This is a genomic window from Desulfovibrio desulfopostgatei (genome assembly GCF_053570645.1).
Genome location: NZ_JBRBQS010000002.1, coordinates 2,422,092 through 2,537,166, shown reverse-complemented (window position 1 = coordinate 2,537,166; position 115,075 = coordinate 2,422,092). Strand labels below are relative to the sequence as shown.

Below are 115,075 nucleotides of genomic sequence, written 5' to 3'. Positions count from 1 at the left end.
TGGCGTAGAGTCCGTGCAGCGAGGTGCGGCCATGCACGTCGGTGAGCACGCCGCCGCAGAAGTAGTGGGCCGCGGGCACCACGGGAATGGGTTCCTTGAGGATGTCGATGCCGGCCTCGCGGCACTTTTCGTATACGGTAGGAAAGCGCGTGGGCACGTCCTGCTCCACGCCGCTCACGTCCAGATAGAGGCAGGGCGCGCCGGTGTGCAGCATCTCGTCCATCATGGCCTGGGCCACCACGTCACGCGGGGCCAGATCGCCCCTGGGGTCGTGGTCAAGCATGAAGGCGCGGCCCTTGCTGTCAAGCAGGCGCGCGCCCTCGCCGCGCATGGCCTCGGTAATGAGCGAGCGGCGGTTGCTGCGTTCTTCGTACAGCGCGGTTGGGTGGAACTGCATGAACTCGAGGTTGGCAAGGTCAACACCAGCGCGAAAGGCCATGGACATACCCGTGCCCACGCAGCCGGGCGAGTTGGTGGAGTGCAGAAAGACCTGCCCCACGCCGCCGGTGGCAAGCACTGTCCAGTCCGCGAGGATGGTTTCCGTCTCGCCGGTTTCTTCATTGAGCACGTACGCGCCAAGGCAGCGGTTGCGCACCTCGTAGCGGTACTGCGAGGCCTTGGCGTGGTGGTGGCTGGTCAGAAGGTCGATGGCGGCGCGGCGGTGCAGCCGCGTGATGCGCGGATGCGCCAACACCTGGGCGGTGAGGCCCTCCATGATGGCCCGGCCCGAAAAGTCGGCGCAGTGCAGAATACGCTGGGTGGAATGCCCGCCCTCGCGCGTGAGGTTGAACGTGCCGTCCTCGTTGCGGTCAAAGGGCACCTGGGCGCGCTTGATGAGCACCTCGTCCACGCACTGCGGGCCTTGCGCGCACAGAAAACTGACGGCCTTGTTGTAATTATAATTGTGCCCTGCAACCAGAATGTCCTTTTCCAGCGCTGGTGCGTCCGAGGGATGTTCTGGCGTGGGATTTGCCTGATAGATGATGCCGCCCTGGGCTAGCTCGGAGTTGCCGTCAGCCAGCCTGTCTCCAGCGTTGAGCAGGAGAACGTCGCAGCCGGAGTCGGCAAGGGTAAGTGCAGCGGTGCATCCGGCAACGCCCGAGCCGATGATCAGCACGGGCACATGGCGGCGAATAGAGTTCACGGCGCAAACCTCAGTTACCGCAGGCTTCAAGCATGCGGGTTAGGGAGAGACGGGCGGGGGGGCAGAGGTTCTCCTCAATGTGCAGAGGCGAGGCTGCTCCGGCGGCTACGCTTTGCAGCGTGGCCAGAAGCTTCTTTTCCGTAACCTTGGCCATGTTGCCGCAAATGGCATGCCCCAGCGGCAGGATGCGGCACTGGCCCGCATGGCGTTCGGCCAGGCGGTAGACAAGGTTGTTTTCCGTGCCGACAATCAGGGTCGTGCCCGGTTCTTCGGCGGCTACGCGGGCCGCCTCCCTGATAAGATATGACGTGGAACCAGCGCCGTCGCAGGCTTCGATGACTTCCTGCCTGCATTCGGGGTGGGCGATGACGCGGCAGCCGGGATATTCGGCGCGGATGGCCTCCACATCATCGGGCTCAAAGCGCGCGTGGATGGCGCAACAGCCTGGCCAGAGCAGCAGCTTGCGGTCAAGGGGCTGGGTTTCTGGCTGTACCAGCCCCGCAGCGCCCACGCGCAGCACGTGGCGTTCATCCTGGCTGATGCCCAAAGTTTCGGCGGTATTGTTGCCCAGATGCCTGTCGGGCAGAAAGAGCACGCCGTCGCCCTGATCCAGCGCCCAACGCAGCATGATCCTGGCATTGGCCGATGTGCAGACCGCGCCGCCAAATTCGCCCACCACGGCCTTGAGGGCCAGATCGGTGTTGACGTAAGCCAGCGGAATGATCTTGCGGCCTGTGGCTGCGAGCTGCTCCAGCACCTTGCGGGCCAGGGGGGCCGGGGTCATGCGCGACATGAGGCAGTCTGCGTCCAGGCTGGGCAGATGCACGCTCTGGCCGGGTTTTGCCAGCAGGGCGGCGGATTCCCCCATAAAATAGACGCCGCAAAAAACAATGTGGGCCGCGTCAATGCCGGGAACGCGGCGGGCAAGCTCCAGCGAATCTCCGGTGATGTCGCAGTGGCGCACCACGTTATCATTCTGGTAGTGGTGCCCCATTATACACAGATTCGCGCCAAGCTGTTTTTTCAGGGATGCGATTGCAGCGCTTGTGTCTTGCATTTCAGGTTCCTCAGCAGACAGTATGAAAAAAGAAGTGGCAAATGCGGAAATTTGTTCCGGTGATGTCACTGTGTTGTCGCAATGTCGCCGTATGGTTGCCGCCGTGGGTCAGCGTGTTGTTTCCACGGCTGGCGGTTTGCGGTGTGCGGAAGTATGGCAGCAGAACGCGGGCATGGCTGTTGCTGCAGCTACACTGCCAGCAGGGTCATGCTGAAATCTGCCGACACTGCGGAATGGGTCAGACGCCCCACAGAAATAAAATCGGGCCTGCGCGGCTCGGTGAGCGCAAGGGCGCGGATGGTATCCAGCCGCACGCCGCCGCTCACTTCCGTTTCAATGGAGCGGGGCACAAGGGCGAGAGCCTCGGAAAGTCGCTGGCCGTCCATGTTGTCCATCATGATGCGGTCAGCTTTGGCGGCTACCGCTTCGCGCACATGGTCAAGGGTTCGGCACTCCACCTCTATGGGCGGGCAGGGCGCGTAATGCGCGCGCAGCTTGGCCACCGCCGCGGTGATGGAGCCCGCGGCATCGATGTGGTTGTCTTTGAGCATGAGCATTTCGGTCAGGTTTTTGCGGTGGTTATGCCCGCCGCCCGCCTGAACGGCGTACTTTTCAACCCAGCGCAGACCGGGAGTGGTTTTGCGGGTATCGAGCAGCCGCACTCCTGTGCCTTCCAGTTCTCGCACATAGCGGGCGGTGAGGTTGGCAATGCCCGAAAGATGGGTGATGAAGTTCAGAATGACGCGCTCGGCCTTGAGCATGGCCGTGGCAGGGGCCGTGATGTGCGCAACCTCTGTCATGGAGGGCACGGAGGTGGCTTCCATGACCAGCGCGCGCCACGTAAAAGGCGCGCCGAGGCTTTTGAAAACAGCGCCAATAACAGGCAGGCCCACAACCAGGGTATCTTCCTTGGCGCGGATGACAGCGTTCATGGAGGATTCTGGGGCAAAAAGCCCCAGAGCGGTCATTTCCGGGCCGTCTTCCTCAAGAGCGAGATCGATGGATTTTTGGAGTAGCCGCTGACCTTCGGGAGAGAAAAATGCGGCCCAGGGCGTGAACATTGCGCTTGTCCCCATTTCTTGCACGTGCTAAGTGGAAACTCGCCCGTCAGGGCGCGCGTTGCACACGCTGCAAGACTGTAAATATGGCCCGATTGCGGCGGTTGCCCAATACGGGTGTGCTGTAATAGATAGAATGCCCCGTGTTTCGCGTCAAGCTGCCGGGACTTCATGAGTTTTTTCACAAGCATGACGTGCTGGTGACAATCACGCGTTTTTTGCTTAACAGTCGGCAGTGTTTTGCGGCTGGCTGCCGGGGATGGCAAAAATTTGCCCCGGATTACCGTGCCGCCACTGTGTGCGGGTTTTGGGGCTGCCACTGGCTGTTGGCCGTGGCGGGGCTTTGCCGCTCCTTGTTGCAGGGTTGCGCCTTGGGCGCGACCATTCCACTTTGGCTACAGACTGGATTAAAGGCGCGCCATGGCAGATCAGCACAACGACAAATTCCGTACCGATCCTGCGGAACAGCCCGGCAGCGCGCAGCCCACTGTAGTACCTCCCCACCCTTCGTCTGAAAAAGACGCCCTGCGCCCGGACGCGGCCTCTCTGCTGACTGCGGAGCGGCCAGACGTCCATGATGAAGATTTTGCCGCAGAATACGCCGATGCCGAGTTCGTGCATCCGGCTGACATGGCCGATCATCTTGAGAATCTGAGTCTCGAAAAGCAGGTCAGCACCCTGAGCCGCATGTCCAAGGAAGACGCCGCCGAGGCGTTGGCCGAACTGGACGAGAACATGGCCGTGGACGTGCTGGAAAATCTGGACGACGACGTAGCCGCCCAGATTATCGCCGAGATGTCGCCCGACGACGCCGCCGACGTGCTGGACGAACTGGACGAGGATCACCGCGACGCCCTGCTGGAAAAGCTCGACCGCGAAGATTCGGAAGAATTGCGCAACCTGCTCAATTTTGATCCGGATTCTGCGGGCGGTGTCATGAACACCGAGCTTATCCTGCTGGAAAGAAATTTTACGGCGGATGAAGCTATCGCCCATATCCGCAGCGAAATGGAAGACAAGGAAAGCCCCTACTACGCCTATGTGGTGGACGAGCATCAGGTGCTTGTGGGCGTACTTTCTCTGCGCGACCTCATGCTGGCGCGGCCCGGCACCATCGTGGGCGACGCGGTTTCGGGCCAGAGCGTTGTCAGCGTCACCTACGATACGGACGAGCGCGAAGTGGCGAGCCTGCTTTCGCACTATAATTTTATGGCCATGCCCGTTGTGGACAACGAGGGGCACATCCTTGGCGTGGTCACCTATGACGACATCATGGACATCATGCACGAAGAAGCCAGCGCCGACATGCTGGGCATGGTGGGCGCCGACCCGGAAGAAAGCGTGGATACCCCCTGGCTTGAGAGTGTGCGCAAACGCCTGCCCTGGCTGTTTGTGAACATGATAAATTCCGCCCTGTCGGCCTCGGTGGTTTACATGTTCGAGGGATCCATCGCCCAGATGGCCGTGCTGGCCGTGCTCATGCCCATGGTGGCAAATCAGGCGGGCAATACGGGGCAGCAGGCTCTGGCGGTGATGATCCGCCAGTTGGCCACAGACCGTTTTGACCAGAAAAAAGCCTGGATGGCCGTGGTGCGCGAGGGCAAGATCGGCATTGTCACCGGAATGGCTATGGCTGTGGTGGCTTTTTTCGCGGCATGGTGGTTCACAGGCCTGCCCATGGTGGGCGGCGTCATGGGCGGAGCGCTCATGTGCGACATGCTTTTGGGCGCTGTGGCTGGCGGCTCCATTCCGCTTATTTTTCGGGCGCTGGGGCGCGACCCCGCGCAGGCTTCAAGTATTTTTCTCACCACCATCACCGATGGCGCAGGCTTTTTTATCTTTTTGGGCCTGGCCTCTCTGTTCATTTTATAAAAAATTTGTCACCCTTGGTCTGTTTGAGGGATCATGCCCCTGCAACAGCGCGGCTGGTGCCGGGCAACCTTGCGTTGTCCCATGTGCCGCATCATGACTGCTGCGGCTGACAAGCCGCGCGCTCTGGGCATGGAGGACTTTCGGCTTTGCCCCCATTGCCGGAATCAACGCCAACAGCCGCCACAGGGGAAGCGGGCCGAAACATCAGCTGCGAGAGCCGCAAAGCCGTGCCAATGGGTGATATTCCGGGCGAGGTCTGCCGTATTTTGCTGGTGGACGATCACAAGCTGCTTATGGAGGGCGTGCGCAGTCTGCTCGCGCCTTACGGGCATCTGCGCGTTGTGGGCATGGCCCAGAACGGGGGCGAAGCTGTGGCGTTGGCGGCATCCTTGCAACCGCACTTGCTGGTGCTTGACCTTGGCATGCCCGGCATGAACGGTCTTGAAACAGGGCGCGCCGTGCTTGAGGTGCGGCCCCAGACGCGTATTTTGGTCTATACCGGGCATGAAGATCAGCGCTGGCTGCCGGAGTTGATTGATCTGGGCATCATGGGGCATGTGCGCAAGTCTGAATCGCCTGGCGTGCTGCTGCGCGCCATTGAAAGTGTGCGTGCGGGCGAGATTTATCTGAGTTTTCCCGATCCGGGCGGGCGTGTGGCGGCCATGCTGCGTCAGCGGCGCGAGGCTGCCGATACGGCGAATGCCGATGCAGGGGCTGATCTGGGGGCGCTTTCGCCCCGCGAGAAAGAGATTTTTCGTTTGCTGGCTGACGGCATGAGCGTCAAGAGCATCGCTGCAGAACTGTATATCAGCCCCAAGACTGTGGAAACCCACAAGTACAATCTGCTTACCAAGTTGCAGGCCGGGTCTGTGGGGGATCTGGTGAAGATTGCCATCCGGCACGGTCTTGTGAAGGTGTAGGGAGAGGCAAAAGTAGGGGGAGAGTTTTTGCGGGATGGGTGAGCCTGTCAGGCTGATTTACGCAAACCCGTCTTTTCCGCCCTGAATGCGTCAGCGCCGGGATTTTGATGCTCACGTACTTGAGTACGCTGCGCTCAAAATCCCGGCGCTTCCTTTTCAGACCGCAAAAACCGTATTTTGCAAATTCGCCCAACACCAGCCATCGCCTTCGCATTCGCTCCGGCGAGTATAAGGAAGGCAACTTCACGACCAGCTCCTGGTGGTGAATATATTTTTTGACTCGCAAATTTCCTGTCTGGTCATGGCTGAACGGGAAATGGTGTCGTTACAAGTAACTTGTGGTGATTTTAGAATGTTTAGTGTTACTGAGAAAGGTACAAATGCAAACCCGAAACGAGCAATTTAACCAGTGGTACTTGGCTGAATGCGGATATTGATCGAAGCGAAAGCGTCCTCTGGCATTAACGCGGCGCGGAGGGAGATCACCTGAGCGAGCGAAGCGAGAGAAGGAAGCTCCCGTAGCTATGGCCGCGTTGCCCTCGCCACACGATGAAATTTGGAAAACCCGTCTTAGGGGGTGCTTCGGGGGGGATGCAAGGGGGGCCGAGAAGGGGGCGTAGCCCCATAACCGGCCCCACCTTGCCGCGCGCCGCGCAGGCGTCCCAAACTCCGCCGGACGGCGGAATTACATGCCCGAAGGGCAGTAAACTGCTTAAGCCCCACGCCGGGGAGGCGAACCCCGCGCCCGAAAGACCGCAAATCCCCCCGCACGCCGACAGGCTAACTCTCTCCCCCTCCTCTCTGGGGAAATTCCTTAGTCATTATTTCACAAATCAGGATTCTCCTGATAGCGCGCAAGTCCGTTGAGACCTACCTTGGGCTGACAGTAAATAAACTTGCGTCGGCAAAAGGCCGCAAGGGGGAAACAATGGCTTTTGATTTCCAAAGAACCCCGAAGAGCGGGGCTGAGAATTTTGTGGTGAAGTTCATTCTGCTGCCCGTGGCCCTGTGCCTTTGGCTTGCCTGTCCGGTGTCGGCGCAGGCCGCTGAGGCACTTCCGGCTGCTCAGGCCGCCGTAACGGCGCAGGCTGAAAATGCCGCTCAAACCCAGGCCCAGTCTTTTGTGGCTGTGGCTGCCGCCGATACTTCGGTGCAGGCCGCGCCCGCTGAAGCCGCTCCTGCTGCTTCGCAAGCGCCTGAAGCGGTGGCTGTAGACAACCATCCGTGGTGGTACTGGCCGCTGGCTCTGCTGTTCTTCTGTTTTATCCTCGGCGTGATCGCCGTCATGGCCGGTGTGGGCGGCGGCGTTTTGTTTGTGCCGCTGGTGAGCGGTTTTTTCCCCTTCCACCTCGACTTTGTGCGAGGCGCTGGTCTGCTGGTGGCCCTTGCGGGCGCGCTGGCCGCTGGCCCCGGTCTGTTGCGGCGTAACTTCGCCAACCTGCGCCTTGCTCTGCCGGTGGCGCTGATTGCCTCTGCCTGCGCCATCGTGGGTGCCATGCTCGGCCTGGCGCTGCCTACCAATGTCATTCAGACCTGCCTTGGCGCGACCATCCTTGGCATTGCCGTGCTGTTGCTGCTTTCCAAAAACTCCGTGCGCCCGGTAGTCACCAAGCAGGATGCCATTGGTCTTGCGCTCGGCATGAACGGCGTTTTCCTTGAACCCAGTACCGGCGAAGTAGTGGAGTGGAAAACCCACCGCACCCTGGCAGGCCTGCTGCTGTTCATCGCCATCGGCATCATGGCTGGCATGTTCGGCCTTGGCGCTGGCTGGGCCAACGTGCCTGTGCTCAACCTGCTTATGGGCGCGCCCCTCAAGGTGGCCGTGGGCACCTCAAAATTCCTGCTTTCCATTACCGACACGTCTGCCGCCTGGGTGTATCTGAACCAGGGCTGCGTTATCCCGCTCATGGCCGTTCCTTCCATCGTCGGCCTCATGCTGGGTTCTGTGGTGGGTGTGCGGCTGCTTGCCAAGGCCAAGCCCAAGTTCATCCGCTACATGGTTATTGGCGTGCTCTTCTTCTCCGGGGCCAAGGCCCTCATGAAGGGCCTCGGCTGGTAATCCGAACTGGATACGCTTGAACTGAAGGGAGAAAACAATGACCACTGATTTGAAAAACGACATAAAGGCCTCCCCCGCGCAACTGCGCTATGCAGACACCCTGTTCTACGGCGCGCTGCTGGGCTTTGTGGCAATGCTAGTTACCTACGCGCTCTATATTTTGGGTATACTGACGCCGCAGATCCCTCTGGACCAGATGCCGCACCTGTGGACGCAGAACGCAGCCGCTTACCGTGCTGCGGGCAATATTCCTCAAGGTTGGGGCTGGCTTGCCCTTGTGGGTAAGGGCGATATATGCAATTTCATTGGTATCGCTTTTCTTGCGGCGCTCACCATCATCTGCTTTGTGCAGCTTGCGATCAGTCTTGTGCGCCAGAAGCAGTGGATTATGACGATTATTGCCGTGCTTGAAGTGTTGGTGCTCAGCCTTGCGGCTTCGGGCGTTCTGGTGGCTGGCGGCCACTAGTCGGGGTTTTGCCTTACGGGGCCGGGGAACGTGCCGCCGTGGAGCTGAACCGCACCAGCGGGCTTGACGGCGGCGCAGACCTTGGAGGGCACATGTTTGCCACGATAAAAAACTACTTCGCGCATCTGCTGGAAGTTCCGGAGGCGGTGTCTCCGGCCCGGTACCGCTCGCTGCGGCGGCTGATGACAGTGCTCATGGTGGCCGTTTCGGTTACGCCGCTGCTGCTGCTTTCGGCCATCAGCCATGTGCAGTACATGCGTACCCTTGAGCGCGAACTGGAAAGCCCGGTATACGCCCTGGCCCGCAAATCGCAGGCGGCGCTGGAACTGTACCTTGGCGAGCGTGTTTCCACGGTGAGTTTTCTGGCCCACGCGTATACCTTCAAGGATTTGCTGGACGAGCGGACTCTCAACCGCGTGTTTCTGGCCCTCAAGAGTGAGTATCAGGGCTTTGTGGATATGGGCCTGGTGGACGCGGACGGCCAGCAGGTTGGCTATGTGGGGCCGTACAAGCTCAAGGGCGTGGATTACGCGGGCAAGCCATGGCTGCGCGACACCGAGATAAAGGGGCGCTACCTCAGCAACGCAATTCTGGGGTATCGCGGGTATCCGCACCTTGTTGTGGCAGTGCACAGGCTTGAAGAAAACGGCGTTTCGTGGACGCTGCGCGTGGCCACAGATACCCTGCGCATCCAGCAGGTTGTGTCCACCGTTGGGCCGGAGCATGATACTGACGTGTTTCTTGTGGACACGGAAGGCGTGCTGCAAACGGATTCCAATCTTTTCGGCAAGGCGCTGGAAAAACTGCCCATGGATTTGCCCCCGGCCTCGCACGAAACAGTGGTGCGCCGTATTACCGACCCCAAGGGCAGGCAGCTCATGGTGGCCTCGTGCACGCTGGCAGGCACGGATTTCATGCTGCTGGCCGTCAAGCCCACGGAAGACGCCATCCGCCCCTGGCTGGCCCTGCGCACGGAATTGCTGCTGGTCTTGTGCGGCGGCATTGCCCTGATCTTTATGGTTTCTAATCTGCTCATGCAGCAGCTTATAAACCGGTTGCAGGCCAGCGATGAACGCCGGGTCGCTGTTTTTGCCCAGATGGAGCACAACCAGAAGCTTTCGTCCATCGGGCGGCTGGCTGCGGGCGTGGCCCACGAGGTCAATAATCCGCTGGCCGTCATTTACGAAAAGGCGGGGCTTGCCCAGGATCTTTTGAGCATGGGCAAGGTGTGCGGCGACGGCAAGGACAAGGAAAGGCTCTGCGCTCTGCTGGAAGGCATTGAAAGCACAGTGGAACGCGCGCGCGGCATTACCCACAGGCTGTTGGGCTTTGCCCGCCGCATGGAAGCCAACCGCCAGGCCTTGCACATAGAAGAAGTTATTTCAGAAACCCTTGGTTTTCTTGAGCGCGAAGCCAAAAACCGGGGCGTCAAACTTGAAGCGGAACTGCCGCCTAACCTGCCGGAAATCGTGTCCGACAGAGGCCAGTTGCAGCAGGTGTTCCTCAATATCGTGGGCAATGCGCTGGACGCGCTGGCCGGCGGCGAGGGGAGCACGCAGACTCCGCAGGGCGAAGAGCGTTTTGTTAAAATACGCTGTCAAAGCCAGAACGGGCAGATGCTGGTGAGTGTGCAGGACAACGGCAAGGGTATGTCGCCCGAAGTGCTCCGGCATATTTTTGAGCCGTTTTACTCCACCAAAAAAGACAAGGGAACCGGGCTCGGCATGTTCATCACCTACGGCATCGTGCGCAAGCTTGGCGGCGAAATTCACGTGCAAAGCGAAGAAGGGCGGGGCAGCACCATAAGCATCACCCTGCCGCTTACTCCGCCAGATGTCGCGGTGGAGGTGTAGAATGTCATTACGCATCCTTCTGGCTGACGATGAAAAGGAATTTGTCGATACCCTGGCAGAGCGTCTTTCGCTTCGCGGATTTGCGCCCTATGTGGTTTATGACGGCATCAGCGCCCTCCAGGCCGCCACGCCGGAAAAACCCGATGTTGTGGTGCTTGATCTCTTCATGCCCGGCTTGTCGGGTGATGAAGTGCTGCGCCGCCTCAAGGTTCTGTACCCTGATTTGCCGGTTATCCTGCTCACAGGGCACGAGGCCGTGGACGACAACGGCACAAATCCTGTGGCGCAGGCCTTTGCCTGCCTCACCAAGCCGCTGAGTTTCAATGTTTTTCTGGAGACGCTGCAAGCTGCCGTGCGCGAAGGCAAGGAATGCTCAGCCAACGGAGGCAAGTCATGAATGAGAGTCAGTGCATGGCCCGCCTGCTGGCTTCCGCCGTTCACGACATGCGCAACGTGCTGGCCGTGATTCGTGAATCTGCCGGGCTGGCGCAGGATCTGGCAACGCTGGCTGGCGGCAAGACTGTTGCCGCGCCGGGGGCAGAGCGGCTTTCATCGGCATTGAGTGAAGTGCAGCGTTCCATTATTCAGGGTGCGGCCCTTTCCGAAGCCATGGACTTTATGGCTCAGGCTGGTGGCATGGAACCCGGCAGCGCTGGCCCCTGCGATCTTGCGCGGGTAAGCCGCAGTTTCTGCCTGCTGGCGGCGCGTCAGGCGCGCGCGGCGCAGATACAGCTGACCAGCGGCGAAACTGAAGAACCCGTGTGGGCCAATGTGCCGCCTTTGGCTGTGCTGCGGTCTCTGCTTGAAGTGTTTGACCTCTGCGCCTCGGTGGGCGGGCAGGTGAACCTGCGCCTCACCGCCGGACGGCGGCAGAAGGAAGAAGGCATTATTGTAGAGGCACTGGAAGGGGCCAACCGCGAGATGGCCCTGGCGGCCATGACGGGCAGCCCCATGCTGGACGGCATGCGCCCCGGTTGGCGCGCCGTGCTTATGCCCTGGCGAGACGCCGGGCCAAGATTTTTCCTTTCCATTTCGGCCTGCGATAGCGAAGGCGAATAACCGGCGCCGGCATGTTGCCGGGCCTTCAAGGAGTATTCCATGACCAAGGAAGACATCAAAATCCTGCTGGTGGACGACGAAAAGCAGTTTGTGGACACGCTGTCTGAGCGCCTTGCCATGCGCGGCTTTGAAGCGCGGGTGGCCTATGACGGCCCCGAGGCCCTCAAGGCTGTGGAGCAGCCCACCGACGTTATCGTGCTTGACCTGCGCATGCCCGGCATGGACGGCTTTGAAGTGCTGCGCAACGTCAAAAAGAGCAATCCGCAGGTTCAGGTCATCATTCTTACGGGCCACGGCGGCGATGCTGAAGAACAGACCGCCTATCGCATGGGCGCGTACAACTTCCTCAGAAAGCCCATGGACATTGACGAATTGCTCAACAGCATTCGCATGGCCTACCGCGACAAGCTTGAGAACGCCATGGTGGCTGTTTCTCTGGCCGAAGGCGGGGACTTTGATTCCGCCCGCGATGTCATGAACGAAAAGGACGTGCTGGAAGAGCACGGTAAATAGGCGCTGGTGCAGCTTTGGCCGGGAGGGCCGGATGGAGCGCATCCGGCCTGCGACAAGGGGGTTTCTGCACGAAACGCTCTTGCAGGGTTTGTCCCAACTCCCTGTCATAAAACAGGCGATGGCTGGTCTTGCCCGCCGCAAGGCGGCTGATCCATGCGTTAATTGCCCATGGGCGTTTTTTTGAAACTGCCCGGGCGGCAGCGGTTCGCCATAGGAGTTCGCCATGCGTGTGCTTGTTGTGGATGACGAACCTGCCTTTTCTGAGCCTTTGGCCGAACGTCTGGCATTGCGCGGCTACGAAACCGCAACCGCGCAGGATGCCGATGCAGCCTTGGCCGAACTGGCGCGCGGCCCCCGGGACCTCATATTTCTTGATGTGGGGCTGCCGGGTATGGACGGCGTGGATCTGCTGAAAATTCTGCGCGAGCACTACCCGCAGACAGATGTTGTGATGCTTTCCGGCGCTGGAGACATGGGCAAGGCCGTGCAGGCCATGCGGCGCGGCGCGCTGAACTGGCTTTCAAAGCCCGTGGGCATGGACGGCATCCTTGCGGAATGCCGCAAGGCGGCGGAGCGCGCAGGCGCACGGCAGGAAGCAGCCCGTCTGGCCGAGGCAGCCCGCTGGCGCAGCCTTGGCCGGGTAGCGGAAGGCGTGGCCCATGAGGTCAACAATCCGCTGAATATCATGGTGCAGGCCGCTGGCCTGATCCGCGACTGTCTGGAAGAGCCGGAAGCCGAAGCTTTGCCGGATATCGGCGAAGTCCGCGAGGCTGTGGACACCATCAGGACGCAGAGCCTGAGGGTGCGCGAGATTACGCGCAAGCTGCTCATGGTCGGGCACGGGCTCGACCCCCGCGTGGGCGCGCTTGATGCGGCTGCGGATGTGGCCCAGGTGCTGCGCCTGCTGCACGAACGCATGGAAAGCGCCCATGTGCGCTGCGATGTACGAGTGCCGCAGGGAGAAGGCGCGCCCCGCCCCTTGGGGTCTGCCCCGGAATTGCAGCAGATATGCCTGCACCTGCTGGAAAACGCGCTGGATGCGCTCAGTGATACTGAATCCGCATCAGGAGCGGCAGAGCGCCCCGGCGGTCTGATCACCCTGACCGCCAGCACCAGACGCGATGCGCAGGGGCAGGACTGGTATGACCTTGTGGTGCGCGACAACGGCCCAGGTATCGCGCCCGACATCATGCCGCACATATTTGAACCTTTTTTCAGCACGCGCGCCCTGCAAAGCCCTGTTGCCGCGCATGCATCCGGCGGCAAGACGCTTGGCCGCTACGTGGGCCTGGGGCTTGCGGTGGCCCGTTCTCTGGCGCACGCCCGGGGCGGAGAGCTGACAGCAGCCAACGCGGCTGATGGCGGGGCGGAATTTTGCCTCAGCCTGCCTCTGGCGGAATCTTTGGGAGAACACCCAACTCCCAAGGCCAAAGCATAACGCATTGAATTTTTCATATTGTGCGCAAGGTTCTGTATCTGACGTTTGCGCCCTGCATCACCTCCATGCGCCCCAAGCGTTTACGGTGGAAGCCCCTTGCCAAGGGTTCGGCAAGGGGCAATTCTTTTGTTGCAAACTAACACAAAGCCCCTGCCGCAGGGTTTTCCTCCGGCAGGGGCTTTGTGTTAATGTCGTTGTGCGCTTTGCTCTTGCCCGGTCAGGATAGTGGGGCGGGGACTCTGCGTGATTAAGAAATGAATTAATCCGGCAGCAGCACGTCTGTCTGAAAACCGGCGGCAACGCACTTGGCAATAAGGTCGCCTGAACCGTCGTAAATTTTTACGTCATAATTCAGGATATGCTTGCCGTTGCGCACCACAAAGGCCTCCGCCGTGAGGGGGGAAACCTTGCCGGGGCGCAGGTATTCAATGGTGGTATTCAGGCTTACCACGCCGTAATCCTTGCCCGCATTAGCGGCAGAGCCAAAGGCCACATCGGCCAGGGCAAAGATGGCCCCGCCGTGGGCCATGCCCATGCCGTTTTTGTGGTTTTCGGTGATAGGCATGGTTACCTTGGCATATTCCGGCGTGGCGCTTTCGATGGTCATATCCAGATAGCGCACCAGCTTGTCGTGCTTTTCCACGTAGTTTTTCATTTCCATCTCCACACGTATCCCTTGCTCTGGCGCTTGCGTGAGTTGGCTTTGCCTCAAGGCGTATGCCTTGTTGCCGCACCACCGCGCCAGAGTTGGCGTTTAAAAAACCTTGAGAATACGCATTCTCAAGGCTGTTTTGCTCTTGCGAAAGAAAACGGGCTGAAGGCCTTGGCTTTCAGCCCGCGTTGCATCAGTGCAAATGCATAATATCTTGTCTATTCTACCTGTTGGATGCCGTCCAGCTTCCAGTTGCCGCCTGTCACGGGGCGCATAAAGTGCCACACTTCGCGCGCAGAGGACGGGGTCTGCTGGTCAGGGCTTTCACGCAGGAGCACGTCAAAGAACACCTGAGCGTACTGTTCCTGACCTTCATCGGCAACACCCAGCAACTGGGCATTGACCAGCAGAATTTCTGTGGTGCTCGGCTTGGGGTCGGCTTCCATCTGTTCACGTACCGATTTCTGCACGGCCTCGGTGGTAAACTGCGAGATATCGTTCATGTCGCGTTTGTCCCAGGCCGTCTGCAAACGGGTGTAAGCCATCTTGGCCCCGCGCAGAAATTCGTCGGCATCAAAACCGGGAGGCATGGGAATCTGCGGGCCGGGGGTTTCAGCCTCGCCAGCGCCGCCCTGACCACGCAGGGCATCCCATCCATTGCTCGCGCTGTCGTTACGCATCATGCCCGCTTCGGGCTGCGTGCCCTGTGCGCCTTGCGCGCCTGCGGAAGCTTGCGCGGGCCTCGAGCCGCGAAAGGCGGCAAAAAGCTTGAGGCCAAGGAAAATCATCAGGCCGATGAGCAGAATGTCCATAAAGCCGCCGCCAGCAAAACCATGACCGCCCAAGAGCGAACCGATGAGCGTACCGGCAAGCAGGCCGCCCATGAGGCCGCCCATGCCGCCAAACATACCGCCGGGACGCGCGGCAGGGGCCGCCTGTGCCTGAGGCTGAGCGGCGCTGGGCTTATTCTGGAAAGTGGTCTGCGGACGGGGCGCAGGCGTGCTCATAAAGGGTTTGCTGCCAAAAGAACCACCGCCGCCAAGACGAGCTGCAAGTGCGTCATCAGACAGGGTGAACATGAGCGAACAGCAAAGCAGAACAAGAATCGTCAAAAAAGCTTTTATTTGCATGAACATCTCCCATAAGGGCGGTGTTGGTCATCTCCTTGAGTGGCGATATGACCGGGTAGTACTTTCTGTACAAGCCTTATCTACTATAATCATTATGCAGATTAAGGCAAGTCTGGGGAAAACGCGGCAAGGGGAGCAGTTTTTTGCTCCCTGCGGCGTGGTCGGAAAAGTATCGTGGCGGGTTTGAAATCAGCAAATTCGGCAGGTTGGGGGCGTTATTTTTGCAACGAGGTCAGACCGTCAAGAATTGTCCACGGATTGGGCGGGCAGCCGGGAATGTACAGATCCACGGGCAGCAGTTCGCTCACGCCACGGTTGCACTGCTCGCTCTCGCGGAACAGCCCCCCGGAAATAGCGCAGGCCCCCACGGCAATAACAATGTGTGGCTGCGGAGTCGCCTTGAAGGTATCAAGCAGGGCCAGCCGCATGTTTTCTGAAACCGGGCCGGTTACGGCAATACCGTCAGCATGGCGGGGCGAGGCCACAAAATCAATGCCAAAGCGGCCAAGGTCAAACACCAGAGTGGTGAGCACGTTGCTGTCGGCCTCGCAGGCATTGCAGCCTGCGGCGCTGACCTGCCGCAGCTTGAGCGAGCGGCGGAACAGGGAAAACCGGGACGGCGTGGGCTGCTCTGCAAAAGGCTGACCGGGAACCACGAGCAGGCCTTCGCGGGTAAAGGACGCCATGCGGTGCTGCCCGGTAAAGGTAAAGGCACCCTTGGGGCAGGCGGCACGGCATGCGCCGCAAAAGGTGCAGCGCCCCATGTCCAGCGTGGGGGTGCCGTCTTCCGCGCCAGCGGTCGGCAGCAGGGCTCCAGCAGGGCAGGCCGCGTAGCAGGCGCGGCACGATCCGCAGGAAACCTGCGCAAGTTCTGGCCTGCCCAGATACTGGGGAGAGAGCGCAGGCTGGCGATTGGGGTAATCCAGCGTGCGGTATTTCTGGTGCAGGCGTTCCTTGATAATACGCAGCATGTCAAAGCCTCACAGATCGTGTCCGCAGTACGAGAGGTTGAAACTCTTGTTGCAGAGCGGGAAGTCGGAAATCTGGTTGCCGCGCAGGGCCATGGCAAGGCCGGGCCAGTTGTGGAACGAAGGATCGATGGCCTTGTAGGTCAAAAATCTGCCGTCAGGCCCGGTAACAGCCACGTGGCAGATTTCGCCGCGCCAGCCCTCAACCTGTGATACGGCGAGGGTATCGGGCGGAAGGGACGCAAGGGCCTCGGCGTCTGGCTGTTCCGCAAGGGGCGGCAGGCTGGCGAGTGTGGAAATATCTGCCTCGAGCAGGCGCAGGGAATCGTCAATCTCCTTGCTGCGCACGAGGGTGCGGGCCAGAACGTCGCCCGTGGTTTCAACGCGTGGTGCGCAGTCCCTGGTGGGCAGATCGGCAAGGGGAAAGTGGAAACGCGCGTCAACCTTGAGCCCGCAGGCCCGTGCGGCCATGCCCACCAGGCCGAGATTCTGGGCGCTTTCCCTGCTGACGTAGCCCGTACCCGTGAGGCGCTCAAGCACGCTCTCGGTATGCAGCATCACGTCCACAGCGCCGCGCACGTCTCGTCCTGCCGTCTTGATGCGCGCAAGCATGTCTGCGCAGCCGTCCGCGTCAAGATCGTAGGCCGTGCCGCCGGGGCGCAGCAGCCCCCGGCCAAACCGGTTGCCGCACAGGCAGGCCGTGGTGTTGAGAAAATCACCGCGTATGCGGCCATTCCACGAGGCGGTGGGCAGAAAGCCCGTATCCCCGGCAATGGCCCCAAGGTCGCCCGTGTGGTTGGCAAGGCGCTCAAGTTCAAGGCCCACCCGCCGCAGACGGTGCGCGCGCGGGCCGACCACGCACCCCGCCATGCGTTCAACCAGTACGCAATGGGCCGTGGCATGGCCTATGGTTGTATCGCCTGCGGCGCATTCCAGCAGGGGCAGGCAACGGGCAAGGGGGCCGCGCACAAGCATGCGTTCAAGCCCTCGGTGCTGATAACCCAGAGCAATCTCAAGGTTCAGCACGTTTTCACCGTGGCACTGAAAGCGGAAATGCCCCGGCTCAATAACCCCTGCATGTACGGGGCCAACGGCAACTTCGTGGATTTCTTCGCCTTCAACCCTGTAGAAGGGATAGGGCTGGGCAGCCTGGCCAGGCGCTGCGGCAAGCGAGCCGCCTTCGGCCTGCGTTCTGGCATTGGCTTCGGCGGCGTCCGGGATGCGGCGCACAGGCTTGAGCCAGGGATGCCCCTCAGGTCGGATGCCCCATTGTTCAAATATTTCGCGTTCAAACAGATGTGTCTGAGGCGTAACGGGCGTCATGGAAGCATAGGACTGCAAGGGGGCGGTGCGCATGGCGGCCAGATAGTGCGAACTGTCCTGAGCCAGGACGCAGCACAATCCAGCAGGAGCGTTTTCGTCCGAAGATTCCGGCAGGCCGAACAGGGCCAGCAGACGCCAGCCATCGGCAATGTAGCGGCGCACAAAAGCTCCCAGTTCTTCAACAGAAACAGGGGGCATGCCCGACAGCGGCACGGTATCGCGGTAATCGAATAGCATCGGCCCTCTCACCGTTGGCAGCGCAAAACCCGGCGGGTTTTGGCATCAGCCTTTGGCGCTTACGCGCCTATGAGCGCAGCGGCGCGGTTAAGAAAATTCCACAGCCAGTCGGGAATCCACAGACCCAGAGTCAGCACGGTCAGCCCCAGCACCAGAGGCGGCAGGACGCTCAACACTGGCTCGGAGTTTGCGGGCGGCAGATCCACGGGGCGGTTGCCCTGCACCATGCGCAGAACCGACACGGAAAGCCCCACAAATATTATGGCCAGCAGCACCAGATATCCGGCGGAAAGCCAGGGCAGGTCAGCCGCCAGCATGCCCTTGAATATGAGCAGTTCGCTGACAAAAAGCCCAAAGGGCGGCGATCCGGCCACAGCCAGAAACCCGGCTGTCCACAGCGCCGCCGTAGCGGGCATGGTCCAGCGCATGCCGTGCACATCATAGCTGGAATAGGTGTGGTAGCGGGCAAGAATATTGCCAGAAAGCAGAAAGAGCATGCACTTGGTGAGCGAATGGCAGACCGCATGCAGCATTGCGCCGGGCACTGCCACGCCGCCCACGCCTATGCCCAGAGCCAGAATGCCCATGTGCTCAACGCTGGAATAGGCCAGCATGCGCTTGTAGTGGCCTTGCCCCACAATAAAGATGGCGGCTGTCATGAGCGAAAGAATACCAAAAAACATGAGCATGCCGCCCGAAAGCCCCCCAAGCCCCGCAGCCAGCATGATCTGGTGCCCGCGCAGCATGCCCAGCATGGCGCAGTTGAGCAGCGCGCCCGAAAGCAGGGCCGAAACCAGCGAAGGCGCCTGACTGTGCGCATCGGGCAGCCAGTTGTGCAGTGGGGCGAGGCCCATCTTGGTGCCGTAGCCCACCAGCAGAAAAACAAAGGCCGCCTTGAGCCACGTGGGTTCGGCAAGGGCCGCGTTGCGCACAAACCAGCCCACCTGATCCATGCCGTCTGCTGCGCCAGTGGCGCCTTCCGCACCGTGGAACGACACGGAAAGCAATATGTTGCCCAGAAGAGCCAGGGCAATGCCCACGGAGCATATGATCAGGTACTTCCAGGTGGCTTCCAGCGAACTCTTGTGACGGTGAAAATAAATGAGCTGGGCGCTTGAAAGCGTGGTCGCCTCAATGCCCACCCACTGCGCGCCCATATGCGGCGTGATGGTCACAAGCGTCATGGCCCCGAGAAAAAAGCACAGGCAGGCTGTGAAGCGGCGCTCCGGCGCATTGGTGAAGCGTCCGTGATCCAGAATATTGGTGTGCTCGCCGATGCGTTCTTCTTCCCGCAGGTAATGCACGGCATAGAACGACGCGGCAAGAAACAGCAGACTCGCCAGCATCAGAAACAGCACGCCCAGAGCGTCCGGGGCCAGCAGGCCGCCAAGTTCAGAGGGGGCTTCTCCGCGCGCGACCTTGACGGCAATTGAAGCGGCAAGGGCTGTGTGCGCCAGTGCCGTGAGCGGCAGGCCAAGGCGGCAGATGACGGCGCGGCCCCAGAGCAGCATGATGCAGCCTGCGCACAGGGGTATGAAAAGAAGTGCTGTCAGCATGCTCTCGTCCTAATCCCTGAGGCTGCGGAACCGTGCCACATCAATGGAGGCGAAGGAATCGCTGATATGGTTGATGGCTATGCCCATAACAAAGACAGCCACGAAAACGTCCAGCAGGAGGGCCAGTTCAAACCACACCGTGCCGCCTGTCATGAGCGGCACACCCAGCAGAAAGATGCCGTTTTCCGCCACCAGATAGCCGATGACCTGGGTGATGGCCTTGATGCGCCCCACAATGAGGATAAATCCGCAGAATAATGTTGCCAGCCCTGTAGGCAACAGCAAGGGCGGGTAAAGCCCCAGCGGCATGACCAGCTTGCCGTCCAGCCAGATGGAAAATACCAGCCCGGCCATGCCTGCAAGCACGCCAAAACCCACGCGGCGGGCGGGGCAGATCAGGGCGTCGGCGGGCAGCCGTTTTTGGGTGCGCCACAAAAGACCGGGCAGCAACGCGCCCTTGATCAGCAATACGGCCCCGGCCAGCAGTGCGTGGTCAAGGCTCAGCAGCAGGGCCGCCAGCAGCAGCCCCTGAAAGGCTGTCAGGCGCGTCATGCCCGCAACGCGGCGCGTTCCGAGCAGCAGATAATTGCTCAATACCAGAAGGAAAAGACAGGATTGCAAAAGCGTGGTCATGGCAACCTCGCCTGGGTCAGAATAAGCGTGAGCATGCCCATGCCCGCTGCTGCGCCCAGCAGGTAGGGTACGCGCTCCATGCGCAGGCGGGCCATGATGGATTCCACAACGCCCACAACCACGGCCAGCAGCAGCACAATGCCAAGGCGCACGCCCAATTGCTCCCACAGGGGCAGCGCAGGAGTGATCAGGCCTGCTATCAGCGCGGCGAAAAACCATAGTTTGAGAGCAGCGCCGTAGAGTATCAGGGCCAGATTGGGGCCGGAATGGTCTAGCACCATGACCTCGTGGATCATGGTCAGTTCAAGGTGCGTGTTGGGGTCGTCCACCGGGATGCGGCAGTTTTCCACCAGCAGCAGCACAAAAAAGATCACGGGCAGGAGCAGCAGCTCGCCCTTGCCTGTCAGCCATGCCCCGGCGGTTTGCCCGCCAAACATGGTGGAGAGGCTGAAGGCCGTTTCCGTGCCGTGCCCAAGGCCGAGGCACAGACTCGTGAGCACCATGAGCGCAAGAAAAAATACGGGTTCCGCGAGGGCGGAGAATGTGGCCTCGCGGCTTGCGCCCATGCCTTCAAATGCCGAGCCTGTGTCCAGCGCGCCAAGCATGACGGCAAAGCGCCCCATGCCCAGCAGATAGGCTGCCAGCACAAAGTCGCCCGCAAAGGCCAGTGGCGAAACCGCGCCGCCGAGGGGCAGCAGGGCCAGCGCGCAGATTGCGCCTGCCAGGGATATGGAGGGGGCGGCTGCAAATATCCATGTGGATGTGCGGCTGATCACCTCGCCCTTGCGCAGCAGCTTGGCGATATCATAGTAGGTTTGCAGCACGGGCTTGCCGTGGCGTCCGGCAAATTTGGCCTTGACCCGGTTGATGATGCCGGGCAGCAGGGGGGCCAGAATCAGGGACAGGGCAAACTGTGTAAAATAGACTGCAAGCCCGGCTTTCATGAGTGCAGCCCCCACACAAGCAGAGCCACCAGTGTGGCGAGAATGTACAAAATATACAGGTGGATTTTGCCGTGCTGGATAACCTTGCAGGCGTTGCACAGGTTTTCCACCGCCGTAAACAGCGGTGTAAACAGGCCGCTGCGCAGGCGGTCGGGCGCGGTGACGCTCAGTTGTCCGCCCTTGGGGAACAGCCCTTCATCCAGTTGCAGGCGGGTCTTGAGGCCCATGACCGGAGCAAAAATTTTTGCCGTGGGCTCGGAGAAAGCCGCGTCCGTATACTGGATGCGGGCAGATCCGCCCTGAAAGCCGCAGCCCCATGTGGGCATGGATTCTACAGCGCGTTTTTTAAGCAGGCAGCGGCGGACAAAAAGGATAAACAGGGCCAGTCCAAGCCCGGCTCCGCCGATTTTTGCCACGGCTGCAAGGCTTGTATGCGCCTGAGCCAAGCCAGCCAGACCAGCCTGTTGAAATGCCGGAGGTAAGGGCAGGGCGCTTTGCGCCGCCCCTGCTGCCAGATCAAAAAAACAGGGGGCAGCCAGACCACCCGCCAGACACACAGCGGCGGGCAGGGCAAGGGGCCAGAGCGTGCGCCAGGAAAGCGGATGCACGCTGGCGGCAAAGCCGGAACGCGGCTCGCCCAGAAAGGCGATGCCGTAGGCCTTGGCGTACAGGGCTGCCGCAAGGCCGCTGATGCAGGCGAGGCCCGCCAGAGCAAGCAGCAAGCCCACCTGACGCTCCACGCCAAAAAGCGCGGGGCCGTCCAGCAGGGAAAGGCCCAGCACTAGCTCGCCCGCAAATCCGTTAAAAGGCGGCAGGCAGGCAATGGCCGCCGCACCTATGGCAAAGGCCGCGCCAAGGAGGGGCAAACGTTTTTGCAGCCCGCCCAGATGCTGCATGCGCACGGTTCCTGTGGCGTGCAGCACTTCGCCTGCGCACAGGAACAGCAGCCCCTTGAATGCAGAGTGGTTGAGCATGTGCAGCAGCGCGCCGGAAAATCCCAGTACAGCAATCCACGCATTGCCGCAGCTCTGGCCAATGAGCCCTGCACCCAGCCCCATGACCATCAGGCCCATGTTTTCCACGCTGGAATAGGCGAGCAGCCTTTTGAGGTTGCTTTGGGCCGTGGCTTTTAAAATTCCCATGAGGCCGGTGGCAAGACCCAGCAGAAGCAATGTCCAGCCCCACCATTCGGGTGCCGCGCCCGCAGGGGCCAGCATGCCCACGCTACGGATCATGCCGTAAAATCCTGCATTGATCATGGCCCCGGAGAGCAGGGCCGAAACATGGCTTGGCGCGGCAGGGTGCGCCTCGGGCAGCCATACGTGCAGGGGGGCAAGGCCCGCCTTGGCTCCAAAACCGACCAGAGCCAGCACAAACAGAGCCGTGAGCAGGCCGGGGCCGGAATAGGCTTGCGCCTGTTCAAGCACCCGCGCAAGCACAGCCCCGCCTTGCAGGGCGTCAAGCGAAGTGTCGCCCGTGACCTGCCACAGGAGGGTAAAGAAGGCCATGAGGGCCACAGCGCCCAGGTGGGCAGCCACAAGGTAGACCCATGAAGCGTCGCGCACCTTGCTGTCGCCGTCATTGAAATCAATAAGAAAGAAGGGCGCCAGCGACATGATTTCCCACGCCAGCATGAACAGCACGGCATCGCGCGCGGTCATTACCAGGGCAAGGCCGATCAGCAGCATATGAAAAAAGAACCAGTGCGCCGCAAGATTGTGGCGTTCCGGTTCTTCATGCCGCAGGGCAATGCCGCCCGAGGCGGCGCAGACAAAACCCAGACCAAACACTGGCAGCAAAAACAGGCGGCTCAGGGCATCCATGCCCAGGGCGCAGGAACCCACGGGCAAGGCCAGAGGCAGGCGCAGGCTCTCCTGCCCGGCCCATGGGCCGGAAGCAAGAGCGCACAAGCCGACAAAACAGCCCGCAAAGGCCCCGATAACGCCAGCCGCATTGGCCGCGCGTCCGGTTGCCTTTGAGGGCGGGCGCACGGCCAGCAGTGCGCACAGGGCGGCTGTTGCCGCCAATATGCCGATGGCCGTGATAAAAAGGAACATGACTGCCGGAATACCTACGCCAGGCCGTCTTTCAGCTGCTTTTCAAAGTAGGCGATGGTTTTTATCAGGCCTTCTTCAAGAGCTACTTTGGGTTCCCAGCCAAGCTTTTCGCGGGCCAGGGTAATGTCGGGCTTGCGTTGCTTGGGGTCATCGCAGGGCAGGGGTTCGTAAGAAATCACGGATTTGCTGCCGGTCATTTCCACGACCTTTTCGGCCAGTTCGCGGATGGTGAACTCGCCGGGGTTGCCCATGTTCATGGGGCCCACAAAATCATCGGGCGAGGCCATGAAGCGGATCATGCACTCCACAAGGTCGTCCACATAGCAGAAGGAGCGGGTCTGGGAGCCATCGCCGTAAATGGTGATGGCTTCGCCCTTGAGCGCCTGAATGATGAAGTTGGAGACCACGCGCCCATCGTTGGGGTGCATCTTGGGCCCGTAGGTATTGAAGATGCGTCCCACCTTGATGGGCAGGTTGCCTTGCCGCCAGTAGGCAAAGAACAGGGCTTCGGCGCAGCGCTTGCCTTCATCGTAGCAGGAGCGGATGCCGTTGGGGTTCACATGGCCCCAATAGCTTTCCTGCTGCGGATGTATCTCGGGGTCGCCGTACACTTCGCTGGTGGATGCCTGATAAATGCGCGCGCCAAGCCTCTTGGCCAGACCCAGCATATTGATGGCGCCGTGTACGCAGGTCTTGATGGTCTGCACCGGGTCGTGCTGATAATGGATGGGCGAGGCCGGGCAGGCCAGATTGTAAATTTCATCCACCTCTACATAGAGGGGAAATGTCACGTCGTGGCGGATAAGCTCAAACCTGCGGTTATCCATGAGCGCTTCCACGTTGGCGCGGGCGCTGGAAAAGAAATTGTCCACGCAGAGCACTTCGTGCCCTTCGTTGAGCAGGCGTTCGCACAGTTGCGAACCCAAAAAGCCGGAACCGCCGGTGACAAGAATGCGTTTGCGGAGATGCATGATTCCCCCGAAAAAAGTATAGGAAACCAGTAAAAACTGGCAAATCCCCCAAAGCATAGCCCCATTGTCCGGGCTTTGCAATGGCGGTTGGGTGTGGGGGTGTCTGCTGCCCGTGACTTGCCCCTTGCCTTTCGCCTGCGCCCGTTGCTATGTATCGGCCGCGAGGTAAGCCATGTCGAAAAAATCAGCCGTCCGCATTGATCCCCTGACTCTGGCCCTGCCCCTTGCCGGGGTGGACAGCCACGCGCACCTTGATGGTCAGGAATTTGATGCGGATCGCGATGCCGTGCTTGAACGCGCCCACGCGGCAGGTATTGCCCAGGTGGGCAACGTTTTTTTGGGGCCGGAAGAGTATCATGCCCGCCGGGCTTATTTTGATGCTCACCCCGAGGTGTTTTTTCTTATGGGCGTACACCCCTGCGATGGGCAGAAGTGTACGCAGGAGCGCCTTGCCGCCATGCGCGCCGCCTTTGCCGAAGATTCCCGGCTCAAGGCCGTGGGCGAAATCGGTCTGGATTTTTACTGGCCGGATTGCCCGAGGGAAATCCAGTATCAGGCCCTGCGCGATCAGCTTGCTCTGGCGCGCGCCGTGGAACGTCCGGTGGTCATTCACTGCCGCGATGCAGAGGAAGAAACACTCATGACGCTGGAGGCCGAGGGCTTTGCCGGGTATCCCCTCCTGTGGCACTGCTTTGGTCAGGGGCCGGAAACAGCGCGGCGCATCTTGAGCAACGGCTGGCACATATCCATTCCCGGCCCGGTCACGTACAAGGCCAATGAGGCCCTGCGCGAGGCCGTGGCTCTTATTCCCGCCGACCGTCTGTTGCTGGAAACCGACGCCCCCTATCTTGCGCCCCTGCCGTGGCGCGGTAAGCGCAACGAGCCTTCCTATACGGTGTTTACCGTGCGGGCCATGGCCGAAGCGCGGGGAGAAAACCCTGAAGATCTCTGGCGTACCTGCGGCGACAATGCCCGCCGGTTTTTCGGCCTTTCAGTGCAGGAATGATGCTGTGCTGACCCCGCCAGCCCCGCCCGCGCGGCTGGCCTTGCACGGGTCTGTTCTTGTGTCCACATGGCAGAAGTGATACCATGTCCAAAGCCGCTCGAAACGGTGGCTTGGTAATGTTTTTGATAAATATTTTCGGTGGTTGTCCGCGCTTGGTCCGGCCTGCCGCAGCGCATTGCAGCGGCAGGGCAGCCTTGGCGCGTCCTCTATAGCGTCAGCGCAAGCTGTTTGCCCAACTTCAAGGAGATTCCATGTCGGATCTGCGTACCCCCCTCACTGCCTGGCACGAGGCGCATGGCGCAAAAATGGCCCCCTTTGCCGGGTGGCTTATGCCCATCCAGTATGAGGGTATTATTGTCGAGCATCAGCACACCCGCCAGCATGCAGGTCTTTTTGACATCTGCCACATGGGCGAGTTCCTTATTGAAGGCCCCGGCGCGGACGAAGCCCTGAGCAAGGCCGTGAGCCACAATCTCCAGACCCTTGCCCCCGGCAAGTGCCGCTACGGCTTTTTGCTCAACGAAAAGGGCGGCGTGCTGGACGATGGCATCATCTACCGTTTCGGCCCTGATTCCTTCATGGCCGTGGTCAACGCCGCCTGCGCCGCCAACGACTTTGCCGTGCTGCGCGCCCGCCTGCCCCAAAGCGTCAAGATGACCGACATTTCCGCAGAAACCGGCAAGATCGACCTCCAGGGGCCGGAATCTCTGGACGTGCTCGAAAAGCTGCTGGCCCAGAATTTTCATGACCTCGGGTACTTTGGCTTTCGTGAAACCACCTGGCAGGGTTCGCCCCTGTTGGTGAGCCGCACCGGCTACACCGGCGAGCTGGGCTACGAGCTGTACATCGCCGCCTCTGAAGCCGAAGCTTTCTGGAACGCCCTGCTGGCTGACGAACGCGTCAAGCCTATAGGCCTTGGCGCGCGCGATACCCTGCGCCTTGAGGCTGGCCTGCCCCTGTACGGGCACGATCTGGACGAGAATCACAGCCCCGCCGAAGCCGGTATGGGCCGCATGATGACCAGCACCGCCGACTATGTGGGCCGCGAAGGCGCGCAGAACATTGCCGAAGTGCTGGTGCCCCTGCGCATTGATGGCCGCCGCGCCGCCCGTCACGGCGATGTGGTTGCCCTTGCTGACGGCACGGAAGTGGGCCACGTGACCAGCGGTTCGTTTGCGCCCTCGCTGGGCTATGTGATCGCTTTTGCCTGGGTCAAGGCCGCGCATGCCGGGGCCGAAAATTTTGTGGTTCGTGCCGCCAGAACGGAGCTGCCCGCCGCGCGGGTTGAAGCGCCGTTCTACACCGAAGGCACCGCGCGTAAAAAACTGGCCTGATACGGTCGTTGATCTGTGAGGGCCGCATCCCACGGCACCTCACTCAGAGCAGCGTAACTTTTATAACGATTGAACCCTATTTTTCAGGAGTTTGCACATGGCTACCAATCCCGCCGATATTCTGTACAGCACCAGCCACGAATGGACCCGCATTGAAGGGGACGAGGCCGTTATCGGCATCACCAGCTTTGCTCAGGAATCCCTTGGCGATATCACCTACGTGGAACTGCCCCCTGTGGGCGACCAGCTTTCTGAAGACAAGGAATTCGGCTCTGTGGAATCGGTCAAGGCCGCCAGCGACCTGATTTCTCCCGTTTCGGGCGAAGTGATAGCCGTGAACGAAGCTCTGGAAAACACCCCCGAGCTTTGCAACAGCGACCCCTTTGGCGAGGGCTGGATTGTGCGCGTCAAGCTGGCCCACAAGCCCGGCGGTCTGCTGGACGCGGCGGCTTACGAAGCTCATTGCGCCACCGAGAAACACTAGACAGGCATGCCGTTTGACGTGGGTAGCGCAGTTTAACCACGTTACCCTTGTATGATTTTGGGCTGCCTGCGCGCTGGCAAACTTTTGCACCGAGTGTGTAACAGCCTGAAATTTTTTCTTTCGCACCGGCTGGAGCCGCGCTGTACAACGGCGGGTTCCAGCCGGAGTCCCTTTCACAGCGGCTGCCGTCGCACAAGCGGTACAACGTGTCCGGCGGCAAGGAGCTAGTATGCCATACATTCCCCATACGCCGGAAGAGTTGCATGAAATGCTCTCCGTAGTTGGCGTGCGCAGTCTGGATGAGCTTTTTTCCGACATCCCGTCCAGCATGCGTCCCCAGAGCTTTGATCTGCCCAAGGGACAGAGCGAAGCCGCAGTCTGCGGACACTTTGAAGAGCTGGCAGCCAAAAACTGCCCCGGTCATGTGTCCTTTCTCGGCGCAGGCTTTTATAACCACGACATCCCCAAGGCTGTGGACGCGCTTTCTGGCCGCAGCGAATTTTACACCGCCTACACGCCCTATCAGGCAGAATGCTCGCAGGGCACCCTGCAGGCCATTTTTGAGTTCCAGACCGCCGTCAGCCGCCTGATGGAAATGGATTGCGGCAATGCCTCCGTGTATGACGGCGGCACCGCCATTTTTGAAGCCGCCATGATGGCTGTGCGCTCCACGCGCCGCCGCGTGCTGGTGGTGGACGAAGCCGTCAACCCCATCTGGCGCTCCATGCTGGAGGCCTATGTTTCGAGCCTTGATCTGGAAATCAGGATCGTACCCCAGCAGAATGGTTGCAGCGATATGGACGCCCTTATGGCTGCCACCGATGCTACATGCGCTGCCGTTATTGTGCAGAATCCCAACTTCTTCGGCGCAGTGGCGGACTACACGGCCCTGTTTGCCAAGGCCCGTTCCAACAAGGCCTTTGGCGTCATCTCCGTGTATCCGGTCATGCAGTCCGTGCTCAAAACCCCTGGCGAAATGGGGGCTGACGTGGCCGTGGCCGAAGGCCAGAGCCTTGGCATGAACCTCTCGTTCGGCGGCCCCTACCTCGGGCTCATGGCCTGCCGCAAGGAGCACATCCGCCAGTTCCCAGGCCGCATTGTGGGCCGCACCACCGATGTGGACGGCAAAACCGGCTACGTGCTGACCCTGCAAGCCCGCGAGCAGCACATCCGCCGCGCCAAGGCCACATCCAACATTTGCTCCAATCAGGCTCTCTGCGCCCTGCGCTCGCTCATCCACATGAGCCTGCTTGGCCCGCAGGGCCTCACCCGCGTGGCCGAAAACAACATGGCGCTTGCCCGCTACGCCGTTGAACGCCTTACCGGCCTCAAGGGCGTGGAACTGCTCAACAGCGCCCCCTACGGTTCGGAAGTGGCACTGCGCCTGCCCATGCCCGCCGCCGAAGTGGTCAAGGCCATGACGCAGAAGGGTGTTGTGCCCGGTTATCCGCTGGGCCATCATTATCCCGGCATGGAAAACGTGCTGCTGCTCTCGTGCACCGAGGCCAACAGCCGCACCCAGATAGACAAGCTGGCCGAAATCATGGGAGGTCTGCTGTGAAAACCATTTTCGCCAAATCCGTTTCCGGGCGCACCGCCTACTGCCTGAACAGCTCTGCCCCCAAGGCTGAGGCCATGTTGCCCGCAGACCTGCTGCGCAAAAAAGCTCCCCGTCTGCCCGAATGCTCGGAACTGGACGTGGTGCGCCACTTCACCCAGCTTTCGCAGCTCAACTACAGCGTGGATGCCAATTTTTACCCCCTTGGCTCCTGCACCATGAAGTACAATCCCAAGTTCATGGAATACGTGGCAGCACTGCCCGGCTTTACCCATCTGCACCCCATGATGGCCCAGCTTGAGGGCGGCGCCGACTGCGCCCAGGGCGCGCTGCAATGCCTGTATGAAGCCGAAAACCTGCTCTGCGAACTCACGGGCATGAAGGCCTTTACCTTCCAGCCCATGGCCGGGGCCAACGGCGAATTCACCGGCGTCAAGCTCATTGCCGCCTACCACAAGGCCAAGGGACGCAACCGCAAAAAGATGCTTATCCCCGATGCGGCCCACGGCACCAACCCTGCCTCCGCCGCCCTTGCCGGATTTGACACCATCAACATCGAATCGCGCGACGGCATGGTGGATCCCGAAGCCATTGTGGCTGCCATTGCCGAACACGGCGAAGATGTGGCGGGCCTCATGATGACCTGCCCCAACACCCTCGGCCTTATGGAAGTGCACTTGCCCCGCATCGTCGCCGAACTGCGCAAGGTCGATGCCCTGCTGTACTACGACGGCGCAAACATGAACGCCATCATGGGCAAGATGCGCATGGGCGACGTGGGCTTTGACGTGGTGCACCTCAACGTGCACAAAACCCTGGCCACCCCGCACGGCGGCGGCGGCCCCGGCGCTGGCCCCGTGGGCGTGAGCGACAAGCTTCTGCCCTTTATGCCCGCCCCGCGCGTGGCAAAGCACCCTGACGGGCGCTTCTTCCTCGATTACAACCTGCCGCAGACCATCGGCCCCATCGGCCCCTTCTACGGCAGCTTTGGCGTGGTTATCAAAGCCCTGGCCTACATGCTGCGCCTCGGCGGCGAAGGACTCACCCGCGCCTCTGAATACGCAGTGCTCAACGCCAACTACCTCAAGAAAAAGCTTGAGGACGTGCTGGAGATTCCCTTCAAGGATCGTTTCTGCGCGCACGAATTCGTGGCCTCCGCACCGCAGGGCCTGCGCGCTCTGGATATCGCCAAGGCCTTGCTGCAACGTGGCATTCATGCGCCCACCATCTACTTCCCGCTCATCGTGCACGAGTGCCTCATGGCCGAACCCACGGAAACGGAAAGCAAGGAAACCCTGGACGGTTACGTCGAAGCCCTGAAGGAGATCATCCGCACGGGCAAGGCTGATCCCCAGTCTCTTCAGGAGCTGCCCACCAACCTGCCCGTGCGCCGTCTGGATGAAACCGCCGCCGCGCGTCAGATGGTGCTGACGGAAGATATGGGGTAGTGGAATAAAGTTGGGGGAAGGGGCGCTTTTTGTAAAAAGCGCCCCTTCCCCACCCCCCCATCCCCGCAAAAACTTTTATAACGGGCCTTGGCTGACGCTGAGGCCTGTTTTTTCGTTGGGTGGGGGCGATTTTTTTTATTTGAATGCCCTTTGGGTACGATATTCCGCCCTCAGGCGGAGTTTGGGACGCCTGCGCGGCGCGCGTTTTCGCCTTCCCGGCGTGGGGCAAAGGGGGCCTGTTAGGGGCTGCGCCCCTCCTCGGCCCCCTCTGCACTCCCCCCGGAGCACCCCCTGAGGTTATCAGCTTCCACAAAAATGCGAGGGCAACGCGGCCATAGCTGCGGGAGCTTCCTTCACTCGCTGCACTCGTTCAGGTGATCTCCCTCCGCGCCGCGTAAATGCCATAGCCCGCTTTATCTCTGAGTCGGGCTCCGTTTCAACCAGCACTCGCAGTTAGCGTTGAAATTTAACAGTTGCGCGTAACTGGAACTCGGCTCAGCATCAGGAGCTGGTCGTGAAGTCGCCTTCCTTAGACTCGCCGGAGCGTAGCGGAGGCGATGGTTAGTGTTGGGCGAATTTGCAAAATACGGTTTTTGCGGCCTGACAAGGAACAATCCAGTTTTTAAGCGCAGCGTACTTGTGTACGTGAGCATTAAAAACTGGATTTTGACGCAGTCAGGCCAGAAAAGTCGGGTTTGCGTAAATCAGCCTGACAGGCTCCCCTATATCCCTAGGGTGCGGTTTTATATTCCTACGCCATCTCTTCAACCACTCCCGCAGCCAGCACGCGGCCTTCTTCGTCATAAACCGCTGCCACCTGTCCGGGAGCCGTGGGAAACTGCGGTTCAGCCAGCATAATGCGCAGACACGCATCCTCTACCTGCACGCTCGTGGGGCAGGGGCGCTGCCGATGCCGCAGCCGTACAAGCAACCTGTCGGGCCAAAGATGCGGCGGCAATGCGATATTGGCTGGCCCTGTCACGCAGGTGCGTATGCCCAGCAAAGCACGCGGCCCAACAACAAGGCTGTTGGTCGCGCTATTCTTGGTCAGCACAAAAAGCGGCTCAGTATGGGCAATGCCAAGGCCCTTGCGCTGCCCCTCCGTATAGCGCCACAGCCCTTTGTGTCGGGCTATTTCGCGCCTGTTGCCCGCAGCGTCCTGCAATAGCACTGGCCCCGGCCCCGGTGCGATGGTGCCCGCCGCCTGCCAGTGCCGCTCCAGAAATGGACGGTAGGCCTCGGCGGCAGACATGCCAGCCTGCGCTACTGGCGGGGCAAAACAGATGTCCTGGCTCTCGGACGGCAGGGGAACTGCCAGCCCTGCTGCCGCCACAATAGCGCGGGTTTGTTCCTTGCTCTGCCCGTAAAGCGGAAACAGGGCGTGGCTCAACCGTTGACGCGGCACAAGGCTGAGAAAATAGCTCTGATCCTTGGCGGCATCCGCAGCGACGGCAAGCAGAGGGAGGACTTTGGGATTTTCATCCTCGCCAGCCTCTGTTGGCGAATCCGGGCCGGGAACAAGGCGGGCGTAATGTCCTGTGGCAAGCTTGTCCGCACCGAGAGCCAGGGCGGTATCGAGCAGCACGCCAAACTTTATGGCCCGGTTGCAGTATGCGCAGGGGTTGGGTGTGCGCCCCTGCGCATAGGCAGCGGCAAAGGGGGTCAGCACTTCGCGCTGAAAGGCCTCGCGCAGGTCGGCCACATGCAGGGGAACCCCAAGAGTGGCGCAGGCTTCGGCCAGCCCTGCGGGGGCAACGGTTGGGCCGTCCGGCAAAAAAAGACCGTGCAGGGCCAAAACGCGAAAGCCCGCATTGTGCAGCATAACCACTGCGCACAGGCTGTCCACGCCGCCGCTCACGGCAACGGCCACTGTGGGGCTATGTATATGAGGGGCGTTCATGGGCTTGGTCACTCCCTTGTTGTTGTCGCCGTGGAGGGCGTAGCTGTTGACGCAGCACATAAGGGATGGCGGGAAAGAGGGAGGGGGAGGCATGACAGGAGGGAACCCTTGCGGGCAAAGGCCCCTCCTGCCCAAAAGCGTACTACAGAATCTGATTCAGGAACTGCCGCAGGCGCGGATGGCGGGGGGCAGTGAAAAGCATTTCAGGCTTGCCCATTTCCACAATCTGGCCCTGATCCATAAAGATGAGGCGGTCGGCGACCGTGCGCGCAAAGCCCATTTCGTGGGTTACGCAAACCATTGTCATGCCTTCTTCAGCCAGCTTCACCATAACGTCCAGCACTTCGCCCACCATTTCGGGGTCAAGAGCTGATGTCGGTTCGTCAAAGAGCATGATGGAGGGCTGCATGGCCAGGGCGCGCGCAATGGCAACACGCTGCTGCTGCCCACCCGAAAGCATGGCAGGGTACACATTGGCCTTGTCGCTGATGCCGACCTTTTTGAGAAGACCCAGGGCGCGGGCGTCAGCCTCCTCGCGCGAGAGCTTGCGCAGGTGGCGCGGGGCAAGAGTGAGGTTTTCCAGTACCGTCTTGTGCGGGAAAAGATTGAACTGCTGAAAAACCATGCCCAGATTCTGGCGCATCTCGTTGATGTTGTTCTCATCGCTCTGGATATCCTGACCCTGAACAATGATGCTGCCCTGGTCGATCTGTTCCAGCCTGTTGATGGAACGCAACAGGGTAGACTTGCCGGAGCCGGAAGGGCCGATAATAACCACACGTTCGCCGGGTGCGATATCCAGGCTCACATCCTGCAAGGCAGGCAGCGAACCAAAGTACTTCCAGACGTGATTGATGGAGATAATGGGGGCGGCGCTATTTTCCGTCATAGTAGTTCAGCCTGGATTCCATGATGCTCACAGCCTTGGAGAGCACAAGGGTGATAATGAGATAAATGATTGCCACCATGGTGTAGGTCTCAAAATACAGGTAGGTGGTGCCCACAAAGCTGCGCGCGCGTTGCATGATGTCCGGCACTGCCATGATGGATACAAGCGAGGTATCCTTGAGCATGGCGATGCATTCGTTGCCCACGGGGGGCAGAATGGTGCGCATGGCCTGGGGCAGCACCACAAGGCGCATGGTCTGATAGCGGTTGAAGCCCAGTGAACGCGCGGCTTCTGTCTGGCCCTTGTTGATGGCCGTGATGCCCGCACGGAACACTTCGCCCATGTAGGCGCCGTAGCAAAAACTGATGGCAACCACCGCAGAGGTGACGCCGCTCACCTGCACAAAGCGCGAGAGGGCGTAGTAGATGTAAAAAATCTGCACCAGCAGGGGGATGCCGCGTATCACTTCCACATAGGTGGAAGCGATGAGATTTATGAGACGGTTGTCTGAAATGCGACCAAGACCTGTGAGCAAGCCAAGCGGCACTGCACAGCAGATGGAAAGCATGGTGATCTTGAATGTGATCAGTATGCCGTCCGGCAGGTAAAGCAGAATGCGCAGGTATGGCTCGGGCCAGAGCGTGCAGAGCGTGAACAGGGTGCCGAGCGCGCCCACAAGGGCGATAGACCATGCGTTTATCAGGCGCCATTCACGCGGGTCGGGGATGGACGCGCCATCCGTGACCATAATGATGTTGCCTTTGCTTCCATCTTTTTTATCGTGCATCGCAGTCCTTCATGACAAGGCGTTTGAGGCTGGCGGCAGGCAACGGCTGGGCCGTGCCGGGATGCCGCGGGTTATAACGGGCTGGCCCTGTGGTGTAAGGCATTGCCCTGGTTTATGCAATGGCTTCCGGACAAAAGTCCGGAAGCCACCAAAATATCACGAAAAAAGGCAAATTACTTGGAAGCGCCCATCCACTTCTGGAGCAACTGGGCTTCCACGCCGGAGGCTTTCACGTCCTTGATGCCCTTGTTCAGCTTTTCCACCAGGTCCTTGCGGCCCTTGCGCACGGTAAAGCCGTAGTATTCCTTTTCTTCTGTCTTGAAGGAAATGTTCAGCTTGCCAGCGGTGTCGGCCTTTTTGTTGACGTAGTAGAGCGCAACCGGATCATCGCAGATAACGGCGTCAAGGCGGCCGCCCAGCATGTCCTGGATGGCAAGGCCCACATCGTCGTATTCCTTGAGGTCAACAGTCACGCCAGCCTTGCGGATAACAAACACGCCGGTGGTGCCGATCTGGCCGCCGACCTTCTTGCCCTTGAGGTCAGCCAGGCTCTTGATGCTCTTGCCAGCGGGCAGCACTACGGCCTGGGCAACTTCATAATAAGGATCAGAGAAGTCAAACTGCTTCTGGCGTTCTTCGGTGATAGTGGTGGCGGCAGCCACGATGTCGTACTGTCCGGTGGCTACGCCGCCGAAAATGCCGTCCCAGGCGATGTTGCGCACATCAACCTCAAAACCGGCGGCCTTGCCAACGGCAGTGATGAAGTCCACATCAAAGCCAATGGGCTGCTTGTTGGCGTCCAGCATTTCCATGGGGGGCCAGGTGCAGTCGGTGGCCACAATGAATTTTTCAGCAGCCATGGCCTGGCCGCACAAAAGGGAAACGGCAACCAGGGCCAGCAACAGACGACGGATCATGTCCACTCCTTAAAATACGGCGGGGCGCCCAGGACAAGCCCGAACGCCCCGCGAAAACGGAACGTTAGTTGGATTTACCAAGCCACTTTTCAGCAATTTTGCGGTCTTCGCCAGAAGCCTTCACAGCGGCAATGCCCTTGTTCAGCTTTTCCACCAGGTCTTTGCGGCCCTTGCGGACGGTGAAGCCATAGTATTCCTTTTCGTCGGCCTTGAACGAAATGTTCAGCTTGCCGGCGGTGTCAGGCTTTTTGTTCACATAGTACATGGCAACGGGATCATCGCAGATAACGGCGTCAAGACGGCCGCCCACGAGATCCTGAATGGCCAGGCCCACATCGTCATATTCCTTGATATCCGCGTTGACATTGGCCTTGCGCATAACAAAGATGCCGGTGGTGCCGATCTGGCCGCCGACCTTCTTGCCCTTGAGGTCGGCCAGGGTCTTGATGCTCTTGCCAGCGGGCAGCACCACGGCCTGAACCACTTCATAGTAAGGAGCGGAGAAGTCAAACTGCTTTTCACGCTCGGGGGTAATGGTCACCGAGGAAGCCACGATGTCGTACTGTCCGGTGGCCACACCGCCAAAAATGCCGTCCCACGCGATGTTGCGCACTTCAACCTCAAAGCCTGCGGCTTTGCCCATGGCGCGGAGGTAGTCAGTGGAGAAGCCTTCAGGCTGCTTGTTGGCGTCCAGCATTTCCATGGGGGGCCATGTGCAGTCGCTGGCCACAATGAATTTTTCGGCGGCAGCCGCCGGCCCGCAGAGCAGGGCAAGGGTAATCAGGGCAAGAATAACACGGCGAAACATAGGACCTCCTAACCAGGTTTTATGATTCAGGCCCGCCGCTGTATGCGTCATGGGGGACGCCTGCGCCGTAATCATGTGGCCGTAATCACTGAAAACGGCTACAGGCTGCGGCGGTCCGTGGTTCGCCGGTAAGCGCGGGGTGCACCAGTAGAGCGGGCTACCAACCAGAAAAGAGCGTCTCACTTTTTAGCGTTGGCGGCTCCCGGCGTCAAGCGCTTCGGGCCGTTGGGGCGACAGTTTGCGGGTATTTACCACGCATTTCCGGGGGCTGGGCCTTCGTCTTCGTCGTCAGGGTTTTTTTCGGGGGCGGAAGGCGCTGCGTGCGCGGTGCGGGCAATGGGGGGTGTGGGCACTACAGCAATGGGCTGGTCGTCCACTTCATCGGCGCGCTCGTCGCGCAGGGCCTGCTGCAAAAACCAGTCTTCGCGGATGCGCCAGGATGCCGCAGCCGTGTATGCGGGTGAAGAATAGCCCACAGAAAGCACCAAGGTGCGGCGGGCATGTTCCTGCAAGCGGATGAGCAGGGGGGTAAAGTCCGCATCGCCGGAAAGAATGATGAATTCGTCAAAGTGGGTGGAGTGGGAGAGGTCGTCCATGCAGTCCATCACCAGATGGATATCTGTGCTGGTCTTGCCGCGGGTGGTCAGCGGCGGGCAGTCCACCACCTGAAATGCGCTGCGGATGAAGGGGTTACGGTATTCCTGATAGCGCTGGGGGTTCAGGTAGCACATGCGCTTGAGGATGCGGCGGCGCACGCCTTCGCCGTAAAGAATGCGCAGCGCATGGTTTTCAATCCAGCGCACCCACCGGTATGGAACAGAGCCAAAGGCCCTGGCCGCCTCGGGGTCAATTTCAAGAAAGCGGGTGTAAATATTGTCGAAGTCAACGTAAAGTGCACTGAATACTTCGTCAAAACCGGTAAATCTGGCCATATTATACCTCAATGGTGAAATAATTTATCGCAAAAGTATATTTTGCCTGTTTCCCTAATGCAAGGACTTTACTGCTACTTGAATTTATGCCCGCCAACGGATACATCTTGCGCCATAATCTGTATCCAAACAAAGGGCGCATGCGCAGTGCTGAATATATTTAATGAAGCAAAAAAACGGGGTTTGCACGTACGGGAGCGCCTGCTTTGCGCACGGCGCAATCCGTCAGATGTGCAGTGGAGCCGTTGCCTTTTCTGGTCGTTCTGGATTTCGCTGGCCTCCTTTCCCATAGGGTACGGCGCGCGTGAGGTCTTGCCAGTCATCTGCTTTATTTTTCTGTTGCTCTTTTATCGCTACAACTGGACAGAAAGCGTTTTGCACAGGCTTGATGCGCGCCCGCTTTTTTATTGCCTGTGGGCCATGATCGGCATTGGCGTGTTTTTTTCAGAGAACATATGGACTTCGCTTCTTCACGCGGGCACAGGCATCAACAAGGGTTTTATTCTGCCGTTCATCGGCATGGAATGCGTGCGGAGCGAAAAAGACCTGCGCCGCCTTGTGTGGGCCTGCGTGCTGGCCTGCTTCTGGGAAGGGCTGGATGGCCTGCATCAGGCGCTGACCGGCACGGATTTCATCATGGGCTACGCCCTTAATGCGGGCAGGCTCACGGGGAGCCTCGGCGATTATACTGTGGGCAACTACATAGCCCTGGCGCTCATTCCTGCCTTTTCCCTCTGGTTTATCCTGCGCCGTGCCCTCTCGCCTGCGGCTTCGGCCCTGCTGTGGTTTGCAACGCTCTGGCCCGCGTTTTTTTTGCTGATTGGCGCAAGCAGCCGCAGCGGCGCGCTGGCCGTGGCTGTTTCCTTTGGTTTGTGGGTTCTGCTGCGCGGAGGCCGTGGACGCTTCAAGCTGGCCGTGGGCTCGCTGGGCATTCTGCTGGCTGTGCTCGTGCTACAGGGGCGGGCCGGGCTGGGCGCGGTGGAGAGCGATGGCCGCTGGAGCCTGTGGCATCTGGCATGGCAGGTGTTTTGCGAGCATCCCTGGCTGGGAGCCGGTGCGGGCCGTTATAATGAGGCCTTCCGCGCGCTCGGCCTTACGCCTGAAAAAGACGTTATCACCATCAGCCATCCGCACAACCTTTATCTGGATATGCTGTACGCGCATGGTATTGTTGGCTTTGTGCTGGGCATGATTTTTCTGCTGGGCTTCATATGGTGGGGCTACAAGCGTATACGCCCGCGCCTGCTGGCAGAGCTTGAAAGCAAAAGCCCCAGCAACTACTGGCGTATGACCGCCTGGTTCTGGATCGGTTTTGGCGGCTGGCTGGTCAACGGCATCTTTGGGCATGATTTTTACCGCATCTGGTGGCTGGGGCTTGCCATGAGCCACCTTGGGGTCATGATCGGGGCTGTGGTCAACGGGCAGGATGCCGCACCCGAAGACCTGGCCGAGCAGGCGCGTCAGGATGAAGCCGCAGCGGTGAGCAAAACATTTTTTTAAATAACGGCATACGAGCAAAAGATAATGCGGTTACGCGCACAGGGTGCGCGTAACCGCAAAACTTTTTTACAATCCTTGTGGGGAAGCCTTACTGATCGGTAAAGTCTTCCGCGCTGGTCTGCTGCCCGCCATGAGAGCGCAGCATTTCGAGCGCCTGCTCCTTGGTGAGCACGCGGCCCACGCACCGGGCGTGCTGGCGCTTGTTTTCAGGGCAATAGCCCATCTGCACGCAGCTTGGGCCTGCACCGGCAAAGAGGTCGGGCGCGGCCTTGCGGCAAAGGCGCAGCATCTGCCACGCCAGATGCCGTATTTCTTGCTGGGCATTGCGGCAGCAGCGGATGGCAAACCAGTCGAGCAGGGCGTGGGCATTCATGCCGATGATGGCCTTGAATTCCGTGGCCTGAGGCTTCAGGTAGCGCAAATCTTCTTCTGGCAGGCCCGCGTCAAGGCCAGCATCATACCACTGCCGTGAAATGTCAGCCAGATCGTGCCCGCTGAGGGTTGCCGTGTGCCCGTCGGGCAGGGTCACCTGCGCGGAAAATTCGGCCACGCTGCGCGGATACACTACGGAATAACGGCGTTTGCCGCCCAGTTCCGCCCGTCCGGATTTTATGAGGTACGAGGCCAGCCGCTTGCGCACAAGCTGGGTTTCTGTAACGCGCGAATAGCCCTCAACGCCAAAGAGAAAAAAGTCGAATTCAAGCGCGGCCCGGTGGCCGGAATCGAGAATATTCTGCACGATCTGGCGCGAGTAGGGCGAGGCCACAATTTCTTCCAGATCGCGCTCGCTGCGCACAAATCGGGCGGCGATATCCGTGTAGATTTTTCCGCCGCCTGCCAGCAGCACAACCTTGCCGTTGCCAGTGTATTTTTCGTCAAGCATGGATCTCCGCCTCACATCTAGAGCATTTGACACTTGAAATGCCCGCTTACGGCAGGCAAAGCCTGCCTGCGTTCATTTCGTGGCAAGGATTTTCAGGAAAATCCTTGCAGAGCAGTTAACGCATTTCATGGGTTAGCTGCTCTCAGGTCTGTAAAACAGAGGCAGACTATAGGGCAAAGCACCTCTGCGGGCAAGGTTGCGGGCCGCGCCGCGCAAAGCGCGGATAAACCGAAAAAGGCCCGCCCTGAGCGGGTATTTGGGGCGGCATCTTGACATGGCGCGGGCAACACGCCAGAGTGACGGAGTTTTTTGAGATGCCGCCGCCGGATGGCCTTTCATAGGCTGAAACCAGCGCAGGCCGCAGATATTTGCAGAAACCCAGCATGAAGAAGGAGATCGCATGAGCCAGCATTCCGCCCCTTACGGCATTCCTGACAGCAAGGGCTTTTTTGGGGCCTATGGCGGGCAGTTCGTACCCGAGCCTCTCAAGGCCCGTCTGGACGAAGTGGCTGAAGCCATGAAGGCCGCCGAGGCGGATCCGTCCTTCCAGAAAGAGCTGGATTATCTTTGCTCCCACTACACGGGGCGGCCCAATCCGGTATTCCACTGCGCCAACCTGAGCCGTCACCTTGGCGGCGCGCAGATATGGCTCAAGCGCGAAGACCTCAACCATCTGGGCGCGCACAAGATCAACAATACCCTTGGGCAGTGCCTGCTGGCAAAGCGCATGGGCAAAAAGCGCGTTATTGCAGAAACCGGCGCAGGCCAGCACGGTGTCGCCACTGCGGCCACAGCGGCCCTGATGGGGCTGGAATGCACCATCTGCATGGGTGAAGTGGATATTGAACGCCAGCACCTCAATGTCATCCGCATGGAGATGCTTGGCTCGCGCGTGGTGGCTGCCAAGAGCGGCCAGCGCACCCTCAAGGAAGCTGTGGACGAAGCTCTGGGCATGTGGATTGAAGACCCGGAAATGTTCTATGTGCTGGGTTCTGCCGTTGGCCCGCATCCGTATCCTTATATGGTGCGCGTTTTTCAGTCTGTGGTGGGGCGCGAGGCCCGCGCCCAGATGATGGCCGAAACTGGCCGCCTGCCCGATGCCTGCCTTGGTTGCGTGGGCGGCGGTTCCAACGCCATCGGCCTGTTCGCGGGCTTTCTTGACGATGCGGACGTGCGCCTTTTGGGCGTGGAACCCGGAGGCCGTGGCAACAGCTACGGCGAACATGCCGCATCCCTCTGCCTGGGCGAACCCGGCGTCATGCACGGTTTCAATTCCTATATGATCAAGGACCCTGCGGGCGAGGCGGGCGAAGTGTATTCCATTTCCGCCGGGCTTGATTATCCCTCTGTGGGGCCGGAGCATGCCCTGCTCAAGGATATGGGCCGCGCCGAATACGTCAGCGTGACAGACAAGGAAGCCCTGGACGCATTTTTTGCCCTTTCGCGGCATGAAGGCATCATCCCGGCGCTGGAATCTTCCCACGCGCTGGCCCACGCCATGAAGATGGCCCCCGCCATGCCTGTGGACGGTATCTTGCTGGTGAACCTCTCTGGCCGTGGCGACAAGGACGTGGCCCAGGTGGCCGAAATGATGCAGAAGGGTCTGATTTAGGGCAATTCTTTAAATTGCTCTGGCGGCTGCGCGAGCAAGCGCCCGCCAGTTTTTCAGGAGGAGCGCGGGGGATGGAAGCCTTTTGGCTTTTTCCCCCGCACTTGCTTTTTTTCTTTAACTCACCATTCTTTTGTCATGCAGAAGCCCGAATCATCCAGCATTCCCCTTACTCCCGGCGTTTACCTATACAAGGACGCCAAGGGCCGCATTATCTATGTGGGCAAGGCGCGCGTGCTGCGCCGCCGGGTGCTCTCCTATTTTCGGCCAGAAGGCCTGCCCGCCAAAACGCGGGCCATGCTTTCGCATGCCGAGAGCATCGAGTACCTGACCACGACCACGGAAAAAGAGGCCCTGCTGCTGGAAGCCAGTTGCATCAAAAAGCACAGGCCGCACTACAACATCGTGCTGCGCGACGACAAGCAGTACGTGCTTTTTCGCATCAATCCCAAGCATCCCTTTCCCCGGCTGGAAATCGTGCGGCAGGCGCGGCGGGACGGCGCGCGCTATTTCGGCCCGTTCACGTCTGCTCTGGCGGCGCGCGAAACGTGGAAGCTCATCCACCGCGCCTTTGCCCTGCGGCGCTGCACCGACAAGGCCATGAAAAACCGTGTGCGCCCCTGCCTGTATCATTTTATGGGGCAATGCCCGGCGCCCTGCATGGGCATGGTGACATCGCAGGAATACAACGAAAACGTGCGCAAGGTGACGGATCTGCTCCAGGGGCGCTCTGCCGAGCTGCTTGGCGGGCTGCGCGCCGCCATGGAACAGGCCGCCGAAGAACTGGAATTTGAAAGGGCCGCCAGCCTGCGCGACCAGATCCGCGCTGTGGAAAGCACGGTTGAACGGCAGGCCGCCGTGCTGCCCGGCGGCGGCGACATGGACGTGGTGGGCCTGTTTTCTGCGGACAAGGGGCTGGCGCTGGGGCTTATCTTTGTGCGCAACGGGGCCGTGACGGACGGACGGGCTTTTTACTGGTCGGGCCTGACTTTTGAAGACGCGCCGGAGCTTTTGTGGTCGTTCATGGGGCAGTATTACAGCCAGGCCACGCCGCCCCCGCGCATCCTGCTGCCCTGGATCCCCGCCGATCAGGAAGAGGAGCAGGGGGAAGAGGGCGAGAAGGCGGCAGCCGAAACCGGGCAGGCAGCCGAAAGCGGCGCATCAACCCGCGAGACTCTGGAGCAGACTCTTGCCGATCGCCGGGGCGGAGCCGTGCGCATTGTGCCGCCGCAAAATGCGGGCGACAACCAGCTCATAGACCTTGCGCAGTCCAACGCGCGGGAGGAAGCCCGCCGTCAGGAACAGAAAACTGATCAGAATATTCTGGAGCGTCTGGCAAAAGCTTTGCACCTGCCCGGCCCGCCCATGCGCATTGAATGCGTGGACGTGTCCCACACCGGCGGGCAACAGACCCGCGTGGGCATGGTTGTTTTTGAGGACGGCAAGCCCGAACGTTCGCAGTACCGGGCCTATGCCATGCCCGACAGCGGGGATGACTACGCCACCCTGTATGCCTGGGTGGCGCGCAGGCTTGAGAGCGGCCCGCCGTGGCCGGATTTGCTGCTCATAGACGGCGGGCGCGGGCAGCTCGGCTCCGTGCAGCGCGCCCTGCGCGAGGCAGGGCAGGAAGACCTTTTCGCCCTCGCGGCCATTGCCAAGGCCAGGGATGAAGAGGGGCATGCCGACCGTCGCGCTGGCAATGTGGCTGACAGAATTTTTGTGCCCAACCGCGCAAATCCGCTGCCCCTGCGCGAGGGCGGCCCGGAACTGCTGTTTTTGCAGAACGTGCGCGACAACACCCACCGTTTTGCCATTGGCCGACACCGCAGGGCGCGGCAGGGAGCAGCACTGTCCGGCGAGCTGATGCGCCTGCCGGGTATAGGCCCTGCCACGGCGCGTTTGTTGTGGGATAACTTTGGCAGCGTTGAGGCCATGCGGGCCGCAGGGGTGGAGGATTTGTGCAAGATTCCCGGCATCGGCCCCGCCAAGGCCGCTCTGCTGCGCGAAAAGCTGCGCGGTCTGGACTGATTGCCGCCGTGCGTCACTGACGACTGCTCACAAAAAAGCCCCGAAAGGGGCTTTTTGCATATATGAGCGCGCTGCGGCGAGGGGCCTTATTTGCCCCAGAGCAGCATCAGGGGGTGCGCAGGCTGGAGTTCTTCAATGGGGATTTCCACCTTCTGCGCGCCAGCCATGCCAGGGGCCACCTGATAGGGCTGAAAGTTTATGCGTATGCCCGAGGGCGTCAGGGTCAGGCTGGCGAAGTTTTCCGGCACGGGATTAAGGCCTGTGCGCAGGTACTGCTCCTGACGCATGCCGCCGAGGCGCTGGAAAAGTTCCCTGCGCGACCATGCGGACATGATGGCAAGGGCCGCGTCCGGATCTTCAAAAATATCCACCAGCCCAAGGCGCTGGCCTGTCAGCAGGCTGTAGTTCAGGGTCATGATGTCCAGATTGCCCTGTGCGCCGCCCGTGTAGGTCCAGACTTCAAAGGTGATGCTCAGCGCCTTGTCTGAAGGATGGCTTAGAGAGTAGGAACACCACAGTTCGGGAACCGGGCGGTTTTCATCCGGGTACAGACCGGGCGAATTGAAGGTTTCTTCAAAGGCGTTGGCAATGCCCGTGGCCCATTCGCGGATATTGGCGTCCACTGCGCGAATACCCAGCGAGGGATAGCTGAGATTGATATCCGGCTTGTCTTCCCGGTTGGTGCGCACGATCTGGTGTTCAATGATGCCAGGGCGGCGAGAACCGGAAATAATGGCTGCCGCAGTCTTTTCGTCGGCTTTTTCCACGGCTCCCGGCGCTGGCGCGACATCTGCCGAGGCAGGGGGGGCTTTGTCCGCATTGGCCTGGTGCTGAGGGGGCTGGCCTGCGCCCGCATTGGGGTCGGCAGCGGCCAGCGAAGTGGGAGGCGCGCCCGCGGAATCCTTGCGGGCCGGTATTACTTTTATGCCCTGGACTGGAGTTTCAGCTTTCAGTGATCCCGCTGCCTGCACTTCGGGCAGACGGGCGGCAAGGGCGGCTTGCGCGCATGCCAGCAGCGGCAAAAGCAGAAGCAGAAAAAAGACTAAGCGGGGCATATTCATCCATTGTAGCGGCCAGAAAAGTCTGGCCGACGGGGTTTTGCGGCAAAGCCCGCATGTGCTGGCAGAGGAACACATGCGGGCGGTAAATACAATAGCTTTAAACCTTGAATCCTTCACGCAGGCGCAGAAGGCCGCGCCAGTTTCTGAGCAGCAGCACTGCCGCCAGCACCAGATACACCTGCGCAAAGAAATAGTGCAGGCGTAAAGGATCGTGCGCAAGCCCCAGCAGGGCTTCAACCTGGGTGTCATAGAGCGGCGAGAGCAACTGGGCTGCAAACAGGATGAACAGCCACAGGGCCTCGCGTACATGCAGGCGCAGATCCACCAGCAGGGCCACGGCAAAAAGAGACTGCCCGGCGGTCAGTAGTATTTCCTGAAACTGGTGAGTGTCAAGGTTTATGGAAGGCGAAAGCGAGCCGGATGACGCGGCGTAGACGCCGGGGATCATGCCCACAAGCAGGGTCCACTGGTTGAGCTTGGACGAAAGCAGGCTGCCCAGGGCCAGCGAAGCATTGCCCCGTGCGGCAAACATGAGGGCAATGATGAATTCGGGCGACTCCGAGGCAAGAGGCGCAAGCCACTGCACCAGCAAAAATTCGTTGATGCCCAGCAGTTTTCCGCTGGCAACCAGGCTTTCGCTGAAGGGTTCGGCATTGCACAGAATGACCAGCGCCGAAAAAAGGAAAATAAGAATAACGCTGCGCAGGCGTACCTTTTTGGCAAAGTGGGCCAGCAGGGCTGCGGGGCCTTCGGGTTCTTCCTCTTCCACGGGTCTGCGGGCGATAATGCAGATGTACCAGATGTAGATGCCCAGCAGCACTACGCCGTCAACCCAGGTCAGCGAACCCTTGAGCGGAATAAACAGGGCGTAAATGGTTGCCAGCCCGAGAAAGAGCACGTCTGTGCGTTTGTCGTCCGGCAGGGAAACTCCCGTATGAAACCGTCTGGCAAAAACAAGCACAATGGACGACCAGCCCACGCCGATGAGCAGCCTGTTGGCCCCGGTCATGTTGGCAATGGCGTAGTGGGAGTAGGCGCTCTCGGGGTGCTGGCCCGCCATCCAGGTAAAGTACATGTCCACGGCGTATTCGGGCAGCACGGCGATAAAAGCCACAACAGCCACGGCTACAGCCTGAGGAATGTCCATCTGGGCGACTTCGCACGCCCAGGTGAGCAGAAAGGATGCGCCCAGAATGGCCATGCCCGAGAGCAGGGCCACCAGAAGCGGCGAAACGTCAGGGTGCAGAAAACGCAGCCCAATGCCTGGCAGGGTCATACCCACGGCAATGATGTAGGGGCGCAGTGCGCGAATGGTCATGCTGTTCTCCTTAAAAATAAAAAAGACCTTGGCGATGTAACGCCAAGGTCTCACTAATCGGCTATACCGACGGCGACACCAGGCCATGAGGCCATGCTGTTGATGTCGCCAGGGTTTCAAGAACCCAGTTACTCCCCTTGAGCCGCCAAAGTAGACGTTGTTCATTGTGCTGTCAACAACATCGCCAGGCGCTCAGTGGCTCGCAGCGCTGCAAAATCAGGGGCACAGGCTTTGCGGCCCGAACCCTGCGCCGCAATGTTGCAAGAAGGCAGGCGGCACTTGCCAGTATGGGTGCCTGCGGCTAAAGTGACGGTGAATTATGTGCCGGTGTTACCGGTCAGCCTAGGAGCTTTTTGTGAATATTACTTGCCCGCGTTGCGGTTTCAGCCGCGAATTGCCCGCCGATCGTCTGCCTTCCAAGGCAGTTATAGCCACATGCCCGCACTGCGCCTGCCGGTTCCGTCTGGTTCCCGGCGTCGGGGTCATGGATGTTTTGTCCGAGCCGGAACACCCCGTTGAAAATCCTGCGCACAGCGGTGATTCCGAAGCCGCCGATGCGCGGCCCGAAAATTTGGGTGCGGAACAGCATGGGCGGGGAGCCTGGCAGTCGGGCGATGATGATCCATTGCCCCCTGGGGCCATCGTTCCCGGTCATTCCGTGCAGAAACCCTCATGTGCCGACGACGAGCGGGGCGAGAGCCGTGAACCCGCGCAAAAGCCGCAATCTGGCAGAAAATTTCCTCAGGCGGATACTGGGGAAGAAAGGCATATAGGTAATCTGTGGGGGCTGCTGGGCGGCAAAAATATTTTTGGTCAGCGTGACGATAAGGGCAGTGAAAAACGCGCTGGCGACCGGGATGACGACAATCAGCAGAAACGCAACTCGCAGCGCGGGCTTTTTGGCTCGGCTGACGATGATGCTGATGACAGCCGTAATGCCAGCGCCGCCTATGCGCGTGAATCCTCGCGTTTTGAAAACGACCGCGAAGACAATCAGGACGATGGGCAGCACGGCCCAGCAAATCCCTGGGATGCCGCGCCTGAGCCGGATGGCTGGATATCCGCCTTTTATCACACCTGCATGCGGGTCATGTTTGGCGCGCACAACTTCTTTGCCCATATGCGGGCGGAATCCTCGCAGGTGCGGCCGTTGGTGTTCTATCTGATCATCAGCGTCATTCAGGTTATTATTGAAAGGGTGTGGTCGGGCATCTTTCTTTCGCTCATGGCCCCCAGCGCCGCTTCTGACCCCGAGCTGGAAAAAATGCTCATCCTGCTTTCGCCCCAGCTCAGCCTGCCCATGACCATCCTGATCAAAACCGGCGTTTCTGTGGTGCAGCTCTACGTGCTGTCGGCGCTGATGCATTTTACCTATGGCTTCATAACGGGCAAAAGGCCCGAATTCTCGCTGGTGTTTCAGGTGGCGGCCTATGCGGCAGCACCCTCGCTTTTGTGCGTGGTGCCCCTGCTGGGCTCCATTGTGGGCTTTATCTGGATGATCGCCTGCGTCCTTGTTGGGTGCCGCACGGTTCTTAATCTTACGTGGCCGCAGACCTTCATGGGCTTTGCCCCTGTAGTGCTGCTGCTCGCGCCGCTGTTGCTGCAGGTGATGAAGGCTGCCCAATTCTGAGGATTGCCATGGCCCGCTTTTGGCGAAGAATTGCGCTATTCTGGCATGAATTTCGCAATTGTCGTAAATATGGCGCAAGCATCAGGCCAGACACCATTCGCGCCAAGGCCGAAGACCTTGGGCATCTGGCGGAACTGGCCGGAAGAAGCATTGCGCTGACGGAAGCGGAATCGCTCCATCTGGCGCAGCTGGAGCGGGAAATGCGCAGCCTTGTGCAGATGACCCGCCAGACCTCGTTTTGCACCATCCCGGCAGAAAAACGCCGCGATCTGCACGACAGCCTGGCGCAGGCCAGGGAAAAGCTGCTCGATTCCATGCAAAATGCATGTCTGGCCTCGGAGAAAACGCAATGAACCATCTGTATACCCGGTTTTGCGGCTTGGGCGGCGCGGTGTCGCGCCAGCGCGGGCCTCTTGCGCTGGTGCTGGTCACAGCTACGATTCTGGCAACGCTTTTGTTCACGCTCCTCGGCGGCTGTTCTTCGCCGCCGGACGACAGCCGCAGGTCGGTGAGCGTCACTGGCGACTTCGGTACGCCTTTTCAGTTTCAGATAAACAACTTTGTGCGCCGTCAGCCTCCTGCCATTTACGTGGCGCCGCAGATGGTTCTGGGGAGGCGACCCCGCGCCCTGTTCGTGCCCTTGCGTGCCACGCAGCAGATAGCCAATGCCGTGAGCTTCAGCGAGATGCTTTCGCGGCAGGTCTGGCAGGTCTGGCTTTCGCTCAATGCCTTTCAGGCTCTTGAGTATGCGCCGCAGGGCGCGCCGTACGAACCCTCCCGTGCCATAGCCCTGGCCCGCCAGCGCGGCGCGGAAATGGTGGTCGGGGGGTACATCAATCACTACATGGACGGCGGCAGCACTGGCTCCAGTTCGCTTTCGCTGGCTATGGAAGTCTATGACGCGCGCTCCGGCACCTTGCTCTGGTCCATGGCGCAGGGCGGGCTGATGGAAGCCCGGCAGGTGCATGATTTTTATCTTTTCTCCATCAGGGAGCGCAACCCCGGCGACCCATCGGGCTTTATCGCCCGCTCGCTGGCGTGGGATATGGGTCGCGAAGTTCTGGCCTGGGTTGATCCTTCGTCCAAGGAAAAGTCGTTCTGGGATACGGTATTTGGCTCCAAGGCCTTTTAGGCGTATACCAATCCGTTGCCGTCCCTCATATGACGCAGTGATTGTACTTTTTTGAACTTTCTGCGGAGTGGGCAACTGTAGCGTCAGGTTAGCTTTGTGGGTGTGTTTGCCGTGTAAAAAAGAATACTGCCAGCAATATCTGACAGATAAAGTTTGTGGTGCGGCTTTGCCATTCTGTCTTTTGATTTTTTCGGTAAGGCAGTTTTGCCGCCGCCGATATGTTACAGCCCGCCATGCGGGTTTTGCCGTCAAGCTGGAGCGGGGCAGTGATGCCCCGCTCCTAACTTTTTGAGTGGTAAGGAAAAAGCTCTGTTTGACGAAGCTATTGTCACAGGGTAAGTAATAAGAAATACTAGGGCTGTTCACTCCGTCACAAGCAGTTTGCGCGCTGCGTCACCGCGGCCGCATCCGTCTTGGCTCCGGCCTTTTGCCAGCAAAAGGCCGCATAGGTAGGCGGGAACAGTTCCTTGCCGATCATTCCCCCAATGGATTTGGCTGAATGGGAAGCGGCAGAAAGGAGATCCGCCGTGTGCGCGAAGATGCAAGGTATTTATTTTGACAAGCAGGACAGGGACATCCTGGCTCTGGTCAACCGTATTCTGGAATCCGATGGCAAACAGTCGGACACATTTCTTTTTGATCCCAGCCTGCACCCGCACGGCATCAAGGAACTGGTGGCATCGCCTGTTTCGCGCATGGCTTATGCCGTTATAAACCTGCTGCGGAACCTTCAGGCAGGCCGTACACAGGCTCGCGACCGCCTGCTTGCCCTCAAGACCCTGTATGATGAAGTGCTCAACAGCGCCCATTCGGCCCTGCGTCGCAACACCGCGCGCGCCCTCATGCAGATCATGAAGAGCATGGTGCGCGCCCACGGCAACCAGCTTGAGCAGCTCAAGCTGGCGCACGATTTTCGTCGCACCGTGCAGGGAACGCCGCGCGTGGTGCGCCGCATGCTTGCGCGCTATCATCTGCCTGAAATGCCCGAAAGCTGGAATCAGCTCGCTTTTGACGACCATGTGTATGACGCCAATACCAAGGGCCGCAAAACACCCACCCACCTGATCATGGACGCATGGATCAAGGGGATGCGTTCCCTTACTGTTGCCTATGAATACTGGGTGCAGCCCGAGGCAGCGCGCGAAATTCTGCGCGCAGCGGAAATCACCGGCATCGGCGTGCGTATTGGTCTGGAATTTCATCTGCCTTTTTACGGGCGCTTCATCAGTCTGTTCTGGATTCCTCGTGGTTTCAGCTCCAACGAGGATTTTCTGGAGTTTTTGCACAGCCCCAAGGTTGCCGAACTCATGAAGCGGGGCCGCGAGGTGCTGCGCTGGCGTCGTGAACGCGTGCTCGAAAGCCTTGCGCTCTGGAACGAAATCCAGCGCCCGCAGCTTGAAGCCCAGTGGGGAGTGCCTGTGCCGGAATTGACCGGCGAGGGTTTTTCGCGGCATGTGGGCCGGGGGCAGGCCTCTGGACTGCATCTTGCCGAGGCGCTGCATGCGCATGTGCAGCCCTCGCTGCGTGAACGCGCAGCCCTGTTGCTTGAGAGCGATAGCGAAGAGGCCAGGGCCGAACTGGTTTTTCTGGACAACCTGAGCGCTGAATACATCGCCGATCACTGGCTTTCGCCCCAGGAACACCCGGAAATGCCCGACCTCAACAAGCCCTGCGCGCACGGCGACCTGCCGCCGCTCATGCAACTCTCTGTGGGCGACATTACCCGCGAGCTTTCGGAACTGAACCCCGGCTACCGCCTTGTGCTGACCACCAAGGGGCTGAGCGTGGAAGACGTGGCGGAGCTTTTGTGGGACAGCCGGGGCAGCATCAGCCATCTGGAAATTTTCAACATGCGCGGCTGGATGGAAGGCAAGCACTCCTGCCTCAAGGCCATCAGCGAGTTGCAGCAGGCCCTCAATGAAGGGCTTGGCCCGCGTGTGAAGCAGATGATCCGCACGATGGTGCGCCGTATGAGCACCCAGGATGAGGAGCGCGCGGCAAAGTTCCGCCATATTCTGCACAACGTGCCGAAATTGTGGGAGCACTATCGCAACAAGCCCCTTGGTTCACGCCTTGGTACAAGCTCGGTGAGCCGCGATTCCTATGGTATGGGGTTTGTGCTGCGCGAAACCCTGCCTGCCCGCAGCCGCAAATTTTATGCAAGGGATCAAAAACAGCCGGATATTCCCGTGTGCTCGCCGGTTGAAGAATGCGTGCGTTACAGCAAACCCCGCAATCCTTCGCCCTGGCAAAAGGCCTTGCGGCTGTTGCGCCATCTGCCGGGCTGCCGCCATCTGGGTATGGAACGCCAGTCTGTCTGGAAGACCGCCAGCGTGGACTTTCGCATCTGCACCAAGGGCAACGTGCTCAATCTTGGCGGTTTGAGCCTTGCCTGCGGCAACGGCCTTTTGGGCAAAGCCTGCGAAAAGGGCAGCAGCGAACCTCTGGGGCCAGCCTACTTTAACAGTTCTGTAAGCAATTGCCTCAAGGTGCTCATGGGCTTCTGCCCTGCGTTTTTTTCCTTTATGTATACGCAGAACTGGTGGTTCCTCGCCTGGTGCGGCACCTTTATCTGGTTTGGCATTACGGGATTCCGCAACGTGGTGCAGATGGTCATGGCTGCCAAGGGGGCAACGCGTTCCACGCTCATTCACTGGAAAGATCAGGTCAACGTAAGCCGCTTGTGCGATTCGCTCATGTTCACGGGTTTTTCAGTGCTGCTGCTTGAAATGCTGGTGCGTGTGCTGCTGCTCGACAAAACACTCGGCATTACAGCAGCCCAGAACCCCTGGATGGTGTTTGGCGTGCTCAGCCTTGTTAATGGCATCTATTTGTGCGCGCACAATGTGTTTCGCGGCTTTCCCAAAGAGGCATCCATCGGCAATCTGTTTCGCAGCCTTCTGGCCATCCCGGTGTCGTCGCTGTACAACTGGGTGCTGTATCAGGTGGCCTTTCTGCTGGGAGTGGATAATCCGGCCATGTATCTTGTGCCGAGCGCCGCGGTTATTTCCAAGATGGCCTCGGATTCGGTTGCCGCTCTCATTGAGGGTTATGCCGACAGCCAGGTGAACCTGCGCATGCGCAGATGGGATTATCGCAGCAAGCTTGCCAATGTTTTTGACTGCTACACGCGCCTGGAATTGCTGTTTCCTGACGAAGACGCTCTTATCAAACTGGCAAAATCCGGCGGCTTGCAGGGCAGCGGCGGGGTGATGGGCAAGGAGCTTGAACGGGCTTTCATCATTAACGCCCTTGACCTCATGTATATATGGTTCTATCAGCCCCGCGCGCAGGATGCCTTCCGGCAGATTGCCAGGGCCATGCCCGAGGCTGACCGCAACGTGCTTGCGCGGGCGCAGCTTGTGCTGACGCGTGAGCGCGAGGTCAGCCAGATGCTGGTGGACGGATTGCTTGGGCGTAATTTCTCCCGGCCACTGGCTTTTTATCTCGATAAGCGTAAAGAATATCTGAGGCGGCTAAGCCGTCTGTGTCGCCCCGGAAAAATGCGGGAACCGGGAACGTTCTAAGCCATTGCGGTTGCAGTTGGCGCCAGGAAGCCAGATATAGGCCAAACGGCAGCAAGAGAACAGATGATGCCTGCTGCGCAGGCATCATCTGAATAAATCATACAGCGGGCGCTGGCAGTTGCCTTTGCGCCGGGCACAAGGCGCTCCTGCCTGACAGGCAGCGCCAGCACACACCGGAAGTATGGGAACGACGCGGTTCCCGTCTTCAAACCACCGTTGCAGGTTCACCTGCTCCGGTGGTTTTTTTGTTGTTGTGGCAAAAGTACAATGCAAAACGGTTAGTCATCTGTTTTTTCACGGTTTTATTTTAAGCGGGTGCATTGTGTGGTCAATCAATCAAAGGTGTGCTTGTGCAAAAAATAATTTTACACTCTAGTTGCTTGTGCAAAAAAGAACTTTTGAATGTGAAACTAAAAGGAAAAAAAGAACTAACTAAATGCTTTGTTATGCTTGCATTGGCTTTTTATATGGTATATTTTTTCCCACAGGAGTCTTTCATACTTACGACAGAGCATTTCACACTGATATCGTTCTGTATAACAAAAGGAGTTACGAATGAGTACGGATCTTAAGAGCATGCATATGGGTCAGATCACCTCGTTCTTTATCCCCAACGTCACCCTGGTGGGCGAGGGATGTTCCAAAGAGATTCCTGCTCGATTGAAGAGCATCAATGGTGCGAAGCCGCTGGTTGTAACTGACCAGGGTATCGTTAATGCCGGCATCCTTAAAGTGATCACCGACATCCTTGATGCCGCCAAGATGAAGTATGCCATATACGATAAGACCATCCCGAACCCCACGGACAAAAACGTTGCAGAAGCTTTTGACCTGTACAAAAAGGAAAAGTGCGACAGCATCGTTACCCTTGGCGGCGGCAGCTCGCATGACTGCGGCAAGGGCGTAGGCTTTTTGGCTGGCAACGGTGGCAAGATTCATGACTATGAGGGCGTGGACAAGTCCAAAAAGCCCTTCCCCCCGTATGTTGCTGTTAATACCACCGCTGGCACCGCCTCTGAAATGACGCGTTTCTGCATCATCACCGATACCTCCCGCAAGGTGAAAATGGCCATTGTTGACTGGCGCTGTACCCCCAGCGTGGCCATTGACGATCCCGTTCTGATGATGGGCATGCCCCCGGCCCTGACCGCGGCCACCGGCATGGACGCCCTGACCCACGCTGTGGAAGCCTATGTTTCCACCGCCGCCACGCCCATGACCGATGCCTGCGCTGAAAAGGCCATGGAATACATCAACCGTTACCTGCGCCGCGCCGTTGCCAACGGCCGGGACAAGGAAGCCCGCGAAGGCATGTGCTATGCCCAGTATCTGGCTGGTATGGCTTTCAACAACGCCAGCCTCGGCCACGTGCACGCCATGGCTCACCAGCTTGGCGGCTTCTATGACCTGCCCCACGGCGAATGCAACGCCATCCTGCTGCCCCATGTGTGCGAATACAACCGTATCTCTAGCCGCCGCCGCTTTGGCCGCATTGCCCAGCTCCTGGGCGAACTCACCCAGGGCATCAGCGCTGACGAAGCCTCGCGCAAAGCCATCACCGCCATCAACATCCTGTCCAAGGACGTGGGTATCCCTGATGGCCTGATCGCCCTTGGCAAGAAGTACGGCAAGGAAGTACGCGAAGCCGATATCCCCACCATGACCGCCAACGCCCAGAAGGACGCCTGCGGCCTTACCAACCCCCGCTCCATGACGGATGCGGCTGTGGCGGCTATCTACAAGGCGGCCCTGTAATACAGTGTCCTCCAGAATGTAGGCCGTTTGCCTGATGCCCCCGGTGGGGCAGGCCATTGGCAGACATCGTGGTATGAAAAACGGCGCGGGCTTTCCGCGCCGTTTTTCTTGCTTTGCGTTGTGGTTTACGCCCCTCAGTACCGAGTGCCTGACAGCAGTATGAAATGAAAAAACGATGTGGCTTTGCTCCACGACGCAAAAAGCGGCATGGAAACCATGCCGCTTTTTGCGTGGTAAGGCAGCCCATGCCCGAGGGGCGGTGGCTCAGGGGCGGATGACTTTGTCCGCCAGATCAAGGCTGGTGACAATATCGAGCATATTTGAGGTATCGCCCACTTGCTTGGCTTCCAGCAGGCCAAAGTGCGCAAGGCAGGTGCCGCACACAAGCACAGAAACGCCATCGGCTGCCATCTTTTTCAGGGCGTCCAGCGCAGGGCCAGGCTGTGATGCCAGCTTGACGCCGCCGTTGATCAGCACAATACGCCACAGGCGAGGTCCTAGCTCCGGCAGGGTTGCCACAAAATTGCCCATGAGTTTTGCGCCCAGCCCGTCATCGCCACGGCCAATGGTCTCAGTGGTGATGAGCACCAGCGTCTTGTTGGTTTCGCCCAGAGGGCGGGATGCTTCCTCTGCCTGCTGCGGGGTGGATACCGCAGATTCACCGGCACTTGCCGTGATGCGCCAGCAGTCGGGGCCTTCCTGGCTGGCGGCAACCGTAAAGCCCCGACCCTCCAGAAAACGTCGCACGTTTTCCCGCGCGGGCTCATTATCTACCAGTACTTCAAGGGCATTTGTTCCTGCTGCCAGGGCATCGCGGGTGCGCATGACGGGCTGGGGGCAGGCCAGCCCTCTGCAATCTAATTGTTCCATGAATATTCTCCTGTTCATGATATACGAGATTTACAACTATTAGGGGTAAGGGTAGTTAGAAAAAAGCCGATAAGCAAGATAAACTAAGGTAGGCATATATGGGCATTGCGCTTCAGGTAGTAATCATTGCCGCTTTGGGCGGTTTGGCCGTTTTTGGCGGTATACAGGGTATGAGCTGGCTGGTAGTCGGCATTATTTTTGTCTGCGCCGGTGCAAACATCTGGCTCTGGCTGAGTGGGCGTTCCCGCGCTGCCCGTCTGGCGCAGTATCTCGACGCTCAGGCTTCAGCGCCTGCGGCTGATGGCGATGTGGAACAGCGGGCCATGCAGTGCATTGAAAGCCTGCGCGAAACGCTGAAAACCAAGGCGGACGCTCAGGTTGTGGAATCCTTGCAGGCGCAGAACAGCGAACTTGCCAAGCAGCTCAAGGAGTCTGAGGAACTTGTCGTAACTTTGCGCAAACGGCGTGAAAAGGGCATTATTGCCCTGCACAAGGCCCATTCGGTGTGCACCAGACTTTCTGGCGACATGCGCAAGCTTGCCAGCCTCATTACGGACGTAAATGGCGGCGTTGCCGTGCAGCGCGACAGACTTGTGGAAACAGGCGCGGCTATGGAGCGCGTGGCCGATTCTGCCAGTCAGGCCTCCCTGCGTGTGCGTGAACTCTCGGAAAACGCCCAGAATTCAAGCGCCAGCGCCGCCACGGGCGAACAGGAAGTGGAAGGCGCAGTTGGCTCCATTGACAGTGTGCGCGACACCATCGTGCAACTCAAGGAAGCCATGGCCGGGCTGGGCGAAAAAGCCAGCAATATCGGTCAGGTCATGAGCGTCATCAACGAAGTGGCAGATCAGACCAATCTGCTGGCCCTCAACGCCGCCATTGAAGCGGCGCGCGCTGGCGAGGCCGGGCGCGGATTTGCCGTGGTGGCCGACGAGGTGCGCAAGCTGGCTGAAAAAACCATGGGCGCCACCAAGGAAGTCGAGGAGGCCGTAAAGGCCATTCAGGATGAAACCCGGCGCAATGTGCTGACTGTGGACAAGGCCGCGCAACTGAGCGTGGACGCGGCAGACAAGGCCACCAATGCCGGTGATGTGATGCGTGCTATTCTGCAGAGCATGGCGGATACCGCCGGGCACCTCGCCAGCATCGCTGCCGGTGCCGCTGAGCAGTCCGAGCAGAGCACTGGAACCAGCGGCGCGCTGGAAGAAGTCCGAGAGGTGGCAGAAAGCACCTCCAAAAACATGGAGATGTTTACGGCCTCGCTGCTGACCTTCCAGAGCGGCATGGAAGAGCTGGATATGATCGTCAACGCGCTTGTTGCAGGCGATTTTGACCAGGCCCTCTCCGACAAGTTTGTGGAGTGGACGCCCAAGCTTGAGCTGCACGTCCCCCTGGTGGACAGAGAACACAAACTGCTGGTGGAGTATATCAACGAACTGCATCAGGCCATGACGCATAACAAGCCCGTGTCTGAAATGATCGGTGTGCTCAAAAAACTGCGCGATTACACGGCCACCCATTTTGGCGATGAAGAAAAACTGTTCAATGTCCCCGCCTACAAGGCAGCAGCGGAACACATGAAGATCCATAAAAAGTTTGTTGCCAAGCTGGATGAAGTGGAAGAGCAGTTGCGTATGGGCACCGCCACCGTGAGCATGGATTTGCTGACCTTTCTCAAGGATTGGCTGGTACAGCACATCATGGGCACTGACCCCACCTATCTGCCCTACCTCAAGCCCGAGGACAAGGAACCAGCGTAAAACCGTCAGTCATGAAAATCGAAGATGTTTTGTGCAAGCAAAGAAGCCCCTTTCGGGGCTTCTTTGCTTGTGTGCAGGGCTTGCAGAAAAAGGGGCCGTCACGCCCGGGCTTGCGTGATGGCCCCTGTGCGCAGATGGCGCGTCAGACTACTATCTGTTGTTGCCCAGTTTCACTGGGGCTTACTGCCATCGTTTGATGCTGGGATAAAATTTCAGGGCAGGACTGCGAAAGAGCCTTCCCTCATAAATATCCTGATGCTCGTCTGTCCTATGCGGGCCAGCTGCCCTCTCGCAGCCTGCGCATGCCTTCCTCTCCCACATAGCGGCGCAACTGTTTGTCGGGCGCGTTGAGCAGATCCACCACCAGCAGGGCATCAAGGGTGCCAAAGGTTCTGTCTTCGTGAAAGGCGGCAATGCGCCCGCCCAGTTGCAGGTAGTGTTTAAAAAGTATGGGCAGGGTGCGCCCCCCCTCCATCTGCCGCACCAGCGCGTTGACGGACTTGTAATCAAGGTGCTGGGCAAAGGGCAGTTCTTCGCGCAGTTTGCGGGGCTGTTTGCCACGTACCATGCTTGCCAGGGGGGTATCCCAATGGCGCAGGCGCAGGTGCCGCCAGAGCAGGTCTACCGATTGCGGACGATAGTTGAGGCCAATGCTGGCAGGGCCAAAAAGAGTACGCACGCCATTGCGCAGGGCCATCTGCCCAATGCCCTTCCACAGCAGAAGCAGGGGCGTGTAATCGCGCTGGTATTCGGGGCAGACAAAGGCGCGCCCCAGTTCCAGTGCATTACCGCACTGGCGGAAAAATTCCGGCTCGTATTCAAAGAGCGAGGCAGTATAGAGGCGTTTTTTGTCATACTGCCAGGTTCCTTCTGGTCGTACCACGCGTGCCCGGTATGAACCGGCAATGTTTTTGCCTTCTTCGTCCATGAGCAGAAGGTGTGAATACAGGGGGTCGTAGCGGTCGGTATCCCGCGCCTGTCCCGATCCTTCACCCAGCGCGCGGAAGGCCTCTTCGCGCCTTCTGGTCAGTTCGTCCAGCAGCAGGGGTGATTCGTCGCCCTCAAGCAGATAGACGCAGTAGCGGCCTTCGCGGGCCAGCATGCGGTTTTCCGGCAGGGCGGCAAGGCTGACCATTATATCCATCTTGGCAGCGGCAGGGGCCAGGGGCTGGCAGTTGGCTGCGTGCCCGGCTGCGCCGTGTTCAGAGCCTAGGGCAGAACGGCAAAGCCCCAGACAGTGGGTGCGCTGCTCATGGTTCAGCCCCGTCAGAATTTCTGCGGGGATGGCCTCGCCCACGATCATGCGGGCAGTGCTTCCCCGTTGTTTGAACAAGGTATTGGGCAACAGGGCCTCGCCCACGTTCTCCTTGAGCGCTGTTGCGGCGATAAAGAGGGGATTCTGCCGTACGGACATATGCAGGGGGACAAAATTCAGGCCGGGGATATCGGCATTGCGACCGCCAAGCCTGCTGAGCAGGCGTGACCATGGCTGTTCCGCAATGCCGCGTCCAAATTGCCAGCGGGCTACGCTCCCGGAAGGGAAAATACCCAGTGCTCCGCCCGATCGCAGGTGGGTCATGGCAGTGCGCAGCACCGCGGCGTTGGCGGCTGCGCCGCCAGAAAGATTCAGGGGCAGCAGCATGGGGGCAAGCTGCGCCAGTTGGGGAATGCGCAGCAAGGCATCGCTGGCAAGAATTTTGAGATCGGGACGTGCCTTGCCGCAGAGGGCTGCAAGCATCAACCCTTCAAGCGCGCCGGAGGGATGGTTGGCAAAAAGCACCACCGGCCCCCGGGCAGGGATGCGCTCCAGATCGCCGCGCAGGCATTCCGTATGCACATCCAGCGCGGTGAGGCAGGCGGTGGCAAAGGTTTGAGGATCGCCGCACTGGGGCAGTGTGTCGGCCATCTTTTCCAACCGGGCAAAACCCGAAAGCTGACGGGCCAGGGCGCGGGCCAGCCGCCCGACGCTTCTGACCAGCGGGCGGCCAGGTGCAAGGGGTAAAATATCAGCATTGCCGGGCATGGGGATTCTCCTGTGCTTGGGCTGGGCATGCGCGTGGGCGCATGCTCGGCTGGTTCCGTTTTCTGCGTCTTGTGGTGCGCCGGTCCGGGCGATGGTAAAATTCGGGAGCCTAGCAGTATTCGGCGCACACTTCCTGAGGAAGCGGCGTTGCCTTCATCTGGATCATGTTTGTGCGCAGGTCGTTTTCAATGTTCTGCTGGCATTCGCAGCAACGTGTCGCCCCTGGGGCGGCCATAAGGCGGGCAATGGGGATCTCCTCGCCGCATTCTTCGCAGCGGCGGGGGCCGCCGTGCCGCAGGAGCGCCACAAGGCTCTGGAGTTCACGGATGCGTTGGGAACTGCGGCGGGCGCTGCAATGGGCTATGTGGGCCGCCTCAAGATGGCTGGCCGCGTCCAGTTCGTCCGCGCAGTGCTGGGCCTGAAAAACATCGCGCAGCAGGGTGAGACGGTGCATTTCTTCGTTCAGTTCGCCCTGAAGACGCTGCAAAGTGTGCAAATTGTCCATGTCTGCCTCCTTCGGAGAATTTCCGATGGTTGAACTGTTGCTCTTTGGGCATCATGAGTGTGCTGGTTTGCGTTATGGTGACGCCCATGTGAATTTGTGCGTCATGTTAGCGGCAAAGTGGTGGAGGCGGAGTCTGTGCTTTCTGAACAGGCTTCACTCAGGGGAAGATTTGTTGACAGGGGGGTGTTTGTGCAATAATTTTCTCATGCGTATAATTTATCATCATGATGTAGCCAGGGAGGAAGTTGTGTCCGAATATAGAAAGCCCTCAACGTTAGAGCGGTTTATCCCTATTGTGGACTTTCTGGGCGCTTTTTTGGGTGCTGACTGTGAAGTCGTGCTGCACGATGCCACCAGGCCGGACAGCTCTGTACTTGCGATAGCCAACAGCCATATAAGCGGACGCCGCGTGGGATCGCCCATTACGGATATGGCGTTACGCCTTATCAAGGACGGCACCTGGATGACCGCGCCTTTTATTACGGGCTATAAAACGCAGAGCAAGGACGGTCGTCAGCTTCATTCGGCAACGTATTTTATCCGTGAAGACGATGGTTCATTGGCTGGGATGTTATGCCTCAACATGGATGCGGCCCCGCTGATTGAGGCGCGCGATCTGCTTGATCGCTTCATATCGCGGGCGCGAATGGAAAAGCCCAGGTCGGACGCTGAAAATGGACATCCTCTTGAAACATTTGCTGAATCGCTGGAAGACCTGACCAGCAGCATTATCCAGCAGGCGGTGAATGGCGCGGATATCCCGCCGGATCGCATGACGGCAGATGAAAAAATAGCTATTGTACGCACCCTTAACGAAAAGGGCGTGTTTTTGCTTAAAGGCGCTGTGGCGGTTGTGGCGCGCCATCTGGCAGCGTCAGAGGCCACCGTTTACAGGTATTTGCAGCGGGTTTCTTCCTGAGGGTGTTTTCTGTGGTATGATTTTTTTCTATCACGTTGACAAAAAATTATTATCAAGATAATTTTATTTCACTGCGATAGCTGTGCTTGCAGGGCGTATGGTCTCCTTAACGGGGCAGCGCAAAACATCTTGTTTTAACAACTTGTTAAGGAGAATCCGTCAAATGTCTCAGCGTATTGCAACGGAAAAGGCCCCAGCAGCCATTGGCCCGTACTCTCAGGGGATGGTCTGCGGCACCCTTCTTTTTACATCCGGCCAGATACCCGTTGAGCCTTCCACCAAGGCTGTGCCCGATGATGTGGCTGCCCAGGCCCGTCAGTCGCTGGAAAACGTCAAGGCTGTTGTAGAAGCTGGCGGCAGCAGCATGGACCGCGTGGTAAAAACTACGGTGTTTCTGGCTGACATGGGTGATTTCGCCGCTGTAAACCAGGTGTACTCCACCTATTTTGCAGAGCCTTTTCCTGCCCGGAGTTGCGTACAGGTAGCGGCCTTGCCTCTTGGAGTAAAGGTCGAGATTGAAGCAGTCGCCGTCCTGTAGACGTAAGTGGGCTTAGCTGTCTGAGCATCGGCGGCATGGGGCCGCTGAACGGTACTTCATCGTCAGGAGACACCACATGTCCAAGAGCAAGAACGAATTCGGCCTTATCCTCAAGCTGCTGGCAGGCATTGTCATTGGCGCACTGATCGGTTTTGCGGCCAATGAAAATGTCATGCAGGTTGTAATGTCTCTCAAGTATGTTCTGGGCCAGATAATCTTTTACACCGTGCCGCTCGTTATCATTGCGTTTATTGCGCCTGCCATTACCCGGCTTGGACAGAACGCCAGCCGCATGTTGATTGCGGCGCTGGTCATTGCTTACATTTCTTCAGTAGGCGCGGCCACCATGTCTTGCCTCGCCGGATACGCCATCATCCCCCATCTGTCCGTTCCCACGGCGGTGGCTGCCCTGCATCCTCTGCCTGATGTGCTCTTCAAGCTGGATATCCCCCCGGTCATGCCAGTCATGACAGCCTTGGTAACGGCTGTTCTTATTGGCATAGCGTCGCTGTGGACGCGCGCTGAAATCATGGTGCGCCTGCTGGACGAGCTGGAAGCGATCATGCTCAAGATCGTGAGCAACGTGGTCATTCCCCTGTTGCCGCTCTTTATTGCCGCCACCTTTGCCGGACTTGCCTACGAAGGCAGCCTCACGCGGCAGCTTCCCGTATTCTTGAAAGTTATCATTCTCGTGTTGCTCGGGCACTACATCTGGCTTGCCGTGCTGTACTCCATTGCCGGTATTGTGTCTGGTCGCAATCCCCTTGAGGTGCTGCGCCACTATGGCCCGGCCTACCTTACTGCTGTTGGCACCATGTCCAGCGCGGCGACGCTGCCGGTTTCCCTTTCCTGCGCATCGCGGTCTTCCGTGCTTTCCAAAGAAATGGTGGAGTTCGCCGTGCCCCTTGGGGCGACAATCCATCTCTGCGGTTCCGTGCTGACGGAAACTTTTTTTGCCATGACCATTTCCATGTTGCTGTATGGTTATTTGCCCAGCCCGGCGACAATGGCGGTATTCATTGCCCTGTTTGGGGTGTTTGCCATCGGTGCCCCGGGCGTGCCTGGCGGTACAGTAATGGCTTCTCTTGGCATTGTGGTGAGCGTGCTTGGTTTTGATCCTGCCGGGGTGGCCTTGCTGCTGGCCATATTTGCCCTGCAGGACAGCTTTGGCACAGCCTGCAACGTTACCGGCGATGGCGCAATGGCCCTGATGCTGGAAGGCCTTTTCAACCGGTCAAAAGGCAAGGTCAGCCAAGCCTGAAAATCATGAATATAACAACCCCCTGCAATAAATGCGAGGAAGCATACATGCCCAATTCCCAGTGGCCCCGTTTTATTGAACTGCTGCATAAGGAAGTAGTGCCCGCTCTAGGTTGCACAGAGCCAGTAGCCGTGGCGCTGGCTGCTGCCCATGCCGTTGAGGCCCTGGGTTGCCAGCCCGAGAACATAAAGGTGCTCGTTAGCGGTAATTTGCTGAAAAACGGCATGGGTGTTGGTGTGCCCGGCACCGGTGCCACGGGCATGAATATTGCCGCTGCTGTCGGGGCGATTGGCGGAAAGGCTGCGCGCGGGCTTGAAGTGCTGGCGGAGCTTACGCCCGAACAGGCCGAAGCGGGCCGCAATATGGTCGAAGCCGGCCGCGTCCATGTGGGCATTGCCGAAGGCTCGCCCCTGCTGTACGCGGAAGTTCTCGTGGAAGGCGGGGGGCATACAGGCCGGGCTGTGCTTGAGCATGAGCACACCAACATTGTGCGTATTGAGCGCGATGGAAAGGTGCTGTTCAGCCGCGAGCAGCCAGATGACGCAACCACTGCAAAAAGTGAAGAATGGCCGCTGTCCATTGCCGCCATTCATGAGTTTGCCACGCAGGCGCCTTTTGAAGACATCAGCTTTATTCTTGAAGCCGCGAGGCTCAACGAAGCGGTGGCTCTGGAAGGCCTGGCCCGGGAATACGGCCTGCAGGTAGGACGCACCATTGATGGCAATATCCGCAAACGTCTTATGTCCGACGATGTGACCACCCTGGCGGTCAAACTGACGGCTGCCGCTTCCGATGCGCGCATGGACGGCGTGATGATGCCTGTGATGAGCAATTCCGGCAGCGGGAATCAGGGCATAACCTGCACCATGCCGGTGGTGGCCTTTGCCATGCGGCTGGAAGCAGGGGACGAGGCCCTGGCAAGGGCACTGATCATGAGCCACCTTACCTCAATTCACGTCAAGCATCGTCTGGGGCGGCTTTCGGCTTTATGCGGCGCTACGGTTGCCAGCATGGCCTCCGCCTGCGGTATTGTAATGCTGCTTGGCGGCGGGATAGAGCAGATTGACCGTACCATCCGCAATATGGTGGGCAACGTGGCGGGCATGATCTGCGATGGCGCCAAGACCGGTTGCGCCATGAAGGTCGCTTCGGCGGTGGGCGCGGGCGTGCAATCTGCCATGCTGGCTATGGATGGCATGGGCGTAACCCGCAATGAAGGCATTGTTGAAGACGATATTGAACAATGCATTGCCAATCTGGCCCGGCTGGGCTGCGACGGTATGGCTCAGGCCGACCGCGTGGTGCTGGACATCATGGTGGCGAAAAGCTGAGTTTGCTGTAGCGGCATTCCCTCAGTAGCAAAAGGCCAGAACTGAGCTGCAAGGGTCCCTTCCTGTCGTTGCCTTTACCAGTAATGGATAGGGTGCGTGGAAGGGGCCTTTTTTGTGATGCGGCAAATCCGCAATCTGTTCAATGAGTTCTGTCTGCGTTGCCTACTTCAGTACGCAAAAGCCCGCCCCGCAATGCGGGACGGGCTTTATATCAGGCTTTATCGGCGGATTGCCGCAGCGGCCTACTTGCCGCAGAAGGACAGAAAGTAGCTGTGCATGCGCGTGTCTGGCGTAAGCTCGGGGTGGAAGGACGTGGCCAGAATATTGTTCTGGCGCACGGCTACTGCCTGACCGTTAACCTCCGCCAGCACCTTTACGCCCGCGCCCACGCCGGTAATGACAGGAGCGCGAATGAAAACCGCCGGGAGGGGGTCTGCCCCGATCTCGGGTATGCTCAGATTGGTTTCAAAGCTGTCCACCTGCCTGCCAAAGGCGTTGCGGCGCACGGTGGCGTCAAGCACGCCGAGGCGTGGCTGGTCTGAGTTTTCAATGTCGCGGCACAGCAGTATAAGCCCGGCGCAACTGCCGTAAACGGGCATGCCGTCGAGTATGCGCTGGCGCAGGGGCTCAAGCATGTTCCATTCGTTAAGCAGTTTGCCGATGGTGGTGCTTTCGCCGCCGGGAATGATCAGGGCATCAATGCCCTCGATATCCTTGAGCTGGCGCACCTCGCGGGCCGTCGCGCCAAGGCTGGCAACAGCGGCCACATGCTCGCGAAAGGCTCCCTGAAGAGCCAGAACGCCTACGCAAAGCTGCGACATTACCAACCCCGTTCCTGCATGCGTTCGGCAGAAGGAATGGTGGAAATTTCAATGCCCACCATGGGTTCGCCCAGATCGCGGGAGATTTCGGCCAGCATGGCGAAATCGTTGTAGTTGGTCACGGCCTGCACAATGGCCTTGGCGCGCTTGGCCGGGTCGCCGGATTTGAAGATGCCGGAGCCAACGAACACGCCGTCGCAGCCGAGGTGCATCATCATGGCGGCGTCAGCGGGGGTGGCGATGCCGCCAGCGGCAAAGTTCACCACGGGCAGGCGGCCTTCCTTGCGAACGGCGTAGCACACTTCAAGAGGAGCGCCGATTTCTTTGGCGTAGTTGGCAACTTCGGCTTCGGGCAGGCTGCACAGCTTGCGCACGTCGTCCATAACCTGACGGCAGTGGCGCACGGCTTCAACCACGTTGCCGGTGCCGGGTTCGCCCTTGGTGCGGATCATGGCTGCACCTTCGGCGATGCGGCGCAGGGCTTCGCCCAGATTGCGGCAGCCGCACACGAAAGGCACGGTAAAATCGCGCTTGTCGATATGGTACTTGTCGTCAGCGGGGGTGAGCACTTCACTTTCGTCAATGTAGTCGGCGCCCATGGCCTCAAGGATGCGGGCTTCAACAAAATGGCCGATGCGGGCCTTGGCCATGACGGGAATGCTCACCACTTCCATGATGCGCTTGACGATGGTGGGATCGGCCATACGGGCCACGCCGCCTGCGGCGCGAATATCGGCAGGTACGCGTTCCAGGGCCATGACTGCGCAGGCTCCCGCTGCTTCGGCGATTTTAGCCTGTTCGGGAGTGGTGACGTCCATGATCACGCCGCCTTTGAGCATTTCAGCAAGGCCTGTCTTCAGGCGGATGGTGCCCTGTTCCATATCTTTCTACTCCTTCTGAGCCGGAGGCCGGCTGGTGATGATGTCTGCATGCCGCACATGCGGCGGCTTTGCTGGCGTGTATATATGTCAATAAGCCGCACCTGACAATATGATACCTGACATGCTCCGCAGCAGGACATCCCGCCGCAAAAAACTTCCGTCATCGGCCCATGCGGCTTGCGCTTCGGGCGTCCTCTGGCTATGCTTAAGGACTCAAAAGGAAGTATGATGACAGAAAGTTTCCCCATTCTTTTGCCATTGCTTCGCGGCCCACTGCCTTTGCACGCTTTTGAAGCGTCCGCTCAGTCCGGCCAGACCTCTGCCGCCGGAAAAGGATCAGACCCACACTGGGCTGGCGCTTTGCGCCTGTGGCCCGGTCTGCCTGATGCGCCTGCCGAAGGTTTTTTTTGCCCGGATACCTATCCCTTTTCACCCCGCGAGGCCGTGGCCTGCCTTGGCGATCTGCAACAGATGGGCGATGCGGCCCTTTCTGGCCTGCCAGTAGGCGCTGCCGCCGCTGGCAATGTGCGCGCCGCGCGCCGCAGTTCAGAAATGGCCATGCTCTCCGGCCTTGAAAAATCTGATGGCGATGCCGCAGCCGCTCTGGCGGCAGAGGCGGCCCGCAAGGATCTGATTGCGCGCACTCAGGCGCAGAAGACCCTGCTCTGGGTCTGGCAGCAGGAGGAAAGCCTGGCTGATCTGGCGGATCTGACCGCGAGTTTTGCCCAAAATGCAGGCAGCCTGACAGCTTCTCTTGGTGTTGACCCTGATGACGACCTGGCCGGGCTGACGCCGGATGCGCTTACGGGCGATCTGGTGCGCCTTGGTTCGCCCATTGCTCTTGATACTGGTCTTGTGCCGCCGTGGCGGCTGGTAATGGCCAACGCGCTCTATTTTGTGCCGCCCCATGCGCCTATTATTATTGAAGGGGCCATGCGCGAGGACATGTTGGATATGCTGGATTTTGCCCCGGCTCCAGAGCATCAGGGCCTGCTGGGCGCGCCGGAATCGGCCCCCGCAGGTGGACCGCTGCCCGTGGTGGTAGAAGCCCGCGCCCCGGGCTGGAAACTGCTTGGGCATACCCGCCCCACAGGGCAGCCGCCGCTTGATGCCGAGCGGGTGTGGATCACCTGGAGGGCCGGATCATGAGCGGTCAGCAGGCGCAGCAGCTCACCGCGCAAGGTTTGTTCCCGCACGGCATTGCTGGCGTGATCTTTGACTGCGACGGCGTGATGATTGATTCGCGCACGGCAAACAACATCTATTACAACCGGGTGCTGGCCTGGTTTGGGCTGCCGCCCATGACGCCGGAACAGGAACACTACAGTTTTATGGCCACATCAGAGCAGGCGCTGCTGCATATTGTGCCGCCGCACCTGCACCACGAGATCGATTACGTCATAAGAAACGAGGTTGTTTACCGACGCGATATTACGCCCTTGCTGCGCTTACAGCCCGGTTTTATGAACTTTATCGGCAATCTGCGGAGCAGGGGGGTGCGCATGGCCGTGCACACCAACCGAAAGCTCGATGGAATACAAACGGTTCTGGACATTTTTTCCCTGCCCTCCTATTTTAATCCTGTGGTCGCGGCGGATACAGCCGCACCCAAGCCTTCGCCCGAGGGTACGCGGCACATATGCGCCGCGTGGCAAAGCCCTCCGCAGCAGGTGCTTTTTGTTGGCGACAGCGAGCACGACAAGGAGGCAGCCCGGGGGGCGGGCGTGATATTTGCCGCATTTAATGGCGGCCCGTTACGGGGAGAGATTACGGCGGCGGATTATCTCGGTCTGCACACAGCGCTGGCCGCAGTGCTGCCGCCTGTTTCCGGCCTGTAAGGCTTGACCCCGTTGCGAATACAAAAGAAAGCCACGCTGGAGGGCGCATGATTGTTGTTGCCAATACCATGAGCGCTATTGCCCTGGTGCTCGGGTCTCTGCTTAGTCTTTATTTCTGGATTGTCATTATCGCGGCTGTGCTCACCTGGGTGCGCCCCGATCCGTATAATCCCATTGTGCGCACCCTGCGCGCACTTACCGAGCCGGTGTTTTACCGTGTGCGCAAGTGGTTGCCGTTTACCTATTCAAGCGGCATGGATTTTTCGCCCGTGGTGGTGCTGCTGGCCATTGAGCTGTTTAACCGGATTGTCATCACCTCGCTGGCCCAGTACGCGATGACGCTCCATTAAAAGAACTGGCGCCGCCGGAGGACTGATTTTTTACGCTGCTCCATGCGGATATCTGAGAATCCGCGCCAGGAGAATAAGCCCATACGACTTGCAGCCGCACTGCACAAAGCCACATCGGCGCAGCGGCACAGGCGGGCCGATCCCCTTGAGCAAAAGCCTCAGTTGATGCGCAGGCAACAGCCTATGAACATCTAACAATGGAGATTTCTTATGGATCAGCAAGAACTGGAACTGCTGGAAAAGTACGCTACCACTGATCCGGAGCTGAAATCCCTTTGGGAAGATCACGTGCTCTACGAAAAACAGGTGGAAAAGCTCGAAGGCAAGGCCTTCCGTTCGCCCACTGAAGAGCAGACGCTCAAGCAATTGAAAAAGCAGAAGCTCGAAGGAAAAACCCAGCTCATGGCCGTTCTTGATCGTCTGAAGAAACAAGGATAGCCGGGCTTTTTTTAAGGAGTCGGACATGGAATGTACTGGTGCGCAGATTCTCCTTGAGTCCATGAAGCGAGAGGGCGTGGATGTGCTGTTCGGTTATCCGGGCGGTGCGGTCATTGATATTTATGATGAACTACCGCGACATCCCGAGCTACACCATGTGCTGGTACGGCACGAGCAAGGAGCTGTGCACGCGGCTGACGGCTATGCCCGTGCCTCGGGCAAGACCGGCGTATGCCTGGTCACCTCGGGGCCTGGAGCTACCAATACGGTCACGGGCATAGCCACAGCCTACTCCGATTCCATTCCTCTGGTGGTGTTTACCGGGCAGGTGCCCACCCAGCTGATCGGCAACGATGCCTTTCAGGAAGTGGACATCGTGGGTATTACCCGGCCCTGCACCAAACATAATTTTTTGGTCAAGGACATCACAAAACTGGCGTTGACCATCCGTCAGGCCTTTTACCTTGCACGTTCGGGCCGTCCCGGCCCGGTGCTGGTGGATCTGCCCAAGGACGTCATGCAGAAGCGGGCGGAATTTGTCTGGCCTGAAGACGTCTACATGCGCAGCTACAACCCCACCTACAAGCCCAACCTGAACCAGTTGCGCCGCTCGGTGGAAGAACTGGCAAAGGCAGAGCGCCCGGTGATTCTGGCGGGCGGCGGGGTTATTCTGTCTGATGGGGCAGAGGCCCTCACCGGCCTTGCGCGCAAGCTGAACATTCCCGTTACCTGCACCCTCATGGGGCTTGGGGCTTTTCCGGCCACCGACCCCCTGTGGCTGGGCATGGTGGGCATGCACGGCACCTATGCGGCCAACCTTGCCATCAACAACTGCGATGTGCTGATGTGCGTGGGCGCGCGCTTTGACGACCGCGTTACAGGCAGGCTGGCGGCCTTTGCGCCCAAGGCCCGCATTGTGCACATCGACATTGACCCCACGTCCATTCGCAAGAATGTGGAAGTGCATGTCCCTGTGGTTGGCGATTGCCGCCTGGCGCTGGAGGGCATTGCAGAAATCTGCGAGGCCAAGCTGGAAAACAAGGACTGGGCTGGCGAACATGCCGCCTGGATTGCCGCCGTGGCCGAATGGAAGGCGAGCAAACCCCTGTGTTACCAGTGCAACGGCAATATCAAGCCGCAGTCGGTCATTGAGGCCCTTTACGACATCACCGGCGGCGATGCCATCATCGCCACCGAGGTGGGCCAGCACCAGATGTGGGTAGCCCAGTTCTATTCGTTTACCAAGCCGCGCACCCTGCTGACCAGCGGGGGCCTCGGCACCATGGGCTACGGCTTTCCCGCTTCGGTGGGGGCGCAGTTTGCCTTTCCGGATAAAAAGGTCATTGCCGTGGCAGGCGACGCCTCGCTGCAGATGAATATTCAGGAGCTGGCAACCGTGGTGGCCAACAGGCTGCCCATCAAGGTCGTCATTCTGAACAACCGCTATCTGGGCATGGTGCGGCAGTGGCAGGAGCTCTTTTACAACAACAACTACAGTTCCACCAACATGGAAGCCCAGCCCGACTTTGTGAAGCTGGCCGAGGCCTACGGGGCCGAAGGCTATCGCATTGAAAAGGCTGAAGACATGAGGGCCGTGCTTGAAAAGGCCCTTGCTTCGCCCAACCCTGCCTTCATTGACGTGGTAGTTGAGCGCGAAGAAAACGTGTACCCCATCGTGCCCGCCGGTGCGGCGCTTGATGAAATGTTGCTGGTGTAAGGGAGATGGCTATGCAACGACATGTGCTTTCCGTGCTGGTGGAAAACGAACCCGGCGTGCTTTCCCGCGTGGCTGGCCTGTTCAGCGGGCGCGGCTTCAATATTCATTCGCTCAATGTGGCCCCGGCCCTGGAAGAGGGCGTTTCGCACATGACCATCACCACCGATGGCGACAGTCTTATTCTGGAGCAGATCATGAAGCAGCTCCACAAGATTGTTTCGGTCATCAAGGTGGTGGATTTTGCGGATATTCCCGCTGTGGCGCGTGAAATGATCTTTGTCAAAGTGCAGGCAGAAGGCCCCATGCGGGGCGAAATTCTGCGGACTGTTGAAATATTCCGCTGCAAGGTGGTTGATGTAAGCCCCAATGAGATGACCATTGAGGCCACTGGCGATCAGAACAAGCTGGACGCCATCATCAGCCTGCTGCAACGGTTTGGAATCAAGGAACTGGCGCGCACAGGCGCAGTTGCCATGCGTCGTTCCAAGAAAACGGATTAGGGTTCCGGGACGCGAAGTGCGGCCTTTTGCCGGGGTGTTTGGCACAAAGCACCCCGCAAGGCATGGCTGCCACACGCGTGAAGAATCCGGTCGCGCGGCCTTGCGCCGCGAGATTACAGGAGCGTTAGCCCGTGAGCGTGTCAATGGCCCACAAGGTCTCCTTGACAACGCGCATGAGGTCGGGGTGGTGAGTATATCCATACAAACCAGCCCGGGTCATTGGCAAAGCGTCCCACAGGCGGCCTTGCCCGCCGTATCCAGTCGGCCCCCCTCTGTCCTTGCCGCAAGGGCGGCAAGGGATGTATTTTTTTTGTCTAACCGTGAGTGATCTCAGAGGATGTTCAGATGAAAGTTTATTACGATCAGGATGCAGACCTTAATTGTTTGAAAAACAAGACCGTGGCCATCATCGGTTATGGCAGTCAGGGCCATGCCCATGCCCAGAATCTGCGTGATTCCGGCGTCAAGGTTGTGGTGGGTCAGCGCCCCGGCGGCGCCAACTACGAGTTGGCCAAGGAGCACGGCTTTACCCCCGTGTCTGCTGCCGAGGCCGCCGCTCAGGCCGACCTGATCATGATTCTGCTGCCTGACGAAGTGCAGGCCGCCGTGTACGAAAACGACGTGAAGCCCCACCTGACCAAGGGCAAGGCCCTGTTGTTCGCCCACGGCTTCAACATCCACTTCAGCCAGATCCAGCCGCCCAAGGATGTGGACGTGTTCCTCATCGCTCCCAAGGGCCCCGGCCATCTGGTGCGCCGCACCTTCACCGAAGGCGGCGGCGTGCCCTGCCTCGTGGCCATTCATCAGGACGCCACCGGCGAAGCCCTCAAGATTGCTCTGGCCTATGCCAAGGGCATCGGCGGCGCCCGCTCCGGCGTTATTGAAACCTCCTTCCGTGAAGAAACCGAAACCGACCTCTTCGGCGAACAGGCCGTACTTTGCGGCGGCGTTTCCGCCCTGATCAAGGCCGGTTTTGAAACCCTGGTGGAAGCCGGTTATCAGCCCGAAATGGCTTACTTTGAATGCATGCACGAAATGAAGCTCATCGTTGACCTTATGTACGAGGGCGGTCTTTCCCGCATGCGTTACTCCATCAGCAACACCGCTGAATACGGCGACTACGTCACCGGCCCCCGCCTGATCACCGAAACGGTGAAAAAGGAAATGAAGGGCGTGCTCAAGGACATCCAGAGCGGCGTGTTTGCGCGTAACTTCATTCTTGAAGCCCGCGCCAAGTACCCCATGTTCCTCACCACCCGCCGCAACGAATCTGAACATCAGATCGAAAAGGTGGGCAAGGAACTGCGCGGCATGATGTCCTGGCTCAAGAAGGACAAGAAAGACTAGTTCCGCTGTTTCAGCCGCAGGCTGAAAGCGTTTTGTTGGGGCTTTTCGCGGTATTTCCGTGAGAGGCCCCAATTTTTATACCTGCTGCAAATCGCAAAGCCGATTCCTTTCAAAGGGCCAGCCCGTAGTGGATTTTGGCGCAGCCAGCATTATTTCAGGTGGGTATGAGATATTGTCATAGTATCTTGATCAATTTTATCGACTTTTGTATGTTGCAAAAATAGTTACTGTTTGCCACAATCAGGCCATACAGCTTGTATAGAAGGTTGTTGTCTTCCATGCGCCGGAGCATCCTGCGGGCTGCATCGGTGTGCCGTATTTTACGGGCATGGCCTTTCCGCTTTTGGTTTTATCATGTGTGCATTGCTTCCCGCCTTTGCCTTGCGACCGCCCATTTATGCAGCCAGTTACGCTGGTATGACTTGCCCTGGCAATGTGCCCGCGCGGTACTTTTTTGCGCCCCGCGCCCGCTGCAACAGCGCGCGCCTGCGCAGGAGAGTTGACGCGGCTTTTCGGCGTGTCGGTTTGCACCTTGATTTTTCAGGAGATTAAGACGTGCTCAGAAATTTCAGCATCAGTCAGCGGATTATCTTTTTTGTCATCATCATGATCGCCCTGATTATTTCCATCGCGGGCCTGTCCGTGCGCATGACGGAAGGCGTCATTGCTGACGGCACGGCACTTGCCAAGGAAATGCTGCTCGACTCCCAAAGGGCGCGCATCAAGGATATCACTCATTCCCAGGCGCTTGGTCTGGCGGGCATGACGCAAGGCCAGCCCGAGGCCGAGCAGTTGCGCACCATCGCGCAGTATGTGGACAGCGCCCGGTTTGAGGATGACAGCTCCGGGTATTTTTATGTGTACAAGGGCACGGTCAGTGCTGCCCACCCCTTGCAGAAGCAACTGATCGGCAAGGATCTGGCTTCAACCGCCGACAGCAGGGGCGTTCACTATGTCAGTGAACTGTACAGGGCCGCGCAGCGCGGCGGCGGTTTTGTGGATTTTGTGTTTCCCAAGCCCGGTTCTGGCGATGTGTTCAAGCTGGGCTATGCGGAAGCTATCGCGGGCACGCCCTTCTGGATTGGCACGGGCGTGTATATCGACAATGTGGACAAGGCCGAAAGCCACCTCATCACCACCATGCGCTCCATCCTGCACAGCCAGCTGGCGATCTATGGCGGTGGTTTTCTGGCTATACTGCTTCTGGTGGTCTGCCCGCTTTCCTATGTCATGGTCGTGTCCATAACGCGTCCTCTTGCGGGTATAACCCGGCATGCCCGCGCCGTGGCGCAGGGCAACCTTGATGAAGAATTTGAAACAACCGGGCGTGATGAAGTGGCGACCCTGCAACAGGCCTTGAGCGCAATGGTTGTGAAGCTCAAGGAATTTATCGGTCAGGCCGAGGAACAGAGCCGTCTTGCCGGCAAGGCCGCCAGTGAAGCCCAACAGGCGCAGGCGGAAGCTCTTGAAGCCGAACTCAAGGCAAAGGACAAAACCGCTGCCATGCTTCAGGCTGCGGAAAGGCTGGAGCAGGTTGCCCAGGCTGTAAGCACTGCCTCTACCCAGCTTTCGGCCCAGATAGAGCAGTCGGACAAAGGGGCCGTGCATTCTGCCCAGATGCTTGCAGAGGCCGCAACAGCCATGAACCAGATGAACGCCAGCGTACAGGAGGTGGCGCTCAGCGCCGCAACGGCATCCGACGCGGCCGGTCAGACGCGTGAGCGCGCCCTGAGCGGAGCGGGCATTGTGGAAAAGGCCGTGCAGAGCATTGGTCATGTTCACGAAGTCTCGTTGCGGCTCAGGGATGGCATGGCCGAACTTAACGACCATTCACAGGCCATTACGCGCATCATGGGTGTTATTTCCGATATCGCGGACCAAACCAACCTGCTGGCGCTCAATGCCGCCATTGAAGCTGCCCGCGCGGGCGACGCCGGGCGCGGTTTTGCCGTGGTGGCTGATGAAGTGCGCAAACTGGCGGAAAAAACCCTTGCCTCAACCCAGGATGTGGGCAACGCCATCAAGGCCATTCAGGAAAGCACGGCCAAGAACGTTTCGGATATGGACAGTGCCGTGGGGCAGGTGGAGCAGGCCACGGATTTTGCCAATCAGTCGGGCAAGGCTCTGGAAGAAATTGTGGCTACCGTTGAGGCTACCGCCAGCCAGGTGAACGCCATTGCCGAGGCCAGCGGGCAGCAGTCTGCCGCCAGCGAAGAAATCAATCATTCAATTGATGATGCCACACAGGTTGCCCACCAGACGGCAGAAGCCATGAATGAGGCTCAAAAGGCCGTGGCCGATCTGGCAGTTCAGGCCAGGGGGCTGGCCGAGCTGATTGTGGACATGAAAAATTAGGGGCTGTTTTTTTGCAACACTGAGGGGTCTCTGTGCGGTGCAAAGCCGTGCAGAGGCCCTCTGCATTCAGGATGCGGAAGTGTTCTGGCGGGTCATCCGCCTGGTCATCCCGGTGTGGCGGCTATCTGCCCCCTCTCAATGCAGCCATTCCGCCCAGGCAATCTTAAGTCGCGTCACGCAATCTGGTATGTCTTCAAGGCGAATTTTGCCAAAACCCAGAAACAGCGTGTCCGGCGGGCATTCGGCCTTGTCCTGCCAGAACTGCATGGTGGGGTAGACGCGCACACCCTGCTCCAGGGCTTTTTTTATGAGCAGCTTCTGATCTGTACCGGCAAAAAAGCGCAAAAGAAAATACTGGCCGGTGCCGTTGCCTGTAATGCGCAGGCCCGATCCCAGGCGGGAAAATTCCTGAATGAACAGCTCAAGGCGGTTTTTGAACACATGGCTCAGACGGCGGATGTGTCTGTCGTACTGGCCGGTTTCGAGCAGGCGGCCAATGATGTACTGGTTCAGTACGGGGACGGTGCTGTTGTATTCGTCAAACATTTCGTGGAAGGCGGCGGCAAGCTGCGGCGGCAGAATCATGTACCCCATACGGATGGAAGGGGATATGCCCTTGGAAAATGTGCCAAGGTAGATGACCCGCGCTTCCGTATCGATGGATTGCAGCGAAGGAATGGGCTTGGAATAGTAGCGCATCTCGCTGTCAAAGTCGTCTTCAAGCACGTAGACGTTGTTGCTCTGCGCCCAGCGCAGCAGGGCATGCCTGCGGCCGATGGGGAGCGTGACCCCTGTGGGGAACTGGTGGGACGGCGTGGTGTAGATGGCAAAGGCCTGTGGCCTGTGGGGCAGGTCGGCCACTTTCAAGCCGTTATCGTCCACGGGCACGGTCTCGATAGGCAGGTGGTTGTTGCGGAACACGGCGGCTGCCTTGTTGAAGCCGGGTTCTTCCATCAGGATTTTCTGCCCGCGCTGAGCTGCTATTTTGCACAGATATTCCAGGGACTGCTGCAAACCGCAGGTTATGACGATCTGGTCTTCCGTGCAGTTCACGCCGCGAATGCGCTTGAGGTAGGCCAGCAGGTTTTTGCGCAGGTAGGGTTCGCCCTGCATGACCTGCAAGGCAGAGATCTTTTCTTCTCTCTCCAGCATCTCAAGGCATTCAAAGGTGTATTTTTTCCAGAGGCTTTTGGGGAAAAGATCAACGGTGTGGCTGCTGTTTGTCAGGTCGTAAACCAGGGGCTGCCCGTGCGCAAATGTTTCAAGCTGCGAGGGGCGTTGCGTAGTTTGCGGCGCTGCGTGCCCGGGTGACGCGGCTGGAGCGTCAATGCTGGGAACATGCTGCACCACAAAGCCCACACCCCTGCGGGCAGCTATGTAGCCCTCCGCTACCAGTTGACTATAGGCATTGTCCACAGTATTGCGGCTGACCCCCAGCATGGATGCCAGCATCCTGCTGCCGGTCAGAACTGTGCCTTCTGCAAGCGCGCCGCAGGCAATATCCTGCTTCAACTGGCTGTATATCTGCAAATACAGCGGTCCTGAGCCGTCCTTGCCCGTGCTGATCATGTCTGCTCCCAGGTGGCACCATAAAATATGTGTCATGTGGCACTTTTGATGGTGCCATGTCCACTGTATCAAAGGGGGCAGCAAACACAACAAAAGGATGGGAGGCTCCATGTCCACGCAAGGCGATACAGTGCCGCAGGGCGGAATGCGGCGGGGGAACGGCACAAGATACGTTCTGCTGGCGGTGCTGGCAGTGGCCTTTTTGGCCACCGGGGGCATATTTGTGCGACAGAGCGGCCTGTCCCCCATCAATACCGGGATGTACCGCATGCTGTTTTCCATCCCTCTGCTCTGGCCGCTGGCCTACGGCAGGCTTGGGCGGCTCAGCGGCAGGGATGTTGTCCTGCTGCTGTTATCCGGCCTGTTTCTGGCGGGCGATGTGGCCCTGTGGAACACGGCATTCAGCTATACAACGGTTGCCAATGCCAACCTGCTCACCAATCTGACGCCGTTCACGGTCATTCCGGTTTCGTACTTCCTGTTTCACGAGCGGCTGCCAAGGCTGTTCATTCCCGGCGCGGCTGTTACCCTTGCCGGGGTGGTGCTATTGGTGGGGGGCAAGGCCAGCCCTGTGCCGGGCAACTATTTTGGCGATTTTCTGGCACTGGCTGCGGCCTTTTTTTACGCGGGATTTCTGCTCATTGCCTACCGCCTGCGCGACAGGATGGAGAGTAGCGTCATAATGCTTGGCAGTGCCGTTGGCGGACTCGTGGGCCTGTTTTTTGCCTCGTGGGCTGTGGAGGGTTTGCAGATTCCGCGAAACTGGGACGATTTGTGGCCCATACTGGCTCTTACGCTCTGTGTACAGGTGATAGGGCACAACATGCTCACGCATTGTCAGGGCAAGCTCAGCGTCAACCTTTCTGCGGTGATCTGTCTTTGCCAGCCTGCCATTGCGGCTGTGTATTCGTGGACCATATTTTCAGAGAAATTGTCGGGTCTGGAAGTTCTGGGCATAGCGGTGGTGCTGGCGGGCGTCTATATTGTCAAAAGGCAGTACACGCCAAGCAGGGATAAAGCTGCCGGGGCAGGGCAAAAGGGCGCTGGCTGGCTGCCCCCTGTGATCGCCCGCTGGCTGGGCAGACGGTGCAAGCCTGCCGTGGCGGAAGAGCCGTAGACAAAAAATATTTCGGGCCGATGGGGCTGTTCCGGCAGAGATGCGCATTGCGCTGCTGGAACAGCCCCTTTCTTTGTGCTACTGCTGCATGCTGGACATAAGCTCCATGAGGTTTTGAGTTTGCCCCGCCAGTTCGGCCACGGCATCCGCAGCTTCGCGCATGGCGGCTGAGGTCTGGCGCGACATTTCGCTTATCTGCGTTATGGCTCGGCTTACTTCATCGCTGGCGGCAGACTGCTGCTCGCTGGCGGCGGCAATGGCATTGACCTGATCCGCCGTGCCCTCGACCGTGGCCACAATATCGCTCAGGGCCGCACCAGACTGGCTGGCATAGGTGTTGGCTTCTTCAATCTGCCGTGCGGCCTTGTCCACAGAATCCATGCTCTGGGTGGCGCTGGACTGGATGGCCTTGATGGCGTTGGCAACGTCATGGGTGGAGGCCATGGTTTTTTCCGCCAGTTTGCGCACTTCATCCGCCACCACGGCAAAGCCCCGCCCGGCATCGCCCGCGCGGGCAGCCTCAATGGCGGCATTAAGCGCCAGCAGGTTGGTCTGGTCGGCTATGTCTGAAATAACGCCCATGATGCGGTTGATGTTTTGCGTATGCTCGTGCAGTTGGGCCATGTCGCCCTTGAGCGTCATGGATGCCTGATGCACCTGATCAATGCTGCGCAGCGATCGCTTGACGATTTCTGAGCCGTTTTCCGCCTTGGCGCGGGTTTCTGTGGAGGCCTGAGAGGCAACAGACGCGTTGCGCGCCACTTCCTGCACTGTGGCATTCATCTGCTGCATGGCAGAAGCCGCCTCTCCCAGTCTGCCCGAGGTCTCTCTCGCGCCTTTATCTGACTGTTCGATCTGCGCAGCCAGGCGCGCTGTGGCCGCGCTCACTACCCGGGCCACCTCCTGAAGTCTGGCGGCGGCCATCCGCAGGGCTTCGCTTTTGTTTTGGGCTTCTATATTGGCGGCTTCCGTCTGGCGTAGGGCTTCTGTTGCCTTGGCTGACTGCTCTTGTGCCGCCAGCGATTCGCGCTGGGCTCTTTCAATGTGGGTTTTCAGCGCCTGCACCATGGAGACTATGGAAGCGTACACGCCAACACTGTCGCCATTCGCGTCGTGAATGTCGTAGTCTCCGGCAGCAACACGGCTGGCCACAGCCTGGAGTTCGCCGGGGTCTTTGCCAAGTTGATGCTTTATGGAACGCGAAAGTACAAGAGAAACGATGATGCTGAAAAATACGGCGGCAGCACTGAGCGCATATGCGCCTTTAACTGCGTTTTCGCCTGTGGCGACGGCCTCGGCAGACACCTGTTTACTGTCTGACTTGGTAAGTGCCATCAGTTCTTCATAGAGTGGCTCAAGGCTGTTAAATAGCGGTGTGTATTTCTTTTCAAATATACTTATTGCCTCGCCACGTTCTTCGCATTGCACAAATGCAAGAATTTCTTTGCGCACTGTGTTGAGCTTGCGTGAAATTGCATCAATTTTTTCTATCAGTTCCTTTGCCGCAACATGGTGCTGGTCTTCTGATTCACCCACAATGGCAAAATATCTGTCATGGTTTTCCCTGATTGAATCCATCGTGCTGGTGATGTTGGAGGAATAGCGTTCGATCTCTGTGGGCGATGTTTGTGAAATAAGCGCCAATACGTCAGAGCGGATAATCCAGAATTTCAGATGCATTTCCTGAAGTTCTATGAGAGATGGGAGCAAAGATGTATCTATTTCAATGAATCTTTTATTCATTGCAGAAATGTTTTTAATCGACATGCCACTCATCGCAAGCAGAACAAGTGTAATGAAAAAGAATGATAGTCCAAGTTTTACAATCAGTCGCATAGGTTTTCACCTCCTGGGTTTGTGCTACAGGCACTTGCGATGAATGTATAACTTATGCAAAGAACGTGCTAAATTTTTTCAGTAATATGAAGGACAAAATATACAACAAAGCGGTGGTTTTTCTGAACCACCGCTTTGTACGTGCCATGCAGTATATGGGGGACGCCGTCGCGGGTCGGGATCAATCGTGATTCATGGCTTCTGCCAATTGCATGAGGTTGCTGGCCTGGGCGGAAAGGTTGGTTATGGCCTCTGCCGCCTCGCTCATGGCTTTGGACGTTTGGCGCGCCATCTCGCTGATTTGCGTGATGGCGCCGCTCACTTCATCACTGGCGGCAGACTGCTGCTCGCTGGCGGCTGCAATGGCATTAACCTGATCGGCAGTGCTCTCGACCGTAGCAACAATGTCGGCCAGCGCCGCACCAGACTGGCTGGCATAGGTGTTGGCTTCTTCAATCTGTTTTGCCGCTCTGTCCACAGAATCCATGCTCTGGGCGGCGCTGGACTGGATAGCCTCAATGGCGCTGGCAACGTCATGGGTGGAGGCCATGGTTTTTTCCGCCAGCTTGCGCACTTCATCAGCAACCACGGCAAATCCCCGCCCGGCCTCTCCCGCGCGGGCGGCCTCAATGGCGGCATTGAGCGCCAGCAGGTTGGTCTGGTCGGCTATATCTGAAATAACACCCATGATGCGGTTGATGTTCTGCGTGTGCTCCCGCAGTAGAGCCATGTCGTCCTTGAGCGTCATGGACGCTTCGTGCACCTGATCAATACTGTGCAGCGAACGCTTGACGATCTCTGCGCCATTTTCGGCTTTGGCGCGGGTTTCTGTGGAGGCCTGCGAGGCAATGGACGCGTTGCGCGCCACTTCCTGCACCGTTGCGTTCATCTGCTGCATGGCAGAAGCCGCCTCGCTCAGCCTGCCCGTTGTTTCTTGCGAACCTTTGTCCGACTGCTCGATTTGCGTGGCCAGGCGCGCGGTGGCTGTGCTTACTACATGCGTCACTTCCTGAAGTTTGGCGGCTGCTGCACGTAGAGTCTCACTCTTGTTTTGGGCTTCTATATTGGCGGCTTCCGTCTGGCGCAGGGCTTCTGTTGCCTTGGCTGACTGCTCTTGTGCCGCCAGAGATTCGCGCTGGGCTCTTTCAATGTGGGTTTTGAGCGCCTGCACCATGGCAATTATTGAGGCGTAGACGCCGCGCTTTGCAGTATCGTCGTCAAGGGCATAGTCCCCCTGGGCCACGCGCCTGGCTATGTTGTCCAGTTCTCCCGGGTCTTTGCCAAGCTGCCTATGGACCACCCTGAGCAGAAGCAGAATGACCGCCGTGCCAATAAGTACAGCAACCAGAGATAATCCTGATGAAAAAATAATTGATTGTTCGCTGACGCCGCTGGCGTTTGTAATGGCAATGTTTGCGCCTTCGTTGCTCAGGCTGACAATCTGTTCATAGAGGTCAGCCAGCCTGAGGAAGGGGCCGCGGCTGCTGGCAAGCAACTGGGCGGCTTCTTCATTTTTTCCGGCTCTGATAAAAGCAAGCAGGTCTTTGCGCATGGTTACAAATTGCCCTGATTGCGCTTCTATCTGGGCTGTTATGTCCATAATGGCCTGTTTACGGTCTGACGGCGGCATATTTTCAAGGGCGGCAGCAAAAGCCTTTTTACTGTCGCCTATGCGTCGCAGCAGCCCTGTCATATGCTCGCTGTAGTTCTCTATCTCCTTGGGGTCGTGCAGCGTTGTAATGGCTGAAAGATCCCCTCTGGAAGAAAAAAGCAGGGCATAGGTGCTCTGGATGGATGTAGCCACAGGAATCCATGTGCTGCCTATGGATGAGATCTCGGCATTCATGCGGGTGAGATTCCTGATGGTCAGGCCGGACGTGATTAACATTATGATAATTATACTTCCGAAAGACAGAATCAGACGTGCTCTCAGGCTCATGGCAGACGATCTCCCAACAGGTGGTGTTGCATGCTATGCACAATGGCGGCTGGTCAAGTTCAAAAAATGATATGGGGCTTTTGTGGCAATGCATGTTGCATTGGGAACATCTCTGGCAGGTTTTATTGTTAAATTGATATTATCATCCCTGTTCATAAACAAAAAAGCCGACCCGGAGGTCGGCGTTTTTGCAACGAATGTTGCAGACATACAGGGATGCCCTGAAAAAACTACTGGGTGCGCATCTGCGCAATAAGGCCTGAAAGTCCGTTGGCCTGGGCCGCCAGATCTTCCACTGCCTCTGTGGCTGCACGCATGGCAGAGGCTGTTTGCCGGGACATGCCGTTGATCTGGTCAATAATGCTTGTCACCTGATCGCTGGCGGCAGACTGCTCCTCGCTGGCAGAAGAGATGGCGGTAACCTGATCAGAGGTGGACTCCACCATCACAACGATATCTGTCAGCGCCTGCCCGGATTGCTGGGCAAAATCATTGGCCTGCTCAATCTGAAGGGCAACGTTATCCACAGAATCCATGCTTTTTGCGGCACTTTCCTGAATGGCCGTGATGGCGTTGGCCACGTCATGTGTGGAAGCCATTGTTTTTTCCGCCAGCTTGCGCACCTCATCTGCTACCACGGCAAAACCGCGCCCGGCATCGCCCGCGCGGGCAGCTTCAATGGCGGCGTTGAGGGCAAGCAGGTTGGTTTGGTCGGCAATATCCGAAATAACATTCATGATGCGGTTGATGTTTTGCGTATGTTCCCGAAGCTGCGCCATATCGTTCTTGGTTGCCAGCGAAACATGGTGCACCTCGCTGATGCTGTGCAGGGAGCGCTTGACGATTTCAGCGCCTTGCTCGGCTTTCTGGCGCGTTTCCAGCGATGCGGCATTGGCGGCAGCGGCGTTCTGCGCCACCTGATGCACGGTTTTGTTCATCTGCTGAATGGCGTTGGCGGCTTCCGTCAGATGGAGCGATGTTTCGCATGCGCCCTTGTCAGACTGCTCAATGTGCGCGGCCAGTCGCGTTGAAGCATCGCTCACCACCTGCGCAACCTGTTGAAGACCCGCAGAAGCGGCGCTCATTGCTTCGGCCTTGCGCTGCGCTTCAACGCCAGCCGCCTCCGCCTGCCGCAGTGCTTCTTCGGCTCGCTGGGCGCTTTGCCTTGCGTTTTCCGATTCCAGATGCGCCCTTGCCATATTTTCCTTAAGCGTCTGCGCCATGGAAACCATGTCCGCATACACGCCGGTTTTGGTGCCTCCATCGTCAATATCGTAATCGCCGTTGGCAACCCGGCGGGCTATGACGGCCAGTTCGCCGGGGTCCTTGCCCAGTTGCCGCCCCACAGAACGCGTGAGCATCCAGGTAATGCAGATGCTGATGACAACGGCTGCCAGAGTGATGGCAATGGACATGTTGCGGGTTTTTTGCCCTGCGTCGGTGGCGCTTTGGGCTGCAGCCTTGCTGCCCGTGACGTTCATGCGCACAACTTCGCCATAGGTTTCGCCAAGCTCCTGAAAAACAGGGCGGTATTTTTTGTCAAAGGCCACGTTTGCCACGCCGCGCCGACCGTCCAGCACCCCCTTGATGATGCCTTCGCGCGCCTTGCTTTCCTGCTGGGAAAGATCGGCAATGCGCGTCATAAGGGCCTTGCCTTGTTCGCTGTCCATGCCGGGGGTGGCGTTGCGCAGTTGCAGGTAGGCGGCCTGATCGCGCTGGATGGAGTCCATGGAATCCTGAAGATTCTTTTCGTATTTGCGAATTTCGTCGGCGTAGGTTTGCGACATTATTGACGCAAGATCGGCGCGGAGCGAATTGAGCTGCACATTCATGGACTGGATGGCAGTGACGGAAGGCAGCCATGCCTCGTCAATCTCGCGTACCTTGCCGTTCATTTCGCCCACGTTGTGCATGGTGACGGCAGAAGACACCAGGATGACTGCGATGAGACTGCCGAAAGAGAGCACAAGTTTTGCGCCTAGTTTCATGTGAGGCATCCTCCACGTTCAGCTGAAACTGCCCGTTTGCCTTGGGCAGCGCTGTTGACAGCATAGAGCAGATGAACTTGAACAAGTTTGTCTGGTTCGCGCGGATTCTACAAACCGCGCCACGAAATGCTCTGGTGGACCGCGGGGGGGCGGCCCAGAAACTGACAGTCTGGCGGAATGCTTGGATACGCCGTAATTCAAAAGTCCGATTGCCAAGCGTTGCCAGTAGGGGGGATGCAACGCCAAAGGGGGGAGCAATCAGATGCGGCATTGCGCGGCATCAGGAACGAGCCGGGCAGAACCACTGTCTGAATTTACGGAGAACTGGAAAATAAGTTTATAGCAGAGGCAATATATCTGCGCAAGGTGGTCTGCTGCAATGGCTGGGCGTGATGCTTGCCCGCGTGGGGGCTCGGCTAGGGCTGGCTGACCAGCCAGCAGGCCGTGCTGTGCGCGCCGCTGGCGACTGCGGGCGGCATTTCTGCGGCGCAACGCGCAAGAGCTGACCTGCAGCGGGGGTGGAAGGGACAACCCGCAGGCATGTTGGCAAGGGATGGAACCGAGCCCGGTATGGTTGGCAGGCGTTCAAGGCCGCGTGAACGGGCGCTGGGCGCGGCGTGCAGCAATCCCTGCGTGTAAGGGTGGCGCGGGTCGGCGAACAGCTCCTGGGCCGGGGCGCATTCTACCAGACGCCCGGCGTACATAACGCCCACCGTATCCGCCATCTGGGCGGCTACACCGAGATCGTGGGTAATCAGCAGCACGGCCATGCGGCGCTCTCGGCATCGGGCAGCCAGCAGGCGCAGAATCTGGCCCTGAATCGTGGCGTCCAGAGCCGTTGTGGGTTCGTCAGCCAACAGCAGGGCTGGTCTGCACGACAAGGCCATGGCAATCATGACGCGCTGGCGCATGCCGCCCGAGAGCTGGTGCGGGTAATCGTCATAGCGGCTTTGCGGCGCGGGAATGCCCACTTCTGTCAGCAGCTCTATGGCAGCCTCGCGAGCCTCGGATCGGCCCATGCCCTGATGCAGCTTCAAGGGTTCCGCCACCTGATCGCCAATTTTGAGCACCGGGTTGAGGGAGGTCATGGGCTCCTGAAAGATCATGCCCACCTGGCGGCCACGCACGGAGCGCATTTCTTTTTCTGAAAGCTCAAGCAGATTCTGACCGTGCAGCAGAATGCGCCCTTCAATCACCGCGTTGGGCGGGGTGAGTTGCAAAATGGCTTTGGCCGTGAGGCTTTTACCGCAGCCGGATTCACCAACGAGGCAAACTGTTTCACCCTCATGCAGGCAGAGGTTTACGCTGCGCACGGCGGGCAGCGGGCCGTCTGCGGTTGCAAAGGTCACAGAGAGGTTTTCCAGTTGCAGCAGGGGGCTGGAGGCTTGGGTAGAAGGCTTGTTCATGGGCCAGAGCCTACCAGAAGGTGCTGACAAAAAAAAGCCTTGTGGGCTGGGGTGCTGAGGCAGAGGGGGAAAGGCAGAAAGGCAGGAAAAGCAGAAAGGCAGGGAAAAAGGCAAAAGCAGGGGAGATGTTTTTACGGCGGGGTGGGTGAGCCTGTCAGGCTGATTTACGCAAACCCGACTTTTACGCCCTGAATGCGTCAGCGCCGAAATTTTGATGCTCACGTACTAGAGTACGCTGCGCTCAAAATCCCGGTGCTTTCTTTTCAGGCCGCAAAAAGCGTATTTTGCAAATTCGCCCAACACCAGCCATCGCCTCCGCATTCGCTCCGGCGAGTTTAAGGAAGGCGACTCCACAACCAACTTTTGGTGTCAGGCTGAATTTTTCTGACGCGTATTATGCCCGTCTGGTCATGGCTGAATGGCAATTGGCGACACCATTTGTGAAGTGAATCTGTTGGTCATATTTGTGTTGCAATTTGGTTTTCTTCAAGTCCGTGATGCCAAATGTCCTGAAGAAGCTGAAAGGGTACAAAGTCATCCTTTGAGCCAGCAATAATATCAGTTGTCTGAAACGACGTTTGCCCGAAGCAAAAGCGTACTCTGGCATTAACGCGGCGCGGAGGGAGATCGCCTGAGCGAGCGCAGCGAGTGAGGGAAGCTCCCGCAGCAAAGACGCGTCGCCCTCGCCACGCAAAGGTAGTTGAAAACCTCAGGGGGTGCTTCGGGGGGGATGCAAGGGGGGCCGAGAAGGGGGCGCAGCCCCATAACCGGCCCCGCCTTGCCCCACGCCGGGAAGGCGTCCCAAACGCCGCCGAAGGGGCGGAATCCCGTGCCCGAAGGGCAGTAAGCTGCTTAAGCCCAAGCTGGGGAAGCGAAAACGCACCTCACAGACGGTCCAAACATATCCCAAATAGCAAAAAGCCCCCGGATCAGAAACCATGAGGTTTCCGCCGGGGGCTAGCATTCTGGCTTATAGCGCAAAGGCTAGTGCAACACCTGCGCCTTGCGGAAGTTCACATAGGCCTCACGCATGGCTATGTAGGGGTCAACCGCCACGGTGTTCAGGTCTTCATACAGGGGCAGCACATCGCCAAGGGCGTTGAACCGCAGCCCGCCGCCAATCCCAAGGCTCAATTCCGTGGGTTGCAGGTAGAATAGCGGGTCGGCAAACAGATCGCCAGCGCGGCCTACAGTGTCGCGCGCAGAGCTTGGCCCAATGATGGGCCAGACAATGTAGAAACCATGCCCAAGGCCCCAGCGTCCGAGAGTCTGACCAAAGTCTTCGCCTGTGGGATCAATGGGCACAATGGTTTTGTGCCCTTTTGCCACATCGGCAAAGCCCGCGCTGGAAGTGGTATTAATGACAAAACGCCCAAATTCCACCCCCGCTTCAAAAAAGCGGAACTGCAGGATGTTGTTCACAAAACGCACAGGGAACAGCAGGTTGGAAAAGAAATTTTTCAAACCGGAACGCAACTGGTGCGGCGTCACTGTTTCCCATGCCGTGTAGGCGGGCTTGGCAACATAGAGAAAGAAAATGTCGTTGAAATGGAACCAGAACCTGTTCCACGGTTCAATGGGGTCAGAAATACTCTGGATCGGCTCGTTGTCATAGTCGTCCAGAGTATTGTCTGCATTCATGGTTCCGTAAGGAGCTACTGTAATGGCCCCGGGCTGAAGCTGGGGCGCCTTGCCGTACACAGTGGAGGGCGCAGGCGCCTGGCTGGGGGCGGCGCTGGCTGGCGCATGCCACAGGCAAAGCAGTGCTGCCAGCAGAAAACCGGGCACACAGAGATGCCCCGGCAGTGTTGACGAATAGTTACTGGCCATTGCCCTGCCGGACCTCCTGCGCCTTGGCCTTGACCCTGGCAATAAGCTGGTCAGGGCTGCCGGTGTTCAGAATGTCCTGAAACTGGGTGCGATAGTTTTTGACCAGGCTGATATTTTCAATCAGCACGTCATAAACGAGCCACGAACCGTTTTTGGGGAGCATGCGATAGGCCACGGGGACTTTTTTCGAGTCCTTCATGGTGATGATTGTGCGCACTTCGGTTCGGTCGCCCTTGGGGGATGAAACCTCGCCTGTGTACACGACCTGCTCGCCATTGTAGCCGTCAATCTTGCTCAGGTAGGTATTCATGAGCAGTTCGGCAAAGGCATCGCTGAACTGCTGTTGCTGCGCCGGGCTGAACGTGCCCCAGCGCGGCCCCACCGTGCGCGAAGAAAATTCTTTAAAATCAAAAATGTGCAGGACTTCATCTTCAATCTGCTGGCGCAGCGGGCCGCGCGTAGCAGGATTCACATAGTCGGGGTTCTTGATGGAGCCGAGGATGCGGTTGATGGAAGTTTCCAGCGCCAGCTGCGCAGGAGAACTCGCACTGGCCGCGCCGGGCAACAGCGCAACTGTCAGCAGCGCAAGCAGAAAGCCTGCGGCTATATGGCGTGTGATCGCATGAATGGTCATTGTTATTTGACTCCTCCGAAGGCGTACTTGCCGATGAGGGAACCGAGGTCAACGGCGGATTCCGTTTCAGTAATTGTGTCGCCAGCCGCAAGGATATGCCCCGACCCACCGCGCGAAAGGCTGACGTATTTGTCGCCGATAAGCCCGCTGGTGAGGATGGAGGCGATGCTGTCATCCGAAAGTTTCAGGTCTTTGTCGAGCCGCAGGCGCACTACAGCCTGATTGCGCACCGGATCCGGGTCAAGGCTAATGCTTACCACGCGGCCCACCGGCACCCCGGCCATTTCAATATCCGCTCCGACCCGCAGGCCGGAAACAGAATCAAAGTTGGCAGAAAGTTCAAAGCCCTGCTGGCTGAAAACTTCCATCTTGCCCAGCTTGATGGTCAGGTAGGCAACGCATACAAGGCCGAACAGGACAAAAAGGCCCACAGCGGTTTCACGAACAGTACTCATAAGGTTCAGGTAGCTCCACAGATAATTCGGCAATAAGATCAAATCTCAGTATAAGTGCGCCATGACAAAGTTTCAAGCCCTACTGTTGAGTAGGTAATCGCGAATCGCCTGGTTATCGCAATTTTTATTATGCAGGCGGCGCAGTTTTTATGATGCCAGCCAGCGGTCAAGGGCTTGCCGCACCGCAGGATCGGGCGCTTCGCCCATGGCGGCCTGCGTGTCGCCGGGCTCACGCAACAAAAATTGTCGCAGATACGGGTCATCGTTTGCTTCAAGCTCGGCCAGCGAGCCAGAAAAAAGCGCGCGGCCTTCGCCCAGCACCAGAACATGGTCGGCAATGGCCCGCAGGCTGGCCAGATCGTGGCTGACCACAACCACCGACATGTCGGTATATTGCCTGCGCATGGCAAGCAGCAGTTCATCCATGCGGGCGGCGGTGATGGGGTCAAGGCCGGAGGTCGGCTCATCGCACAGCAGGATGCGTGGTTCGGCCACAATGGCCCGCGCAAGGCCTGCGCGTTTGCGCATACCGCCGGAAAGCTGGTTGGGATAAAAATCGGCAAAATCTTCAAGGCCCACCATGCGTAGCACGCGCAGGCCCGCCTCGCGAACAAGCTTTTTGGGAAGGTTCAGATGCTCTGTGAGGGGCAGGGTGACGTTTTGCACCAGCGACAGCGCTCCGAGCAGCGCGCCATCCTGAAACAGCACGCCCATGTTGCGGCGCATGCGCCGAAATTCTTTTTGCGGCAGGGCAAAGAGGTCATTGTCGCCTATGAGTACATGCCCAGCCTGCGGGCGCGAAAGGCCGATAATATGGCGCAGCAGGGTGGACTTGCCGCAGCCGGAACCGCCAAGAATTACAGAAACCTTGCCGCCCGGAAGCACCGCATTGACATCGCGCAGAACCACATGCTCGCCGTAGCCCACGCTGAGAGCCCGAAATTCAATGTCCCATGCCTGCATGAATACCGCCTGTCGCCTCTGATATGGATTATCGGTTGGAGCAGATTAGTATTGAAAATGCGTATCTGCTTTGCACGTTTTTTGTAAAAATTCCCGCAAAAAATTTTGCAAGGCGAATCTGTTTCGCTCGTAAGCACGTATTTCAACGTGAAAATGCCTTGATGTAGGAGCGCCGCCAGCAGGTGGATGGCCTGCGGGCCTTGTGACGCTTTGGCAGCATAACGCAGGGAGGCAGGAGGAACAAGTGCGGTTGATGCGCCACGCTGCGGGCGCGGTTGGCGTGATTTTGCGAAGTTTGGCTGGCTGCGCGGGGGAGTGACCCAATTTACAAACGGGCTGCTCCCCCGCCAGACATCTCAACGTGAAAATGCGTTAGTCAGTGGGCATATCGTCGGGGAAGTCCGCGTTGGCATAGACATTCTGAACGTCGTCATTGTCGTCCAGCGCGTCCATGAGGCGCAGCACCTTCATGCCCACTTCGGCGCTCACAGCCACAAGATTCTGCGGAATCATGGCCAGTTCGGCTTCCTGCATGGCAATGCCGGCAGCTTCCAGCGCATCGCGCACCGAGGTGAAATCGGCCATGGCGGTGTGGATTGTCCACACGTCATCATCGTCGATGACATCGTCTGCGCCGGCTTCAAGAGCGGCTTCCATAATTTTGTCTTCGGGGTAGGCTGCCTTGTCCACGGCGATAACGCCCTTGCGGTCAAACATCCAGCCCACGCTGCCGTTTTCACCCATGGCCCCGCCATGCTTGGTGAAAAGGTGGCGAACTTCGGCCACGGTGCGGTTTTTGTTGTCAGTGGCAACTTCCACCATGATGGCGATGCCGTTGGGCCCGTAGCCTTCGTAGAAGGTTTCTGTCAGGTCGCCGCCTGCGTCTTCACCCGTACCCTTGCGGATGGCTGCCTCAATCTTGTCCTTGGGCAGATTGACGGCCTTGGCGGCGGCAATGGCCGCGCGCAGGCGGGAGTTGCCCACAGGGTCACCGCCGCCCTTGGCTGCGATGATGATTTCTTTGGCGGCCTTGGTGAAAATCTTGCCGCGCTTGGCGTCCTGGCGACCCTTACGGTGCTGGATATTGGCCCATTTACTGTGACCTGACATAAAACCTCCGAAACCTTGTGTAGAGTATGTTTATATACCCGGCGGCGCGTCGTCGGCAACTTCGTGTGAAGTTTCTCCGGCGGCTTCGCCCGGCACATGCGCCGTTGGGGCAGCGCCCGCCTGACCACGAAAACCAAGGCCGACAAAAAATGTTTCCTTGCTTTCGGCCCGCGAGCTTTTGGGCTTGAACGATTTGACCGCATCAAAAGCCTTGCGCATGGGCGCGAGCAGCTCCTGAATATCTGGCCCCATAAAAAGTTTGACCACAAAACTGCCGCCCTTTTTAAGGTGCAGGCAGGCTACAGCCAATGCCTCAACCGTAAGCTCAAGCGAACGGGCCTGATCCGTAAAGCGCGTGCCCGTTGTGCGCGGGGCCATGTCGCTGATGACAACGTCAAAAGGCCCCAGCTCCTTGAGTTTTGCTTCAAACTCGGCCGAGCGGTTGAACACGTCTTCCTGCATGAATGTGACCTGCGGCGGAAACACCGTTTCGGTGCTCTGAATGTCGCAGGCGAGCACAAGTCCACGCATCCCGACCTTTTCCGCAGCGCCCATGGACCACGATCCAGGGGCAGCGCCAAGGTCGAGAACCCGCTGGCCGGGGCGCAGCAGGCGGAACTTGGAGTCCAGCTCCTTGAGCTTGTAGACCGAGCGTGCGGGATAATTCTCGCGCTTGGCCTTTAGAAAATAATGATCACGGTATTCTTTCATGGTAAATTCCAACAGGTAACCATACCCTTTTTTATCGCGCTCGCCAAGTGCGCAGTGCAGCCCTTGGTGGCGGGCCACGCAAATTTGCTGAATTGGTTGACCTTAGAAGTCTATCAGGATACTTTTTCAATAAGTTTCCAGAACCTTTGATCTCGCACACTATCACCAGTAAGGAGAGGCTATGAAACGGATTCTGTTGGCCGCTTGTCTTGCGGGTTGCGCGCTCGCATTTGGAGCGCAGACGGTATTGGCGGAAAGCGTTAAAGTTCCTGTGAACAAGATCAGCAGTGAAGGCGTTGGAGAGGCCATCGGCTTTGTTGTTTTTGAGGATGACGGCAAGGGCGGCATGGATATTATGGTTGATGTCGTCGGTATCCCTCAGGGCGACCACGGCATGCACGTGCATGAAAATCCTTCGTGCGCGCCCGCGGCCAAGGATGGCGTCAATGTGGCCGGTCTTTCCGCAGGGGGGCATTATGATCCCACACACGCTGGCAAACATGAAGGCCCCGGCAAGCATGGGCACAAGGGCGATCTGCCGCTTATAACCGCCGATGCCCAGCAAAATGTGAAGGCCAAGTTGCATGTGACTGATCTGACCACAGCCGACATCAAGGGGCGCTCGCTCATGATCCATGCTGGCGGCGACAACTATTCCGACCAGCCGGCTCCCCTTGGCGGCGGCGGGGCACGCATCGCCTGCGGCGTGATCAAGTAGGATTATGTTTCTCCGTTCACGCGGCAGAAAATCCACCTGCTCGCGTGGATAGTTCATGCATTCCCTTGTGCGGGTCTTGCAGTTCTGGCAAGGGCGCGTCATTATCGACGCAAAGTATTGCCAGCCACAGGGGAGAACCTCCGACTGCCTTAACTGGCGCGGAGTTTTGGATTATTCTGCCCCGCTTGCTTGCCGCAGCGGGGCTTTTTTATTGATGGGACAGTTCCGCAAGGAGCCAGCAGTGGCGGGGGAAAATATGGCCGAACAAAATACGCGCCCGCAGCGGGTTCGCCTGCCGGATTTTGCAGGCCGGGCCGTGAGCCTGCCCGATGGCCCGGAAGCATGGAGCTGCCGGGGTGAGGGCGATGCCGTGCTCTTGCTCGGCCTGGGGCCAGAATCAGGAGCAAACCTGCCGCAGGTTTTGCCCCTGATTGTCAAGGCTCCCGCCGTCTACTGGCTGGAATCCCCACTTGTGGCCCGCGTCCTGGAGGCATGGAGGCAGGAGATCGGGCTTTTGCCACGCGAACCGCTCCCCGCCCATTGGCGCGCGGTCACCGCAGAGCAGGCTGTGGCTTTGGCCGGGCAGTGTCGTTACTGCATTTACTCGCCCGGCTTACGGCTTGATCCTGAATTTTGGGGACCGTTGCTGGGCCGGGTGGATGCGGCCCTCGCATTTCCTTCATCCGCTGCGCGGGCGAGTGGGCCCATGACAGCCGAGGATAAGGGAAGCGTCCGTAAAGCCGGGCCAGTTCTGCTGCCCGGCAACGATGGGCAGTTGCTGCACCAGGAATTGCGCACGGCTTTTGCCGAATGCGGTTTCGAACCTGTGGTGGATGCCCTGCCTCAGCCCTCGTCTAGCATGGGCGGAGCGCAGGCAGGCCGTGAGGATGAATTTTTGGCCCGCTGGCGCACACTTTTGCATGGGGGCAAGCCAGTATTTCTGCTCTCGGTAAACATGCGCGGGCTGGATGCTGACGGGCGCGTTTTTGAGCTTTGCCGGGCCCTTGGAATTCCCGTTGCCCTGTGGTTTGTGGACAATCCCTGGCATGTTTTGTCTGGCGTGCGACTGCCCTGGTGGCGGGATGCCCATATTTTTGTGACGGATGCCAGCTTTGTGGACAGCCTCAGAGTATGTGGCGCAGGCCGGATTTTTCATCTGCCTCTGGCTGTTGCGCCGCACATGTGGCGCGATCTGCCGGATATTGCTCCACCCTCCTTTAATATGGAGCCGCCCCTGTTTGTGGGGCGTTCCGCCTTTCCTGAAAAGGAGCGCTTTTTTGCTGCGGCCAGTGTGCCGCAGGCTTTGGAGGCAGAGGCCGCAACGCTGCTTGAGGCCAGCACCGGCCCGCAGAATGCGCCGCATTTTTTTTGGTGGCAGGACAAACTGGGGGGCAGGCTTTGGCCTGGCTACGATGTGCGCCGTCCGGGCCTTGGGGCCGAGCGCTGCGCGCAGGCCAACAGGCGGCGCTGGCTCTTGGCCGCAGGGGCGGACTCGGTCGGCCGGCTGCGCGTCATCGGCGACGACGGCTGGAAGCCCCTGCTGCCCGGCACGGAAATATTGCCGCCAGTGGATTACTATACGGCACTGCCCGAAGTGTACGCGCGGGCCGAAGCCGTGCTGAACGTAACCAGCCTGCTGTTGCCGCAGAGCCTGAGCCAGCGCCATTTTGACGTCTGGGCCAGCGGCGGGTTGCTGCTCAGTGATGCCACATCTGGATTGAAAATCTTCCCTGTGGAATTGACCGAACCCATGACATTGCGCGGGCCGAGCGACTTTATGGTCAAGCGCGCATGGTTTCGGGCGCATCCGAAAGCTGCATATGATCTGCGGCGGGCATGGCGCGAGCATCTGCGCGCGCAGCACGGCTATGAGCAACGTATTCAGCAGATTATCGAAACTTTTGCCTGACAGGCGGCGGAGGCTGGATGCTCAGGTGAACAGGAGAAAGGCTTGACAAGTCGTGCGGTTTTGCCTATTGCTCATTTCCTGCGTTAAGCTTTCCATTGTGGGGAAGTAGCTCAGCTGGGAGAGCATCGCCTTCGCAAGGCGGGGGTCGAGGGTTCAAATCCCTTCTTCTCCACCACAATATCAAGGGGTTACGGATAATACCGTGGCCCCTTTTTTTATGCGTTTCATGTCCGTAAAAGCTGTAGGCGGACTTTTGGGGTTTGTATGCACGGCGGCCAGATTCCGTACGGAGCCTGTATGCGTCAAAATACATTGGCAATCGGGCTGCAAGTTGGATAAAAGGTATGCATTGTCCTCTTGGTCTGGAATGAAAGGGCAATGCACCAATATAATTCAGAAGAGGGACGTCATGGGCAATTCACTTTCATGCTTCAAAGCCTACGATATCCGGGGCCGTGTGCCGGGCGTTCTCAATGCGCCGCTGGCCCGTGCACTGGGCAGGGCCGTTGTTGAAATACTGGGCGCAAAAAGTGTTGTAATTGGACGTGATGCCCGGCTTTCCGGCCCCGAACTGCGAGATGCGCTGGCCTTGGGTTTGCATGAGGCCAGGGCGCAGGTGACGGACATAGGTATGTGCGGCACGGAAGAAATCTATTATGCCGCCGCAAATCAGCCCTTTGGGGCGGGCGTCATGATTACGGGCAGTCATAACCCGGCGGACGAAAACGGCTTCAAGCTGGTGCGCGGCGGGGCCATACCCATCAGTGGCGATTCCGGCCTGTTTGCCCTGCGCGACCGGGTTGAGGCCATTCTTGCCGAGAGCGGCGACACTGCCGGGTCCCTTGATGTCTCCCTTCTGCAGCATGCCTCGTTCCGTGCCGACTATGTGGCCTGGCTGCTGGAATACAGCGGGGCTGGGCAGCTTGCCCCGGTTGCTGGCCGCAAACCCCTGAAGGTTGTGGGTGACGCTGGTAATGGCTGCGCCGGACTGGTGCTGAACGATCTGATGGCAGCGTTGCCCTTTGAATTTGTCTGCCGGCAGATGCAGCCGGACGGAACTTTTCCCGATGGCGTACCCAACCCCCTGCTGCCGGAGCGCCGGGCGGCCACAGCCGCTGCCGTGCGCGAATCTGGCGCGGACATGGGCGTAGCCTGGGACGGCGATTTTGACCGCTGTTTTTTTTATGACGCGGACGGCAATTTTATTGAAGGTTACTACTGCATAGGCCTGCTGGCGCAGGAGCTGCTGCGGCGTGTGCCTGGCGGCAAGGTGGTGCACGACACCAGAGTGTACTGGAACACCCGCGAGGTGGTGCAGGCCGCAGGCGGCCAGCCCGTAATGGGCAAGACTGGACACGCCTTCATGAAGGAACGCATGCGCGCCGAAGATGCCGTGTATGGAGGCGAGATGAGCGCACATCATTATTTTCGCGATTTTGCGTACTGCGACTCGGGTATGCTGCCCTGGCTGCTGGTGGCCTCGTTGCTGCACCGCACAGGCAAGCCCCTGGCTGCGCTGGTGGCAGAACGCATGGCGGCCTATCCGTGCAGCGGTGAAATCAACCGTCGTGTGCAGGATGCACCCGCCCTCATGCGGCAGGTGAGGGATCGTTACGCGCCTTCGGCTCTGTACGAAGACAGCATGGACGGCGTTAATCTGGAATTTACCGACTGGCGTTTCAATCTGCGCATGTCCAATACCGAACCCCTGCTGCGCCTGAATGTGGAGAGCAGGGGGAATCCCGCGCTGATGGAAGAAAAAACGGCTGAGATACTGCGGTTTCTGAAAGAGCAGGGCGGGGCCGTACCTGCCTGAGGAACGCGTTAGCGGCTCTGCCGCGTACGGATGCGACGCTTGTTTGCGGGCGGTTGATGGCGTAGCATGGAATTGTAGGCCCTGCTGGCGGTAGGTCAGATTGGTGTTCCAACATTGATGCAATGGTGAGGAAATTCATGCAGAATATTGCCCCTGTGATTCTGTGCGGTGGTAGTGGTACGCGTTTGTGGCCGCTTTCGCGCGAAACATACCCAAAGCAGTTTGTGGATATGGGCGGCGGGAAAACGCTGTTCAAGGATACTGTGCTGCGGGCGAAGCACACGCCGGACAGCATGGAGCCTGTAATTGTATGCAATGAGGCTCACCGTTTTTATGTGACCGCCGAACTGTACGAATGCGGCGTGCATGGTAAAATCCTGCTGGAACCCGCGCCGCGCAACACTGCTCCGGCTATTGCGCTGGCGGCCTTTGCCCTGAAGGAAGACGGCGCAGATCCGCTCATGCTGGTATTGCCTTCTGACCATGCCATTGGCGATGAAGGCATCTTTTTTGAAGGCGTAAAACGCGCGGCGGCCCTGGCGGAACAGGGGCGTATTGTAACCTTTGGCATAGCCCCCACCGGCCCGGAAACTGGCTTTGGCTACATTGAACAGGGCGAAGCCCTTGGAGCTAACGGCTACAGGGTTGCCCGGTTTGTGGAAAAACCCGATGCGGGCAAAGCTGCGGGCATGCTGGCCAAGGGCGGTTATTCGTGGAACAGCGGCATGTTTTTGCTGCGGGCTTCTGTGTATCTGAAAGAGCTGGAACGATTTGCTCCCCAGATATACGCCGCCTGCGCTGCCGCCTGGAAGGGCCGCAAGGATGATCAGGCCTTTTCCCGCCCAGACAGTGATGCTTTTCTTTCCTCCCCGTCTGATTCCATAGACTATGCGGTCATGGAGCAAACGGATCTGGCGGCGGTTGTGCCGCTGGGTGTCAGCTGGAGCGACCTTGGCTCGTGGGAAGCCTTTTATCAGGTAGGGCAGCAGGACGACTCCGGCAACGTATGCTCTGGCGATGTTATGACCGAGGGTGCCGAGGATTGCTATTTTAACGCCAACCACAGGCTGCTGGCGGCCATAGGCGTGAGCGGGCTTGTGGTTGTGGAAACGCAGGATGCCGTGCTTGTTGCGCCGCGCGACCGTGTGCAGGACGTAAAAAAGATTGTTGGCCGCCTGCAAAGCGCACAGCGGCCCGAATGCAGGCAACATCCCCTGGTGTACCGCCCGTGGGGCAGTTATGAAACCCTTGTCATGGACGGGCGGTTTCAGGTCAAGCGCATCATTGTGAACCCCGGCGCCGAGCTTTCTTTGCAGATGCATCACCACCGCGCCGAACATTGGGTCGTAGTGAGCGGCACGGCAGAAGTGACCAACGGCGATCTGGTTAAACTGTTTACGGAAAACCAGTCGACCTACATACCTGTTGGCACCATGCATCGCTTGAAAAATCCTGGGGTTATCCCTCTGGTGCTTATCGAAATACAGTCCGGCTCCTATCTGGGTGAGGACGATATCGTGCGCTTTGCAGATGTGTACGGGCGGGAAGGGCAGCTCTGCTGATCTGTATGGCTACGGCACACCGCTTCGACCAGTGGACAATGGTAGCCTTGCAAGGTATTTTACCCGCCTCTTTGCTGGCAGCAGGGAGCTTCAGCCCTCGTAACTTCACCGTCAAAACGATAACATACCGAGATTATGAAAAAAGCGCTTATAACCGGCATCACCGGGCAGGATGGGGCTTACCTCGCGGAGTTTCTGTTGCAGAAGGGCTACGAGGTGCATGGTATCAAAAGGCGCGCTTCGTTGTTCAACACCGACCGCATTGATCACTTGTATGAAGACCCGCATGCCAACCGGCGGCACTTTATCTTGCACTACGGCGACTTGAGCGACTCCAGCAATCTGGTGCGCCTTATGCAGGAAGTAAAGCCGGACGAGGTGTATAATCTGGCGGCGCAGAGCCATGTGCAGGTTTCTTTTGAGTCCCCCGAATACACTGCGGATGTGGATGCCCTCGGAACACTGCGTCTGCTTGAGGCCATCCGCATTGCCGGGCTCTCGGAAACTACGCGTTTTTATCAGGCCTCTACCTCTGAGCTTTTTGGGCTGGTGCAGGAAGTGCCGCAGACGGAAAAAACACCGTTCTATCCGCGCTCTCCCTATGCCTGCGCCAAACTTTACGCCTACTGGATTACGGTCAACTACCGCGAAGCTTACGGCATGTATGCCTGCAACGGCATTCTTTTCAATCACGAATCGCCTATCCGCGGTGAGACCTTTGTGACCCGCAAGATCACCCGCGCCATGTCGCGCATGGTGCTTGGCTTGCAGGATTGCCTGTACCTCGGCAACATGGACGCCAAGCGTGACTGGGGTCACGCCCGTGATTACGTTGAAATGCAGTGGCTTATGTTGCAACAGGAACAGCCCGATGATTTTGTGATCGCTACCGGACGGCAGTTTTCCGTGCGCGACTTTGTCAATGCCGCAGCCGCAGAACTTGGAGTCTGCCTTAGCTGGCAGGGCACTGGCGTGGAAGAAACCGGCACCGTAGCAAGCGTTGACGTGAGTCGTTTGCAGCAGGTCGCTGGCAACCGTCAGGGGCTGGAATGCCATCTCAAACCTGGCGATGTTATTGTGCGCGTTGATCCGCGCTACTTCCGCCCCACCGAAGTGGAAACCCTGCTGGGCCAACCGGCCAAGGCCAAGGAAAAGCTGGGCTGGGAGCCGAAGACCTCCTTTGAAGACATGGTTGCCGAAATGGCGCGCGAAGACCTTGCCCTGGGCATGCGCGATGCCGTGTGCAAAGTGGCAGGCTTTAAAACCTTCAGCCACAACGAGTAAGGCAATGCGCAAAGATGCTCTGGTCTATGTGGCGGGCCACAGGGGGCTTGTAGGCAGCGCCCTGTGTCGTGCCTTGACGCGTTCTGGCTATGAACGGCAGCTCACACGCACGCATGCAGAATTGGATCTGTGCGATCAGGCAGGGGTGCGGGCTTTTTTTGCCCAGCACAGACCTGACGTGGTGGTTCTGGCCGCCGCCAAGGTGGGAGGCATCCACGCCAATGCCACATATCCTGCAGAATTCATTTACCAGAACCTGCAAATCCAGAACAACGTCATCGACAGCGCATACCGCAACGGCTGCAAAAAGCTGCTGTTTCTTGGGTCGTCGTGCATTTACCCCAAGCTGTGCCCGCAGCCCATCAAGGAAGAGTACTTGCTGACAGGGCCGCTGGAACCAACCAACGATGCCTACGCTCTGGCTAAAATCTCGGGCATCAAGATGTGCCAGGCCTATCGCAAACAGTATGGTTTTGACGCCATCAGCGCCATGCCCACCAATCTGTATGGCCCTGGAGACAACTATCACCCGGAAAACAGCCATGTGATTCCTGGGCTTATCCGGCGTTTTCATGAAGCAAAAGAACTCGGGGCCTCAGAGGTTGCCATTTGGGGTACAGGCAAAGCCCTGCGCGAATTTCTGCATGTGGACGACATGGCGGAAGCCTGCGTGTTTATGCTCGAGAACTATTCTGACTTTGAACACGTCAACGTGGGCAGCGGAGTGGAACACTCCATTCTGGAAACAGCCCGCCTGATTGCCAAGGTTGTGGGCTTTAACGGCGACATCGTTACCGACCCTTCAAAGCCGGATGGCACTCCCCGCAAGCTCATGGATTCGGACAAGCTTTTTGGCATGGGGTGGAAACCCCGCGTAGGGCTTGAAGACGGCCTGCGCGATGCGTACAGCGATTTTTCCAAAAGACAATAAATGTCGGCATATATTTTCTCCAACCATTTCAGCGAACGAATTCTGCTGATTGATGATTCAAAGGCATCCTTTGTTACTCAATGTAGTTTTTTGCTGCTATATCGAGGACGCTTTTGACGTTTTTTTCATCTTTTATATTTTAGAATGATGTCTTTTGAATCATAACGCCTGAGAGGAAAATTTTTTGTGAATATGATTGCCAGTCTGAAAAAAATTTACGCAATGCTGCCTGTATTGCGTCAGCGCCAGTTGCGTTGGCTGACATTTGGAATGCTCGTGCAAAGTGTTGTGGAATTGGCCTTGGCTGGTGCCATATCATTGCTGGGTGTTGCTTTGGCTGCGCCTGACAGTCTGGAAAAAATTGCTCCCCTGTGGCGAATATATCAAATGCTGCCTAGTTTTGGCGACGATATCCCAAGCAGTATCCGGTTGCTGATTCTTTTGATGAGCATGGTCTGTACTGCAACGGTATTGAAAAATATTATTACCGCTCTGATGACCTACTGGCAGGGCGAAGTGTCGCAGTCCATGTCATGGGATGTCGCTACAAAAATATTTGGTAGCTATCTACGCGAACCGTATGTCTGGCATACGCAAAAAAATCCTGCCGAGTTGATAGGGCATGTGCAATGGAGGTCATATGTAGGGTATTTTTCCCTGGGCGCTCTGCAGGTGTTTAGTCAGGCTGGCATAATAATACTTCTGCTGGTTGGGGCCCTTGTTGTGGCGCCAGTGGTGTCAATTATATTATATGGGGTGGCTACGGTTGTTGCCCTGTTTGTATACCGAACCACGCAGCGTAAAATACGAGATGCAGGCGAGCTTGTTGCAAATTCTGGTATCGCTGCAGATAAGGTTGTTCACGCCGCGCTATACGGTATTCGTGAAGTGCAGATATATCGCCAAGGATTTTCTTTTTATAAAAGCTTGGTCAAACGTTCCGCACCAATGATCAAGGGGGCAACAAGGCAAATAGCATATGCCCCCGTTCCCAACTGGGTTCTGGAATCACTTGGAATGCTGCTTTTGCTGGCAGGTGTTATTTTTATGGTATTCCGAGGCGAAAGCGTCGCCAGCATTACTGGCACGCTCTCGCTCATGGCGGCCATATCATGGCGAATATTACCAGCCATGAACAAGATAGTCGGCGGTATTCTGCAACTCAAAGCCAATATTTATATGGTTCAGAAACTGTTGGAGAATTACAAGGATATTTCTTCCAGCGCAGTTGAGAGCAATACACGCAGAGCATATGCACATTCGCTTGAATTGCAGGATGTCTCTTTTACATATCCCAATGCGACCAGTGCGTCATTGAAAAATGTCAGCTTGACAATACGCAAAGGTTCTATGGTCGGGCTGATTGGCCTGTCGGGAGCTGGAAAGAGTACGCTCGTAGGCGTATTGACGGGCCTTTTGGGGGTTGATTCTGGAAAAGTGCTGGTTGATGGGGTCAGCGCAGTTCCTTCGCCAGGTTTTTTGAATATCGGTTATGTACCCCAAAGCCCGTATATAGTTGATGCGACGCTGGCTGAGAATGTGGCTTTTAGTGCGTGGGGTTCTCCTCCTGACGAGGAGCGGGTATGGGCGTGCTGCCAGATGGCGTCCATTGATTTTCTGGATGACCTGCCAGATGGAATTCACACGATGCTGGGCGACCATGGGCTGCGTCTTTCTGGCGGGCAGGTGCAGCGTGTTGCTATTGCCAGAGCGCTTTACGTAAATCCTGATATATTGCTTTTTGATGAGGCTACAAGCGCGCTGGATGGAGCGGCAGAGACAGCTATACAGCGTACTGTCCTGAATCTTCGCAAAAATATTACCATAATAGTTGTTGCTCACAGATTGACCACTGTTCAAGGCTGTGATGTTTTGTACTGGCTTGATAACGGACAGATAAAGCAACACGGGGCAGTTGCAGAAGTGCTGCCCTCGTATGAAGAGTTTTTGCAGATGAATGAAGTGCATGTGCCAAGCCAACCACAGCAGGCTTAGTACGTAAGGAGGGCTTTATGCTTACAATAGTATTGCCGATGGCGGGCCGGGGCAGTCGTTTTGCAACTGCAGGATATACAACCCCCAAACCCTTTATTCCTATTCACGATGTCCCCATGATCAAGGTCGTTGTGGATAACTTGCGCCCTTCTTGCCCACATCGGTTTGTGTTCATCTGTCAGCAGGAACATATTGAAGCGTACGACCTCAATAGAAAGCTTCCATCTTATGCTGAGCACGTTGAAATTATAGGCATAAATGGCATCACTGAGGGGCAGGTCTGTACTGCCTTGCTGGCAAAAAAGTTTTTTGACAATGATGAACCCCTGTTAAATGCGAATGCTGATCAATTTATTGATTGCGACATCAACGAGTTTATCGCTTCAATGCTAGACAGGAAGCTGGATGGCTTGATAATGACGATGAAAAGCCAGGATCCCAAATGGTCATATGCAAAGACAGATGATAACGGTCTGGTTGTTGAAACAGCAGAAAAAAAAGTGATTTCGCATGATGCCACTGTTGGGATTTTTGGTTTTGCACGAGGACGTGATCTTGTGCGCTCCGCAGAACAGATGATTGCTGATAATATACGTGTTAACAATGAATTTTATACCTGCCCTTGCTATAACTATCTGATACGTGACCAGAAAAAGATTGGTATTTTCCCGATTGGCGAAGAATATAATGGGATGTATGGGTTGGGCACACCTTCAGACCTGGATTTTTTTGTTAAGCATCCTGTATCGCAAAGGGTCAAGAAATGATCATTCTTTCACACCGTGGGTACTGGAAACATCCGGGCGAGAAAAACACGCGTCAGTCCTTTGTGCGCAGTTTTGATATGGGGTATGGAACAGAAACAGATGTAAGGGACTGCGCTGGCAAGCTCGTTATTTCGCACGATATGCCGTGTGGTACCGAAATGCTTTTTGAGGAAGTTCTGCAAATAATGGATGGCCGTAATCTGCCTCTTGCGATCAATATCAAGGCGGATGGCCTTGGTGAAGCAATCGGGGCTTTGCTGGACAAGTATAACCACACAAACGCATTTACATTTGATATGTCCATACCCGATATGGTAGTGCAACTTCGCCTGGGGCTGCCAGTGTTTACCGGATACAGCGATATATTGCCCACGCCAGTGCTTTTTGAAAAAAGCCATGGTGTGTGGTTGGATTGCTTTAATTCTGACTGGTATGATGCCCACCTTGTTGATGAACTTATTGAAAAAGGTAAAAAAGTCTGTGTCGTGTCTGCTGACTTGCACAAGCGAAGTGTATCAGCCCAGTGGAATACGTTGAAAAAATGTAAGTCTCATTCTGATTGCCTTATGTTATGCACAGACACGCCGGAAGCCGCAACGGAGTTTTTCCATGCCTAAAATTAAAGCTGTCCTCTTTGATATGGATGGTGTGCTTATAGAGGCCAAGGATTGGCACTATGAAGCGTTGAATCAGGCTCTCAGCCTTTTTGGGTATGAAATAAGCCGGTATGAGCATCTTACCGCATATGACGGTTTGCCAACCAGGGTAAAGCTTGAAAAGTTGACTCTTGAAAAAGGATTGCCCAAATCATTGCATAGCTTTATCAACGAAATGAAGCAGCAATACACGGTGTCCATGATTCAGACAAAGTGCCGCCCCCGCTTTGCCCACGAATATGCACTTTCCCGGCTCAAAGCGGAAGGTTACAAGATGGCTGTTGGCTCTAACTCTGTTCGTATGACCCTTGAGCTGATGATGCATAATGCCCGGTTAACTCGATATTTTGAATTTATGCTTTCAAATGAGGATGTTACCAAGGCAAAACCGTCGCCAGAAATCTATAGCACGGCAATGAAAAGGCTTGGCCTGGATCCTGAAGAATGTCTCATCGTTGAAGATAATGAAAATGGTATTAAAGCTGCAATTGGTTCCGGCGGGCACCTCATGCAGGTAGCAACTGTTGATGACGTTACCTATGAAGGAATAAAAAAACGCATCGCGGAAATTGAAAAAGGGGAATCGCCGTGCAAGTAATGTTTCTCATGGGCGGTGCGGGATTGGCGCAAGATGAAGCATCCTATCCCTTATACCTGACTGAGCTGAATGGAACCCTGATTCTGGAACGGCAGGTTGACTACTGCCGTCAGCTTGGCTCATGCCAGTTTTTGTTCTGCCTCAAAACCGTTGATAGCAAAGCATTTCAGGTCGACTCCGTAATCAAACAGCTGGATGAGAAAGCCATCATTGTTCCTGTACCGGGTAAAACCCGAGGTGCTGTTTGTACGGCCTTGCTTGCAATCAGCCACCTTGATGTGTCTGACGAGTTGCTTTTGCTCGCAGTTAATGACCTTGTGGATGTTCCCTGCGGTGAAATAGTCGATTGGTTCAGGTCAAACAATGCAGACGCAGGTGTTGTCGCTTTTCACTCTGTGCATCCTCGCTATTCGTTTGCCAAGGTCGATGCGAGCGGCGCGGTGTGTGAATTTGCGGAAAAGAATCCTATCAGTCGCAATGCGTTGGCCAGTCTTTATTATTTTAAAAAGGCCGGAGATTTCATTGAATGCTCCAAGGAACTGATCCGCAAGGATAATCCGGTGAAAGGCGCTTTTTATGTCAGCCAGGCATTGAACGAAATGATTTTGCTGCAGAAAAAAGTTCTGGTGTATCAGATTCCAAACTCGGCATTTCACCCGTTGAAGACAGAGGCGCAACTGGCTAATTATCTGTATGAATTGCAAGAGGCAAAGATAAGCAAATGAAAGCAGCCCGCCTTGAAGATATGGTAAAAGGGTGGTTTGTGGGAAACTTTGAACCAACTTTGTACTTAACAAATGACTGCGAGGTTGCTGTAAAGTCTTACGACAAGGGTGATCGAGAAGGCACTCATTATCACAAAATTGCAACGGAAATCACAGTGATAGTTTCTGGCAGCGTCAGAATGAATGGGATTGTTTACACGGCAGGTGACATTATTGTCATGGAGCCGAACGATTCCACTGATTTTGAATGTCTTGAAGACGGAACAAAGAATGTCGTGGTCAAAATCCCAGGCGCAAATAACGATAAGTTTGTTGTTTAAAGTGGTCTAGTTTATGCTGTGACAGTGTAATTTAAGGAATAACTTATGGATATCAATGAAGTAAAAAAAGAAGTGCTGAAGTGTAATGAAGAAATACATGATATATATGCCCCGTATCATACCCAGTCTGTTCCATATCAATGTCGAAAGGCGACAAGGAAATATATTTTAAAGTTTATCTTGAAGCAGCTAGAAGCAAATGATGTCTGTCTTCGTAATAAGAAAGTTCTGGAGATTGGCTGCGGAACTGGTACTTTTGCTGCTTTTTTTCAAGAGCAAGGCGCAAACTATGAGGGGATGGATATTTCTTCCGAGATGCTTAAATTTGCACGAATAAATCATCCGAGTGTTAGTTTTTACAAATCTTCGCTTGAAGATTTTAGCCGCAGTAATCCAGATCAATATGATGTTATCATCTCTTCATCATTTTTGCATCATCTCGTCAATATCGAGGAGGGAGTAGAGCAGATTAAAAGTATGCTCCGCCCAGGAGGTGTCTATATTGCCGTGCACGAGATGATTGAACACCGTCAGACAAAGCTAGAAATTTTTGATGAAGAATTGTCATATCTATGGGGGTATAATGGTTATGCTTCCGTTAATTTTATTGATCGGTTGAAAAGATTCATCGGAATCTATAACCCATTCACGCTATTTACAGCTGGTATGAAGACAATCATAAAAAAACTACTACGTTGGGAAGATAAAGCAGCCAATAGAACATCTCCCGGTGAGAGTTCAATCAATTATCTTGATTATCAGCTTAATTTTAATTTTAATTTGGCAGAAAATAAGAATTTATTGAAGTGCGGTGTAGTCATTCCGTATTGCTACTATAATTTTATTGAGTTGCGCCACATTTCAAAAATTAGTAACCATCATTGTTATATAGCTAAAAGAGAAATGTGATGGTTAAGCGTTTTGCTGTACAGCTCTTTGGTCATTTGCGCACATTTGAGCAGACTTTTGCAAGCCTCAAAGAAAAAGTCCTGCTACCGAATAGCAGTGATGGATATTCAATCGATTTTTTTATCCATACATGGGACGAGCTTGACCATACAACCGTGAATTATCGTAACCCGGATGGAAACTCGCTCACGGGTGGTCCGTTGCTTCCACAGCATGTTGAGCTGGCAACAAAGCTCTACACGCCCAAAGCACTAGCGGTCGAACCGCAGCGCGATTACCCTGATGTGCTCATGACGGAGAGAGTAGGGCGCGGACGTTTCAAGCGATCAATACGGGGTTGCGTCAACATGGCCTATTCCTTGTATCGATCTTCCGAGTTACGCCGTTCGTATGCTGCGGAGCACGGGATTGAATACGATTGGGTGATTGTGACCAGACCGGATATTTTTTTTAAAACAGAGTTCCGGCTGGATGAAGTTTTTGGTGCCCACGCCAGAGAAGGTTTTGAGATTCCTCCCAAAGGCCTTTTTTATGCCTTTAATCCTTTTGGGCGTGGTCAAATGATTGAAGAGCCGCAGTTCTTGACAGGTGCGGATCTGTTGTATGTTGCCAAGCCAGAAAATGTCGATTCAGCCACTTCGCTATACCCTGAGTTTGCTGCCAATATTGATGTGAATAATTTTTATTGCATGGAGGTTTGGTGGGGGGATTTTTGGCGACGCCAGGGTTTAACTCCCTACCCGCTTAACTACAGGCATGGGCCGGATTTTGATGTCATCAAGACGGCTGACTCACCAATCTTGCGCCAGAATCGGTCTCTATCAATAAAACATGCCATCAAAAGATGCTTATTGTATGTTGTTCCATATGCTTTGGCCAAAAAAGTTTTTCATAGCATTGACTAGGTATAGCTATGAAAAAAATAGCAATACAGCTTTTTGGGCATTTGCGGACGTATCGTAAGACGTACAGTAGCCTTAAAAGATTTCTTGTGGATGCGAATGTGAGTGACGGGTGCCAAGTTGATATCTTTATCCATTGCTGGGATCAAATTGAAGCTGTGGATCATACATGGCATAACGAAAATGCTTCGCATGCTGGAGTCATTATATCTGCTGCAGAAATGCAACAAGTCCAGCAAATATATAATCCGGTTAGGTTGCAATTTGAAACGCAAACTGATGGCAAGCGGGCGCGCCATAGTCAGGAAATGGTTAATCATCTGCGTTTGAAGTATGAAGCCGAGAATCAGAGTAAATATGACTGGGTGGTTATGACCAGGCCTGATATCCTTTTTCTCACACCATTCCGAATTAATTCATTTTTAAAGAGCTATGATGGAGAAGAGCTAGGGCAATGGGGACTGCCTGATGATTTTGTTTTTGCAGCAAATAATCTGTTTACGCGCATGAACATCGCTGATCCAAGGCATGTTTGCGAGTGTGACTTGCTGTGGTTTGGAAGGTCTGAGGCTATGCCTTTTCCTAAGTATGGCGAGGCAAAAACCATATGTCTTGATTATCGTTTGAACAAAGACTTTTCTATCTGTCGTTTTCAGTCTAACAGGAAGCGACTTTTTGAAAAAAAATGGCACGCCAGTAAAGCTACAATAAAAAAAATTATTGCCAGGATGCGGCACTGTGCAGGCCTGTAGTCGTGATCTAAAAATAATTTTACTTCCCCCTTGCGGAGACATTTGTGCGTAGCTTTGATGAAATAGGGATTTCCGTCATAGTTCCTATTTATAATTCTGATCAGTATCTCAATGACTGTCTAAATTCTCTGATAAACCAGCAGTATACAAAATTTGAAATCATCTGTGTCGATGACTGTGGAACGGATACCTCTATGGAAATTGCCCAGCAGTTTGCCCAGCAAGATCCCAGATTTAAGATTTTGCGCCATTCCTCCAACCTTGGTATGGGACCTGCACGCAATGCAGGTCTTGATCATGCAAAAGGGAAGTATGTATTTTTTCTTGATTCAGACGATTTTTTGCACCCAGCCGCGCTTGAGCATCTCTATAGCACGGCAGAAGCGGATAAAGCTGATGTTGTTATTGCAAAAACAAATGTATTTGCGGACGGTGACGATGATGAATTAAAGCTTCGTGCCGCAGGTCATGCTGTATACTTAAGCTATACAGCTTTTTCCTGTTTTCAGGTTTCATCTGATAACTGGACAGAATCTATATCCAAGATTTCATGCGTTGCATGGGGAAAGCTTTTTTTGCGAAGTTTTCTTGAAAATAATAGGTTGCGGTTTATTTCTCAGAATATTGTTCATGAAGATAACGGCTTTCAACTAAAGCTTCTTTCATGTTTCCCATTGGTTTCAGCAATAGATGCTGAAGCTGTTTACTATAGAATTCGTCGCACATCATTAATGTCAAAAGTTGAAGAGAAAGGACAAGAAAAAAAACGCGTTGATAATTTGAAAATTGTCTTAAATGATACTTTTGATTATGTGAAGCTCCATAATGATGCTGATGTGTATGAACGTTTTGTTAAATCTGTAATGCAGTCTCCTGATTATAAGTGTTTGAATGAATCGCAGAATCCAGTTGCTATGGTATTCGCTAAAATTCTATCAAAATGTAAACGTATTATTAAGCGTGTTAATACGTGTGTCAGAAAAGTATAACAGATCTCTGAAGTTACCTTGAGCAAGAGCATATGTCTAATTGGGACCCTGAGTTACCCTGCTAAAGGAGCATCCTTGCGGTAGCAACTGGGGTCAAGGAGATTGATTTTTGACAACTCTACCGAAAGTTTCTGTAATCATACCTGTACACAATTCTTCCGAGTTTCTATCTCCATGCCTTGAGAGTGTACTCGGCCAGACTTTGACGAATATAGAAGTCATTTGTATTGACGATGCTTCTACAGATAATTCTCTTGATGTACTTACACAATATGCTGCGCATGATTCTCGCCTTGCCATAATTTCCCTCCAGAATAACGCAGGCCCTGGGGCTGCCAGAAATATCGCACTAGACAGAGCAACTGGTAAGTATTGCATTTCGTGCGACAGTGATGATGTCTATCCGCCACATGCGCTCGAAAAACTGGTGGTTGCGGCCGAGGCTGAGAATGTACCGCTATGCGGCGGAAACATCATTTTCATGGATTATGCGCTGAAGCGAATCCTTGGTGTTGGCGACTGCGTGGCAAGCACGCAATTCTTTGAACGAGCGGTTGTTAACCCTCGGGAGTACCCCCCAGTCAGGCTCGCGGTGTATCATCCGCGTTACCTCATAGAACGTGAGTTTTTGAATGCTCACGGCATCCGCTATCCTGCTTTGATGCGGGGAGAGGACCCACCCTTTTTGGCGAAGCTGTTTTGCATTGCAGAATCCATGGTAGTTCTGCCAGACGTCGTTTACTTTTATCGTGGAGCGAAGCCTGGAGTAAATAAACTGCTTCAGGCAGATGCGCTGAACGACTACATGGAGCATATCAAACTGACGCATGACATTTATCTGAAATATGATGACGTGGCCGGGGCTTGCTTGTTTCTTGCCCTTACTGTTGAGAATATGTGCTGCTTCAGCATTTACTCCAAGTTTACGCAGGCGCAGCGGAAGACAGTGCGGGATATTTTGCTCCGCCGTGTGAAGATGATGACTCCCCTTATCTTTGAACAGGACTATGCACCGTATCCCATGGTTGCTAGAGAGATTGAAGAAAAAGTAGCCATGCTGAAAAAAGGCCCCAATTGCTATCTGGCTTGGATTTTTTTTAAAAAAATCAATAGTTTTTGCAAAGGGTTGGCCAGAAAATTTTTAGGATGTAATTTGGGGAAAAGATAATGCACGTTCTTCAAGTCGCGGCAGCACTAAATCCTGATTCTGCTGCAGGGAGGCTTTGCACCGCCCTGAGGCATGAGGGATGTCAGATTTCGACGCTTGCCGCTTTTCCACCGGGCTTTTCTGATGGGCATTATTTTTCAAAGGCAACGTTGGCAAAGTGGCGCTCCCGTTTCGGGCAGGCCGTGTTGCGCCTGTATCCACTGAGGCAGCGCAATATGCCATGGACAACGCCCCTTTGGGGTAATAATTTAACCCACTGGGTTCAAGAATTAAAGCCAGACCTCGTTCATATGCATTGGGCTGCGGCATCCACCATAGATTTTGTCAGTCTTAGAAAAATTTCTGTTCCCTTGGTGTGGACGTTCCATGATGTTTGGCCCATTTCTGGTGGATGTCATTACAATATGGAATGCACAAAATGGCGGATTGAATGCAATAAATGTCCGCTCTTGGGCGCTAGTCTCCCAGGATTTGATCTGGCCAAACTGCTTTGGAATTATAAACATCAAGCTTACAGACAGGCGAACATTGAGGCTATTTGCCCGAGCCGCTGGCTGGCTGATATGACAGCCGACAGCCCCTTGTGGTGTGGTAAACCGGTTCATCATCTTGGCAATGCCATAGATATGAATCTGTTTGCCCCGGCAAATAAAGCCGAGATGAGACGCTTGTGGGGCATCCCAGAGGACAAGCCTGTCATCCTTTTTGGCGCGACAGTCTCCACAATTCCTTACAAAGGTTTTCACCTGCTGCTGCAGGCGCTTGAATGCCTGAAAAAACAGGGAACGGACGCTCATCTGGTTGTATTTGGTGAAAATCCTGCAGCTAATGACTTGAATTTTCCAAACACCAGCGTGGGGTTTGTGCGTGATCCCGTCCGCCTGGCTACTCTTTATGCTGCGGCTGACGTTTTTGTAATACCATCGATGCAAGATAATCTGCCTACAACTGTTTTAGAGTCCTCTGCCTGTGGAACCCCTTGTGTGGCTTTTGATATTGGGGGGATCCCTGATATGGTTATCCATAATAAAAATGGGTATTTGGCCAAGAAGTTTGACGTTGCGGACTTGGCGTATGGCATAAAGCTTATTCTGCAAAACCCGGAACTGGCTCAGCGTTGGGGCAGTAATGCCCGAGAGCATATTTTTTCCAATTACGAAAGCAGCATGATTGCTCGTCAGCATATTGAATTGTATCAGAGGATCATTCGGCGAGGTTAGCTTGAAAAAACTCATTGGCTATTCGCTTTGGGGCGATAATCCCAAATACACTGAGGGCGCGGTTGTCAATGCGCTGCAAGCCCCTGAGGTGTATCCCGGATGGACCGCGCGTTTTTATTGTGGCGACTCCGTTCCGGGCGATATCGCAGACCGCCTGCAACAAGCTGGTGCAGAGGTAATTCGGGTGCGGGGCATTAACGACAACCGCGGCATGTTCTGGCGTTTTTGGGCTTTGGCTGACGAGGATGTTGAGCGTGTCATCATGCGTGATACTGATTCCCGTTTGACCCCCCGCGAGAAAGCCGCTGTTGATGAATGGGAGCGCAGTGGCCTTGCAGGGCACATAATGCGCGACCACCCATACCATGGCATGCCCGTAATGGGCGGCATGTGGGGCTGCAAAGGCGGTCTGTTTCGAGATATCAAAACAATGATCGAGAATTTTTCTCCCACAAGCGCACATAACCAGGATCAGCTTTTTCTCGAGAAAGTCGTTTACCCCCGGCTGATCGAAGCTGGGTGCTGTGTCCATGATCCTTTTTTTCGCTACGAAAGCACCGCCCGTCCTTTCCCGACTCCCCGGCAGGGGTACGCCTTTGTTGGCGAAGCAATAGGCAGCGATGGACAGCGGGAAGATCATTGGCAGATTTTGCGCGAATATGAGCAAAATCCCTTGCGGCGATTGCGGTTTGCCTGCAAGCGGCAATTACTTGCCCTGCGATTGCGCCTCTTTGGCAGAATCGGCTAATGCCCACGAATTATACACGCAGGATGCAATGAGCCTTACGATGAATGAACTCGCGCCGGAACTTTCTATAATCATTGCTGTATGCAATGCAGCCAAGCTCCTTGATGAAACCTTGGCTGGCTTTCCTGCCCGCGCCCCCTTTTGTTATGAGGTTGTTATTCAGGATGCAATGTCGGGTGATGCGACGGAGCAGGTTGTTCTAGATCATGCTCAATTGCCGATCTCTTATGAGCGCGCCCGCGACTGCGGCATTTATGATGCATGGAACAAGGCACTTCCCCGCGTGCGCGGCAAGTGGGCCATTTTTCTGGGTGCAGGCGATAGTCTTGATTGGTCTGCTCTGGCACAGTGCGTGTCTGAGCTGCGACTGTTGCCCGACTCCGTGGAATATTACGCAACCCCTGTGCAGCTCGTAACTCTCAGCGGTTCAGCCCTGGAGCTGATGCACCCATCTGCCAAGCCAAGGCGTGATCTGCCGCAGGGGATGAGTCTGCCGCATCCAGGGTTGTTTCATCGCAGTACGCTTTTTTCAGTGCACAAATTTGATGCCTCTTGTCGTATCGCAGGGGACTATGATTTCTTATGCCGCACTCTGCGTGAGGATAATGTCCGTCTGGGCTGCATCCCCTTCTCGTCCATGCTCACCGGCGGTGTGAGTGGCAACATGGATTCCATGTTTGCCAGCGAGCGGGAGTTGCTGCGGCTTTCAAGAAAATATTTTCCTGAGTCGGTTCAGCTCAAGCCTTTGCTGCGGCTTGCGCGCAGCGGCGGCTATTTGGCGGTGCGCAGGCTTTGCGGTGCCCGAGTTGCCGGATATGTTGCGGATATGCCTCGCCTGGTTCAAGGCAAGCCCCGGCTGTGGAGTCTGCCCGAGCAAAAAACTCTTATCAGCTTGCCGCCGATACCTGATCAGCCATCTATTGATCTGCTCGTGGCAACAATTGGGCGGGCAAATGAGCTTGACCGCCTGTTTACGTCACTTGAGGGACAGTCGTACAAAAACTTCCGGATACTTCTGGCAGATCAGAATCCTGCGGGGTATCTGGATAATATGCTTGCCCGCCATTCCGGCTTGCCCATTACTCGCATTATGCTGCCCCCGCAGGGAGTTTCAGTTGCCCGCAATGTCTTGCTGGAACAAGCCAAGGCAGACATCATCGTTTTTCCTGATGATGATTGCTGGTATGCGCCGGACACCCTTGAGCGCGTGTGCGAAATGTTTGCCGCCTATCCTTCTTGCGGAGCTTTGCTGGGAGTGTGGACGTCATCGCCCAATGTTTATGCCTCAGGAGTGGCCGAAGGGATCGTTAGTCGGGCGGGCTTGTTCCAACTTGCGGGAACATGCGTACAGTTCTACCGCAGAGAAGCAGTGACTGGCATCCGCTTTGATCCCCTGCTTGGGCCCGGGACCGGCTTGCCCTACGGTTGTGGCGAAGACACCGACTACCTTTTGTATGCGCATGCCCGCACAGAGGTGCGCCGGTATGCGAAGATTCGGGTGTTTCATCCTTCGCCGAAAGAACATCAGCCCTCGCCGCAAAAAGTGGCAAGCTATGCAGCCGGACGCATGTATTTGCTGAAAAAGCACGGTTTTTCATGGCTGTTTATGCTGTTCAATGTGCTGTACCCTCTCTGCCTGGCCCCCTTGGACGCCCTGCGGCACGGAAGGGCGCAGGGCGGCTATCGATTGCGCATGTTCGTTGAGCGTCTGCGCAACTGGCATTAGCCAGCGGGGGAATAGCGGCAGCGTTTAAGGCGCAAGGGGAATGCCTCCATAGCCCGCCTGTGAGGCGTTTGCTCGTGGAGCGGGAGGTTGCTCATTTCTCTCTTTTCAATGCGCTGCCATTAGTGTAATTTTTCTTGTTGCATTGCCTTGGCGCGGCTGCACAATGCAGAGCCGTTGGATGTATGCAGGCTGCCATTCAGTGGAAAGCCCGGATACTGCTCGCTGCCGCCGAGGCCCACATGCCCAGGCCGTCTGAAAAAATGGTATGGGCCTGAAAGGAAAGCATGCTGATTTTTGTGTGATTATTGTTTTTTGTGAAAATCAGGTGCTCACAGAGTGTTCAAAGGTGTTGCAGCGTTACTGTTCATGCGGCATGTTGGCCCACGCTGCGATGCGGACTTTTTTATTTCACACAAGATTGCGTCTGTGGTTCCGCATAGAAGGAATCCAGTAGTATTGAGGACAATCAGATGGTTTCATTTGAAGACCTGTTGGCAAAGAAATCTTCCGTGGCTGTGGTTGGTCTGGGTTATGTGGGCTTGCCCCTGGCTGTTGCCCTTTCCCATCACTTTGATGTCATTGGCTTTGACATCAACGTGGCGCGGGTAGATGCACTTAACAAGGGACACGATGCCACCAATGAGGTTGATGATGCTTCCCTTGCCGCCAGCACGGCCCGTTTTACCAGCGATGCTGCCGAACTTGCCAAGGCGGGCGTGATTATCGTAGCTGTGCCTACCCCGGTAGACAGTCACCGACAGCCCGATCTTACGCCTGTTGTGGGCGCTAGTCGCACGGTTGGACGCCATATGCCCAAGGGCTGCGTGGTGTGCTATGAGTCTACGGTATACCCCGGCGTTACCGAGGACGAATGCATTCCCCTGCTGGAAAAAGAATCCGGCATGCGCTTTCCTGCGGATTTTACCGTGGGGTATTCACCCGAGCGCATCAATCCTGGTGACAAGGTTCACCGGCTTGAAACCATCCGCAAGGTTGTTTCCGGCTCTGACGCCCCCACCGCAGACCTGCTGGTTAAGGTCTATGGCGCGGTGGTGACGGCGGGCATCCACAGGGCCTCGTGCATAAAGGTGGCCGAGGCCGCCAAGGTTATTGAAAACACGCAGCGCGATATCAACATTGCCCTGATGAACGAGTTGGCCCTTATTTTTAACCGTATGGGCATTGATACGCTGGAAGTGCTTGAAGCCGCAGGCAGCAAGTGGAACTTCCTGCCGTTCCGTCCGGGTCTTGTGGGCGGGCACTGCATTGGCGTGGATCCCTATTACCTGACCTACAAGGCCGAAGAAATCGGCTGCCACCCCGAGGTTATCCTTGCGGGCCGCCGCATCAACGACGGCATGGGCAAGTATGTGGCAGAAATCTGCGTCAAACGCCTCATCAATGCGGACAAACACGTCAAAGGCGCGCGCGTGGGCCTGCTGGGCTTTACGTTCAAGGAAAATGTGCCTGACATCCGCAATACCCGCGTGGTGGACATCATAGCGGAACTGAAGGAATACGGCATCACGGCTCTGGTGCATGATCCCGAGGCCGATGCTGCGGAAGCCCAGCACGAATACGGGCAGACGCTGCTGCCCCTGAGTGACCTCAAAAATCTGGATGTTCTTATCTTGGCTGTATCGCACGAGAGTTTCCGCCAGCTTGATCATGCGGCCATGCGCGCCATGTTTGCTGGCGATGCGGTTACGCTTATGGATATCAAGGGTTTCTGGGACAAACAGGAAATGCTTGATGCCGGGTTTGATCTCTGGAGGTTGTAATTTGAACGCGCGCATGCCCTGTCAGCTGGTTACCGGCGGTTCGGGTTTTATCGGGTCCTGTTACGTCCTTCAGGCCCGGCGGCAGGGTGTGCGTGTGATTAACCTCGACAAGCTGACCTACGCTGGCAATCCTGCCAATCTGGCAACGCTGGATGACGATCCGGATTACGTCTTTGTACGCGGCGACATCGGCAATGCCGAGCTGGTTGCCTGGCTGCTGAAAACCTTCCAGCCCGATGCCATCGTGAATTTTGCTGCGGAAAGCCACGTTGACCGTTCCATTGTTGACCCCGATGCTTTTGTGCGCACCAATGTGCTGGGTACGGCCACACTGTTGCGAGTGGCTGCCCAGTGGTGGCGCACTCTGCCTGCGGAGTGCGCATCAGCCTTTCGTTTCCTGCACGTGTCTACCGATGAGGTCTATGGCGCGTTGCAGCCGGGCGATCCGGCTTTTACAGAAGCGACCCCTTACAGCCCCAACAGCCCATATTCTGCGTCCAAGGCCGCCAGCGATCATATGGCGCGCGCTTTTCACGAAACCTACGCCCTCCCGGTGCTGCTTACCAATTGTTCCAACAATTACGGGCCGCGCCAGTTCCCTGAAAAACTCATTCCCCTGATGATCTGCAATGCCCTTGACGGCAAGCCTTTGCCTGTCTACGGCAAGGGGGCCAATATTCGCGACTGGCTGCATGTAGAAGACCATTGCGCTGCCATAGCCCGTGTGCTTGAGGCGGGCAGGGTAGGGCGGTGTTACAACATCGGCGGGCATGCGGAAAAGACCAATCTTGAGGTTGTGCTGGCCGTGTGCGCCATCCTTGACCAGTTGGTACCCTCGGCTCGTGGCCCTTATGCCGATCAAATTGCATATGTGGCCGACAGGCCAGGGCATGATTTCCGGTACGCCATAGACTGTAGCCGAATAGAAGCTGAGCTTGGCTGGAAGCCGAGCCTCAAGTTTGATTCCGGCCTGCGTGAAACCGTTCGCTGGTATCTTGAAAATTCCGCGTGGGTTGAAAATGTCCGCAGCGGCGCTTACAGGGAATGGATTGCGGCCAACTACGCCCATCGCGCTTGCGGTGAGGCCAACTGAAAGAAGGGGGCGGCATGAGTGGCTGGAAAGGCATTGTTCTGGCAGGGGGCTCTGGTTCGCGTCTGCACCCATTGACTCTGAGCGTGAGCAAGCAGCTCATGCCCATCTATGACAAACCCATGATTTACTACCCGCTGTCTATTCTGATGATGGCGGGCATTCGGGATATCTGCCTTATTTCCACCCCAGAGCACCTGCCCCTCTATAAGGCTTTGCTGCATGACGGCTCGCAACTGGGCTGCAATTTCAGCTACATAGTGCAACCCCGTCCTGAAGGGTTGGCCCAGGCTTTTTTATTGGCGGAAGACCACATTGCGGGGCACAATACCTGTCTGATTCTGGGCGATAATGTTTTCTTCGGCCACGGTTTGCCGGCACTTACACACGCTGCCATGGCCCGCGAATGCGGAGCGACCATTTTTGGCTACCATGTGCGCGACCCAGAGCGTTACGGCGTGGTGGAATTTGACGATCAGCGGCATGTGGTCAGCATTGAAGAAAAACCCGCCCTCCCCAAATCCAACTTTGCTGTGACAGGCCTGTATTTTTATGACCAAAAGGTACTGGATATCGCCCGTGCCGTGCGCCCCTCTGCCCGGGGAGAACTGGAAATCACGGACGTGAACAACGCCTACCTGCAACAGGGCGATCTGCATGTGGAGCTTATGGGGCGGGGCATTGCCTGGCTTGATACCGGCACGCATGATTCCCTCATGGATGCAGGGGCCTTTGTGCAGGCTGTGGAAAAACGCCAGGGGCTCAAGGTGGCCTGTCTGGAGGAAATAGCCTGGCGCAACGGCTATATTGATGCGGACGCCGTGCGCGCACTGGCAAAGCCCATGGCCAAGACAGGTTACGGGAAATATCTTCTTGAACTTGTGGATGCGGGGATTGGGCTGTGGAAGTAGTTCAGACGCCGATTGCCGGGGTGCTCTTGATCAAACCCAAGGTATGGGGTGATCAACGCGGCTATTTTGTGGAAACCTGGCAGCAGCAGCGCTACGAGGCGGCAGGCATTGATATGCCCTTTGTGCAGGATAACCATTCCATGTCCGCTCGTGGCACTCTGCGCGGCCTGCATTATCAGAAAACCCGCCCTCAGGGCAAACTGGTTTATGTTTCGCTGGGCAGTGTATTTGATGTGGCTGTGGATATTCGGCGAGATTCGCCCACCTTCGGCAAGTGGTTCGGCGTAGAGCTTTCGCAGCAGAACCAGTGGCAGATGTGGGTACAGCCCGGCCTTGCGCACGGCTTTGTGGTAACGAGCGAAATCGCCCACTTCCACTACAAGTGCACAGATTACTACTGTCCAGAGGACGAAGCGGCCATCCGCTGGAACGACCCGACCTTGGGCGTTGTCTGGCCCGTGGACGAACCTCTGCTTTCCGCCAAGGATCAAACAGCTCCGTTGTGGGCTGAGGCCATGCAGGCCGCAGGCCGTTGAGCCTCTAAAGGCTGGCAGCGGCATACCCCCATCAGGCTTTTACCCGCTTGAGCGTGCGGCCGCTGCATTTAATCACGCGGGCATTTCAAGATAGGGGTCGCTCTGGGCCAGATAGTTGCCCACATAATCCGCAATGCCCTGTTCCAGCGATGCAAAGCGCACGGGGCAGTTTGTTTTCTGCATCCAGCTCATATCCGCTTGGGTGAAGTTCTGGTATTTTCCGCGCAAGGCTTCGGGCATGTCCATATATTCGATTTGAGGCGCTTTGCCCAATGCGGCAAATATGGCACAGGCCAGGTCGTTCCAGCTCCGCGCCTTGCCCGTGCCCACATTGAGAATGCCATTGGTTGCCGGATTTTCAAGCAGCCAGAACATTAACTCCACGCAATCCTTCACGTAGACAAAATCGCGCATCTGGCCGCCGTCGGCAAAATCCGGCGTGTTTGATCTGAAAAGCCGCAAACGCCCCGTAGCGCTGATTTCATGAAAGGCCTTGCAGGCCACGCTGCGCATGTCGCCCTTGTGGTATTCATTGGGGCCGTAGACGTTGAAAAACTTGAGGCTGGCCACGCTCTCTGTAAGTTTGTTATCCAGCAGCCACAAATCAAAAAGGTGTTTGGAATAGCCATACATATTCAGGGGCTTGAGGCGGCGGGTCGTTTCAGCCCTGTCAGAGAAGCCCAGTGAGCCATCCCCGTAAGTGGCAGCTGACCCGGCATTGATAAAACGTGCTCCATGTTCCAGGGCAAATCTGCACAGCTCCACAGTATAGGCCGTGTTGTTGGCCATCAGAAAGTCTGCATCTTTTTCTGTGGTGGAAGAACAGGCTCCCATGTGCACGATTGCCTCTACCTTGCCGCCCAGCGCGTTGCCGCGCAGCATTTCCAGAAATTCAGACCTGTGCGCATAGCGGGCGTATCGCCGGTTAACGAGATTCTTCCATTTTTCCGTTGAACCGAGGTTATCCACCACCAGTATGTCGGTTATGCCTGCCTGGTTCAGCCGCCAGAGCATGGCGCTGCCGATAAAACCTGCGCCACCAGTGATAATATACATACAAACCTCATTGATTCAGCATGTGGGCTCCTTGCGGAGCACGGCGGAGAGCCAGCGTTGCGCAATCGCGCACTCCAAACATATCCCTGCCGGGCCAGACGCGTCAAAGCTCGCTCCGGGCCTGATCCGGGCAGGGCATTATGCGGTTGCGCGTATCTTTGCCCCTGCCACATACCTTTTCGCAAGAAATTTTTTGGCGAAGGGCAATGGCAAGGGGAGAATATTGCAAAGCGGCTGTTACTGCTATAAGAAATTAAGTATAATTCCTGCAAGAGAACCAGCGAGGTAGCCATGGTCAAATATTTCCACACCGCTTTCTGCTGCCTGCTTTTGCTGGCTCTTGCTCCTGCGAATCTGGCACTGTGCGCTACAGATTCTTCCACGGCAGCCAGCGCCGACCCCATTACCATTGTCTGCATGAAGGACAACGAGCCGCTGTCTTTTGTTTCAAAAACAGGAGAACCTGTCGGCCTGATGATTGACCTGTGGCGACTGTGGGGCGAAAAAGTTGGCAGACCTGTGAGATTTATCATGGGCGACTGGCAGGATTCTCTTGATGCCCTCCATTCGGGGCGGGC

General features: G+C 57.2%; 99 protein-coding genes and 1 tRNA gene (2 of these 100 only partly in view). 62 read left to right on the top strand and 38 right to left on the bottom strand.

Going from position 1 to position 115,075, the window contains the following annotated elements:
* From nadB to nadC, 3 genes are all read right to left on the bottom strand, one after another.
* Positions 1-1,144: the 5' portion of an L-aspartate oxidase gene (nadB, locus tag ACUZ9Q_RS11240; RefSeq protein ID WP_192113358.1), read on the bottom strand. It extends 455 nt beyond the left edge of the window; only the first 1,144 of its 1,599 coding nucleotides appear in the window; its start codon is at positions 1,142-1,144; its stop codon lies off the left edge, out of view.
* A 10-nt stretch (positions 1,145-1,154) separates the two neighbouring features.
* Positions 1,155-2,201: a quinolinate synthase NadA gene (gene nadA / locus ACUZ9Q_RS11235; RefSeq protein ID WP_192113359.1), complete on the bottom strand. Its 1,047-nt coding sequence runs from the start codon at positions 2,199-2,201 to the stop codon at positions 1,155-1,157.
* Positions 2,202-2,389: 188 nt separating this feature from the next.
* Entirely contained in the window at positions 2,390-3,262 is an 873-nt protein-coding gene (gene nadC / locus ACUZ9Q_RS11230; protein WP_449247896.1) for a carboxylating nicotinate-nucleotide diphosphorylase, read from the bottom strand.
* A 417-nt stretch (positions 3,263-3,679) separates the two neighbouring features.
* On the opposite strand from nadC, the gene mgtE reads away from it, so the two are divergent.
* The 9 genes from mgtE to ACUZ9Q_RS11185 all read left to right on the top strand — a co-directional run bounded on the left by mgtE (position 3,680) and on the right by ACUZ9Q_RS11185 (position 13,439).
* Positions 3,680-5,131 (top strand): magnesium transporter, encoded by a 1,452-nt coding sequence (gene mgtE / locus ACUZ9Q_RS11225; protein ID WP_449247895.1) that lies wholly within the window; start codon positions 3,680-3,682, stop codon positions 5,129-5,131.
* A gap of 233 nt (positions 5,132-5,364) precedes the next feature.
* The gene (locus tag ACUZ9Q_RS11220; RefSeq protein ID WP_192113361.1) at positions 5,365-6,051 is read left to right on the top strand and encodes a response regulator; all 687 of its coding nucleotides are present in this window, start codon (positions 5,365-5,367) and stop codon (positions 6,049-6,051) included.
* A 928-nt stretch (positions 6,052-6,979) separates the two neighbouring features.
* A complete protein-coding gene (locus tag ACUZ9Q_RS11215) occupies positions 6,980-8,110 on the top strand; it encodes a sulfite exporter TauE/SafE family protein (protein ID WP_225530046.1) in 1,131 nt (376 codons plus the stop codon).
* 37 nt (positions 8,111-8,147) lie between these two features.
* Positions 8,148-8,576, top strand: a complete 429-nt coding sequence (locus tag ACUZ9Q_RS11210; protein WP_449247894.1) for a DUF1634 domain-containing protein — start codon at positions 8,148-8,150, stop codon at positions 8,574-8,576.
* Positions 8,577-8,668: 92 nt separating this feature from the next.
* Positions 8,669-10,429 carry a sensor histidine kinase gene (locus tag ACUZ9Q_RS11205; protein WP_215648109.1) on the top strand — a complete coding sequence of 587 codons (1,761 nt, stop codon included), beginning with the start codon at positions 8,669-8,671 and terminating at the stop codon, positions 10,427-10,429.
* Position 10,430: 1 nt separating this feature from the next.
* Positions 10,431-10,826 (top strand): response regulator, encoded by a 396-nt coding sequence (locus ACUZ9Q_RS11200; protein WP_192113363.1) that lies wholly within the window; start codon positions 10,431-10,433, stop codon positions 10,824-10,826.
* A complete protein-coding gene (locus tag ACUZ9Q_RS11195) occupies positions 10,823-11,488 on the top strand; it encodes a sensor histidine kinase (protein WP_192113364.1) in 666 nt (221 codons plus the stop codon). Before ACUZ9Q_RS11200 ends, ACUZ9Q_RS11195 begins: the two co-directional genes overlap by 4 nt.
* 39 nt (positions 11,489-11,527) lie before the next feature.
* Complete coding sequence (locus ACUZ9Q_RS11190; RefSeq protein ID WP_192113365.1) at positions 11,528-12,001, top strand: response regulator; 474 nt, start codon at positions 11,528-11,530, stop codon at positions 11,999-12,001.
* Positions 12,002-12,224: 223 nt separating this feature from the next.
* Positions 12,225-13,439 carry a hybrid sensor histidine kinase/response regulator gene (locus tag ACUZ9Q_RS11185; protein ID WP_192113366.1) on the top strand — a complete coding sequence of 405 codons (1,215 nt, stop codon included), beginning with the start codon at positions 12,225-12,227 and terminating at the stop codon, positions 13,437-13,439.
* 259 nt (positions 13,440-13,698) lie between these two features.
* Here ACUZ9Q_RS11185 and ACUZ9Q_RS11180 read toward each other — a convergent pair whose 3' ends face one another.
* The 9 genes from ACUZ9Q_RS11180 to ACUZ9Q_RS11140 form a co-directional block, all read right to left on the bottom strand.
* Complete coding sequence (locus tag ACUZ9Q_RS11180) at positions 13,699-14,094, bottom strand: PaaI family thioesterase (protein WP_192113367.1); 396 nt, start codon at positions 14,092-14,094, stop codon at positions 13,699-13,701.
* Positions 14,095-14,309: 215 nt separating this feature from the next.
* Positions 14,310-15,221 carry a Tim44 domain-containing protein gene (locus ACUZ9Q_RS11175; RefSeq protein ID WP_192113368.1) on the bottom strand — a complete coding sequence of 304 codons (912 nt, stop codon included), beginning with the start codon at positions 15,219-15,221 and terminating at the stop codon, positions 14,310-14,312.
* A 215-nt stretch (positions 15,222-15,436) separates the two neighbouring features.
* Positions 15,437-16,192 (bottom strand): NADH-quinone oxidoreductase subunit B family protein, encoded by a 756-nt coding sequence (locus ACUZ9Q_RS11170; protein ID WP_449247893.1) that lies wholly within the window; start codon positions 16,190-16,192, stop codon positions 15,437-15,439.
* A gap of 9 nt (positions 16,193-16,201) precedes the next feature.
* A complete protein-coding gene (locus ACUZ9Q_RS11165) occupies positions 16,202-17,749 on the bottom strand; it encodes a hydrogenase large subunit (protein ID WP_449247892.1) in 1,548 nt (515 codons plus the stop codon).
* Between the two features lie 59 nt (positions 17,750-17,808).
* Entirely contained in the window at positions 17,809-19,305 is a 1,497-nt protein-coding gene (locus ACUZ9Q_RS11160; RefSeq protein WP_192113371.1) for a proton-conducting transporter transmembrane domain-containing protein, read from the bottom strand.
* A gap of 9 nt (positions 19,306-19,314) precedes the next feature.
* Entirely contained in the window at positions 19,315-19,938 is a 624-nt protein-coding gene (locus ACUZ9Q_RS11155) for a hydrogenase-4 component E (RefSeq protein ID WP_192113372.1), read from the bottom strand.
* Positions 19,935-20,882 (bottom strand): respiratory chain complex I subunit 1 family protein, encoded by a 948-nt coding sequence (locus tag ACUZ9Q_RS11150; RefSeq protein WP_192113373.1) that lies wholly within the window; start codon positions 20,880-20,882, stop codon positions 19,935-19,937. Before ACUZ9Q_RS11150 ends, ACUZ9Q_RS11155 begins: the two co-directional genes overlap by 4 nt.
* On the bottom strand, positions 20,879-22,939 hold the full coding sequence (locus tag ACUZ9Q_RS11145; RefSeq protein WP_227119462.1) for a proton-conducting transporter transmembrane domain-containing protein: 2,061 nt from the start codon (positions 22,937-22,939) through the stop codon (positions 20,879-20,881). Before ACUZ9Q_RS11145 ends, ACUZ9Q_RS11150 begins: the two co-directional genes overlap by 4 nt.
* 14 nt (positions 22,940-22,953) lie before the next feature.
* The gene (locus ACUZ9Q_RS11140) at positions 22,954-23,910 is read right to left on the bottom strand and encodes a UDP-glucuronic acid decarboxylase family protein (protein WP_192113375.1); all 957 of its coding nucleotides are present in this window, start codon (positions 23,908-23,910) and stop codon (positions 22,954-22,956) included.
* Between the two features lie 172 nt (positions 23,911-24,082).
* Between ACUZ9Q_RS11140 and ACUZ9Q_RS11135 the strand changes: the two genes are divergently transcribed.
* From ACUZ9Q_RS11135 to gcvPB, 5 genes are all read left to right on the top strand, one after another.
* Positions 24,083-24,916: a TatD family hydrolase gene (locus ACUZ9Q_RS11135; RefSeq protein ID WP_215648054.1), complete on the top strand. Its 834-nt coding sequence runs from the start codon at positions 24,083-24,085 to the stop codon at positions 24,914-24,916.
* 251 nt (positions 24,917-25,167) lie between these two features.
* On the top strand, positions 25,168-26,250 hold the full coding sequence (gene gcvT, locus ACUZ9Q_RS11130) for a glycine cleavage system aminomethyltransferase GcvT (RefSeq protein ID WP_323389806.1): 1,083 nt from the start codon (positions 25,168-25,170) through the stop codon (positions 26,248-26,250).
* Between the two features lie 97 nt (positions 26,251-26,347).
* Complete coding sequence (gcvH, locus tag ACUZ9Q_RS11125; protein ID WP_022659599.1) at positions 26,348-26,734, top strand: glycine cleavage system protein GcvH; 387 nt, start codon at positions 26,348-26,350, stop codon at positions 26,732-26,734.
* A gap of 229 nt (positions 26,735-26,963) precedes the next feature.
* Positions 26,964-28,295, top strand: a complete 1,332-nt coding sequence (gcvPA, locus tag ACUZ9Q_RS11120; protein ID WP_449247891.1) for an aminomethyl-transferring glycine dehydrogenase subunit GcvPA — start codon at positions 26,964-26,966, stop codon at positions 28,293-28,295.
* Positions 28,292-29,740, top strand: a complete 1,449-nt coding sequence (gene gcvPB, locus ACUZ9Q_RS11115; protein WP_227119465.1) for an aminomethyl-transferring glycine dehydrogenase subunit GcvPB — start codon at positions 28,292-28,294, stop codon at positions 29,738-29,740. The genes gcvPA and gcvPB overlap by 4 nt, the downstream gene beginning before the upstream one ends.
* Before the next feature lie 751 nt (positions 29,741-30,491).
* Here the strand turns inward: gcvPB and ACUZ9Q_RS11110 are convergent.
* The 6 genes from ACUZ9Q_RS11110 to ACUZ9Q_RS11085 form a co-directional block, all read right to left on the bottom strand.
* Positions 30,492-31,733: a tRNA-specific 2-thiouridylase gene (locus ACUZ9Q_RS11110; protein WP_449247890.1), complete on the bottom strand. Its 1,242-nt coding sequence runs from the start codon at positions 31,731-31,733 to the stop codon at positions 30,492-30,494.
* Positions 31,734-31,782: 49 nt separating this feature from the next.
* Entirely contained in the window at positions 31,783-32,529 is a 747-nt protein-coding gene (locus tag ACUZ9Q_RS11105; protein WP_022659603.1) for an amino acid ABC transporter ATP-binding protein, read from the bottom strand.
* A complete protein-coding gene (locus ACUZ9Q_RS11100) occupies positions 32,516-33,316 on the bottom strand; it encodes an amino acid ABC transporter permease (protein ID WP_192113380.1) in 801 nt (266 codons plus the stop codon). The genes ACUZ9Q_RS11105 and ACUZ9Q_RS11100 overlap by 14 nt, the downstream gene beginning before the upstream one ends.
* A 173-nt stretch (positions 33,317-33,489) precedes the next feature.
* Positions 33,490-34,233 carry a basic amino acid ABC transporter substrate-binding protein gene (locus ACUZ9Q_RS11095; protein WP_227119241.1) on the bottom strand — a complete coding sequence of 248 codons (744 nt, stop codon included), beginning with the start codon at positions 34,231-34,233 and terminating at the stop codon, positions 33,490-33,492.
* Positions 34,234-34,297: 64 nt separating this feature from the next.
* Positions 34,298-35,041, bottom strand: a complete 744-nt coding sequence (locus ACUZ9Q_RS11090) for a basic amino acid ABC transporter substrate-binding protein (protein ID WP_215648050.1) — start codon at positions 35,039-35,041, stop codon at positions 34,298-34,300.
* A 248-nt stretch (positions 35,042-35,289) separates the two neighbouring features.
* A complete protein-coding gene (locus tag ACUZ9Q_RS11085; RefSeq protein ID WP_192113383.1) occupies positions 35,290-35,973 on the bottom strand; it encodes an NYN domain-containing protein in 684 nt (227 codons plus the stop codon).
* Between the two features lie 231 nt (positions 35,974-36,204).
* On the opposite strand from ACUZ9Q_RS11085, the gene ACUZ9Q_RS11080 reads away from it, so the two are divergent.
* Positions 36,205-37,473: an O-antigen ligase family protein gene (locus ACUZ9Q_RS11080; protein ID WP_449247889.1), complete on the top strand. Its 1,269-nt coding sequence runs from the start codon at positions 36,205-36,207 to the stop codon at positions 37,471-37,473.
* Positions 37,474-37,561: 88 nt separating this feature from the next.
* Here the strand turns inward: ACUZ9Q_RS11080 and thyX are convergent, their stop codons facing one another.
* Positions 37,562-38,356, bottom strand: a complete 795-nt coding sequence (gene thyX / locus ACUZ9Q_RS11075) for an FAD-dependent thymidylate synthase (protein WP_449247888.1) — start codon at positions 38,354-38,356, stop codon at positions 37,562-37,564.
* A 400-nt stretch (positions 38,357-38,756) separates the two neighbouring features.
* Here thyX and trpB point away from each other — a divergent pair, with 400 nt between their 5' ends.
* Together trpB and uvrC are read left to right on the top strand one after the other, a co-directional pair.
* Positions 38,757-39,968, top strand: coding sequence for a tryptophan synthase subunit beta (trpB, locus tag ACUZ9Q_RS11070; protein WP_215648048.1), 1,212 nt, complete (start codon positions 38,757-38,759; stop codon positions 39,966-39,968).
* 135 nt (positions 39,969-40,103) lie between these two features.
* Entirely contained in the window at positions 40,104-41,993 is a 1,890-nt protein-coding gene (gene uvrC, locus ACUZ9Q_RS11065) for an excinuclease ABC subunit UvrC (protein ID WP_192113387.1), read from the top strand.
* Positions 41,994-42,079: 86 nt separating this feature from the next.
* Here uvrC and ACUZ9Q_RS11060 read toward each other — a convergent pair whose 3' ends face one another.
* Positions 42,080-43,048: a DUF3298 domain-containing protein gene (locus tag ACUZ9Q_RS11060; protein WP_449247887.1), complete on the bottom strand. Its 969-nt coding sequence runs from the start codon at positions 43,046-43,048 to the stop codon at positions 42,080-42,082.
* A gap of 103 nt (positions 43,049-43,151) precedes the next feature.
* Complete coding sequence (locus tag ACUZ9Q_RS11055; RefSeq protein ID WP_192113389.1) at positions 43,152-44,372, bottom strand: sodium:calcium antiporter; 1,221 nt, start codon at positions 44,370-44,372, stop codon at positions 43,152-43,154.
* A 355-nt stretch (positions 44,373-44,727) separates the two neighbouring features.
* On the opposite strand from ACUZ9Q_RS11055, the gene ACUZ9Q_RS11050 reads away from it, so the two are divergent.
* The 5 genes from ACUZ9Q_RS11050 to ACUZ9Q_RS11030 all read left to right on the top strand — a co-directional run bounded on the left by ACUZ9Q_RS11050 (position 44,728) and on the right by ACUZ9Q_RS11030 (position 52,416).
* Entirely contained in the window at positions 44,728-46,002 is a 1,275-nt protein-coding gene (locus ACUZ9Q_RS11050) for a YIP1 family protein (protein WP_192113390.1), read from the top strand.
* 8 nt (positions 46,003-46,010) lie between these two features.
* The gene (locus ACUZ9Q_RS11045; RefSeq protein ID WP_192113391.1) at positions 46,011-46,355 is read left to right on the top strand and encodes a hypothetical protein; all 345 of its coding nucleotides are present in this window, start codon (positions 46,011-46,013) and stop codon (positions 46,353-46,355) included.
* On the top strand, positions 46,352-47,134 hold the full coding sequence (locus ACUZ9Q_RS11040) for a hypothetical protein (RefSeq protein ID WP_225530047.1): 783 nt from the start codon (positions 46,352-46,354) through the stop codon (positions 47,132-47,134). The genes ACUZ9Q_RS11045 and ACUZ9Q_RS11040 overlap by 4 nt, the downstream gene beginning before the upstream one ends.
* A 527-nt stretch (positions 47,135-47,661) precedes the next feature.
* A complete protein-coding gene (locus tag ACUZ9Q_RS11035; protein WP_227119245.1) occupies positions 47,662-50,661 on the top strand; it encodes a hypothetical protein in 3,000 nt (999 codons plus the stop codon).
* Between the two features lie 555 nt (positions 50,662-51,216).
* Positions 51,217-52,416, top strand: coding sequence for an iron-containing alcohol dehydrogenase (locus ACUZ9Q_RS11030; RefSeq protein ID WP_192113392.1), 1,200 nt, complete (start codon positions 51,217-51,219; stop codon positions 52,414-52,416).
* Between the two features lie 264 nt (positions 52,417-52,680).
* On the opposite strand, the gene yedF is transcribed toward ACUZ9Q_RS11030, so the two are convergent.
* A complete protein-coding gene (yedF, locus tag ACUZ9Q_RS11025) occupies positions 52,681-53,286 on the bottom strand; it encodes a sulfurtransferase-like selenium metabolism protein YedF (protein ID WP_449247886.1) in 606 nt (201 codons plus the stop codon).
* 98 nt (positions 53,287-53,384) lie between these two features.
* Here yedF and ACUZ9Q_RS11020 point away from each other — a divergent pair, with 98 nt between their 5' ends.
* Positions 53,385-55,046 carry a bacteriohemerythrin gene (locus ACUZ9Q_RS11020; protein ID WP_192113394.1) on the top strand — a complete coding sequence of 554 codons (1,662 nt, stop codon included), beginning with the start codon at positions 53,385-53,387 and terminating at the stop codon, positions 55,044-55,046.
* Between the two features lie 268 nt (positions 55,047-55,314).
* On the opposite strand, the gene ACUZ9Q_RS11015 is transcribed toward ACUZ9Q_RS11020, so the two are convergent.
* Positions 55,315-57,069: a lysophospholipid acyltransferase family protein gene (locus tag ACUZ9Q_RS11015; protein WP_192113395.1), complete on the bottom strand. Its 1,755-nt coding sequence runs from the start codon at positions 57,067-57,069 to the stop codon at positions 55,315-55,317.
* Between the two features lie 109 nt (positions 57,070-57,178).
* On the bottom strand, positions 57,179-57,574 hold the full coding sequence (locus ACUZ9Q_RS11010; RefSeq protein WP_192113396.1) for a TraR/DksA family transcriptional regulator: 396 nt from the start codon (positions 57,572-57,574) through the stop codon (positions 57,179-57,181).
* A 247-nt stretch (positions 57,575-57,821) separates the two neighbouring features.
* Here ACUZ9Q_RS11010 and ACUZ9Q_RS11005 point away from each other — a divergent pair, with 247 nt between their 5' ends.
* From ACUZ9Q_RS11005 to ACUZ9Q_RS10990, 4 genes are all read left to right on the top strand, one after another.
* Positions 57,822-58,493: a helix-turn-helix transcriptional regulator gene (locus ACUZ9Q_RS11005; RefSeq protein ID WP_027180974.1), complete on the top strand. Its 672-nt coding sequence runs from the start codon at positions 57,822-57,824 to the stop codon at positions 58,491-58,493.
* Between the two features lie 163 nt (positions 58,494-58,656).
* Positions 58,657-59,031, top strand: a complete 375-nt coding sequence (locus tag ACUZ9Q_RS11000; protein WP_215648043.1) for a RidA family protein — start codon at positions 58,657-58,659, stop codon at positions 59,029-59,031.
* A 76-nt stretch (positions 59,032-59,107) separates the two neighbouring features.
* Positions 59,108-60,292 (top strand): dicarboxylate/amino acid:cation symporter, encoded by a 1,185-nt coding sequence (locus ACUZ9Q_RS10995; protein WP_215648042.1) that lies wholly within the window; start codon positions 59,108-59,110, stop codon positions 60,290-60,292.
* Positions 60,293-60,339: 47 nt separating this feature from the next.
* A complete protein-coding gene (locus ACUZ9Q_RS10990; RefSeq protein ID WP_215648041.1) occupies positions 60,340-61,623 on the top strand; it encodes an L-cysteine desulfidase family protein in 1,284 nt (427 codons plus the stop codon).
* 242 nt (positions 61,624-61,865) lie between these two features.
* Here ACUZ9Q_RS10990 and pdxT read toward each other — a convergent pair whose 3' ends face one another.
* Together pdxT and pdxS are read right to left on the bottom strand one after the other, a co-directional pair.
* The gene (gene pdxT, locus ACUZ9Q_RS10985; RefSeq protein WP_192113959.1) at positions 61,866-62,444 is read right to left on the bottom strand and encodes a pyridoxal 5'-phosphate synthase glutaminase subunit PdxT; all 579 of its coding nucleotides are present in this window, start codon (positions 62,442-62,444) and stop codon (positions 61,866-61,868) included.
* Positions 62,444-63,325 carry a pyridoxal 5'-phosphate synthase lyase subunit PdxS gene (gene pdxS, locus ACUZ9Q_RS10980; RefSeq protein ID WP_192113958.1) on the bottom strand — a complete coding sequence of 294 codons (882 nt, stop codon included), beginning with the start codon at positions 63,323-63,325 and terminating at the stop codon, positions 62,444-62,446. Before pdxS ends, pdxT begins: the two co-directional genes overlap by 1 nt.
* Positions 63,326-63,553: 228 nt before the next feature.
* Here pdxS and ACUZ9Q_RS10975 point away from each other — a divergent pair, with 228 nt between their 5' ends.
* The 8 genes from ACUZ9Q_RS10975 to ACUZ9Q_RS10940 all read left to right on the top strand — a co-directional run bounded on the left by ACUZ9Q_RS10975 (position 63,554) and on the right by ACUZ9Q_RS10940 (position 71,870).
* Positions 63,554-64,474 carry a hypothetical protein gene (locus tag ACUZ9Q_RS10975; RefSeq protein WP_449247885.1) on the top strand — a complete coding sequence of 307 codons (921 nt, stop codon included), beginning with the start codon at positions 63,554-63,556 and terminating at the stop codon, positions 64,472-64,474.
* Positions 64,471-65,163: an HAD family hydrolase gene (locus ACUZ9Q_RS10970; RefSeq protein ID WP_449247884.1), complete on the top strand. Its 693-nt coding sequence runs from the start codon at positions 64,471-64,473 to the stop codon at positions 65,161-65,163. The genes ACUZ9Q_RS10975 and ACUZ9Q_RS10970 overlap by 4 nt, the downstream gene beginning before the upstream one ends.
* 47 nt (positions 65,164-65,210) lie before the next feature.
* The gene (locus ACUZ9Q_RS10965; RefSeq protein WP_192113955.1) at positions 65,211-65,513 is read left to right on the top strand and encodes a YggT family protein; all 303 of its coding nucleotides are present in this window, start codon (positions 65,211-65,213) and stop codon (positions 65,511-65,513) included.
* A gap of 210 nt (positions 65,514-65,723) precedes the next feature.
* Positions 65,724-65,951: a DUF465 domain-containing protein gene (locus ACUZ9Q_RS10960; RefSeq protein ID WP_022659632.1), complete on the top strand. Its 228-nt coding sequence runs from the start codon at positions 65,724-65,726 to the stop codon at positions 65,949-65,951.
* Positions 65,952-65,976: 25 nt separating this feature from the next.
* Positions 65,977-67,668 (top strand): biosynthetic-type acetolactate synthase large subunit, encoded by a 1,692-nt coding sequence (gene ilvB, locus ACUZ9Q_RS10955; RefSeq protein WP_449247883.1) that lies wholly within the window; start codon positions 65,977-65,979, stop codon positions 67,666-67,668.
* An 11-nt stretch (positions 67,669-67,679) separates the two neighbouring features.
* Positions 67,680-68,168 (top strand): acetolactate synthase small subunit, encoded by a 489-nt coding sequence (gene ilvN, locus ACUZ9Q_RS10950; protein ID WP_022659634.1) that lies wholly within the window; start codon positions 67,680-67,682, stop codon positions 68,166-68,168.
* A 345-nt stretch (positions 68,169-68,513) separates the two neighbouring features.
* Positions 68,514-69,515: a ketol-acid reductoisomerase gene (gene ilvC / locus ACUZ9Q_RS10945; protein ID WP_022659635.1), complete on the top strand. Its 1,002-nt coding sequence runs from the start codon at positions 68,514-68,516 to the stop codon at positions 69,513-69,515.
* A gap of 555 nt (positions 69,516-70,070) precedes the next feature.
* Positions 70,071-71,870, top strand: a complete 1,800-nt coding sequence (locus tag ACUZ9Q_RS10940) for a methyl-accepting chemotaxis protein (protein ID WP_449247882.1) — start codon at positions 70,071-70,073, stop codon at positions 71,868-71,870.
* Between the two features lie 135 nt (positions 71,871-72,005).
* Here ACUZ9Q_RS10940 and pdxR read toward each other — a convergent pair whose 3' ends face one another.
* Positions 72,006-73,439, bottom strand: a complete 1,434-nt coding sequence (gene pdxR / locus ACUZ9Q_RS10935) for a MocR-like pyridoxine biosynthesis transcription factor PdxR (RefSeq protein ID WP_449247881.1) — start codon at positions 73,437-73,439, stop codon at positions 72,006-72,008.
* Between the two features lie 109 nt (positions 73,440-73,548).
* On the opposite strand from pdxR, the gene ACUZ9Q_RS10930 reads away from it, so the two are divergent.
* The gene (locus ACUZ9Q_RS10930) at positions 73,549-74,556 is read left to right on the top strand and encodes a DMT family transporter (protein WP_449247880.1); all 1,008 of its coding nucleotides are present in this window, start codon (positions 73,549-73,551) and stop codon (positions 74,554-74,556) included.
* Positions 74,557-74,634: 78 nt separating this feature from the next.
* Here the strand turns inward: ACUZ9Q_RS10930 and ACUZ9Q_RS10925 are convergent, their stop codons facing one another.
* The 10 genes from ACUZ9Q_RS10925 to ACUZ9Q_RS10880 form a co-directional block, all read right to left on the bottom strand.
* Positions 74,635-76,392: a HAMP domain-containing methyl-accepting chemotaxis protein gene (locus tag ACUZ9Q_RS10925; RefSeq protein ID WP_449247879.1), complete on the bottom strand. Its 1,758-nt coding sequence runs from the start codon at positions 76,390-76,392 to the stop codon at positions 74,635-74,637.
* Between the two features lie 181 nt (positions 76,393-76,573).
* Positions 76,574-78,331 (bottom strand): methyl-accepting chemotaxis protein, encoded by a 1,758-nt coding sequence (locus ACUZ9Q_RS10920; RefSeq protein WP_449247878.1) that lies wholly within the window; start codon positions 78,329-78,331, stop codon positions 76,574-76,576.
* 230 nt (positions 78,332-78,561) lie between these two features.
* Complete coding sequence (locus ACUZ9Q_RS10915; protein WP_449247877.1) at positions 78,562-80,319, bottom strand: methyl-accepting chemotaxis protein; 1,758 nt, start codon at positions 80,317-80,319, stop codon at positions 78,562-78,564.
* Between the two features lie 416 nt (positions 80,320-80,735).
* Positions 80,736-81,725 (bottom strand): ABC transporter ATP-binding protein, encoded by a 990-nt coding sequence (locus ACUZ9Q_RS10910; RefSeq protein ID WP_449247876.1) that lies wholly within the window; start codon positions 81,723-81,725, stop codon positions 80,736-80,738.
* Between the two features lie 984 nt (positions 81,726-82,709).
* Entirely contained in the window at positions 82,710-83,555 is an 846-nt protein-coding gene (locus tag ACUZ9Q_RS10905; protein WP_192113688.1) for an MlaA family lipoprotein, read from the bottom strand.
* Positions 83,545-84,189, bottom strand: a complete 645-nt coding sequence (locus ACUZ9Q_RS10900; protein WP_192113689.1) for a Tgt2/MlaC family protein — start codon at positions 84,187-84,189, stop codon at positions 83,545-83,547. Before ACUZ9Q_RS10900 ends, ACUZ9Q_RS10905 begins: the two co-directional genes overlap by 11 nt.
* A gap of 2 nt (positions 84,190-84,191) precedes the next feature.
* Complete coding sequence (mlaD, locus tag ACUZ9Q_RS10895) at positions 84,192-84,644, bottom strand: outer membrane lipid asymmetry maintenance protein MlaD (RefSeq protein WP_192113690.1); 453 nt, start codon at positions 84,642-84,644, stop codon at positions 84,192-84,194.
* A 147-nt stretch (positions 84,645-84,791) separates the two neighbouring features.
* Complete coding sequence (locus ACUZ9Q_RS10890) at positions 84,792-85,607, bottom strand: ABC transporter ATP-binding protein (RefSeq protein ID WP_192113691.1); 816 nt, start codon at positions 85,605-85,607, stop codon at positions 84,792-84,794.
* 372 nt (positions 85,608-85,979) lie between these two features.
* The gene (locus ACUZ9Q_RS10885) at positions 85,980-86,717 is read right to left on the bottom strand and encodes a YebC/PmpR family DNA-binding transcriptional regulator (RefSeq protein ID WP_192113692.1); all 738 of its coding nucleotides are present in this window, start codon (positions 86,715-86,717) and stop codon (positions 85,980-85,982) included.
* 30 nt (positions 86,718-86,747) lie between these two features.
* Positions 86,748-87,428 (bottom strand): RlmE family RNA methyltransferase, encoded by a 681-nt coding sequence (locus ACUZ9Q_RS10880; protein WP_449247875.1) that lies wholly within the window; start codon positions 87,426-87,428, stop codon positions 86,748-86,750.
* 181 nt (positions 87,429-87,609) lie between these two features.
* Here ACUZ9Q_RS10880 and ACUZ9Q_RS10875 point away from each other — a divergent pair, with 181 nt between their 5' ends.
* The 25 genes from ACUZ9Q_RS10875 to rfbC all read left to right on the top strand — a co-directional run bounded on the left by ACUZ9Q_RS10875 (position 87,610) and on the right by rfbC (position 113,441).
* On the top strand, positions 87,610-88,146 hold the full coding sequence (locus ACUZ9Q_RS10875) for a superoxide dismutase family protein (protein WP_449247874.1): 537 nt from the start codon (positions 87,610-87,612) through the stop codon (positions 88,144-88,146).
* 256 nt (positions 88,147-88,402) lie between these two features.
* Positions 88,403-90,055, top strand: coding sequence for a glycosyltransferase family protein (locus ACUZ9Q_RS10870; protein WP_449247873.1), 1,653 nt, complete (start codon positions 88,403-88,405; stop codon positions 90,053-90,055).
* Between the two features lie 99 nt (positions 90,056-90,154).
* A tRNA-Ala gene (locus ACUZ9Q_RS10865) sits at positions 90,155-90,230 on the top strand.
* Between the two features lie 234 nt (positions 90,231-90,464).
* On the top strand, positions 90,465-91,871 hold the full coding sequence (locus ACUZ9Q_RS10860) for a phosphomannomutase (protein WP_449247872.1): 1,407 nt from the start codon (positions 90,465-90,467) through the stop codon (positions 91,869-91,871).
* A 137-nt stretch (positions 91,872-92,008) separates the two neighbouring features.
* On the top strand, positions 92,009-93,433 hold the full coding sequence (locus tag ACUZ9Q_RS10855) for a mannose-1-phosphate guanylyltransferase/mannose-6-phosphate isomerase (RefSeq protein ID WP_449247871.1): 1,425 nt from the start codon (positions 92,009-92,011) through the stop codon (positions 93,431-93,433).
* A 135-nt stretch (positions 93,434-93,568) separates the two neighbouring features.
* Complete coding sequence (gene gmd, locus ACUZ9Q_RS10850) at positions 93,569-94,717, top strand: GDP-mannose 4,6-dehydratase (protein WP_449247870.1); 1,149 nt, start codon at positions 93,569-93,571, stop codon at positions 94,715-94,717.
* 4 nt (positions 94,718-94,721) lie between these two features.
* A complete protein-coding gene (locus ACUZ9Q_RS10845) occupies positions 94,722-95,648 on the top strand; it encodes a GDP-L-fucose synthase family protein (protein ID WP_449247869.1) in 927 nt (308 codons plus the stop codon).
* A 192-nt stretch (positions 95,649-95,840) separates the two neighbouring features.
* The gene (locus ACUZ9Q_RS10840; RefSeq protein ID WP_449248139.1) at positions 95,841-97,643 is read left to right on the top strand and encodes an ABC transporter ATP-binding protein; all 1,803 of its coding nucleotides are present in this window, start codon (positions 95,841-95,843) and stop codon (positions 97,641-97,643) included.
* 17 nt (positions 97,644-97,660) lie between these two features.
* Positions 97,661-98,410, top strand: a complete 750-nt coding sequence (locus ACUZ9Q_RS10835) for a glycosyltransferase family 2 protein (protein ID WP_297894777.1) — start codon at positions 97,661-97,663, stop codon at positions 98,408-98,410.
* Entirely contained in the window at positions 98,407-99,027 is a 621-nt protein-coding gene (locus ACUZ9Q_RS10830; protein WP_449247868.1) for a hypothetical protein, read from the top strand. The genes ACUZ9Q_RS10835 and ACUZ9Q_RS10830 overlap by 4 nt, the downstream gene beginning before the upstream one ends.
* Positions 99,020-99,664, top strand: coding sequence for an HAD family hydrolase (locus tag ACUZ9Q_RS10825; RefSeq protein WP_449247867.1), 645 nt, complete (start codon positions 99,020-99,022; stop codon positions 99,662-99,664). Before ACUZ9Q_RS10830 ends, ACUZ9Q_RS10825 begins: the two co-directional genes overlap by 8 nt.
* The gene (locus ACUZ9Q_RS10820; protein WP_449247866.1) at positions 99,655-100,389 is read left to right on the top strand and encodes a hypothetical protein; all 735 of its coding nucleotides are present in this window, start codon (positions 99,655-99,657) and stop codon (positions 100,387-100,389) included. Before ACUZ9Q_RS10825 ends, ACUZ9Q_RS10820 begins: the two co-directional genes overlap by 10 nt.
* Complete coding sequence (locus ACUZ9Q_RS10815) at positions 100,386-100,709, top strand: cupin domain-containing protein (protein WP_449247865.1); 324 nt, start codon at positions 100,386-100,388, stop codon at positions 100,707-100,709. The genes ACUZ9Q_RS10820 and ACUZ9Q_RS10815 overlap by 4 nt, the downstream gene beginning before the upstream one ends.
* A gap of 45 nt (positions 100,710-100,754) precedes the next feature.
* Positions 100,755-101,618 (top strand): class I SAM-dependent methyltransferase, encoded by an 864-nt coding sequence (locus tag ACUZ9Q_RS10810; RefSeq protein WP_449247864.1) that lies wholly within the window; start codon positions 100,755-100,757, stop codon positions 101,616-101,618.
* On the top strand, positions 101,618-102,523 hold the full coding sequence (locus ACUZ9Q_RS10805) for a hypothetical protein (protein WP_449247863.1): 906 nt from the start codon (positions 101,618-101,620) through the stop codon (positions 102,521-102,523). The genes ACUZ9Q_RS10810 and ACUZ9Q_RS10805 overlap by 1 nt, the downstream gene beginning before the upstream one ends.
* A gap of 8 nt (positions 102,524-102,531) precedes the next feature.
* Positions 102,532-103,272, top strand: coding sequence for a hypothetical protein (locus tag ACUZ9Q_RS10800; RefSeq protein ID WP_449247862.1), 741 nt, complete (start codon positions 102,532-102,534; stop codon positions 103,270-103,272).
* A 44-nt stretch (positions 103,273-103,316) separates the two neighbouring features.
* The gene (locus ACUZ9Q_RS10795) at positions 103,317-104,261 is read left to right on the top strand and encodes a glycosyltransferase family 2 protein (RefSeq protein ID WP_449247861.1); all 945 of its coding nucleotides are present in this window, start codon (positions 103,317-103,319) and stop codon (positions 104,259-104,261) included.
* Between the two features lie 109 nt (positions 104,262-104,370).
* On the top strand, positions 104,371-105,429 hold the full coding sequence (locus tag ACUZ9Q_RS10790; protein ID WP_449247860.1) for a glycosyltransferase family 2 protein: 1,059 nt from the start codon (positions 104,371-104,373) through the stop codon (positions 105,427-105,429).
* The gene (locus tag ACUZ9Q_RS10785) at positions 105,429-106,649 is read left to right on the top strand and encodes a glycosyltransferase (protein ID WP_449247859.1); all 1,221 of its coding nucleotides are present in this window, start codon (positions 105,429-105,431) and stop codon (positions 106,647-106,649) included. The genes ACUZ9Q_RS10790 and ACUZ9Q_RS10785 overlap by 1 nt, the downstream gene beginning before the upstream one ends.
* The gene (locus tag ACUZ9Q_RS10780) at positions 106,600-107,397 is read left to right on the top strand and encodes a hypothetical protein (RefSeq protein ID WP_449247858.1); all 798 of its coding nucleotides are present in this window, start codon (positions 106,600-106,602) and stop codon (positions 107,395-107,397) included. Before ACUZ9Q_RS10785 ends, ACUZ9Q_RS10780 begins: the two co-directional genes overlap by 50 nt.
* 40 nt (positions 107,398-107,437) lie before the next feature.
* On the top strand, positions 107,438-109,123 hold the full coding sequence (locus ACUZ9Q_RS10775; protein WP_449247857.1) for a glycosyltransferase family 2 protein: 1,686 nt from the start codon (positions 107,438-107,440) through the stop codon (positions 109,121-109,123).
* Positions 109,124-109,593: 470 nt separating this feature from the next.
* A complete protein-coding gene (locus tag ACUZ9Q_RS10770; RefSeq protein WP_449247856.1) occupies positions 109,594-110,904 on the top strand; it encodes a nucleotide sugar dehydrogenase in 1,311 nt (436 codons plus the stop codon).
* 13 nt (positions 110,905-110,917) lie between these two features.
* Positions 110,918-111,997: a dTDP-glucose 4,6-dehydratase gene (gene rfbB / locus ACUZ9Q_RS10765; RefSeq protein ID WP_449248138.1), complete on the top strand. Its 1,080-nt coding sequence runs from the start codon at positions 110,918-110,920 to the stop codon at positions 111,995-111,997.
* 14 nt (positions 111,998-112,011) lie between these two features.
* Positions 112,012-112,905 carry a glucose-1-phosphate thymidylyltransferase RfbA gene (rfbA, locus tag ACUZ9Q_RS10760; RefSeq protein WP_227118891.1) on the top strand — a complete coding sequence of 298 codons (894 nt, stop codon included), beginning with the start codon at positions 112,012-112,014 and terminating at the stop codon, positions 112,903-112,905.
* Entirely contained in the window at positions 112,896-113,441 is a 546-nt protein-coding gene (gene rfbC / locus ACUZ9Q_RS10755; protein ID WP_192113711.1) for a dTDP-4-dehydrorhamnose 3,5-epimerase, read from the top strand. Before rfbA ends, rfbC begins: the two co-directional genes overlap by 10 nt.
* A 72-nt stretch (positions 113,442-113,513) precedes the next feature.
* Here rfbC and rfaD read toward each other — a convergent pair whose 3' ends face one another.
* Positions 113,514-114,497, bottom strand: a complete 984-nt coding sequence (gene rfaD / locus ACUZ9Q_RS10750; protein WP_449247855.1) for an ADP-glyceromanno-heptose 6-epimerase — start codon at positions 114,495-114,497, stop codon at positions 113,514-113,516.
* A 291-nt stretch (positions 114,498-114,788) separates the two neighbouring features.
* On the opposite strand from rfaD, the gene ACUZ9Q_RS10745 reads away from it, so the two are divergent.
* Positions 114,789-115,075, top strand: partial view of a transporter substrate-binding domain-containing protein gene (locus tag ACUZ9Q_RS10745; RefSeq protein WP_449247854.1) — the 5' end (the start) only. It continues 1,540 nt past the right edge of the window; 287 of the gene's 1,827 nt are visible here — the first part of the coding sequence; its start codon is at positions 114,789-114,791; the stop codon falls past the right edge of the window.

What these genes read in the sequence shown, in the direction of transcription:
- nadA (WP_192113359.1), bottom strand. Translation starts at nt 2,201, where the DNA reads ATGCAAGACACAAGCGCTGCAATCGCATCCCTGAAAAAACAGCTTGGC.
- nadC (WP_449247896.1), bottom strand. Translation starts at nt 3,262, where the DNA reads ATGTTCACGCCCTGGGCCGCATTTTTCTCTCCCGAAGGTCAGCGGCTA.
- mgtE (WP_449247895.1), top strand. Translation starts at nt 3,680, where the DNA reads ATGGCAGATCAGCACAACGACAAATTCCGTACCGATCCTGCGGAACAG.
- ACUZ9Q_RS11220 (WP_192113361.1), top strand. Translation starts at nt 5,365, where the DNA reads ATGGGTGATATTCCGGGCGAGGTCTGCCGTATTTTGCTGGTGGACGAT.
- ACUZ9Q_RS11215 (WP_225530046.1), top strand. Translation starts at nt 6,980, where the DNA reads ATGGCTTTTGATTTCCAAAGAACCCCGAAGAGCGGGGCTGAGAATTTT.
- ACUZ9Q_RS11210 (WP_449247894.1), top strand. Translation starts at nt 8,148, where the DNA reads ATGACCACTGATTTGAAAAACGACATAAAGGCCTCCCCCGCGCAACTG.
- ACUZ9Q_RS11205 (WP_215648109.1), top strand. Translation starts at nt 8,669, where the DNA reads ATGTTTGCCACGATAAAAAACTACTTCGCGCATCTGCTGGAAGTTCCG.
- ACUZ9Q_RS11200 (WP_192113363.1), top strand. Translation starts at nt 10,431, where the DNA reads ATGTCATTACGCATCCTTCTGGCTGACGATGAAAAGGAATTTGTCGAT.
- ACUZ9Q_RS11195 (WP_192113364.1), top strand. Translation starts at nt 10,823, where the DNA reads ATGAATGAGAGTCAGTGCATGGCCCGCCTGCTGGCTTCCGCCGTTCAC.
- ACUZ9Q_RS11190 (WP_192113365.1), top strand. Translation starts at nt 11,528, where the DNA reads ATGACCAAGGAAGACATCAAAATCCTGCTGGTGGACGACGAAAAGCAG.
- ACUZ9Q_RS11185 (WP_192113366.1), top strand. Translation starts at nt 12,225, where the DNA reads ATGCGTGTGCTTGTTGTGGATGACGAACCTGCCTTTTCTGAGCCTTTG.
- ACUZ9Q_RS11180 (WP_192113367.1), bottom strand. Translation starts at nt 14,094, where the DNA reads ATGAAAAACTACGTGGAAAAGCACGACAAGCTGGTGCGCTATCTGGAT.
- ACUZ9Q_RS11175 (WP_192113368.1), bottom strand. Translation starts at nt 15,221, where the DNA reads ATGCAAATAAAAGCTTTTTTGACGATTCTTGTTCTGCTTTGCTGTTCG.
- ACUZ9Q_RS11170 (WP_449247893.1), bottom strand. Translation starts at nt 16,192, where the DNA reads ATGCTGCGTATTATCAAGGAACGCCTGCACCAGAAATACCGCACGCTG.
- ACUZ9Q_RS11165 (WP_449247892.1), bottom strand. Translation starts at nt 17,749, where the DNA reads ATGCTATTCGATTACCGCGATACCGTGCCGCTGTCGGGCATGCCCCCT.
- ACUZ9Q_RS11160 (WP_192113371.1), bottom strand. Translation starts at nt 19,305, where the DNA reads ATGCTGACAGCACTTCTTTTCATACCCCTGTGCGCAGGCTGCATCATG.
- ACUZ9Q_RS11155 (WP_192113372.1), bottom strand. Translation starts at nt 19,938, where the DNA reads ATGACCACGCTTTTGCAATCCTGTCTTTTCCTTCTGGTATTGAGCAAT.
- ACUZ9Q_RS11150 (WP_192113373.1), bottom strand. Translation starts at nt 20,882, where the DNA reads ATGAAAGCCGGGCTTGCAGTCTATTTTACACAGTTTGCCCTGTCCCTG.
- ACUZ9Q_RS11145 (WP_227119462.1), bottom strand. Translation starts at nt 22,939, where the DNA reads ATGTTCCTTTTTATCACGGCCATCGGCATATTGGCGGCAACAGCCGCC.
- ACUZ9Q_RS11140 (WP_192113375.1), bottom strand. Translation starts at nt 23,910, where the DNA reads ATGCATCTCCGCAAACGCATTCTTGTCACCGGCGGTTCCGGCTTTTTG.
- ACUZ9Q_RS11135 (WP_215648054.1), top strand. Translation starts at nt 24,083, where the DNA reads ATGTCGAAAAAATCAGCCGTCCGCATTGATCCCCTGACTCTGGCCCTG.
- gcvT (WP_323389806.1), top strand. Translation starts at nt 25,168, where the DNA reads ATGTCGGATCTGCGTACCCCCCTCACTGCCTGGCACGAGGCGCATGGC.
- gcvH (WP_022659599.1), top strand. Translation starts at nt 26,348, where the DNA reads ATGGCTACCAATCCCGCCGATATTCTGTACAGCACCAGCCACGAATGG.
- gcvPA (WP_449247891.1), top strand. Translation starts at nt 26,964, where the DNA reads ATGCCATACATTCCCCATACGCCGGAAGAGTTGCATGAAATGCTCTCC.
- ACUZ9Q_RS11110 (WP_449247890.1), bottom strand. Translation starts at nt 31,733, where the DNA reads ATGCCTCCCCCTCCCTCTTTCCCGCCATCCCTTATGTGCTGCGTCAAC.
- ACUZ9Q_RS11105 (WP_022659603.1), bottom strand. Translation starts at nt 32,529, where the DNA reads ATGACGGAAAATAGCGCCGCCCCCATTATCTCCATCAATCACGTCTGG.
- ACUZ9Q_RS11100 (WP_192113380.1), bottom strand. Translation starts at nt 33,316, where the DNA reads ATGCACGATAAAAAAGATGGAAGCAAAGGCAACATCATTATGGTCACG.
- ACUZ9Q_RS11095 (WP_227119241.1), bottom strand. Translation starts at nt 34,233, where the DNA reads ATGATCCGTCGTCTGTTGCTGGCCCTGGTTGCCGTTTCCCTTTTGTGC.
- ACUZ9Q_RS11090 (WP_215648050.1), bottom strand. Translation starts at nt 35,041, where the DNA reads ATGTTTCGCCGTGTTATTCTTGCCCTGATTACCCTTGCCCTGCTCTGC.
- ACUZ9Q_RS11085 (WP_192113383.1), bottom strand. Translation starts at nt 35,973, where the DNA reads ATGGCCAGATTTACCGGTTTTGACGAAGTATTCAGTGCACTTTACGTT.
- thyX (WP_449247888.1), bottom strand. Translation starts at nt 38,356, where the DNA reads ATGCTTGACGAAAAATACACTGGCAACGGCAAGGTTGTGCTGCTGGCA.
- trpB (WP_215648048.1), top strand. Translation starts at nt 38,757, where the DNA reads ATGAGCCAGCATTCCGCCCCTTACGGCATTCCTGACAGCAAGGGCTTT.
- uvrC (WP_192113387.1), top strand. Translation starts at nt 40,104, where the DNA reads ATGCAGAAGCCCGAATCATCCAGCATTCCCCTTACTCCCGGCGTTTAC.
- ACUZ9Q_RS11060 (WP_449247887.1), bottom strand. Translation starts at nt 43,048, where the DNA reads ATGCCCCGCTTAGTCTTTTTTCTGCTTCTGCTTTTGCCGCTGCTGGCA.
- ACUZ9Q_RS11055 (WP_192113389.1), bottom strand. Translation starts at nt 44,372, where the DNA reads ATGACCATTCGCGCACTGCGCCCCTACATCATTGCCGTGGGTATGACC.
- ACUZ9Q_RS11045 (WP_192113391.1), top strand. Translation starts at nt 46,011, where the DNA reads ATGGCCCGCTTTTGGCGAAGAATTGCGCTATTCTGGCATGAATTTCGC.
- ACUZ9Q_RS11040 (WP_225530047.1), top strand. Translation starts at nt 46,352, where the DNA reads ATGAACCATCTGTATACCCGGTTTTGCGGCTTGGGCGGCGCGGTGTCG.
- ACUZ9Q_RS11030 (WP_192113392.1), top strand. Translation starts at nt 51,217, where the DNA reads ATGAGTACGGATCTTAAGAGCATGCATATGGGTCAGATCACCTCGTTC.
- yedF (WP_449247886.1), bottom strand. Translation starts at nt 53,286, where the DNA reads ATGGAACAATTAGATTGCAGAGGGCTGGCCTGCCCCCAGCCCGTCATG.
- ACUZ9Q_RS11020 (WP_192113394.1), top strand. Translation starts at nt 53,385, where the DNA reads ATGGGCATTGCGCTTCAGGTAGTAATCATTGCCGCTTTGGGCGGTTTG.
- ACUZ9Q_RS11015 (WP_192113395.1), bottom strand. Translation starts at nt 57,069, where the DNA reads ATGCCCGGCAATGCTGATATTTTACCCCTTGCACCTGGCCGCCCGCTG.
- ACUZ9Q_RS11010 (WP_192113396.1), bottom strand. Translation starts at nt 57,574, where the DNA reads ATGGACAATTTGCACACTTTGCAGCGTCTTCAGGGCGAACTGAACGAA.
- ACUZ9Q_RS11000 (WP_215648043.1), top strand. Translation starts at nt 58,657, where the DNA reads ATGTCTCAGCGTATTGCAACGGAAAAGGCCCCAGCAGCCATTGGCCCG.
- ACUZ9Q_RS10995 (WP_215648042.1), top strand. Translation starts at nt 59,108, where the DNA reads ATGTCCAAGAGCAAGAACGAATTCGGCCTTATCCTCAAGCTGCTGGCA.
- ACUZ9Q_RS10990 (WP_215648041.1), top strand. Translation starts at nt 60,340, where the DNA reads ATGCCCAATTCCCAGTGGCCCCGTTTTATTGAACTGCTGCATAAGGAA.
- pdxT (WP_192113959.1), bottom strand. Translation starts at nt 62,444, where the DNA reads ATGTCGCAGCTTTGCGTAGGCGTTCTGGCTCTTCAGGGAGCCTTTCGC.
- pdxS (WP_192113958.1), bottom strand. Translation starts at nt 63,325, where the DNA reads ATGGAACAGGGCACCATCCGCCTGAAGACAGGCCTTGCTGAAATGCTC.
- ACUZ9Q_RS10975 (WP_449247885.1), top strand. Translation starts at nt 63,554, where the DNA reads ATGACAGAAAGTTTCCCCATTCTTTTGCCATTGCTTCGCGGCCCACTG.
- ACUZ9Q_RS10970 (WP_449247884.1), top strand. Translation starts at nt 64,471, where the DNA reads ATGAGCGGTCAGCAGGCGCAGCAGCTCACCGCGCAAGGTTTGTTCCCG.
- ACUZ9Q_RS10965 (WP_192113955.1), top strand. Translation starts at nt 65,211, where the DNA reads ATGATTGTTGTTGCCAATACCATGAGCGCTATTGCCCTGGTGCTCGGG.
- ACUZ9Q_RS10960 (WP_022659632.1), top strand. Translation starts at nt 65,724, where the DNA reads ATGGATCAGCAAGAACTGGAACTGCTGGAAAAGTACGCTACCACTGAT.
- ilvB (WP_449247883.1), top strand. Translation starts at nt 65,977, where the DNA reads ATGGAATGTACTGGTGCGCAGATTCTCCTTGAGTCCATGAAGCGAGAG.
- ilvN (WP_022659634.1), top strand. Translation starts at nt 67,680, where the DNA reads ATGCAACGACATGTGCTTTCCGTGCTGGTGGAAAACGAACCCGGCGTG.
- ilvC (WP_022659635.1), top strand. Translation starts at nt 68,514, where the DNA reads ATGAAAGTTTATTACGATCAGGATGCAGACCTTAATTGTTTGAAAAAC.
- pdxR (WP_449247881.1), bottom strand. Translation starts at nt 73,439, where the DNA reads ATGATCAGCACGGGCAAGGACGGCTCAGGACCGCTGTATTTGCAGATA.
- ACUZ9Q_RS10930 (WP_449247880.1), top strand. Translation starts at nt 73,549, where the DNA reads ATGTCCACGCAAGGCGATACAGTGCCGCAGGGCGGAATGCGGCGGGGG.
- ACUZ9Q_RS10925 (WP_449247879.1), bottom strand. Translation starts at nt 76,392, where the DNA reads ATGCGACTGATTGTAAAACTTGGACTATCATTCTTTTTCATTACACTT.
- ACUZ9Q_RS10920 (WP_449247878.1), bottom strand. Translation starts at nt 78,331, where the DNA reads ATGAGCCTGAGAGCACGTCTGATTCTGTCTTTCGGAAGTATAATTATC.
- ACUZ9Q_RS10915 (WP_449247877.1), bottom strand. Translation starts at nt 80,319, where the DNA reads ATGAAACTAGGCGCAAAACTTGTGCTCTCTTTCGGCAGTCTCATCGCA.
- ACUZ9Q_RS10910 (WP_449247876.1), bottom strand. Translation starts at nt 81,725, where the DNA reads ATGAACAAGCCTTCTACCCAAGCCTCCAGCCCCCTGCTGCAACTGGAA.
- ACUZ9Q_RS10905 (WP_192113688.1), bottom strand. Translation starts at nt 83,555, where the DNA reads ATGGCCAGTAACTATTCGTCAACACTGCCGGGGCATCTCTGTGTGCCC.
- ACUZ9Q_RS10900 (WP_192113689.1), bottom strand. Translation starts at nt 84,189, where the DNA reads ATGACCATTCATGCGATCACACGCCATATAGCCGCAGGCTTTCTGCTT.
- mlaD (WP_192113690.1), bottom strand. Translation starts at nt 84,644, where the DNA reads ATGAGTACTGTTCGTGAAACCGCTGTGGGCCTTTTTGTCCTGTTCGGC.
- ACUZ9Q_RS10890 (WP_192113691.1), bottom strand. Translation starts at nt 85,607, where the DNA reads ATGCAGGCATGGGACATTGAATTTCGGGCTCTCAGCGTGGGCTACGGC.
- ACUZ9Q_RS10885 (WP_192113692.1), bottom strand. Translation starts at nt 86,717, where the DNA reads ATGTCAGGTCACAGTAAATGGGCCAATATCCAGCACCGTAAGGGTCGC.
- ACUZ9Q_RS10880 (WP_449247875.1), bottom strand. Translation starts at nt 87,428, where the DNA reads ATGAAAGAATACCGTGATCATTATTTTCTAAAGGCCAAGCGCGAGAAT.
- ACUZ9Q_RS10875 (WP_449247874.1), top strand. Translation starts at nt 87,610, where the DNA reads ATGAAACGGATTCTGTTGGCCGCTTGTCTTGCGGGTTGCGCGCTCGCA.
- ACUZ9Q_RS10870 (WP_449247873.1), top strand. Translation starts at nt 88,403, where the DNA reads ATGGCCGAACAAAATACGCGCCCGCAGCGGGTTCGCCTGCCGGATTTT.
- ACUZ9Q_RS10860 (WP_449247872.1), top strand. Translation starts at nt 90,465, where the DNA reads ATGGGCAATTCACTTTCATGCTTCAAAGCCTACGATATCCGGGGCCGT.
- ACUZ9Q_RS10855 (WP_449247871.1), top strand. Translation starts at nt 92,009, where the DNA reads ATGCAGAATATTGCCCCTGTGATTCTGTGCGGTGGTAGTGGTACGCGT.
- gmd (WP_449247870.1), top strand. Translation starts at nt 93,569, where the DNA reads ATGAAAAAAGCGCTTATAACCGGCATCACCGGGCAGGATGGGGCTTAC.
- ACUZ9Q_RS10845 (WP_449247869.1), top strand. Translation starts at nt 94,722, where the DNA reads ATGCGCAAAGATGCTCTGGTCTATGTGGCGGGCCACAGGGGGCTTGTA.
- ACUZ9Q_RS10840 (WP_449248139.1), top strand. Translation starts at nt 95,841, where the DNA reads ATGATTGCCAGTCTGAAAAAAATTTACGCAATGCTGCCTGTATTGCGT.
- ACUZ9Q_RS10835 (WP_297894777.1), top strand. Translation starts at nt 97,661, where the DNA reads ATGCTTACAATAGTATTGCCGATGGCGGGCCGGGGCAGTCGTTTTGCA.
- ACUZ9Q_RS10830 (WP_449247868.1), top strand. Translation starts at nt 98,407, where the DNA reads ATGATCATTCTTTCACACCGTGGGTACTGGAAACATCCGGGCGAGAAA.
- ACUZ9Q_RS10825 (WP_449247867.1), top strand. Translation starts at nt 99,020, where the DNA reads ATGCCTAAAATTAAAGCTGTCCTCTTTGATATGGATGGTGTGCTTATA.
- ACUZ9Q_RS10815 (WP_449247865.1), top strand. Translation starts at nt 100,386, where the DNA reads ATGAAAGCAGCCCGCCTTGAAGATATGGTAAAAGGGTGGTTTGTGGGA.
- ACUZ9Q_RS10810 (WP_449247864.1), top strand. Translation starts at nt 100,755, where the DNA reads ATGGATATCAATGAAGTAAAAAAAGAAGTGCTGAAGTGTAATGAAGAA.
- ACUZ9Q_RS10805 (WP_449247863.1), top strand. Translation starts at nt 101,618, where the DNA reads ATGGTTAAGCGTTTTGCTGTACAGCTCTTTGGTCATTTGCGCACATTT.
- ACUZ9Q_RS10800 (WP_449247862.1), top strand. Translation starts at nt 102,532, where the DNA reads ATGAAAAAAATAGCAATACAGCTTTTTGGGCATTTGCGGACGTATCGT.
- ACUZ9Q_RS10785 (WP_449247859.1), top strand. Translation starts at nt 105,429, where the DNA reads ATGCACGTTCTTCAAGTCGCGGCAGCACTAAATCCTGATTCTGCTGCA.
- ACUZ9Q_RS10775 (WP_449247857.1), top strand. Translation starts at nt 107,438, where the DNA reads ATGAATGAACTCGCGCCGGAACTTTCTATAATCATTGCTGTATGCAAT.
- ACUZ9Q_RS10770 (WP_449247856.1), top strand. Translation starts at nt 109,594, where the DNA reads ATGGTTTCATTTGAAGACCTGTTGGCAAAGAAATCTTCCGTGGCTGTG.
- rfbB (WP_449248138.1), top strand. Translation starts at nt 110,918, where the DNA reads ATGCCCTGTCAGCTGGTTACCGGCGGTTCGGGTTTTATCGGGTCCTGT.
- rfbA (WP_227118891.1), top strand. Translation starts at nt 112,012, where the DNA reads ATGAGTGGCTGGAAAGGCATTGTTCTGGCAGGGGGCTCTGGTTCGCGT.
- rfaD (WP_449247855.1), bottom strand. Translation starts at nt 114,497, where the DNA reads ATGTATATTATCACTGGTGGCGCAGGTTTTATCGGCAGCGCCATGCTC.